Source organism: Paracoccus aerius (genome assembly GCF_014656455.1).
Taxonomy (GTDB): domain Bacteria; phylum Pseudomonadota; class Alphaproteobacteria; order Rhodobacterales; family Rhodobacteraceae; genus Paracoccus; species Paracoccus aerius.
Map to the genome: position 1 here is coordinate 1 of NZ_BNCL01000008.1, position 113017 is coordinate 113017.

General features: G+C 65.4%; 101 protein-coding genes and 3 pseudogenes (1 of these 104 cut by a window edge). 43 read left to right on the top strand and 61 right to left on the bottom strand.

From position 1 onward, the window contains the following. A partial coding sequence (gene recD2 / locus IE224_RS10810) for an SF1B family DNA helicase RecD2 (protein ID WP_191310279.1) occupies positions 1 to 1302 on the top strand: 1302 nt, incomplete at its 5' end. A 122-nt stretch (positions 1303 to 1424) separates the two neighbouring features. Here the strand turns inward: recD2 and IE224_RS10815 are convergent. From IE224_RS10815 to IE224_RS10845, 7 genes are all read right to left on the bottom strand, one after another. Further along, positions 1425 to 1658, bottom strand: a complete 234-nt coding sequence (locus IE224_RS10815; RefSeq protein ID WP_191310282.1) for a zinc finger domain-containing protein — start codon at positions 1656 to 1658, stop codon at positions 1425 to 1427. A gap of 359 nt (positions 1659 to 2017) precedes the next feature. Next, positions 2018 to 3235: a DUF1173 family protein gene (locus IE224_RS10820; protein ID WP_191310284.1), complete on the bottom strand. Its 1218-nt coding sequence runs from the start codon at positions 3233 to 3235 to the stop codon at positions 2018 to 2020. Then, positions 3225 to 3752, bottom strand: coding sequence for a thermonuclease family protein (locus IE224_RS10825; RefSeq protein ID WP_191310286.1), 528 nt, complete (start codon positions 3750 to 3752; stop codon positions 3225 to 3227). The genes IE224_RS10820 and IE224_RS10825 overlap by 11 nt, the downstream gene beginning before the upstream one ends. Continuing rightward, positions 3749 to 4096, bottom strand: a complete 348-nt coding sequence (locus IE224_RS10830) for a hypothetical protein (protein WP_191310288.1) — start codon at positions 4094 to 4096, stop codon at positions 3749 to 3751. The genes IE224_RS10825 and IE224_RS10830 overlap by 4 nt, the downstream gene beginning before the upstream one ends. Then, entirely contained in the window at positions 4093 to 5241 is a 1149-nt protein-coding gene (gene repC / locus IE224_RS10835; RefSeq protein WP_191310290.1) for a replication initiation protein RepC, read from the bottom strand. Before repC ends, IE224_RS10830 begins: the two co-directional genes overlap by 4 nt. Positions 5242 to 5261: 20 nt before the next feature. Beyond that, positions 5262 to 5684 carry an antirestriction protein gene (locus IE224_RS10840; RefSeq protein ID WP_191310292.1) on the bottom strand — a complete coding sequence of 141 codons (423 nt, stop codon included), beginning with the start codon at positions 5682 to 5684 and terminating at the stop codon, positions 5262 to 5264. A 308-nt stretch (positions 5685 to 5992) separates the two neighbouring features. Next, positions 5993 to 8197: a ParB/RepB/Spo0J family partition protein gene (locus IE224_RS10845; protein ID WP_191310294.1), complete on the bottom strand. Its 2205-nt coding sequence runs from the start codon at positions 8195 to 8197 to the stop codon at positions 5993 to 5995. 359 nt (positions 8198 to 8556) lie between these two features. Here IE224_RS10845 and IE224_RS10850 point away from each other — a divergent pair, with 359 nt between their 5' ends. Both IE224_RS10850 and IE224_RS10855 read left to right on the top strand, forming a co-directional pair. After that, complete coding sequence (locus IE224_RS10850; protein WP_191310296.1) at positions 8557 to 9201, top strand: hypothetical protein; 645 nt, start codon at positions 8557 to 8559, stop codon at positions 9199 to 9201. Then, positions 9201 to 9644 (top strand): hypothetical protein, encoded by a 444-nt coding sequence (locus IE224_RS10855; RefSeq protein ID WP_191310298.1) that lies wholly within the window; start codon positions 9201 to 9203, stop codon positions 9642 to 9644. Before IE224_RS10850 ends, IE224_RS10855 begins: the two co-directional genes overlap by 1 nt. Positions 9645 to 9935: 291 nt before the next feature. Here IE224_RS10855 and IE224_RS10860 read toward each other — a convergent pair whose 3' ends face one another. From IE224_RS10860 to IE224_RS10870, 3 genes are all read right to left on the bottom strand, one after another. Beyond that, on the bottom strand, positions 9936 to 10937 hold the full coding sequence (locus IE224_RS10860; protein WP_191310300.1) for an ArdC family protein: 1002 nt from the start codon (positions 10935 to 10937) through the stop codon (positions 9936 to 9938). A gap of 542 nt (positions 10938 to 11479) precedes the next feature. Beyond that, the gene (locus IE224_RS10865; RefSeq protein ID WP_191310303.1) at positions 11480 to 12559 is read right to left on the bottom strand and encodes an alkene reductase; all 1080 of its coding nucleotides are present in this window, start codon (positions 12557 to 12559) and stop codon (positions 11480 to 11482) included. A 149-nt stretch (positions 12560 to 12708) separates the two neighbouring features. Next, the gene (locus IE224_RS10870; RefSeq protein ID WP_191310305.1) at positions 12709 to 12876 is read right to left on the bottom strand and encodes a hypothetical protein; all 168 of its coding nucleotides are present in this window, start codon (positions 12874 to 12876) and stop codon (positions 12709 to 12711) included. A 106-nt stretch (positions 12877 to 12982) separates the two neighbouring features. Between IE224_RS10870 and IE224_RS10875 the strand changes: the two genes are divergently transcribed. After that, positions 12983 to 13852 (top strand): LysR family transcriptional regulator, encoded by an 870-nt coding sequence (locus IE224_RS10875; RefSeq protein WP_191310307.1) that lies wholly within the window; start codon positions 12983 to 12985, stop codon positions 13850 to 13852. Here IE224_RS10875 and IE224_RS10880 read toward each other — a convergent pair whose 3' ends face one another. Beyond that, entirely contained in the window at positions 13853 to 14740 is an 888-nt protein-coding gene (locus tag IE224_RS10880; protein WP_191310310.1) for a LysR family transcriptional regulator, read from the bottom strand. It abuts the gene before it with no gap. 182 nt (positions 14741 to 14922) lie between these two features. On the opposite strand from IE224_RS10880, the gene bla reads away from it, so the two are divergent. The 3 genes from bla to IE224_RS10895 all read left to right on the top strand — a co-directional run bounded on the left by bla (position 14923) and on the right by IE224_RS10895 (position 17445). Continuing rightward, positions 14923 to 15780, top strand: coding sequence for a class A beta-lactamase (gene bla, locus IE224_RS10885; protein WP_191310312.1), 858 nt, complete (start codon positions 14923 to 14925; stop codon positions 15778 to 15780). A 67-nt stretch (positions 15781 to 15847) separates the two neighbouring features. After that, positions 15848 to 16402 carry a TetR family transcriptional regulator gene (locus IE224_RS10890; RefSeq protein ID WP_191310314.1) on the top strand — a complete coding sequence of 185 codons (555 nt, stop codon included), beginning with the start codon at positions 15848 to 15850 and terminating at the stop codon, positions 16400 to 16402. Beyond that, positions 16399 to 17445, top strand: coding sequence for an NAD-dependent epimerase/dehydratase family protein (locus IE224_RS10895; protein WP_191310316.1), 1047 nt, complete (start codon positions 16399 to 16401; stop codon positions 17443 to 17445). The genes IE224_RS10890 and IE224_RS10895 overlap by 4 nt, the downstream gene beginning before the upstream one ends. Positions 17446 to 17707: 262 nt before the next feature. Here IE224_RS10895 and IE224_RS10900 read toward each other — a convergent pair whose 3' ends face one another. The 6 genes from IE224_RS10900 to hpbA form a co-directional block, all read right to left on the bottom strand. After that, positions 17708 to 19432 (bottom strand): DUF3616 domain-containing protein, encoded by a 1725-nt coding sequence (locus IE224_RS10900; protein WP_191310318.1) that lies wholly within the window; start codon positions 19430 to 19432, stop codon positions 17708 to 17710. Positions 19433 to 20142: 710 nt separating this feature from the next. Continuing rightward, complete coding sequence (locus tag IE224_RS10905; RefSeq protein ID WP_191310320.1) at positions 20143 to 20394, bottom strand: hypothetical protein; 252 nt, start codon at positions 20392 to 20394, stop codon at positions 20143 to 20145. Between the two features lie 546 nt (positions 20395 to 20940). Then, the gene (gene proX / locus IE224_RS10910; protein ID WP_191310322.1) at positions 20941 to 21966 is read right to left on the bottom strand and encodes a glycine betaine/L-proline ABC transporter substrate-binding protein ProX; all 1026 of its coding nucleotides are present in this window, start codon (positions 21964 to 21966) and stop codon (positions 20941 to 20943) included. Between the two features lie 37 nt (positions 21967 to 22003). Beyond that, a complete protein-coding gene (locus tag IE224_RS10915; protein ID WP_191310324.1) occupies positions 22004 to 22927 on the bottom strand; it encodes an ABC transporter permease in 924 nt (307 codons plus the stop codon). After that, positions 22920 to 24122, bottom strand: a complete 1203-nt coding sequence (locus IE224_RS10920; RefSeq protein ID WP_229849338.1) for a quaternary amine ABC transporter ATP-binding protein — start codon at positions 24120 to 24122, stop codon at positions 22920 to 22922. Before IE224_RS10920 ends, IE224_RS10915 begins: the two co-directional genes overlap by 8 nt. Positions 24123 to 24464: 342 nt before the next feature. Further along, on the bottom strand, positions 24465 to 26501 hold the full coding sequence (hpbA, locus tag IE224_RS10925; RefSeq protein WP_191310326.1) for an N-methyl-L-proline N-demethylase HpbA: 2037 nt from the start codon (positions 26499 to 26501) through the stop codon (positions 24465 to 24467). A 143-nt stretch (positions 26502 to 26644) separates the two neighbouring features. On the opposite strand from hpbA, the gene IE224_RS10930 reads away from it, so the two are divergent. From IE224_RS10930 to IE224_RS10945, 4 genes are all read left to right on the top strand, one after another. Then, positions 26645 to 27280, top strand: a complete 636-nt coding sequence (locus tag IE224_RS10930; protein ID WP_191310524.1) for a TetR/AcrR family transcriptional regulator — start codon at positions 26645 to 26647, stop codon at positions 27278 to 27280. 234 nt (positions 27281 to 27514) lie between these two features. Further along, entirely contained in the window at positions 27515 to 28252 is a 738-nt protein-coding gene (locus IE224_RS10935) for a GNAT family N-acetyltransferase (protein ID WP_229849339.1), read from the top strand. Further along, a complete protein-coding gene (locus tag IE224_RS10940; protein WP_191310328.1) occupies positions 28249 to 29025 on the top strand; it encodes an isocitrate lyase/PEP mutase family protein in 777 nt (258 codons plus the stop codon). Before IE224_RS10935 ends, IE224_RS10940 begins: the two co-directional genes overlap by 4 nt. 224 nt (positions 29026 to 29249) lie before the next feature. After that, complete coding sequence (locus tag IE224_RS10945; protein ID WP_191310330.1) at positions 29250 to 30113, top strand: alpha/beta fold hydrolase; 864 nt, start codon at positions 29250 to 29252, stop codon at positions 30111 to 30113. 163 nt (positions 30114 to 30276) lie between these two features. Here IE224_RS10945 and IE224_RS21395 read toward each other — a convergent pair. From IE224_RS21395 to IE224_RS21400, 3 genes and pseudogenes are all read right to left on the bottom strand, one after another. After that, positions 30277 to 30910, bottom strand: a pseudogene (locus IE224_RS21395) (tyrosine-type recombinase/integrase). 218 nt (positions 30911 to 31128) lie between these two features. Continuing rightward, positions 31129 to 31455 (bottom strand): Fic family protein, encoded by a 327-nt coding sequence (locus IE224_RS21015; RefSeq protein ID WP_229849348.1) that lies wholly within the window; start codon positions 31453 to 31455, stop codon positions 31129 to 31131. Between the two features lie 188 nt (positions 31456 to 31643). Continuing rightward, positions 31644 to 32315 (bottom strand): annotated as a pseudogene (locus IE224_RS21400) (Fic/DOC family N-terminal domain-containing protein); the annotation flags it as partial. Between the two features lie 345 nt (positions 32316 to 32660). Here IE224_RS21400 and IE224_RS10960 point away from each other — a divergent pair. Beyond that, positions 32661 to 33737 carry a siderophore-interacting protein gene (locus IE224_RS10960; RefSeq protein WP_191310331.1) on the top strand — a complete coding sequence of 359 codons (1077 nt, stop codon included), beginning with the start codon at positions 32661 to 32663 and terminating at the stop codon, positions 33735 to 33737. Positions 33738 to 33757: 20 nt separating this feature from the next. Here IE224_RS10960 and IE224_RS10965 read toward each other — a convergent pair whose 3' ends face one another. From IE224_RS10965 to IE224_RS10975, 3 genes are all read right to left on the bottom strand, one after another. After that, on the bottom strand, positions 33758 to 34984 hold the full coding sequence (locus tag IE224_RS10965) for an MFS transporter (RefSeq protein ID WP_191310333.1): 1227 nt from the start codon (positions 34982 to 34984) through the stop codon (positions 33758 to 33760). Then, positions 34984 to 37044: a TonB-dependent siderophore receptor gene (locus tag IE224_RS10970; RefSeq protein ID WP_191310336.1), complete on the bottom strand. Its 2061-nt coding sequence runs from the start codon at positions 37042 to 37044 to the stop codon at positions 34984 to 34986. The genes IE224_RS10965 and IE224_RS10970 overlap by 1 nt, the downstream gene beginning before the upstream one ends. 419 nt (positions 37045 to 37463) lie before the next feature. Beyond that, positions 37464 to 39236: a monovalent cation:proton antiporter-2 (CPA2) family protein gene (locus IE224_RS10975; protein WP_191310338.1), complete on the bottom strand. Its 1773-nt coding sequence runs from the start codon at positions 39234 to 39236 to the stop codon at positions 37464 to 37466. Between the two features lie 433 nt (positions 39237 to 39669). On the opposite strand from IE224_RS10975, the gene IE224_RS10980 reads away from it, so the two are divergent. The 3 genes from IE224_RS10980 to IE224_RS10990 all read left to right on the top strand — a co-directional run bounded on the left by IE224_RS10980 (position 39670) and on the right by IE224_RS10990 (position 43263). Next, positions 39670 to 40704, top strand: a complete 1035-nt coding sequence (locus IE224_RS10980) for a ScyD/ScyE family protein (RefSeq protein ID WP_191310340.1) — start codon at positions 39670 to 39672, stop codon at positions 40702 to 40704. A gap of 264 nt (positions 40705 to 40968) precedes the next feature. Then, the gene (locus IE224_RS10985) at positions 40969 to 41976 is read left to right on the top strand and encodes a purine-nucleoside phosphorylase (protein WP_191310342.1); all 1008 of its coding nucleotides are present in this window, start codon (positions 40969 to 40971) and stop codon (positions 41974 to 41976) included. A gap of 258 nt (positions 41977 to 42234) precedes the next feature. After that, positions 42235 to 43263 (top strand): IS110 family RNA-guided transposase, encoded by a 1029-nt coding sequence (locus IE224_RS10990; protein ID WP_191310344.1) that lies wholly within the window; start codon positions 42235 to 42237, stop codon positions 43261 to 43263. Between the two features lie 309 nt (positions 43264 to 43572). On the opposite strand, the gene IE224_RS10995 is transcribed toward IE224_RS10990, so the two are convergent. Then, positions 43573 to 44505 carry an IS5 family transposase gene (locus IE224_RS10995; RefSeq protein WP_191310346.1) on the bottom strand — a complete coding sequence of 311 codons (933 nt, stop codon included), beginning with the start codon at positions 44503 to 44505 and terminating at the stop codon, positions 43573 to 43575. Between the two features lie 12 nt (positions 44506 to 44517). Then, positions 44518 to 44853, bottom strand: a pseudogene (locus IE224_RS11000) (LysR family transcriptional regulator); the annotation flags it as partial. A 129-nt stretch (positions 44854 to 44982) separates the two neighbouring features. Between IE224_RS11000 and IE224_RS21030 the strand changes: the two are divergent. The 6 genes from IE224_RS21030 (at position 44983) to IE224_RS21405 (ending at position 50390) form a co-directional block, all read left to right on the top strand. Further along, positions 44983 to 45429 carry an NAD(P)H-binding protein gene (locus tag IE224_RS21030; protein WP_229849341.1) on the top strand — a complete coding sequence of 149 codons (447 nt, stop codon included), beginning with the start codon at positions 44983 to 44985 and terminating at the stop codon, positions 45427 to 45429. Positions 45430 to 45447: 18 nt separating this feature from the next. After that, positions 45448 to 46014 carry a Rossmann-fold NAD(P)-binding domain-containing protein gene (locus IE224_RS21035; protein ID WP_229849342.1) on the top strand — a complete coding sequence of 189 codons (567 nt, stop codon included), beginning with the start codon at positions 45448 to 45450 and terminating at the stop codon, positions 46012 to 46014. A gap of 190 nt (positions 46015 to 46204) precedes the next feature. Further along, positions 46205 to 46333 carry a hypothetical protein gene (locus tag IE224_RS21285; protein ID WP_268246541.1) on the top strand — a complete coding sequence of 43 codons (129 nt, stop codon included), beginning with the start codon at positions 46205 to 46207 and terminating at the stop codon, positions 46331 to 46333. A gap of 319 nt (positions 46334 to 46652) precedes the next feature. Further along, positions 46653 to 47537, top strand: coding sequence for a PEP-CTERM sorting domain-containing protein (locus IE224_RS11015; protein WP_191310348.1), 885 nt, complete (start codon positions 46653 to 46655; stop codon positions 47535 to 47537). 263 nt (positions 47538 to 47800) lie between these two features. After that, positions 47801 to 49903 carry a calcium-binding protein gene (locus IE224_RS11020; protein WP_191310350.1) on the top strand — a complete coding sequence of 701 codons (2103 nt, stop codon included), beginning with the start codon at positions 47801 to 47803 and terminating at the stop codon, positions 49901 to 49903. A gap of 310 nt (positions 49904 to 50213) precedes the next feature. Beyond that, a complete protein-coding gene (locus IE224_RS21405; protein ID WP_373305546.1) occupies positions 50214 to 50390 on the top strand; it encodes a transposase in 177 nt (58 codons plus the stop codon). Between the two features lie 366 nt (positions 50391 to 50756). Here the strand turns inward: IE224_RS21405 and IE224_RS11030 are convergent, their stop codons facing one another. The 16 genes from IE224_RS11030 to araD all read right to left on the bottom strand — a co-directional run bounded on the left by IE224_RS11030 (position 50757) and on the right by araD (position 68594). After that, entirely contained in the window at positions 50757 to 51554 is a 798-nt protein-coding gene (locus IE224_RS11030) for an HpcH/HpaI aldolase family protein (protein ID WP_191310354.1), read from the bottom strand. A 26-nt stretch (positions 51555 to 51580) separates the two neighbouring features. Then, complete coding sequence (locus IE224_RS11035) at positions 51581 to 52534, bottom strand: 2-hydroxyacid dehydrogenase (RefSeq protein WP_191310356.1); 954 nt, start codon at positions 52532 to 52534, stop codon at positions 51581 to 51583. Next, the gene (locus IE224_RS11040) at positions 52531 to 54153 is read right to left on the bottom strand and encodes an ABC transporter ATP-binding protein (protein WP_191310358.1); all 1623 of its coding nucleotides are present in this window, start codon (positions 54151 to 54153) and stop codon (positions 52531 to 52533) included. The genes IE224_RS11035 and IE224_RS11040 overlap by 4 nt, the downstream gene beginning before the upstream one ends. Next, positions 54146 to 55066 carry an ABC transporter permease gene (locus IE224_RS11045; RefSeq protein WP_202380154.1) on the bottom strand — a complete coding sequence of 307 codons (921 nt, stop codon included), beginning with the start codon at positions 55064 to 55066 and terminating at the stop codon, positions 54146 to 54148. Before IE224_RS11045 ends, IE224_RS11040 begins: the two co-directional genes overlap by 8 nt. A 9-nt stretch (positions 55067 to 55075) precedes the next feature. Further along, positions 55076 to 55990 carry an ABC transporter permease gene (locus IE224_RS11050; RefSeq protein WP_191310362.1) on the bottom strand — a complete coding sequence of 305 codons (915 nt, stop codon included), beginning with the start codon at positions 55988 to 55990 and terminating at the stop codon, positions 55076 to 55078. A gap of 112 nt (positions 55991 to 56102) precedes the next feature. Then, positions 56103 to 56969, bottom strand: a complete 867-nt coding sequence (locus tag IE224_RS11055) for a DMT family transporter (RefSeq protein WP_191310364.1) — start codon at positions 56967 to 56969, stop codon at positions 56103 to 56105. A 3-nt stretch (positions 56970 to 56972) separates the two neighbouring features. Then, entirely contained in the window at positions 56973 to 58478 is a 1506-nt protein-coding gene (locus IE224_RS11060; protein ID WP_191310366.1) for a tripartite tricarboxylate transporter permease, read from the bottom strand. Between the two features lie 3 nt (positions 58479 to 58481). Then, positions 58482 to 58940, bottom strand: a complete 459-nt coding sequence (locus IE224_RS11065) for a tripartite tricarboxylate transporter TctB family protein (protein ID WP_191310368.1) — start codon at positions 58938 to 58940, stop codon at positions 58482 to 58484. Between the two features lie 57 nt (positions 58941 to 58997). Beyond that, a complete protein-coding gene (locus tag IE224_RS11070; RefSeq protein ID WP_202380146.1) occupies positions 58998 to 59966 on the bottom strand; it encodes a Bug family tripartite tricarboxylate transporter substrate binding protein in 969 nt (322 codons plus the stop codon). 61 nt (positions 59967 to 60027) lie between these two features. Beyond that, the gene (locus IE224_RS11075) at positions 60028 to 61101 is read right to left on the bottom strand and encodes an Ldh family oxidoreductase (protein ID WP_202380147.1); all 1074 of its coding nucleotides are present in this window, start codon (positions 61099 to 61101) and stop codon (positions 60028 to 60030) included. A 52-nt stretch (positions 61102 to 61153) separates the two neighbouring features. After that, on the bottom strand, positions 61154 to 62665 hold the full coding sequence (locus tag IE224_RS11080) for an ABC transporter substrate-binding protein (RefSeq protein ID WP_191310372.1): 1512 nt from the start codon (positions 62663 to 62665) through the stop codon (positions 61154 to 61156). Between the two features lie 70 nt (positions 62666 to 62735). Continuing rightward, positions 62736 to 63632: a dihydrodipicolinate synthase family protein gene (locus IE224_RS11085; RefSeq protein WP_191310374.1), complete on the bottom strand. Its 897-nt coding sequence runs from the start codon at positions 63630 to 63632 to the stop codon at positions 62736 to 62738. Next, entirely contained in the window at positions 63629 to 64531 is a 903-nt protein-coding gene (locus tag IE224_RS11090; protein ID WP_202380156.1) for a 5-dehydro-4-deoxyglucarate dehydratase, read from the bottom strand. The genes IE224_RS11085 and IE224_RS11090 overlap by 4 nt, the downstream gene beginning before the upstream one ends. Before the next feature lie 14 nt (positions 64532 to 64545). Then, positions 64546 to 66060, bottom strand: coding sequence for an aldehyde dehydrogenase (NADP(+)) (locus IE224_RS11095; protein WP_191310376.1), 1515 nt, complete (start codon positions 66058 to 66060; stop codon positions 64546 to 64548). 45 nt (positions 66061 to 66105) lie between these two features. Continuing rightward, positions 66106 to 66831: a ribonuclease activity regulator RraA gene (locus IE224_RS11100; protein WP_191310378.1), complete on the bottom strand. Its 726-nt coding sequence runs from the start codon at positions 66829 to 66831 to the stop codon at positions 66106 to 66108. Positions 66832 to 66857: 26 nt separating this feature from the next. Beyond that, a complete protein-coding gene (gene araD, locus IE224_RS11105; protein ID WP_191310380.1) occupies positions 66858 to 68594 on the bottom strand; it encodes an L-arabinonate dehydratase in 1737 nt (578 codons plus the stop codon). Between the two features lie 139 nt (positions 68595 to 68733). Between araD and IE224_RS11110 the strand changes: the two genes are divergently transcribed. Then, entirely contained in the window at positions 68734 to 69444 is a 711-nt protein-coding gene (locus tag IE224_RS11110) for a GntR family transcriptional regulator (RefSeq protein ID WP_191310382.1), read from the top strand. Between the two features lie 124 nt (positions 69445 to 69568). On the opposite strand, the gene IE224_RS11115 is transcribed toward IE224_RS11110, so the two are convergent. Next, a complete protein-coding gene (locus tag IE224_RS11115; RefSeq protein WP_191310384.1) occupies positions 69569 to 70003 on the bottom strand; it encodes an aminotransferase class I/II-fold pyridoxal phosphate-dependent enzyme in 435 nt (144 codons plus the stop codon). 102 nt (positions 70004 to 70105) lie between these two features. Beyond that, positions 70106 to 70543, bottom strand: coding sequence for an Lrp/AsnC family transcriptional regulator (locus tag IE224_RS11120; protein WP_191310386.1), 438 nt, complete (start codon positions 70541 to 70543; stop codon positions 70106 to 70108). 113 nt (positions 70544 to 70656) lie between these two features. Between IE224_RS11120 and rocF the strand changes: the two genes are divergently transcribed. Further along, positions 70657 to 71586: an arginase gene (gene rocF / locus IE224_RS11125; RefSeq protein ID WP_191310387.1), complete on the top strand. Its 930-nt coding sequence runs from the start codon at positions 70657 to 70659 to the stop codon at positions 71584 to 71586. Positions 71587 to 71597: 11 nt separating this feature from the next. Beyond that, complete coding sequence (ocd, locus tag IE224_RS11130; RefSeq protein WP_191310389.1) at positions 71598 to 72656, top strand: ornithine cyclodeaminase; 1059 nt, start codon at positions 71598 to 71600, stop codon at positions 72654 to 72656. A 38-nt stretch (positions 72657 to 72694) separates the two neighbouring features. Here the strand turns inward: ocd and IE224_RS11135 are convergent, their stop codons facing one another. The 5 genes from IE224_RS11135 to IE224_RS11155 are packed head-to-tail and all read right to left on the bottom strand — an operon-like array spanning position 72695 to position 76824. Then, on the bottom strand, positions 72695 to 73459 hold the full coding sequence (locus tag IE224_RS11135; protein ID WP_276529574.1) for an ABC transporter ATP-binding protein: 765 nt from the start codon (positions 73457 to 73459) through the stop codon (positions 72695 to 72697). 10 nt (positions 73460 to 73469) lie between these two features. Then, positions 73470 to 74582, bottom strand: a complete 1113-nt coding sequence (locus tag IE224_RS11140; RefSeq protein WP_191310391.1) for a succinylglutamate desuccinylase/aspartoacylase family protein — start codon at positions 74580 to 74582, stop codon at positions 73470 to 73472. Then, complete coding sequence (locus tag IE224_RS11145; protein ID WP_191310393.1) at positions 74575 to 75312, bottom strand: ABC transporter permease; 738 nt, start codon at positions 75310 to 75312, stop codon at positions 74575 to 74577. The genes IE224_RS11140 and IE224_RS11145 overlap by 8 nt, the downstream gene beginning before the upstream one ends. After that, positions 75309 to 75998, bottom strand: a complete 690-nt coding sequence (locus IE224_RS11150; protein WP_191310395.1) for an ABC transporter permease — start codon at positions 75996 to 75998, stop codon at positions 75309 to 75311. Before IE224_RS11150 ends, IE224_RS11145 begins: the two co-directional genes overlap by 4 nt. Before the next feature lie 52 nt (positions 75999 to 76050). Beyond that, positions 76051 to 76824, bottom strand: coding sequence for a transporter substrate-binding domain-containing protein (locus IE224_RS11155; protein WP_191310398.1), 774 nt, complete (start codon positions 76822 to 76824; stop codon positions 76051 to 76053). Between the two features lie 59 nt (positions 76825 to 76883). Here IE224_RS11155 and IE224_RS11160 point away from each other — a divergent pair, with 59 nt between their 5' ends. Next, a complete protein-coding gene (locus IE224_RS11160) occupies positions 76884 to 77801 on the top strand; it encodes a MurR/RpiR family transcriptional regulator (protein WP_191310399.1) in 918 nt (305 codons plus the stop codon). 38 nt (positions 77802 to 77839) lie between these two features. On the opposite strand, the gene IE224_RS11165 is transcribed toward IE224_RS11160, so the two are convergent. Then, positions 77840 to 78508, bottom strand: coding sequence for a GntR family transcriptional regulator (locus IE224_RS11165; RefSeq protein WP_191310400.1), 669 nt, complete (start codon positions 78506 to 78508; stop codon positions 77840 to 77842). A gap of 148 nt (positions 78509 to 78656) precedes the next feature. Between IE224_RS11165 and IE224_RS11170 the strand changes: the two genes are divergently transcribed. Both IE224_RS11170 and IE224_RS11175 read left to right on the top strand, forming a co-directional pair. After that, positions 78657 to 79355, top strand: a complete 699-nt coding sequence (locus IE224_RS11170; protein ID WP_167623633.1) for an aspartate/glutamate racemase family protein — start codon at positions 78657 to 78659, stop codon at positions 79353 to 79355. A gap of 31 nt (positions 79356 to 79386) precedes the next feature. Continuing rightward, positions 79387 to 80745, top strand: coding sequence for an NCS1 family transporter (locus IE224_RS11175; RefSeq protein ID WP_191310402.1), 1359 nt, complete (start codon positions 79387 to 79389; stop codon positions 80743 to 80745). 82 nt (positions 80746 to 80827) lie between these two features. Here IE224_RS11175 and chrA read toward each other — a convergent pair whose 3' ends face one another. Together chrA and IE224_RS11185 are read right to left on the bottom strand one after the other, a co-directional pair. After that, entirely contained in the window at positions 80828 to 82255 is a 1428-nt protein-coding gene (gene chrA / locus IE224_RS11180; RefSeq protein WP_191310404.1) for a chromate efflux transporter, read from the bottom strand. Continuing rightward, on the bottom strand, positions 82252 to 83073 hold the full coding sequence (locus tag IE224_RS11185; RefSeq protein WP_191310406.1) for a chromate resistance protein ChrB domain-containing protein: 822 nt from the start codon (positions 83071 to 83073) through the stop codon (positions 82252 to 82254). The genes chrA and IE224_RS11185 overlap by 4 nt, the downstream gene beginning before the upstream one ends. Before the next feature lie 259 nt (positions 83074 to 83332). Here IE224_RS11185 and IE224_RS11190 point away from each other — a divergent pair, with 259 nt between their 5' ends. From IE224_RS11190 to xylA, 10 genes are all read left to right on the top strand, one after another. Further along, positions 83333 to 84670, top strand: a complete 1338-nt coding sequence (locus IE224_RS11190; RefSeq protein ID WP_191310408.1) for a DUF2254 domain-containing protein — start codon at positions 83333 to 83335, stop codon at positions 84668 to 84670. Between the two features lie 108 nt (positions 84671 to 84778). Further along, positions 84779 to 85804, top strand: a complete 1026-nt coding sequence (locus tag IE224_RS11195) for a LacI family DNA-binding transcriptional regulator (RefSeq protein ID WP_191310410.1) — start codon at positions 84779 to 84781, stop codon at positions 85802 to 85804. A 109-nt stretch (positions 85805 to 85913) separates the two neighbouring features. Next, on the top strand, positions 85914 to 87176 hold the full coding sequence (locus IE224_RS11200) for an ABC transporter substrate-binding protein (protein WP_191310412.1): 1263 nt from the start codon (positions 85914 to 85916) through the stop codon (positions 87174 to 87176). 85 nt (positions 87177 to 87261) lie between these two features. Continuing rightward, a complete protein-coding gene (locus IE224_RS11205) occupies positions 87262 to 88188 on the top strand; it encodes a carbohydrate ABC transporter permease (RefSeq protein WP_191310415.1) in 927 nt (308 codons plus the stop codon). Then, positions 88185 to 89015, top strand: coding sequence for a carbohydrate ABC transporter permease (locus tag IE224_RS11210; RefSeq protein WP_191310417.1), 831 nt, complete (start codon positions 88185 to 88187; stop codon positions 89013 to 89015). The genes IE224_RS11205 and IE224_RS11210 overlap by 4 nt, the downstream gene beginning before the upstream one ends. A gap of 5 nt (positions 89016 to 89020) precedes the next feature. Continuing rightward, positions 89021 to 90676: a glycoside hydrolase family 43 protein gene (locus tag IE224_RS11215; RefSeq protein WP_202380148.1), complete on the top strand. Its 1656-nt coding sequence runs from the start codon at positions 89021 to 89023 to the stop codon at positions 90674 to 90676. Continuing rightward, positions 90669 to 91679, top strand: coding sequence for an ABC transporter ATP-binding protein (locus tag IE224_RS11220; protein WP_191310421.1), 1011 nt, complete (start codon positions 90669 to 90671; stop codon positions 91677 to 91679). The genes IE224_RS11215 and IE224_RS11220 overlap by 8 nt, the downstream gene beginning before the upstream one ends. Next, positions 91676 to 92785 (top strand): Gfo/Idh/MocA family protein, encoded by a 1110-nt coding sequence (locus tag IE224_RS11225; RefSeq protein ID WP_191310423.1) that lies wholly within the window; start codon positions 91676 to 91678, stop codon positions 92783 to 92785. The genes IE224_RS11220 and IE224_RS11225 overlap by 4 nt, the downstream gene beginning before the upstream one ends. After that, positions 92782 to 93426, top strand: coding sequence for a ThuA domain-containing protein (locus tag IE224_RS11230; protein WP_191310425.1), 645 nt, complete (start codon positions 92782 to 92784; stop codon positions 93424 to 93426). Before IE224_RS11225 ends, IE224_RS11230 begins: the two co-directional genes overlap by 4 nt. Before the next feature lie 27 nt (positions 93427 to 93453). Beyond that, positions 93454 to 94755 carry a xylose isomerase gene (gene xylA, locus IE224_RS11235; RefSeq protein ID WP_191310427.1) on the top strand — a complete coding sequence of 434 codons (1302 nt, stop codon included), beginning with the start codon at positions 93454 to 93456 and terminating at the stop codon, positions 94753 to 94755. A gap of 68 nt (positions 94756 to 94823) precedes the next feature. On the opposite strand, the gene IE224_RS11240 is transcribed toward xylA, so the two are convergent. The 8 genes from IE224_RS11240 to IE224_RS11275 are packed head-to-tail and all read right to left on the bottom strand — an operon-like array spanning position 94824 to position 103204. After that, on the bottom strand, positions 94824 to 95906 hold the full coding sequence (locus IE224_RS11240) for a Gfo/Idh/MocA family protein (RefSeq protein WP_191310530.1): 1083 nt from the start codon (positions 95904 to 95906) through the stop codon (positions 94824 to 94826). A 22-nt stretch (positions 95907 to 95928) separates the two neighbouring features. After that, positions 95929 to 96999 (bottom strand): sugar phosphate isomerase/epimerase family protein, encoded by a 1071-nt coding sequence (locus tag IE224_RS11245; protein WP_191310429.1) that lies wholly within the window; start codon positions 96997 to 96999, stop codon positions 95929 to 95931. A gap of 26 nt (positions 97000 to 97025) precedes the next feature. Then, positions 97026 to 98174, bottom strand: coding sequence for a Gfo/Idh/MocA family protein (locus IE224_RS11250; RefSeq protein ID WP_191310431.1), 1149 nt, complete (start codon positions 98172 to 98174; stop codon positions 97026 to 97028). A 5-nt stretch (positions 98175 to 98179) separates the two neighbouring features. Further along, on the bottom strand, positions 98180 to 98935 hold the full coding sequence (locus IE224_RS11255) for a sugar phosphate isomerase/epimerase family protein (protein WP_191310433.1): 756 nt from the start codon (positions 98933 to 98935) through the stop codon (positions 98180 to 98182). Between the two features lie 18 nt (positions 98936 to 98953). After that, positions 98954 to 100066: an ABC transporter ATP-binding protein gene (locus tag IE224_RS11260; protein ID WP_191310435.1), complete on the bottom strand. Its 1113-nt coding sequence runs from the start codon at positions 100064 to 100066 to the stop codon at positions 98954 to 98956. A gap of 3 nt (positions 100067 to 100069) precedes the next feature. Beyond that, the gene (locus IE224_RS11265) at positions 100070 to 101020 is read right to left on the bottom strand and encodes a carbohydrate ABC transporter permease (protein WP_167623649.1); all 951 of its coding nucleotides are present in this window, start codon (positions 101018 to 101020) and stop codon (positions 100070 to 100072) included. Next, on the bottom strand, positions 101013 to 101906 hold the full coding sequence (locus IE224_RS11270; protein WP_191310437.1) for a carbohydrate ABC transporter permease: 894 nt from the start codon (positions 101904 to 101906) through the stop codon (positions 101013 to 101015). The genes IE224_RS11265 and IE224_RS11270 overlap by 8 nt, the downstream gene beginning before the upstream one ends. A gap of 59 nt (positions 101907 to 101965) precedes the next feature. Then, positions 101966 to 103204, bottom strand: coding sequence for an ABC transporter substrate-binding protein (locus tag IE224_RS11275; RefSeq protein ID WP_191310439.1), 1239 nt, complete (start codon positions 103202 to 103204; stop codon positions 101966 to 101968). Between the two features lie 161 nt (positions 103205 to 103365). Here IE224_RS11275 and IE224_RS11280 point away from each other — a divergent pair, with 161 nt between their 5' ends. The 6 genes from IE224_RS11280 to IE224_RS11305 all read left to right on the top strand — a co-directional run bounded on the left by IE224_RS11280 (position 103366) and on the right by IE224_RS11305 (position 111516). Then, on the top strand, positions 103366 to 104388 hold the full coding sequence (locus tag IE224_RS11280) for a LacI family DNA-binding transcriptional regulator (protein ID WP_167623652.1): 1023 nt from the start codon (positions 103366 to 103368) through the stop codon (positions 104386 to 104388). 95 nt (positions 104389 to 104483) lie between these two features. Then, complete coding sequence (locus tag IE224_RS11285; RefSeq protein WP_191310441.1) at positions 104484 to 107663, top strand: DEAD/DEAH box helicase; 3180 nt, start codon at positions 104484 to 104486, stop codon at positions 107661 to 107663. A gap of 332 nt (positions 107664 to 107995) precedes the next feature. Next, entirely contained in the window at positions 107996 to 108880 is an 885-nt protein-coding gene (locus IE224_RS11290) for a siderophore ABC transporter substrate-binding protein (RefSeq protein ID WP_191310532.1), read from the top strand. Then, positions 108880 to 109824, top strand: a complete 945-nt coding sequence (locus tag IE224_RS11295; RefSeq protein ID WP_191310443.1) for an iron chelate uptake ABC transporter family permease subunit — start codon at positions 108880 to 108882, stop codon at positions 109822 to 109824. Before IE224_RS11290 ends, IE224_RS11295 begins: the two co-directional genes overlap by 1 nt. Beyond that, entirely contained in the window at positions 109817 to 110761 is a 945-nt protein-coding gene (locus IE224_RS11300; protein ID WP_191310445.1) for an iron chelate uptake ABC transporter family permease subunit, read from the top strand. The genes IE224_RS11295 and IE224_RS11300 overlap by 8 nt, the downstream gene beginning before the upstream one ends. After that, on the top strand, positions 110758 to 111516 hold the full coding sequence (locus IE224_RS11305) for an ATP-binding cassette domain-containing protein (RefSeq protein WP_191310447.1): 759 nt from the start codon (positions 110758 to 110760) through the stop codon (positions 111514 to 111516). Before IE224_RS11300 ends, IE224_RS11305 begins: the two co-directional genes overlap by 4 nt. Here the strand turns inward: IE224_RS11305 and IE224_RS11310 are convergent. After that, positions 111513 to 111821, bottom strand: coding sequence for a DUF2218 domain-containing protein (locus IE224_RS11310; RefSeq protein WP_191310449.1), 309 nt, complete (start codon positions 111819 to 111821; stop codon positions 111513 to 111515). The genes IE224_RS11305 and IE224_RS11310 overlap by 4 nt on opposite strands. Positions 111822 to 111906: 85 nt before the next feature. Next, positions 111907 to 113017, bottom strand: the end of a protein-coding gene (locus tag IE224_RS11315) for a TonB-dependent receptor (protein WP_202380149.1). It continues 1118 nt past the right edge of the window; only the last 1111 of its 2229 coding nucleotides appear in the window; its start codon lies off the right edge, out of view; it ends in the stop codon at positions 111907 to 111909.

Here is a 113017-nt window from a genome sequence, read left to right on the forward strand (position 1 = left end):
GCCGGCCACCTCGGGCGCTTGGGCACCGGCCCCCTGCCCTGGCCCGCCATCGATGCCGATCGTGCCCTGCCCTGGATCGAGGAGAAGACCGGCCTCAACCTGGCCCCGAGCCAGGCCGAGGCGATCCGCCTGGCGCTCCGCTCCAAGGTCACGGTGATCACCGGCGGACCCGGTGTGGGCAAGACCACCATCGTCAACGCCATCCTGCGCATCCTCGCGGCCAAGGGTGTGAAGCTCCTGCTCGCAGCGCCCACCGGCCGCGCCGCCAAGCGGATGACCGAGACCACCGGCGTGGAGGCCCGGACCATCCACCGCCTGCTGGAGTTCGATCCCAAGGCCTTCGCCTTCAAGCGCAACGAGGACAGCCCGCTCGACTGCGATCTGCTGGTGGTGGACGAAAGCTCCATGGTCGACGTGCCGCTCATGCAGTCGCTCATGAAGGCCGTGCCCACAACCGCAGCACTTCTGATGGTGGGCGACATCGACCAGCTGCCCTCGGTCGGCCCCGGCCAGGTGCTGGCCGACATCATCGGCTCAGGAGCCGTGCCGGTGGTGCGCCTGACCGAGGTCTTCCGTCAGGCCGCACAAAGCAGGATCATCACCACCGCGCATGCGATCAATGCCGGCCGGATGCCGGAGCTCGCGCGCCCTGACACCGCTTCGGACTTCTACTTCGTGCCGGCTGGCGATCCCGAAGAAGCCGTAGCCCGCATCGTGGAACTGGTCAGCCGGCGCATCCCACGGCGGTTCGGCTTCGATCCGATCAAGGACATCCAGGTCCTGTGTCCCATGAATCGCGGCGGTGTCGGCGCCCGCTCGCTCAACATCGAGCTGCAGAAGGCGCTGAACCCTGCCGGCGACAAGAAGATCGAGCGGTTCGGCTGGACCTTTGCGCCCGGCGACAAGGTCATGCAGATCGAGAACGACTACGACAAGGAGGTCTACAACGGTGACATCGGCACCATCGAGGACGTGGATGCGGATGAGGGGGAGGTAGCGGTCGACTTCGACGGCCGCACGGTTGTGTTCGCCTTTGGCGAGCTCGACACCCTGGTGCCGGCCTATGCCGCCACCATCCATAAGAGCCAAGGCTCGGAATACCCCGCCGTGGTCATTCCGGTGATGACCCAGCATTACACCATGCTGCAGCGCAACCTCCTCTATACCGGTGTGACCCGCGGCCGGAAGCTGGTGGTGCTGGTTGGTCAAAAGCGCGCCGTGACGATCGCGGTCAAGAATGCTTGGGGACGCCGCCGCTGGTCGAAGCTTGACGAGTGGCTGACTGCTGGTCCGGCGCGCTGACGGTATCCTGGGCCTTCGGCTTCTCGACGAACCGATCCCCTGCACAAAGAGCGTACGAGGTTCGCTGCGAGCCATGCGGGCAGCTCATCCTCATCACAAGGCCGCTAGGTCCTTTGCCACCCTCAGTCCCGCTCGCGTCCATGGGGGTCAATCAGCCAACCGCTCGCGGCAGGAACGATGGCGACAAGATCGCCATACTGCTTGACGAACTCACGGTCGGCCTCCGCCTGGCGCGCCCTGTGGACAACGCGCGACAGCTGGCCGTTGGAGCCGCAGCACCATTCATCAGGTGCCTTGCTGCAAGTGGGACAGCCGACCGCCAGGGCCGGATGTTGATGCGCGGTAAAGTTGGGCATGGACGTGTCCTCCCTGTGTCATGGGGATGGCGTGCAGCAATGGTATGAGGCCTGCTGCAGAGAAACCTTTGGCAAGACCGCAGGGCTTCGGCGCAAGGCAACGCCTCGAGCCGCGGTCCCGGTTGTCGCCGGGATTATCGTCCAAGGAAGCGCTGCGGCCTGTTTCTAGCATCATGGCAAAGAGTCTCCGCCCAACATCTCGGCAGGTCCAATGACAAATCGGAATCAATCTGCCAGCAGGGATTCGTCTCATTGATGGATCACGCAAGCCGCTTGGCCTGCAGGCCGTGCGACACGCGACAGAACCACCCTACCACCAAGCAGGCAGAGTGTGATCAATGTTTGCCCGGGGTTGTGGATCAGGTCCGTGCGCCATGGTCCACGCGCCGCGGAAGTTCCGGCATGTCAAAGAGGTCTGCCGGCCAGTGCCAGGCCGGATAGATACCTTCTGCAGCAATCCGGCGCAGATCCTCCTCCCGATCCGCCGTCATGTCCGGGGCCGGCGCATAGAGCGCGATCGGTCCGTCGCCATCGAGCAGCACGGCAGTGGCAATGGGCGCATCCGCCGGCAGGTTGTAGGGCAGGCACCGGACGAAATCCCGCTCGGCGAGGGCTTGGAGCAGCGCATGATCCCGCTCGCCCGTAAAGGGGATCCACCGGCCATCGACCGCCATCAGGGCAATCTCCCGGATCTCGGCATAACTGCCTTTCACGGCAAAGGTCGCGATGGCCATCAGGTGACTGTTTGGCGTGGCCTCGACAAGCCGCACCTTTCGTGCGGCAGCCCGGTCGAACCGCTTGGCTGTGTCGCTGTCGACGAAAACGGAAAAGTCCGGCAGATGCTTGAAGCGGAGCTTGCGGCCGTATTGCGCGGGCTCCTGACCCTTAAGCTCGGCCACCAGCAGGCCAAGCCCCGTGGGCTTGCCCGCCACAGGCCGCAGCCTGTGGAGAAAGCGCCGCCGTTCGCCTGCCAGGCGCTCCTTGTCCTCGAGCACGTAGGGGGGCGGAACAAAGAGAATGTCGGACAGCGGCCCAGACCGGGTCCGGGCGCGGGCCGTCGCAAGGCAGAGTTCACGGTGCACGATCCACCAGCTGCGCCGCCCGTAAGCCTTGCGCCATGTCGTCAGTCCCGCAGCGTCCCAAAGATAGTGCAAAAGCGCAAGAAGGCGCAGCCTGCGCGGGCTGGCGGTCACTGATACTGTATCCGCTTCATCCTCATCGGTGGACGACGACGGCCTGCTGCCGCGCAGGGACAGCGAAAAGCCGAGCCTGAGCATCGTATCGCCTGCCTCGTCCGTGACGATGGCCTGCCCGGAGAGGGGCCCAAGCCCGGAGAGTTCCGGGGGTGGATCGAAGGACGGGCAGGCAAGGTCATGCGCATGCCCGGTGCCGGGCATGCGCTTGAGGTGAAACACACCATTGATTAGGGCCACATACATGGGCGGTTCGGCCTCGCAGCACTGGCACAGCGGCCTGGCATGACCGTCATGCGCCCGAGCGAGGATCCCTTGCAGCTCGGGCGCATCGTCGCAAAAGCGGACATGCCCCAGCCGGTAGCACTTGCCGTCAGCGCTCATCGTCCGTTCCCTTCCTGTGCTGCCGGTCCCCTGCCCTGCGCCAGTCCGCCGGCCGCATGAAGCTGCCGCGCCAGATGCCTGTCCCCCTGGCCTCCGCCTCACGCCCCGCCGCCCTGTACCTGCCCTGCTCGTCGCGGGCGGCAACAGCCCATCTCTCCCGGTCCAGCCACTCGGCCAGATCGCTGCCGCGTGAGGCGCAGCGTGCCAAATCGCGGCCGTAGCGGTCCAGACCAGCGACTTGGCACGAAACCTGCCGAGCGACAGGCGCCGCCAGGACTTGTGGGAGGTCCCCACCGCATTCCAATGTCTGCCTGGCTGCGTCTTGGCAGGTCAGGTCCGGTTCAGGGGCGCCCATGCCGAGGATGCGGATCCGCCACCCGCCGATGACAAGGGTATCGCCATCGATCATCCGTGCAGGCCCTGCCACACCGGTAGCAAGTGTGGTGTGTTCCTGCGCACCCAGCAGGAACATTGCCGCCACCAAGATCAACAAAGAGAGCCGCGCCGCATTCTTCATTTCCGCCACCCGTTTGAGGGCGGCTGCGGATCGACCCCGAGACGCGCTCGGAGGCCAAGCGCTGTCGCACGCTGCACGAAGGTCTCGCGCGCGGCGGAAACGGAGCGGGCCCGCGCGAGGCTATCCTGCCATGCCTGATCCAGGCACTGGAAATGCTGGGTCAGGGCCGAGAAGTACCGCTCGAAATCAGCCGCCACCAGATCGACATAGGCCTGTATATCCGCATCTCGCTCCGGAACCCAAGGCTCCTCGGGTGGCACGCAGACCGGAACCTGCGCCGTTGCGGCAGGAGAGATCAAAAGCACCGTAAGCAGGGCGGCGGTGATGAAGCGATGATGCGTCACGGCGCCTCCTCCCGTCGCCGGCGTTCGCTGAGGCCGATCAGACTGCCCATCATGTTCAAGTGACCCTGCAGCCATGCCCGCGTCATGCCCCGCAGATAGCCGCCGGGGCTGATGATCGGCGCCACAGCATCGCCCCGGCGCGCGTCCAGGATCAGCATGGCCACCGTTGCGCCCTCCTCGCCCATGGCCGTGCAGGCATCGGACCAGGCGGAGGGGTGAATGCCCAAATCCAGCACACGCCGCTCAGCCGTCCAGATGAAGTCGTAAAACCTCAGGCGCTCGGGATCAGCCCGCCCGGACAGGTAGAACTGCATCTCGGGTGAGGCGAGCCGGAACAGCCGCTCAGGGCCGAGTTTGGTGAGCCATTCGCTTCTGGCCGCGTTCGGCCCACCCTTACGTCCATTTTCAGCCTCTGGTCTGCTGCTCACCAGTGGCAGGCGAGATGGTTGGCCGAACGCCGGCTCAGCCATTGGCAGTCTGCCCTCGGTGCGGGCATCACAAGACAAGGAAGAATCTTCGCTTGTATCTTGTAGATGGGACCGCTCGTTTTCGAGCGGTCGATCGGTTGATTTCTGGAAAGTTTCGAGCAGATCGAGGGCGGCTCGCGTCAGGGCGTCCGCTTCCCTCTCGTGTGCGGTAAGCGCATCCAGCGTCATGGCATGCAGCCGGTCGGCGCGAGGCCAGGCAGCCCAGGCATCCTCCATGGCTTGAACACGGGCATCCTGGGAGGCAACGTCGCGGAGCTGCTCCAGAGCCCGGCGGAGACAGCGCCAATGAGTACTGCGTTGACCCCGAAGATAGATGGCCTCGTGCCGCGCTGTGGTCAGCTTCGCATCGAAAGCAAGCAGTTTAGAAAACCGGTCAATGACGCCGCTGAAGAACAGCCCGGTTCCGGCGCGGCGGGATCGGCTGCCATTTGCGGCTGTCCTTCGCTCCAGAAGCCCCGCCTGTTCGAGCCGTGCCGTGTGCGCGCGCAGCCGTGCCCCGGAGAGAGCAAGCATCTTTGCCAGTTCGGACGCAGCGGCATAAACGCTGGGCTCTCGGTCGGGCTCTATCCAGTCTGCTGGCCGGGTCATGCCGGCAAGCCGGGTCCGTGTATGAACCGCTGCCCGGCCGACGCCGAGATGCGAGGCGACCCGCTCCACAAGGTGAATACTTGCAGGGCTCAGTCGATGGCCTGGAAAATCTCGCGGGCCTCGGGATGATCCGCGGCATGGGCGTAAAGGCGGGCAAAGCCGTCTGAGAGTTCCGGGGCGTCATGGCGGAACGACAGGTGCGAGAAGGCAAACAGCGTGGCGATGATGCCGGCAGCATCGGCCGAGACATCGCCCTCGTAGGCATTGCCCTCCCAGACGAGGTGGAAGCGCGGCCTGCAGGTCGGGGAGAGATAAAGGGGCTTGCCTGCCAATTCGAGGAAGTCCCACATGCCGCCGGTGTAGTTCGTCGGGCTCAGCCTTTCCATGAAGCCGAAGACGGTGTGCTCGCCGACAAGCAGAAGGCGGGCTCCGAACAGCCGGGGCAGAAAGCCCATGCGGCGCTCCTCGGGAACGGGCATGGCAGAGGAGAATGACGGTGCGGTGAGGGTCATGGCGGAGATCTCCAGTTATGGGAAACGGGGATGCGCTGCTCGAAACGCTCTCTAGCCCCGGCAGACGCAGCCTTTTCCCGGCTTTCCTCTGTCTCTCGCGATCCTTGACCAGACCGCACAGGGGTCGTCACAGCTTGATGACCGCCTTCGACTTTGCTGCTGTGGGGCGATGGATTGGGCCGTCAGGTTGCGTCCGGCGCTGACGAGCATGGACCCGCTTTTTGCGCGCCGAATGCGCGACACGACCAAGCTGTCGCGGCATAGGGACGGCGAGATGCGGGGCGGACGAAGCCGCCCCGGTCCCGGTCTCACTCAGCGGCCATGCCCTGCGAATGGTCCTCCTCGACCCGGGCAGTGCCGTCTTCCCCTGCCCCGGATGGGACGCCTCGTGCGGGATCGTCGATTGCTTCCGGCTCCGCGCCGTCGGCCTCGCTGGTCAGGATAGCCGGCAGGCAAGCTGACCTGGCAACCTCGACGCCGGTGGTTCCGCTGTCGGCGTCTCCCAGCCGCAGCGGCTCGGGCAGCCAGCCGGTCTCCGCCAGGAGCCGCTCGGCTTCCCGCGCCATGTCGGGTTTCTTCAGGTGATCGATGCGCTGCGCCGCTGCCTCCCCTACGCCTTCGCGCACTGCCGCAAGGATGCGCGGCTTGGTCACCCGGCCAAGATAGCTCTCGACCGTGGGCCGCCAGCCCGCCTCCACGAGATCGAGCCCCGTCGCCCGGGCCAGCCGGTTGGCCTCGCGGAGGCGCCGCTCAAGACCCTGCTGGCTCACGCCCGTGCCACTATAGGGGTTCGGCCGCTCGAGGAGCGCATTGACCCCGAAGCTGACGCAGTGGGCCAGAAGCGAGATGCGGCTCGGCTCGTCGAGGCTCTCGAGCCAGGACCAGAGCCGGTCTTCATCCTCGGCATCCGGCAGGTCGGCCTGCCACGCCGCATGCCGCGCAGCGATCTGTTGCGCGGGCAGGCTGTCAGCCAGACCCGGGGCCTGCACGGGAAAGTAGACGGTCCGAACAAAGGCCTCCAGGGCCGCGCCGCAGCCGCGGCTGCCAAAGCAGTCCAGCACCAGCCGGTGCAGAAGGGCTGTCAGCGCGACATGCGGGTGCGCGGCCAGGGCGTCGCGCAAGGCCAGCGTGCGATATGCGGTCAGCTCCACCACCAGGCTCTCGGGCAAGGGCTTGAGGGTGTCAGTCTCCTCGGCACTTTCCTCGCCGGTGCCTGGCTCACCCGTCGTGATGGCGGCAGGTTCTCTGGCATCCCGGGGCGTGACGCCGCCCGTCGCATCGGGCAATCTCCCGGCCTCGCCGTCTTCAGTCCTTTGCCCGTCCTCATCGTCGGGCCGTACATGGCCGCGATCGACCATCAGCCTGCCGTCGGCGCCTATGCTGACAAACACCCCGGCGCGCGCCATCTGCTCGGGCGAGAAGACCACCGGCCTGTGCTCATAAGCCTCGAGCGCCGCCTCGATCTCGCCTAGCCGCCGGTCGACCTCCTCGGGCAGTTCTTCGGCTTCGGCATGCTCGGCTTCGAGCAGGTCGTATTCGTCGCGCAGGGCCTCGCGCGCGGCACGCTCCTCCTCGGTCAGGTCGATGGTGCTGCCGGCAATCTGCCGAAGGCCGCGGTCGTGGCCATAGGGAAAGCTCACGGCGGCCTCGACCCAGGCCCAGCCTGCCGCGGCGATCGCCTCGGCCTCACACTTCAGCTTCTCCGCGACCATCCGGTCCAGCAGGGCCACGTCCTGCAGCCAGCCGCCGTCGTCGGTCTCGAAGAGATCGCGCAGCACGATGCCGCCCGCCGCCTCGTAGGCCGAAACACCCACGAAGAGCGCGCGCCGGTCGGACGCCCGCACCGTGGTTTCCGTGAGCAGCCGGCGGATGGTGTAGGGTTCCTTCGACCAACTGTCCTTGATCGCCTGCCAGACCTGCTCCTGGCGGGCGTGATCGTCAGAAACGGTGAAGGCCATCAACTGCTCGAGCGTCATGGCGTCCTCGGCGTAGACCTCGAGCAGCGCGGGCGAGACAGAGGCCAGCCGCAGGCGCTGCTTGACGACCTTGGCGTCGACGAAAAAGGCTGCGGCGATGGCTTCCTCTGTCATGCCGGTCTCCCGCAGGGTCTGGAAGGCGCGGAACTGATCGAGCGGATGGAGGGGCGCCCGCTCGATGTTCTCGGCCAAGGACAGTTCGGCCACGAGCACGTCACTCTCGCCCCCGGTGTCCGAAACGATGCAGGGTACGGGCGCGGTCTTTGCCAGGCGCTTCTGCTTGACCAGCAGTTCAAGCGCCTGGAAGCGTCGGCCGCCGGCGGGCACCTCGAAGAGACCGGTCTCCGCGCCGTCCTCGTCCAGGACGGGACGCACGTGGAGGGACTGGATCAAGCCGCGCCGGGCAATGGATGCGGCAAGCTCCTCGACCAAGACGCCGGCCTTGATGCGCCGGACATTGGACTGGCTGAGGACCAGCTTGTCGAAGGGAATGTCGCGCGCGGACGCGAGGGTGATGGGGGATAGGGCTTTGGCCATGGCAATAATCTCCGCGACGGGCGCCGGGGAGCCTCTCTCCCTGGCTATCAACCCGTCACGATTCCCCAGCCCGCCTTTAACTCTCTGCAGACCGCCCCTGAGCTGCGGCCCGGATCACAGCGTTTTGCCTGAGAGCGATGCATGTCGAACACGGGCGGCTTTATCGTAGGCGACGGCAAGGCCTTTTGCCTTCCCGCCCCCAAAGCCCTTCATCCAAATCATGTCATGGATGAATGTCTTGAGGACGCTCGGAGGGGAGCTTGCTTAGGACCCCAAACCGGTAGACCAATGCGAGGCAACTGATCGACGACCGACCGCCCCGGGGCGGTTACCCTTGTATGTGCATGTTCGGGACAACCATGATGAAGACTGCCGCGGGTCCAGCCGAGAACGCCGTGAAGGCCTTGCTTGCCAAGCACGCCTGCCCTGTGCCGTTTCACGAGGTGCGCACACGGTTTCTGGGCAATATCGCCACTCCGACGATGTCGGTTTTGCCCTTGCAGATCATCAAGGGCCTGTGGGGTGGCGAACTCCCGGCCGCTGACAGCATCGATGAGCTCAACGACCTGCTCGAGGCCCTGGTGCAGGGGCTGTGGAACGGGTTGACCCTGCACCAGAAGCGCAGCCAACCTTTCAGGCTCACCCGGATGTCGACGGACGCCACCGCTGTACATCTCGCCCGTTACGCCCGCGTCCGCTTCGAGGAACTGGATGGATTCATGACAGGGCTCTTCAACGGGCAGGAGATCATCGATCTGCCCGAGCGGGCGCACGAGGCCGTCGGCCACATCAAGGAGTTGCGGGCCATGATGACCGGCATCTGCGACCTCGCCGCGCGCGAGCCCAGACCCGATGACCCCGAGCAGCTTGAGACCACCTTCAAGCATTTGCGCGAACTGACCCGGATTATGGAAACCGAAATCCACGAGGCCGTGCTGTCCTGCGCCCGTGCCCGGCGCCAGATGCTCGAGAGCGCGCCCTCCGCCCGGTCAACGATCCACTGATGGTCCTATCCTCCGAGGAACGCCTTCGCGAAAAGCTGCGCAAGATCGAGGCGCTTTATGCCGGTGCTGCGACCGCCGGGGAGAAATCTGCGGCAGGTGCCGCGGCGGAGCGCATCCGGCGCCAGTTCGAGACGATCAGCAGGACGGAGCAAGCCGAGGAGTTCAAGTTCTCGATCAACGATCCTTGGTCACGTCAGCTCTTCATCGCCCTGTGCCGGCGCTACGGCATGAAGCCGTTCCGCTATCCGCGCATGCACCGCCAGACCGTCATGGTCCGCGTCCCGGCCAGTTTCGTCCACGTGACGCTATGGCCGGAATTCGAGGAGCTCAGCCGCGCCCTGACATCCCACCTCAACGACATCACCAAGAAAATCATTCGCGAGGAAGTGCACGAAGCCACCCAGGACGCGGACGAGATCAGCGAGCCGCGTCAGCTGCGCTGAGATGTTTTTGGCCGTACCTCTCTAAAGCAGGCCCACGCGGCGACCGGGAGAAGACAACTCGACGCCCTCATCCGGCGCGTCCCCGGCCATGCAGATGGACGGCTGCAGGTCTCCTGACGGAAGCCGGCGCGAGGCCGGGCGGCTGTAAACCGTGCTCCGGCAAGACATGTCTAACCGGGGGGCGGTCGTGACACCGGCCGCTGGATGACCCCCGTCCCGCAGGCTGAGTTGGACCGGTATCGGCGTGGCCGGACAGGGGTGATCCTCCGGCACGTCCAGGCGCACACCTTGCTACACCGTGCCGGTGAAAACAGGAGAACCAGGGTAGCCCGCATCTGTTTTTTCGAATGCGCCGGGTGGTGTGAGAGAAGGCTGCTGCGCATGCATCCAGTCGGCCGCCTGCTGGGCCTTGGCCGCGGCGGTGAACAGGGCGCGGGGGTCGTTCTTCAAGACGCGCAACCATGACGCAAGGTAGGCGGCATGGTCGGGACGCGGATGGTGGGCAATGCCGAGATCGGCAAGCACAAGGCCACTGAGGATCTCCACGCAGCATTCTTCCGCCGCATAAGCCGCCGAGCCAAACCGGCCCGACAGATCGCGGTCAAGCCTGTGCTTTGCCCCGGAGGCGTGACCGTGCTCATGCAGCCAGACACCGTAGAACGACGCGGCGTCCCGGAACGATCCGAAGTCCGGCATGACCACCGTATCCGACGAAGGACGATAAAAGGCGTCCGGCCCTCCGAACACGGTTGTGATCCCCAGGTTGGCGACAAAAGCCTCCGCATGCGCCAAACGCTCGTTTTCCGACAGCAGGTGTGTCGGAGCGCGCTCGTACCCGTCAACCTGGTCAACATTGAACACGGAAAAGGCGCGGGCAAACATCCGCACGCGGCCGATGTCATCCTTGTCCGCACCCTCGGCCCCGTCAGACGATGGAAGCTGCTTCCACAAGACGATGGTGGTCGAGCGCTCGCCCTTGCGCACCTGCGCCCCGGCCTCTTGCCACTGCCGATAGGTACCCCAAAGGCCATCGTTGTACCCGGAGACCATTGCTGCGGCCCACAGCGCCACGGTGTTGATGCCCCGGTAACGCCTGCCAGATGCCACGTTGGTCGGCTGGGCGGCACAGCTTCCGTTGTGAAACCACGGTGCATGCCACTCCCCTGCCCCGTGTTCGATTGCCGCAATGATGGCGGCCGTGACGCGCGCGTAGGTGTCGGCCCGCGAACCGGCAGCATCGCCAACGCGTGCAGAATGCGTCAGCCGGTCGGCACCGTTGTTGTGTCTGGGCATCGCAATATCCTCCGCGACGGGGCGCCGGAGGCCTTTCCTCCGGTCTTCATCCCGTCACGCAGTGACCAGCCAAGCTTTGCCTCTCGAAACCCGAGGGATCCCTTGCGGTCGTCCACGAGCGCCGTAGCAAACGTCACGGTCAAAGCCTGATCTGCAGCCCACCACGCGCAGTGGTTCATTCATGATTGGAGAACAGAAGTCCCTCCAACCACATGCTGCCGACGTAAAGGGCGGACAGCGGCCTGTCAGCGGTGCAGCAAGAAGCTAGCGTAGACCGTGGAAGCAGCCGTTCGTCCGCACCGCAGAATCTTCTGCACCTGGATCGACATGAAGAGCGGTCTGTCTCGACGAGGTGGATTCGCAAACCGGGGCCCTTGAGCGTGGCTTCAACGCAGTGTTCGATCCTCCTTTGGCAATCATGATCTCGGACTCGCTTTGAACATAGCGACAGGTGGCCTCGAATTCCGAGGCCACCTGAAAAGGCGTTTGTCGAGGCGCCTCGTGCGCCGTCTCACGTCCCGCGGTGACCAAGCTCCAAGCGGTCAGGCAGACTCCGCCGCTGTAGCTTCCATCATCGGGTAGTCAATGTAACCTGCCGCGCCGCCGCCGTAGAAGGTGGCGGGGTTGCCCTCGTTCAGCGGCTGTTCGGTCTTCAGGCGATCCACCAGGTCAGGATTCGCCAAGGCCATGCGGCCAACTGACACCATGTCCGCGACGCCCGCGGCGACGTCCTCGCCGATTGCCGAGCGGGCGCGGCCCGGCCGGTTCACGACCAGCGGGCCGTGCCAGTCCTGGCGCAGGCTAGCCAGAAGGTCCTCGTCGCCGGCATGGGTGATGTGCAGGTAGGCGAGCTGCAAGCGGCTGAGTTCGCGGACGAGGTGGCGGTAGACCTCGGGCGTTTCCTCGCCCTCGACGATGCCGCCAATTTTCAAGCCCGGTGAGATGCGGATCCCGACGCGCTGCGGCCCGATCGCGTCTACCACGGCCGCCGCGATCTCCAGCGGCAGGCCGACACGGCGTAGACTGTCGCCGCCATAATCATCGTCGCGATGGTTGGCATTGGCGGCCAGGAACTGATGCAGCAGGTAGCCGTTCGCGGCGTGGATCTCGACGCCGTCGGCGCCGGCGTCAATGGCGCGGCGGGCGGCGGACGCAAAGTCGCCGATGGTTTGGCGGACGTCGGCGGACGACATCTCCCGCGGGATCGGCGCCGGCTTCATCCCTTCTGCCGTAAAGATGTCGACGCCGGCCGCGATGGCCGAAGGCGCCAGCATCTGACGGTGATGCGGCGTGTTCTCCGGGTGGCCCATGCGGCCCACATGCATCAGCTGGATGAAGAGCAGAGCCTTGCGCTCATGGACCGCATCAGCCACGCGCTTCCATCCCGCGACATGAGCGTCCGTGTAGATCCCGGGCGTCGACAGGTAGCCCTGACCGTCGGCCGAGGGCTGCGTGCCTTCAGCGATAAGCAGCCCGAGCCCCGCGCGCTGGCCGTAGTAGATTGCGGCATCGGGGTGGGGCGTGCCATCGGGCAAGGCGCGGCCGCGGGTCATCGCGGCCATGGCAAGGCGGTGCGGCAGGGGCTTGCCGCCGAGGGTGAAGGGGCTCCAGAGATGTGCCATCGAATGCTCCTGTGCTGGCATATGGGCTTGAGCTAAAGGCGCGGTCGTCAGAACGAAGGCGCTGTTTAAGGGACAAGTTGTTTCGGAAGTGGAGCGTGGTTAGTGCGAGCTGCCGCGTCCGGTGCTCCGGCAGCTTGACGTGCGGGCGGTCACTGATCCTCCCGCGAGGATCGGTCGGGCGTTGCAGCGCCGGTGCCCATGAGCGTGACCTTGACCAGATCATTCCGCGAAAGGTTCGAACGCGCGGGATCGGGACCTTCGGCATGGGCGGCAAGCGGAGCAAGGGCAAGAAGCGTCGCGACAGCTTTGATGGACATGGGTCGTTCCTTTCCTGTGCTTTGGGTTGATCCTCTCGGATGCGATTGACTTGGGCACTGCATCTGCGGAACAAAGGTTGGATAAAAGGAACATAGCGGTCCGGATATGGAACGATTTGATCTGCCCAGCCTTGAGGATTTCATCGCTGTTGCTTCCAGGGGCGGGCTGAACGCGGCCAGTCGCGAGACGGGCGTGCCCAAGGCAACGCTGTCCCGGCGCATCCGTGATCTGGAGGCGGCGCTTGGCACGCGCCTGCTGGAACGCAGCCAGCACCGACTGCGGCTGACCGAGGAAGGGCAGATGCTGCTCGAGCGCGCCGCGCCCCTGATGTCCGAGCTTCGCGCTGTTGGCGAGGCGGTCAGCGGCCGCGGTCAAGAGCCGAGCGGATTGTTAAAGATCAGCGTCTCGTCGCTATTCGCGCAGACCCGGATGGGCGCGTTCGGGGCGGCGTTTACCCGGCAGTATCCGCAGGTGACGCTGCACGTTGACGTGTCGGACAGCTTTGTCGATCCGGTGAGGGACGGCTATGACCTGGTGGTTCGCGGCAACCCGCCGGCCGATACAGACCTTGTCGGCGCGTGCTTCCTGCGCAGCGAGACCGTGCTTGCCGCCGCGCCCTCCATCCCTCGGCCCGACGGGCCGGAGGCGGAGGTTCCTGCGGTGGTTCTTGCCGCGCAGGCGGAGCTTGATCTCTGGGCAATCTTCGGGAGCGGAAAAGAGCAGCGGGTTCGGCCGCGTCCAGTCATGGTCTGCACAGCCATGACCGTCGTTCACCAGGCGGCGCTTGCTGGGGCCGGCTGCGCGCTGCTGCCAGACTGGCTGATCAAGGACGATCTGGCGCAGGGGCGGCTGGTGCAGTGGGGCGTCGTGCCGAACCGGCGAGTGGAGGCCTGGGTGCTGCACACCTCACGCCGCCTGACCAGCCCGAAGGTGCGGGCATTCGTTGACGCTCTGGTGGCCGCGCAGCGCAGCTGATCAGGAAGATGGCTGCTCGAAGCGGCCATTCTCCACCAGCCAGTCGCGCACCTGAACCATCGCCGGCGTCAGCGCCTTCCCCCGTGGCCAAGTCAGCCAGTAGCGCCCCGCGCTGATGTCGACATTGAATGGCCGCGCCAACATACCGGCGTCGAGTTGCCGGGTGAACATCGTAGCAGGCAGCAGTGCTACCCCGAGGCCAGCCGCCGCAAGTTCGGCCATGGCCACTGAGCTATCGAGGACCGGCCCTTCCAGCGGCGGGCAAGTCGCTCCTGCTGCCAAGAACCACGCTTCCCATTCATCGCCACGATAGGACCGCAGCAGTCGCTGCACGCGTAGGTCCTGCGGCGTCTGAAGGCGCGCCAGAAGTTCGGGCGCGCAGAAAGGCGTCAGCGGCGCCTCGGCCAGCGGCTCCGCCTCCAGCCAGGGCCAAGCTGCGCGATCGCCGAAGCGGATGGCCATGTGCAGCCCCTCCTTGGCGATGTCGATGCGGTTGTTGTGCGTGAAGATCCGCAGGCTGATGCCGGGATGAGCGCTCTCGAAGGCCGGCAGGCGCGGGATCATCCATTCGGCGGCGAAGGTGGTCACGACCCCGAGATGCAGCGTCTCGCGGTAGCGCCCGCCCTGGAAGCGGTCCAGCACCTCTCCGATCTCGTCGAAATTGCGCGACAGGACGGGGTGCAGCGCGGCGCCGATGTCGGTGAGGATCAGCCCGGAAGAGGCGCGCGTAAAGAGCCGATGGCCCAGCAGGTCCTCGAGCCGCTGGATCTGCTGGCTGACGGCAGCCTGCGTCACGCGCAGCTCGATCGCGGCGCGGGTGAAGCTCCCTTGGCGGGCAGCCACCTCGAAGGCGCGCAGCCCGTTCAGCGGCAGGTTCGGTCTATCCATGGGCATCACATCAGCTAATGGCGCACCTCAGGATTTGTCGTTTGAACACTGTGCCGTCAATAGCTTAGACGGGCAGAGCGGCCCGAAGCGCAAAGCTTTGGTCGAACCCATAACATCAACCGTTGCTGCCCTTCGGGTGGCGCGGCCCCGGCCTCTGCCGGGGTCCTGACAGAGGTTTATCTATGAGAAGTCTCCTTGCCGCCTGCCTTCTGGTTGGCAGTTTCGCCGCCCCGACCCATGCCGAAACCATCACTGAAGCCGCCCGCGCCATCGAGGCCGAACTCGGCGGCCGCGTCGGCGTCGCCCTGCGCCGCCAGGGCTCGGCCGCCGAGTTCTTCGGCTATCGCAGCAGCGAGCGCTTCCCCTTGTCCAGCACCTTCAAGGCACCGCTATGTGGAGCGATCCTGACGCTGGTGGACGCGGGCGAGGATCAGCTGGACCGCGTAGTCGGCTACACTTCTGCCGATCTCGTGACCTACTCACCCGTTACCGAGACGCGCGTGGACAGTGGCATGAGCGTTGGCGAACTCTGCGAGGCGACCATCACGCTCAGCGACAACACGGCCGGCAACCTATTGCTCGAGCGCGTCGGCGGGCCGCAAGGCTTAACCGAGTATCTGCAGGCTATCGGTGATGAGACGACGCGCCTCGACCGATGGGAGACTGATCTGAACGAGGGCACGCCCGGCGATCCGCGCGACACCACGACGCCCGAGGCGATGGTGGCGACGCTGGAGAACCTGCTCTTTGGCGAGATCCTGTCAGAGAGCTCGCGGGAGCAGCTGAACGCATGGATGGAGGCGGACCAGGTGGCAGACGAGTTGCTCCGCGCCAGCCTGCCCGCAGACTGGATCATCGGCGACAAGACCGGCGCCGGCGGTTACGGCTCGCGCTCGATCATCGCGGTGATCCGGCGGCCGCATGACACGCCTTGGCTGGCGGCGGTATATCTCACTGAAAACGAGGCGGACATGACCACGCGCAACCAGGCCATCGCCCGGATTGGCGCGGCGATCGTGAAAGAGATCGCGGCACCGTAAGTAAATCTCTTTACATCTAGCCGTCGTTGATTTTATTACCATCCGGTCGGAAACTAACGGTGGCAGGATGGCACGACCTCGGAAGCATGATCAGCAGCTAATCCTTGATGCCGTCGCCCGGGTGATCGCCCGCGACGGCATCCTGACGTTGGATGCCGTCGCCACCGAGGCTGGCGTCTCAAAAGCGACGGTTCTTTATGAACATGCCAGCAAGCGCGAGCTGCTGGCCGCCCTCGTGCGCCGCACCATTGAGGCAGACAACGGTTTCAACATCCGTTGCAGCCAAGGGTATGACGGCGAACCAGACGCGGCACTTCGTGGCAGGATTGACGCGGCCCGGCGGAGCGCGCCGCCTGAAGGTGGCGATCCTGCAGTGCTCAGCTTGATCGCGGCCCTGATGCAGGATGCGGAGTTGCGAGCCGAATTCCGCGCCAATCAGGCTGAGTTGCGCGAGGGCCTGCTGCAGGATGCCGCCGACCGCCGCAGAACGCGCCTCGCCTGGCTGGCGCTGGAGGGGCTGAAGTTCCAGCAGCACATGGACCTCGTGCCGTGGAGCCTTGAGGAGGTTGGCGAGGCACTAGATGACATCGAAGCCCTTGTGGCGAAAAAGGACAAGCCGTGAGCGGCACGCATATCTTCATCACCGGTGCCGGCGGCTATGTCGGTCGCAACCTCATTCGCTACTTCACGGCGGCAGGCGCACGTGTCACCGGCTTGGCGCGCAGCGAGGCAAGCGCCGCAACAATCGCGCAGCTGGGTGCAACGCCCGTGCGAGGCGACATGCTGACAACAGACCTCGCGCCGCTGATGGCGGGGGCAAGCGTGCTGATCCACGCCGCCGCCGACCTCGATCACGGTCCGGGAAACCGCGCCCTGCGCAGCAATGACGAAGGCACACGCCGCGTCTTCGCCGCAGCGGCCCGTGCGGGTATCACGACCGCCGTCCACATCAGCTCGGACTCGGTGCTGCAGGACGGCCGCCCGCTTCGTAACGTGGCCGAGACGCACCCACTGCCGCGCCGCCCGGCCGGCGCCTACTCGGCTGGAAAGGTGGAAGCGGAGCGCGCGGCGCTCGCGGCCGCTTCACCCGCTCTCACGGTGATCGTCCTGCGCCCGCGCATGATCTGGGGGCGCGATGACACCACGGCCCTGCCGACGCTCATCGAGATGGTTCGAAGTGGTCGCTTTGCCTGGATCTCGGGCGGCGACTACCTCAGCTCGACAACCCATATCGCGAACTTCTGCCACGCCGTGGGCCTCGCCCTGCAGCGGGGCCGCTCGGGCGAGGTCTACCACATCACCGACGGCTCGCCGCGCACCTTCCGCGAAACTGTCTCGGCACTTCTGACCAGCCAGAAGCTGGAGGTGCCGACGAAGTCGGTGCCCCGCAGCCTCTTGCGGGTGATCGCCAGCGCAGGGGAGTTGACGCATCGCGGCTCGAGAGGCCGACTAAAGGGTCCGGTCTCTCGCCAAGAGCTCGCCACAAGCGCGGTTGAGGTCACGCTCGATATGTCGAAGGCGCAGCAGGAGCTGCACTACAAGCCGATCATTTCGTGGCAGGAGGGCTTGGCTGAGTTAGCGCTCGTGCCGGTGAAGCAAAGTGCGTCACCCATGAGGATACGTAGACCAAGCCACATGGTAGCAGCAGGAGCTGACCTTTTTTAGCCCTTGCCTCGCATGACACAGCCCTCGGATGATCTTGCTGCAGCGTGCATCAACGTCCGGTCTTGAGGAACTGCACTGCAGCTATCGATGAAGAACGAGCGGCGGCTTTGGGCCGACATATGTGTTGAGATCCATGTAGAGATGTTCCGAGCATGCTGCTGCGTGATTCATTCGGATGCGCCCCACTGCATCCTTCACCACACCTGCAGGAAGGCGCACTCGCCATCAGGCACTGGCGGAACTAATGGCCGTCCGCCATGCCTCAACGCTCGGTCAGCTGCCCGTAGTCCAGCATCATGTAGCGCGCGGGCTCGTTCTTCTTCTCGCTGCCCTCGTCGCTCATGATCAGCAGGCGCGGCTCGCCGTCGATCACGATCGAGTCGATGGATTCCACGTTATTGAGGTTGATGATGTCCGGCAGCGCGATCGGCTCGGGCTGGACAGCGGGGTTGCCGCTCCACCGCCACAACTGCGAGAAGCGGTTGCCCTCGAACCCCTCCAGCTCGTTGACGATGAGGAAGGCGTCCAGCACCGGGTCATAGCTGAGCGCGCGGATGCCGCCGCCCTGAAGCTCCAGCAGGATGGGCGCACCGAAGCGGGGGCGGGCGCGGCCGTTGAACATCTCGGCCGGGTTCTCGATCACGACGATGATGCCCTGCGTGCCGGCCATCGGTGCCCGCAGCCCGACATAAAGGTGCCCGGACTGGCGCACGAAGGCGAGGCCCTCGATGTTCAGCGCGTTCATGTCGATATGCTGGCCCGTCGCCTGCAGCACCGCCTCGCGCAGGGCCGTGTCGGCGGCCAGCGTGTCGCGCAGCCCGCCATAGGTCGCAATGTCGCTGACGCCGTTGCCGGTGATGCGGAAGCGCAGCATCTGCTCGCGATCGGCCTTGCGCTCGCCCTTCTGGGTCAGGCTGTGCGAGGTCGTGGCGTAAAGGAAACCATCTGCGTCGATGGAGAGGCCCTCCAGATCAGTCAGCTTGCGGCCGAAGGCGCGCATCATCCGCACGTCGAGGGCGTTGTCCTCGACCAGCATCCCGGTCTCGTCGATGGTCAGGATGTTCAGCGCGCGGGAGGCCTCGTCCTCGACAACCAGCAGCCGGCCGTCGGGCAGCTGCTGGACGGCCGAGGGCTCGTAGATGTCGTCGAAGGTCCCGATCCCAAGGTTCCGCAGCCGCACCGAGGCGTCGGTCTGGCGCGGAATGAAGTCCAGCGACAGCTTCAGCAGCAGGAACGAGAGCATGGTCGCCAAGAGGCCCCACCGGAAGACGGTATAGCTCATGTTCAGCAGGCGGAACTTGCGGTCCGCGACCAACGCCAGCCAGTAGAGCTGGTCGCTCATGCTGTAATAGATCCGCTCGCGGTTGCGCATCATGTCCTGCATCTCAGCCCAATACGCCTCGGGCGACAAGCGCACGCGCTGTTCGTAGATGAGGACGTTCGTCGGCCCCTCGGCCGGGGCGCCGTGGCGCGGGCGGGTCATGTATCCGCGCAGGTCGCGCAGCCGGGCCTCGCGACGCCGCACCGCCACCGTCCAGTCCCGCAGCCCGGTGAACAGGTCGCTGCGTTCGGGCGAGGCCGAGAGCAGCGCAAAGACGATCGAGGTCGCAGCCGTGACCAGGAAGACGCCGGCAGGGAACAGGAAGGCCGGGGACGAAGCAAAGATAAACGCGCCCGAGATCATCAGCGCCGAGATGATGAACCCGTTGAGCGAGATCATGATGTTCGCCTTCATCGCCGCCAGCGCAATCGTGTCCAGCTCGGCCCGATAGCTGTTGCGGAACATCGTCTCGACCGCCTTCTCAGTCCCGATGGGCTTTTCCTTCTTGCGCTTGATGGCCGGCGCGTCAGGCGCAGGGCCTTCAGCCGCCTCGTCCAGTGGCTCGGGTTCGGCATCAAGCTCGGGGGGCATGTCGGGGGCGGGGGCATCTGGGTCCGGGATCAACGCGGTGCGCGCGTTGTTCTTGTTCTTGCGCCCCTTTGCCATCCTGTCCCTTTCCCTTGATGCTGCTTCTGCTTCCCGTAAATACACCACGCAGGCTGCGGGTTGCGCATGTTTGTCATGACGTTGTCACATGCCGATCCGGGATGTGGGAAGAGAAATCAGCGGCAAGCCGTCAGCTGTGGGACGCCCGCGTCCACAGCCGCGCCGGTCCCTAAGTCGGGTCTTAGGGCGCCAGCTCGGCAGGTGCGCCGGGCATTACCTTAGCGCAGCGTCCGGTCAATATCGCTGCTGCGAGTTCTAATGTCCGCTTCGAGGAAGCTGCACTGCGGCGCCGGACCAAGAGTCGTCCGGCAGCAATGGGCCGGAGCTGCGCTTGGACCCGCCCAGGGCACGACCGCCGCCGCCACTCGGTGGTGGACTACATGGGCGCCCATTGCCACCGACGATACATACCGCAGCGAATACGGGTGCAGCACGCATACAACTCTCAGTCTTGGCGCCCCACCAACCAAGACGCTTGTCGCCGTCACACCTGCTCCACAGCATAGTCCCTCTGCAGGTCCGAAAGACCTTTGCACTGTGGGCCGAGTCGCGTCCCTCGAACATCACCTCCAGCCGAGCGGCTTGAACGCTTGGGGACGTGAACAGGCGGTGATGCGAAACTTCGATGATGTTGGCCCTGGCCGCTCCGATCCGGGCTGAGATCTCGCCCAAGACGCCGGGGCGGTCGGGGATGTCGAAGACCAGGCGCATCAGCCGCTGCTCGCCTGGCGTTCCAGCTTCTCCGCCGCCTCGCGCAGCGCCGTCTGAAGCGAGGCGGCGAGCCTCGATATGGCAGGATCGGGATCCTCTGCCGCTGCCGCGAAATCGTCCGCGATCTTGCGCAGACCGCTTGGTGTGCCGCCGAGGCCGAAGCATAGTCCAACCATCATGTGGACAGCTATATCCGCCAGGTGATCGACCTCAGCCTGTAGTTCAGCAAGGCGTATGTCGGTATCGCTCATCGTCCTACTCCGGCGCTCACGAGGCTTTAGCATCTTGGTGCCTGAAGCTACGCCAAGATTACTTGCGCGAAGCCTTTCATGTGGGGTGTCTGCTTCTTCTATGGTCACGGCAAGATCCTAGTCGAGAACCGTCACGGGACCGATCTGGCCGTTGTAGCTCGCGCATATCGAATAGCGGCGGAAAGAATATCCCTCAGCTACCTTATCCCAGGTGCCAGAGGAGCTCGCAGCGCCTATCCATGCGCCATGATTTCCCGGATGACCTCCCGGAGAGATCATTGTTCGCCAACGCAGCTAGTCGATCTCGCTGCGGCATGCTTGAACGGCCGCTTCAGGAAAGCTGCACCGCAGCACCAGACCGGTACCGACCGACCGCAATGGGCCGACTCTATCATAGCAGTTCCTTACCGGCGATGATGCTTCGTGCTAGGATAACCTACAGCTCGGCAGTGCGTCCTTCTCGTCTGGAGGTCCTGCCAGCGCGTTGCTGGCAGGACTTGGCTCCCTTTACACAAAAGCAATCCGTCGTGCGCGGCGCGCGGCTGTTTATTGCGCAGCAGCCCGCGCCACTTCCAGCCAGCCGTCCACCAGAGCCCGATTGTTCGCGATCCACTCGTGCGCCTGCGCTTGGATATCATCATTGCCCTCGTTCATTGCGGCGTTTTGGGCGAAGATGTCAGCCAGCGGTATCTCGGCTGCCTCCAGAAGCGCTCGGACAGCCGGATTTTCTTCAAGGAATGCCGTGTTTGCAACGGGGACGATGTCGTTGGCCGGGAAGCCCAGCATGCAGGGGTCGCTGACGCAGCCTTCGACGCCCTCCATGGTCGCCGCATCCTCCAGATCGGCAAGCTCCTCAGGCAGGTCGACCTCGGGCACCTCAATCCAGACAACATCCTTGCCGGGCACTAGCTCATTCACGGTCCAGTTCGGCGTCCAGGTATAGAAGAATATCGGCTCGCCATTCCCGTAGGCCGCGACGGCATCGGCCATCGAGGCGGAATAACCGGCCTTGATCGGGTTCACGTGGTCGCGCAATTCGTAGGCGTCCAGGTGATGTTCGATGTTGATCTCGCACCCCCAGCCCGGCGGGCAAGCGACCATGTCTGCGTGTCCGTCGCCGTCCCGGTCAAAGGCCGCCTTCACGTCGTCGCGCTTGAAGTCGTCAAGCGAGGTGATGCCAAACTTGTCGGCGCTTGCCTTGTCGACAAGATACCCTTCAAGCGCACCACCCTTGGCCACGGCGCCCACGATTTCCGCTTTGCCCTCGAAGGTTGGGCGGTAGGTGTTGTGCAGCGGGAACCACCCGTCCACCCAAAGCGCCACATCCCCATAGGCGACGGATTCATAGAATACCGGGTTGTCCAGCGTCAGCGTGTCCAACACCGTATATCCCAGTTCTTCGATCATCTGGCGGTAGATCTCGGTATGGAACCAGCCGGTGTCCCAAGTCGGGCGCGCCATTTTCAGCGTGACACCCTCCCCCGGTGCGTCCTGGGCCGCAGCAGCGTTGCCAATGAACATAAGCGCCGCCCCGATGGCGCCTGCGGCGACGGTGGTCTTGAATTTCTGCATGGTTGGTCTCCCTCTGATGTTGCTTGACTGTTGTCGTTCAGCCGGGGTTCGCCCCGCCGGGCCGTGGCGCTGCGCGGAAGAACCCGGCCAGGGTGCGCATCAGCGACGGCTGCGGGCCGAAGCCCTTTTCCCCCAGCCCTTGCGTGATCCGGTCCAGGACGATGGCAAGGATCACGATCCCGACGCCGCCCGATGTGGCCTCACCCACGTTCAACCGTCCAAGTCCGGTGTTGACGACCAGGCCCAGCCCGCCCGCCCCGATCAGGGCGGCGATGACGACCATCGACAGGGCCAGCATCAAGGTCTGGTTCAGGCCGGCCAGGATGGTGCGCATCGCTAGGGGCAGTTGCAGGTCCCAGAGCATCTGCCAGCGGGTCGATCCGAACGACTGCGCCGCCTCGATCAGATCATGACGGACGCCCCGGATGCCGAGATTTGTCAGGCGCACAATCGGCGGGATGGCAAAGATGATCGTCGCGATGATCCCAGGCGTCATGCCAACGCCGAACAGCATCACGATGGGGACCAGATAGACGAAGGACGGAATGGTCTGCATGATGTCGAGGACTGGCCGAATGGCGCGCCATGCTAAATCGCTTCGGGCGGCAAGGATGCCCAGCGGAATGCCAATGACGGCGCAGAACAGGACCGAGGTCACGATCATCGCAAGGGTTGTCATCGTTTCGGGCCAGTAGCCGATCATGTCGATAAAGGCGAACCCGAGAACCGTGAAGATGGCCGTGCCCTTGCCCGCCCAACGCCAAGCGGCCAGTGCGAAAGCAAGGGTGCTCGCCATCATCGGCACCCACAGCATGAAGGCGTTCAGCATGTTCAGGACAGTGGAGATCGGCACCTGCGCGGCCCGGAAGAACGGCCGGAAATTCGGCACCAGCCAGCCACGCACGAAGCCGTTCATCCAGTCATCGAAGGGGATGGTGACAAGGTCAGCGGGGCTAAGCATCCAAGTGCTCCCTCTTTTGGCGATGCGTGGGCATCGGTCCACCGGCAAGGCAGGCGAAAAGGTCATCCAGCTCGACCACGCCGGTAAGCGTGCCGCCATCGTCAAGCACCGCGATGGGCAGCCCGCGAGCGGCATGGGCGTAAAGCTCGTGCAGTTTGGCCTCTGGCACGGTGCTGGAAAAGGGCCGGAGCAGGTCGCGCGGTGCGCCACCGTCGCGCACCAGATCCTCGTAGCGCACGATGCCCGCTATGCGATCCGCTGCCAGGACGTAAAGGGCGTTGCGGCCGAGTTGCTGCATCCGGTCCAGTGCGCGCTGGCAATTATCCTCCAGGTGCAGGGTCTCGGACGGGCGGGCGATGTCGGTGGCCCGAAAGACGCGGCCGCGGTCGATATCGCCGACAAAGGCGGCGACATAGTCGTCGGCGGGATTTGCCACGATCTCCTGCGGGGCGCCGACCTGCACAAAGCGCCCGTCGCGCATGATCGCGATGCGGTCCCCCAGCAGCAATGCCTCATTCAGGTCGTGGGTGATGAAGATAATCGTCTTCTTCAGTGTCTTTTGGAGGACCACAAGCTCCTCCTGCATCTCGCGGCGGATCAGCGGGTCAAGTGCGCCGAAGGGCTCGTCCATGAGCAGGATCTGCGGCCCCGTGGCCAGGGCGCGCGCCAGCCCCACGCGCTGCTGCATGCCCCCCGAAAGCTGCGGCGGCAGGGCGTCCGCCCAGGCACCCAAGCCCACCTGCTCCAGGGTCTGCAGCGCTGTCGCGCGCCGTTCCGCAGCGGGCATGCCCTTGATCTTCAAGCCATAGGCGACGTTTTCCGTAATGGTCCAATGCGGGAACAGCGCGAAATGCTGAAACACCATCGCGATCTTCTCGCGCCGGATGGCCTGTAAGCGGTCGGGCCCGCAGCTTGCCACGTCTTCTCCGTCGATACAGATTTCGCCCGAGGTCGGCGGGACAAGCCCGTTCAGCATTCGCACCAGCGTGGACTTGCCAGAACCGGAGAGCCCCATCACCACGAAGATCTCGCCCTCGGACACGTCGAAACTGGTGTCCTGCACGCCCACCGTGGCCCCGGTTTCGAGCAGGATCTCCTCCTTGCCCTTGCCCTGCCGCAGCCGAGCGAGCGCCTCGTCAGCCCCTGCGCCGAAAATCTTGAACACGTGACGAACGGAAAGTTTCGGAGACATCATTTCCCTGCTTTTGGTCGCGGAGGAGCACAAACGCAGCCAGGCGTCGCCCCATGAAAACGCGCCCGCCTCGGACCCAAGGTTCCCATTGATGCAGGAAGCCTAGGCCGTGCATCTTGGTGAATCAACGGGTTGACAGGCAATTGCCCGAAAAGACCTACGATTGGAGCAAGGAACCGGTCCGCCGGCATTTAGTCCCCCGAACCACGTCTGGCGGAAACCCGTTGGTCCTCTTCCGTTGGCAGGACTGCCTGCTGGTTCAGTCGCCGGGGCGGATGGCGCCTTGCCAGACCTGGTCTTTCCAAGTCCGGTGCTGCATGATCCGGCGACGGGGACTTCATGGCTTCACAGATCCTTCATCAACCGCAGCGCGTCATAAACGGCGGCGTGGGTGTTCCGAGCGGCCACCGCGTCACCAATCCGGAACAGGCGAAAGCGGCCCGTCGGGTTTCGGACCACGGCCTGTGCGTTCCCCGCCGTCAGCGCCTGGTAATCCACCTCGCCCAAGTTGCGCGACAACGGCTTCAGATCGAAATACAGCTCGTCCAGCGGCCGGGTGCCGTGGTTGACCACGACCTGATCGACCAGCCGCTGGCGGCTCATGTCGCCATAATCGCTGCCAAGCGTGGCGCGTAGCTTATTGCCCTCGCGGGTTACCGACAGCAGGCGCCACGTCACCGTGAAGGTCACGTCGCGACGCTGCAGGCTGCGCATATAGGGCACGAGGTTCATTGCCATGACTTCGGGGGCAAAGCTGCGGTCGGGGGTCACGATCTCGACGGCGGCGCCCGTCGCGGCGATGGCATCGGCTGCCTGAAGCGCCGCGTGATCGCCCGCGTCGTCAAAGATCAGGACGTCATGGCACGACTTCACGTCACCCGAGATGATGTCCCAGGCCGAGCAGACCAGATCATTGCCCTGCGACAGCACCTCGGTATGCGGAAGGCCACCCGTGGCAATGACAACGTCGTCGGGATCGGTCGCCAGCACGTCGCCGACCTCGGCAAGGGTATTGAAGTTGAAGCGCACGCCGAGCTTTTCGCACATTGCGATCCGCCACGAGATGATCGAGCTCATTTCGCGCCGGCGGTCCTGCCGGGCCGTCAGACGGACCTGCCCTCCGGGTTCATCGGCGGCCTCGAATACCGTCACGTCATGTCCTCGCTCGGCCGCCACGCGGGCGGCTTCCAACCCTGCTGGTCCTGCACCGACGATCGTGACGCGGCGCTTTTCCGTCGCGGGCGGAATATCATGCGGCATCGTCTCCTCTCGTCCAGTGGCGGCATTGTGCAGGCAGAAGGCCAGTCCGCCTTGATAGATCCGGTCCAGGCAATAGTTGGCGCCAACGCATGGACGGATATCGTCCTCGCGCCCCTCCATGATCTTGCGGACCAGGTGCGGGTCAGCCATGTGCGCCCGCGTCATACCGACCATGTCCAGAAGACCGGCGGCGATGGCATGACGCGCCGTCGGCACGTCCGGGATCTTGGCGGCGTGGAAGGTTGGAAAGCCGGTCGCCTTGCGGATCTCGCCGGCAAAATTCAGGTGCGGCGCGTTCCGCATTCCCTGCACTGGAATGACATCCGTCAGGCCGGCATCGGTGTCGATATGGCCCCGCACGACGTTCAGGAAGTCGACAAGGCCGCTGTCCTTCAGCATATGCGAGACCTGGAAGCCTTCGTCGCGCGTCATTCCGCCCGGCAGCACCTGATCACCCGTATAGCGCAGACCGACGATGAAATCCTTGCCACAGCGTTTTCGGATCGCAGCCAGCACCTCCATCGTGAAGCGGAGGCGGTTTTCCAGGCTGCCGCCATAGGGGCCGTCCAGATCGTTCGTCAAGGGCGACCAGAATTGCTCCAGCAGGTGACCATAGGCCTCCAGCTCGATCCCGTCGACACCAGCGGCCTTCATCCGTTCGGCCGCATCGGCAAAATCGCGGATGACGCGGGCAATATCCCAGTCTTCCATCCGCTTGGGAAAAGCGCGATGCGCGGCTTCGCGTTCATGGCTTGGAGCCAGGACCGGCAGCCAGTCCCCCTTGTCCCATCGCGTCCGGCGCCCCAAGTGGGTCAGCTGGATCATCACCGCCGCGCCGTGGTCGTGGCATTCGTCCACCAGCTGCTTCATCCAGCCGACGACCTCGTCCTTGTAGGCCAGGATGTTGTTGAACACCGGCGGGCTGTCCTTCGACACCGCAGCCGAACCTGCGGTCATGGTCAGTGCGACACCGGCCTTGGCGCGCTCCACGTGATAGGCGCGATAGCGGCCCTTGGGCATTCCGTCCTCGGGATAGGCGGGTTCATGGCTGGTGATCATGATCCGGTTCCGAAGCGTCAGGTGCTTCAACCGGTAGGGCTGAAGAAGCGGATCGTTGGACATTACGGGCTTTCAGGCAAATGCGGTTTACGTCATGAGGCCGGTAATGTTCACTTGTGTCAACAATCTTCTTCCGCCTGTTTGGAAGAATGTCACTGATGAACAATGCCCTTGTCTTGCACATTCCGAGTTCGTTAATTGGAGTCATGAATGAAAATGCGATCAATGCACCCGGATGGCGGGGCTCTCGTGCCGGATGGCTCGAGGCGGGGTATCAGGCCTTGATCGAGAGCGGGGTCGATGGCGTGAAGATCATGCCCTTGGCCAAGCGGCTGAACCTGTCGCGCACCAGTTTCTATTGGTTTTTCGACGACCGTGAAGCCCTGCTGGCTGCCTTGCTGGACGGATGGGCTGCCCGCACTACACTGCCTTTGATCGCGGCTACGCGACAGTATGCGGAAACACAGGCGGAAGCGATGCTGAACGTGATCGGCTGCTTCCTGTCGCACCACACCTTCGACTCGAGGCTGGAGTTCGCCGTCCGCAGCTGGGCTCTCCGAGATGAGCCCGTGGCAGCGCGGATCAAGGAGGCGGATGAGATGCGTATCGCGGCCCTGACATCCATGATGCAGCACTGGGGGCACGATCCGGTGGCCGCAGATGTGCGTGCGCGTACCGTCTACTTGGTCCAGATCGGTTACATCTCGATGCAGGCGACCGAAGACCTGCAAACCCGTCTTGGCCGCATCCCAACATATGTCGAAATCTACACCGGCAGCCTTCCGGAGCCACGCGAGATCGCTCGCTTCCACGCCCGCTTTCAGGATCGTACTGCGACGTAAGGCTTGGGATTACCGGAACAACGAGCCGGGCGGGAGCGGCTCTGGGCGTACAACGTTTTGAGCGTCCTGTCGAAGTAGCCCGCGACCTCTCTTTCTGCTCAACCATGATGGCGTCTCGACCGCCACGGGAGGTCATTAAATCTATGTCGCCGATCGGGTGCTCCTGCGCATGTGGCCTGAAACCTCCACAAGCGGAAAAGATCTCTTGGGTGGGGTTGAGTGACATCGTAACAGATGTGCACCACTTGCTGCAGCGGGCAGGCGTTATCGATGCTGCTACCATCTTGGCTCGAAGGAAGGGCACAGAACCATGAATCTAGCAGACTGGTCGGCAAGGCCGCGTCCGGCGCGGGCACCGCTAGAGGGATGCTACGTCCGGCTGGAGCCATTGGCACACCAGCACGCCACTACGCTTTTCCAGGCCGCATCAGCGGGGGCGCAGAGGACCGTTTTCGTTGGCTGTTCGAAAGCCCCCCTCGGAACCGCGCTGAGTTCGACGCCTGGATCGAGACCGCATCGGCCTCGACCGATCCCCTGTTCTTTGCGGTGATCGATAAGGAGACGGGCCGTGCCGAAGGCCGCCAATCCTTGATGCGGATTGACCAAGCTCATGGCGTCATCGAGATCGGCAACATCATGTGGGGGCCTGCGCTTCAGCAAACGCGGATGGCGACCGAAGCGCTTTACCTGTTTGCCGCCCATGTCTTTGCCCTCGGCTATCGCCGCTTCGAGTGGAAGTGCAATGACCTGAATGCCCCCTCCAAGCGTGCGGCCATCCGCTTCGGCTTCCAACCCGAAGGCGTGTTCCGTCAGCACATGGTCGTCAAGGGCGCCAATCGCGACACTGCCTGGTTCGCCATCACCGATCAGGATTGGCAGCGCCTGTGCCCAAGCTATCAGGCATGGCTGTCGCCTGACAATTTCGACACGGGCGGGCGGCAAGTACGGAAGCTGGAGGACTACAGGTCATGACGACAACAACCGCAACAGACAAGCGCATCACCTTTCGCCAGATGCATGACAGTGGGTTTTTCCTTCTGCCAAACGCCTCGGATGCTGGCAGCGCAGTGCGCCTCACCAAGGCAGGATTTCGCGCGATCGCATCAACCAGTGCCGGTGCAGCCTGGGCGGCAGGCAAGGAGGATGGAGAACTTGGCCTGGGTGACGTGCTCTATCACCTGCGGATGCTGGTATCGGCCACTCCCCTGCCGGTGAATGCCGATTTCGAGAACGGCTTCGCGGATCGGCCAGAAGATGTTGCCCACAATGTCTCGCTCGCCATGGAAACAGGGGTTGCAGCCATCTCCATCGAGGACTGGTCCGGAAGCCTGATGTATGAAACCGGATTGGCAGTCGAACGCCTGCAGGCTGCTCGCACGGCAATCGACGCCGTCGACCCTGCGGCCATGCTGATTGGCCGCAACGAGAACTTCCGCGTGCCCGGCATGTCGGCCGCCGAGAGCATTGCCCGCGCCGTGGCTTACGCGGGAGCCGGCGCAGATTGTCTGTTTGTTCCCTTCATCCGCGACGAGGGTGCTGTGGCCGAACTGGTCGCAGCAGTTGCCCCTAAGCCGGTCAATGTTGTTGTCCATGAGTATGATGACAGGATTGGCGCCTTTGCCGCCCTCGGCGTCCGGCGCTGCAGTGTCGGAGGCAGCCTCGCCAGGCGTGCATGGGCAGCATTTGATGAGGCGGCGATGGTTCTCAGACGATGTGAAAGCGAAGCCGTCACCCACACAGCTTGATCCTTCCTGCTGCCTCGCATGGCACAGGGAATAACAATGTCATCCTTGACCCCATTGGGCTGTTTCGGCATGGGCATGGCGATGCTGCGGCGGCTGCCTTGAGCCTGATGCCTTTCGCTGAGGTGGTATCAACGCAAACGAGCCCATCCCCGTCATTCGGAACTACGTTCTTCGCAGTTCGTGTTACGTCGATGAACTGAGAGCAACCTGATCAAGGATTGAGGGTGGCGGACTTTTTCAAAGATTTCACTGAACGGCACGTGCTGACATCGCACGGCAAAATCCGTGTGCGATATGGCGGGTCAGGCTTACCCATCCTCCTTCTTCACGGACACCCGAGAACGCATACCACTTGGTTCAAAGTAGCGCCTCAGCTCGCGCAAGAGTTCTCAGTGGTTTGTGCGGACATGCCTGGTTTTGGGCAAAGTTATCAGCCGGAAACACTTGCGGGCAGTTCGGCAAGGGCGAAGGCGGCCGCATTGCACGAATGCATGGCTGTTCTTGGGCATGACAAGTTCGGGGTCGCGGGACACGACCGTGGATCTTATCGGGCTTTCCGGCTGGCGATGGACTACCCAGACAGTGTTATAGGCCTTGTCGTCATGGACGGCGTTCCAATCTACGAAACACTGAACAGGGCAGATTGGCGTTTTGCCAAGGATTGGTGGCACTGGTTCTTCTTCGCTCAAAGCGAAAAGGCAGAAGCGGCCATCCAAGCTCGTCCCGACCTCTGGTATCCTACGAAAGCCGTTCCCGGGGCAGAAAATAACCTGGATTACCTCGCTGCGACTCGCAGCCCCGAAGTCGTACGGGGCATGCTTGCAGATTATCGCGCAGGGCTTGAGTTCGATTACGATGATGACAGACGCGACAAGGATGCAGGACGACGCCTACAGTGCCCGCTGGGTGTCCTTTGGTCGCGCTATGACGACATGGAAAAGCTGTATGGCGATCCAGCCAGTCCTTGGGCGGATTGGAGTGATCGGATCGTGCTGCGACAGGGCATCCCAAGCGGGCACCACATGGCCGAAGAAGCTCCTGGTGACGTCGCCGACATGATCAGGTTGTTTTTTGCCAAGCTTTGCTGAACGTCGGCTTCTGTCCGCCTCGCAGACAGCGCCCCGCCCCTGCCCTGCGTTTCTGCGGCAAACATGGAGGGCCGGTTCAGGGAAGCTGCAACGCAGCGGCTGACGGAGGCCGACCGTCGGTTATGGGCCGGCCCGGCACGAAACTTGTCGGCCGGCTTCCGGACTACAGACCTATCCCTTCTGACAGCGTCAGCGCATCACCGAGGTCGACGCTGAGGTCTTGAACAGTGCTGTCCATCTTGGTGCGGCCCAGCAGAAGTTGAGCCGCCCGCAGGGTGCCCGTCTTCTTGTAGATCTGCGCCACCTTTGTCGGGCGCATCGAATGCGTGCCATAGGCGCTTGGCTCAAGACCTATCGACGAGACCCATTCACGCAGGATGCGCGCATATTGGCGCGCCGACAGATGGGCGCTGTGGTGGAGACGGCAGGGCCAGAGATACTCCAACCCAAGCATTTCCGGGTCGGCAATTCCACGTTCAAACGATTTGGCATGTCGTTTCGGTGATCTCGAAGCGGACAGGCTTTCCGGTCTTGCTCTGGGTGACGGAGGCGCGCTCTTTGACCCTCTCGGCAACAAAAACGTTCCGGACCTTCAGGCAGACCAAGTCGCAGCCTCGAAGCTTGCTGTCGACGGCCATGTTGAACAATGCCAGGTCGCGTCGGTTGTCCGCCATCTCCAGGGGGACCCGGATCGACCAGACATGTTTTGGCAGCAACGGGCGTTTCTGGCCGATGATGCGCCCTTTGTTCCAGGCGGGACGTTCAGGCCGGAGCGCAGGGAGAAGATCGATGGACATGGTGTTACCTCCTGTCCTTCAGCCCCGCCCTGACTTCGGATGATCCGACAAGCTCAATGGTATCACAGATGTACGCGCTGCTTTGCGCAGCCTAGCATGCAGTAAGCCGACTGATGACAATGCAGCATTCCCTGGCCGCGAGGCAATGGGAGCGGGCGATCAGTTGCGCTGATCACGTCGTTCAGATCGCTGCTCGTCCCTACGGCCTGATGCCGTTGCTACGTCTCCTCAGATACGGTCATCAGCAGTCGTACGAGAGGTGTGTTGATGTAATAGTTGCTCTTCCCGGCCCGATGCTTCTCCACAAAGCCACGCTCAGTCAGTGTGTCGAGATACCTCGCCGCGGTCTGGCGAGTAATGGCGAGTTCATTTTGGACATAGTCGATGCGCGTATAGGGGTGCCGAAAAAGGTTGTTCAGCAGATCCTGGCTGTAGATCTTCGGCAGTTCCGACCGAAGCCGATGCTTTGCTTCGCGCATCTGCAGGCCAATGCCTTCGACCAGTTCTGCGGTGGTAATTGCCGTTTCCGCCACGGCATCCAGCATGAAGATGACCCAATCCTCCCATGCTCCGTGATCCCGCACAGCCTGCAGGAGTCGATAGTAGTCGCTCTTGTGCCGGGTGATGTGGCGCGAAAGGTAGAGAACGGGAATGTCCAGCAGGCCGTGCGCGTCAAGTAGAGCACGTTCAGGATGCGTCCGATCCGCCCGTTCCCGTCCGCGAAGGGATGAATGCTTTCGAATTGATGGTGAATGAGCGCCATCTTGATGAGTGGGTCGAGGTCCGACAGGTCATCGTCATTCACGAACCGCTCGAGGTCGGTCATCAGCCGAATGATCTCGTTCGCGTCCTGCGGCGGTACGAAGACTGTCTCCCCGCTCCGTTCATTTTTCAGGGCAGTGCCGGGCGTGACCCTGAAGGCATCATCGCGATCCTTCAGGAGGCGGAACATGTCGATGAGGGTCGAGTTCGGGATGAGCCCGCCTGTCTCGACCAGTCTGCGGTGTCCAAGCCGCAGGGCATCGCGGTAGCGGGCAACTTCCTTGGCAGCAGGTGACTGGGGATCGTCGGGGAATACATCTGCCTGGAACAGCTCGTCCTGCGTCGTGACAATGTTCTCGACCTCGGACGAAGCCTTTGCTTCCTGCAGGGCCAAGGTATCAATCAGGATGCCCTGGTTGGGGATCGTCCTCGCCTGCCCCTTAAGGTTTGCCAAGGCCCGCGACGCGCGGTTCAGGCTCTTCAACACTTGTACGGTTTCGAGTTCCACCGGCGGAGGCAGCCTCGGCAGAATGTATGTCGGCTTTAACATGAGATCGTCAACGTGTTCGATAAATGGGTTTTCCTTAACATGACAAGACGCACATGTTCGCTCAAGCCACGTATCGTGAACATGACATTGCATGAGAAGGTTGGAAGGTTGTCACTTGGCTCCGATGGTTGTCCGGATCTTCGATGATCAAGACCAACGTGACTCACCGCGCACAGAGGGCGGGAACCGGATGGACGAGGGAGGAGCATTGAGAGCAGAAGTCCCGCATGCGGGACGTTTGTCTGGCGGGCCCTCCAAAATCTCTTATTGAACTAGAGTTGGAGTTTGCCGCGTCCACCGCGTCGAGTTGACGTGCCCAAATCGTTGCAAGTTAACATTGCAGACATGCACGAGAGCCTAGCTGCCGACGATGTCGTACGCTACACGGGTGCCAGCCACGCTTTGCGCAGCCAGAAACCTCCTGCATTAGAGACACCGATGCTGCACGCGAAAACCAGGCTTACCTATCCTCGTAGTGCCGCTGCCATGTTCCGCTTCGCGGCGGATCATCCGGAATACATCACGGGAACGGAGGCAGGCCCCTGGCGGATGCAGATCCCGCTGGGCAGCTTCGAGGCGCGGCGAGACGGTGAGGCGCTTCTCGTTGAGGCAGCAGGGGTCAACCCCATCGGCCTCAGCTACATGAAGCTGATCTTCGTGGATCATATCCGCGAGTATCTGGCAGAAGACGTGGATCTGCACTGGGAGGGCGACGGACAGTCCCATGGCGTTCCGCCGTTCTTCCGCGAGGTCCGCGTCACGGCCTCGCGTCGCCTGACCCCGTCGATGCAAAGGGTCACCTTCGCCGTTCCGGACCTGGAAGACCTGCCGCTGGACGAGCTTCACGTCCGTCTGCTCCTGCCTCCGGAGGATCGGCCAGCAAACCTGCCGCCTGTGTGGCCGATGCTGACAGCAAGTGGTGCGCTGAGCTTTCCCGCCCGGTCCGATGCCTTGCTGGTGCGCGTCTACACGATCCGCCATGTCGATCTGGCGCGGGGCGAGGTGGACATCGACTTCGTGCTCCATCCGACCGCCGAGAGATCGGCCGGGGGTTGGGCTGCGGCGTGCCGCCCGGGCGAGGTGGCGGGACTGCTGGGTCCGGGCGGCGGGGCGATCCCCCAGGCACCACGGGTGCTTCTGCTGGGCGACGAGACGGCGCTGCCGTCCATCGCCCGCATGCTGGAGGCTGCGTCGCCCAGGTCCATCTGCGAGGCGATCATCGAGGTGGATGGCCCCGAGGATGAACAAGATCTGGCCGGCCCGGTGGAGTGGCTGCATCGGCATGGCGCCGCGCCGGGCACGCGGCGGCTTCTGGTCGAGGCGCTTGCCCGGCGGCAGCCGTCCGATGATCTTTACGTCTGGGCCGGATGCGAGTTCGATGCGTTCCGCGATATCCGCCGCCACGTCCGTTCGGTCTGGAAGATGCCGCGCGACCGGCACATGGTCGCAGCCTACTGGCGGCGCGGCGTGGCCGGCGAGATGGCGGAAGAACCGCACCACAGTTCTGCCGCCTGAACCCGGCGGCCGCCCCTTCCTTACGCCGTCATCGCTTGGGCCTGGGTCTTCACCAGCCATTGCAGCATCAGGACTGCCAGAACGGGCAGGACGGCGGCAAGGCCGAAGAAGACGCCATATCCCGCCTGCTGCGCCACGATCCCTGCTGCAAGGCCAAGACCCATGCTGAGAGCGCCATCAAGGCATTGGAACAGGGTGAAGTCGACACCACCCTGCCCCGGATCCGACCACCGCATGAACTGGGCATAAAGCGCGGTAAACCCGATGGCCGACAGCGCCGATCCGGACAGGAGCGCGGCCGCGACCGGCAAGGCGGTCGGCAGGGCGGTCCCGGCACCGCTCAGCGCCAGGCACAGCATGAGGATGGCCTGGGACACCAATGCGCCAATCATGGTTGTCCGCACCCCCCATCGCTGAACCGCCGCCCCGCCGAGCAGCGCCCCCACGAGGCCCAGGACCAGGCTGCCAAAGCCGTTGAGCAGGCCCACTGTCGCAAGGGAAATGCCCGTGTCGATCAGGAACGGTCCCAGCATTCCCAGGGACAGCTTCTGGGCGACGACAAAGATTGCCGTCAGCATCAGCCCTTGCCGGATGTCCCGTCGGGCCAGTGCCCGGCGCAGACTGGGGCGCGCACCTCCGGCCGGAGAAGGCGCGGACTTCCGCGCCGTCAGGGCAAACCAGACGAGCAGAACAGACACCAGACCGGCCATGCACCAGACCGCCCCGGTCCAGCCGATCCGGGCGACCATGACCAGCAGAAGCCCCGCACCGATCGCTGATCCGACATAGGCGCCACCAACCTGCGCGGCATTGCCCCAGCCGTGCTCGCTGCGGGCAAGGGCGCCGACCGCATGGCCGTCAACGACGACATCGGCGGTTGCCGTGGCGAAGGCCACCCCCATCAGGCAGGCCAATGCCGGCAGCAGCGGCACCAGGCCGACGGTGCCGGTGGCCAGCAGACCAAGAACAGCGATCAGACCGAAGAGCAAAACCAGCAAGGCGCTGCGTGGTGGCCGGCCCGGCGGCAGCCGCCACCGTTCGATCGCTGGCGACCACAGCACCTTCAGCGCCCATGGCGCGATCAGCAGCGACAGAAGGCCGATCCGGTCCAAGGGCAGGCCCTGGTCGCGCAGCACGGCGGGCAGTCCACCCCAGGTCAGCCCGCCAATCACGCTCTGCGCGACATAGGCGGCCCACAGGCCGGACAGGATCGCGGCCTGTCCAGGCTTCCCTGCACCACGTGCCATCAGAAGCGGCGGCTCAGGCTCGCCGTCCAGGTGCGGCCTTCGTCACGATAACAGTATCCGGCCGTGCAGGTCTGCTTTTGCTGATCGAACAGGTTCTTGACGTTCAACTGCATCTCGACCCCCGGCAGTTGCGCGGGCTCATAGCTGACGCCGAGGTCCACGAAGACGCGATCGTCGTTGGTGATGGCATTGGCATCATCGCCATAGCTTTCCCCGACATAGCGAAGCCCTGCCGCCAACCCCAGGCCCGTTCCCGGTCCCGACTGGACGTCATACTTGCCCCAGAGCGACAGCGTATCGTTCGGCACGCCGGACAATTCCTTACCGACAGTGCCGGGCAGCCCTCGCTCGGTCTTGACGCGCTGATGCGCATAACTGGCGATCACACCCCAACCATTGTCCCAGTTGGCCTGTGCCTCCAGTTCAAAGCCGCGGCTGTTCAGGTCCAGCTGACGCTGGCGGTTCTCGCCGGTCGACACATCAAGCACGGTGCCATCACGTTGATCGATGTCGAAGACGGCCGCTGACAGCAGCAGGTTCGTGCCTTCGGGCGCGTATTTGAGGCCGATCTCGCGCTGCGTGGATTGCATCGGGCGGGCGGCCCTCTGCGTGCTGTCATCGGCCGGATCATCATAAACAAAGCCGATATTGGGCGCGAAAGAGGTCGAAACGCTGCCATAGACCATGACGCCGTTGGTCCAGTCATAGCTCAGCGCCAGGCGTCCGGATCGGCCGGTGTCGTCCTGCGTGCTATTTGAACCGTCGGGAGCCGTCGTGATCGTCTCGACACTGTCCCAACGGGCGCTGGCAAAGGCCTGCCAGTTGCCCCACCGCATCTGATCATGCAAGTAGATGCCCTTCTGGCGCTGCTCCTGCGCACCGTCGAACGGCACCGCCGCCGCGGCCGTCTCGGCAGCCGAGACATAGCCGAGGGTGCTGTAGGTCTCATAGTCGGCGCGGGTCATGTCAATGCCGGCCAGGATCTCGTGCGACACCGGACCGGTGTCCATGCTCCAGCGCAGCCCATTGTCGAGCACCAGCGTGTCGATGTTTTCCTTGTAGTGCCCCCAATAGCGGGCCAGATCGGCCCCGACGGGATAGTGCCCGCTGTATTCGAGGTCGATGTCAACGCTTGCCGCCCGGAAGCTCTGGCGCAGCGTTACGCTGTCGTTCAGGTCATGCTCGACCTCATAGCCGAGGCGCCACTGGTCCTGCTCGAAATCGTTGTAGTCGGGATCGCCCTCGTAGAGGTCCGACACCACGCCATAGGACGGGTTGTAGAAGGCGGCAGTTCCGCCCGTCAGCGAATTCGACACCTCTGCCAGCAGCGTTGCACGGGTCACGCCATTGTCCCAGGACAGGGCCGGGGCGAAGTAGGTCTTGTCGTCCGCATAGCCCGGCAGATCGGTGTTCGATTTGCGAGCCAGACCCGTCACGCGATAGCTGAACTCACTGCCTTCGGAGACGGGCCCGGAGATATCGCCCGCAATCTGGGCGCGGTCATTGGCGCCGGTGGTCAGTTCGATCTCGCGATAGCGTTCGGTCTTTGGCCGCTTGGTGATCAGGTTGACGACGCCGCCCGGTCCGCTGACGCCATAGAGCGACGAGTTCGGGCCCTTCAGCACGGCGACACCTTCCAATCCGTAAGGCTCGGATTTGAACCAGGCGGTCGGCGCGTTGTATTGGCGCAGCCCGTCGCGGAAATAGCCGTTGTAGTAAGCCGGAAGGCCGCGGAGGAAGAAGGCGTCGAACCGGGTGTCGAAACCGTAGTTGTTCGGGTTCGCCGCCGCCGTATAGCCCAAGGCTTCGTTCAGCGTGCGCGGCGCCTGATCCTCGATTTGGTCCTGCGTGATGATGGTGACAGCCTGCGGGATTTTTCCGACCGGCGTATCCAGCTTGGTCGCCGTGCGACTGATGCCCGGGACATAGCCGTCTTGCACCAGCGTGGTGTCGCTTTCCGCCTCCAGCGTAATCTCGGACAACACATAAGGGGCGTCTTGAGCCACAGCGGGAAGAGCCGCAACACCGGCAAGCAAACAGGCAATCAGTGGTCTGGTCATCGCGGATCCTTGGCAACAGCGTCAGTGATTGCGCCCATGTTCACGGCACGGGCATGACTGGCATGCCTGAACATGATGGACGCGCAGCATCCCAAGCTAGCACCGCCCGCTAAAGATCCTGATTTAATCTGTCAAGTATGGAAGTTGGTCGTGGCTGGTTACGCTTTACCGCTCGATATACTGGCCAACCCAGCACCTGCTGTATGTTGAAAGAGAGTAAACATGTGGCAGCGAAAGCCACCTAGATGTCTCACAGTTGTCCTTCTTCGAGTTGTCGCGGCCACAAGTCCGAGTGTCAGGTCTGAGGACGCTGCACCGCCGCGACACGGCACGTTCGGACCCTCAAGATTCAGCCGTTTTAACTGCGGCAACCAAAGGCCAGCGTCAGCCAGCATGGCAAAGGGCTTATGACCTCACCGTTACGCCTGCCGGTTCCCGAGCACCAGATCGCGTCCTGCAAAGATGCCGCCCACGCATTCCATCTCGAAGCGCTCCATGTCTCGGCCACGGAATGAAACCATGACCTCGTCCACAACTTCGGGGGCTTCGCCCAAGGTCAGCAGCGCCTCTCGCCCCAGAACAAAGGCGCTTTCCAGCGTTTCCCGGATCTGGAAATCAGCCCCTGCCTTGACCAGTTCAAGCGCATGTTCCCGGTCGAAGGCTCGTGCCAGCACTGGCACCATCGGGAACTCATGCTTGGCTAATCCGACAATCTTCGTTACCGCTGCAGGATCGTTGGGGGCTGCGATGATAAGGCTCGCCTTTCCGGCCCCGGCGGCATGAAGGATGTCCAGCCGCGCCCCGTCACCGTACCAGACCTTGAAGCCGAACTCGGCAGCATTGCGGATCGACTGCGCGTCGGTGTCGATGATGGAAAGACTATGTCCTCGAGCAAGCAGCGGCTGGCTGACGATCTGTCCCACCCGCCCGAAGCCGATCAGCAGCACGCTTGCCGCAAGAGCTTTAGCCTCGTCCACCCCGTCCATTGATATGGGCCCATCCGACGCGAAGCGATCGTGCAGGATCACCATCAGTGGCGTAAGCACCATTGAGCAGATGATGATCGCCGTCAGGTTGGCATTCCATTCCGGCGTCAGGATGCCGAAATGGGTCGCCGAGGCGTAAAGCACAAAGGCGAATTCGCCGCCCTGCGCCATCAGGACCGCGCGTTCCATGGCCTCGCGGCGTGACGCCTTGAGCAGCCGTCCGACACCATAGATCACACCCATCTTCAGCAGGATATAAGCTGGAACGCTAAGGGCGATCACCGCCCAGTTTTTGGCGATCGTATCGAGGTCGAGTGCCATGCCGACCCCAAGGAAGAACAACCCGAGAAGGAGGCCACGAAACGGCTCGATATCGGCCTCGAGCTGATGGCGAAAACTGCTCTCCGACAGCAGGACCCCGGCAAGAAAGGCGCCCATGGCCATCGACAGGCCGCTAGCCTGCATCAGGACCGCTGCGCCCAGCACGACCAGCAGTGCGGCAGCTGTCATCACCTCTCGGGCGCCCGATCGCGCCAGTAGGCGGAACATCGGATCCAGAAGGTAGCGGCCTGCAAGGACAAGTCCTGCAATGGCGGCAAGGCCGACCGCAATGCCCTGCAGCCGGTCTGCGAGGCTGGTTTCGGTGCCGCCCGGAGCCAGAAAGGCGACAAGGGCCAGAAGCGGGACGATCGCCAGATCCTCCAGCAGCAGGATCGCCACGATGCGGCGGCCGCTGGGCAACGCCATCTGGTTCCGTTCCGTCAGCATCTGCATCACGATGGCGGTTGAGGTCAGGACGAAGCCGGTCCCGGCAACGAAGCTCGGCACCGTCGGATATCCCAAAGCCAGGCCAACCCAGATGAGGGCCGCCATCGCAAGCGTAACCTGAAGAAGGCCCAGCCCGAAAATCTCGCCTCGCATGGACCAAAGCCGCGCAGGCTGCATCTCCAGCCCGATGATGAAAAGAAACAGCACGACGCCCAGTTCGGCGACATGAATGATGGATTGTGGGTCGTCAAAGAACCCGAAGCCGAAGGGCCCGACTGCCAGTCCCGCGGCCAGATATCCCAAGACCGATCCCAGGCCTAGTCGCCGGAAAAGCGTTACCGCAATGACTGCTGCGGCTAGCAGCACGACCACGGCCGCGAAGTCGGGCGCACCATGCGCGGCGGTGTCATGTACTGCATCCACAACCTGACTGGCCATCTGCTTCTCCTATCGAGGCTTGTCCCTGTTATGATGTAAATCCGTTCAGAGGCGAGCCCCAATGCAGTGCAAACGCCCAGCATGTCTTACGCAGGCCGGATCGCCGGCCACTCCGCCCCGCGTTTTGGCGTGAACATGAGTGGCCGATTGTGGAAGCTGCATGCGGCAAGATGACTGGTCCGACCGTCCGCAATGGGTTGTTTGGCCAAGCACGGCTTCTGTTGACAGCTTCCTTCCTGGGGCGGAAGCTTCTGAACCAGGCGTTCCGCTTTGGACGTCGTTTCGTGTGAGGTGCTTCATGAGTTCGGCTCTGATAGGGCGGTGCGTCTCCATGCCCCGCCGCATTCTCCTTGCGTCTTCTTTCACACTCGCTAGTCTTCTTGCCTCGGCACCCTCAGGGGAAGCTGCAACGCTTCGGCTTGAGAAGGTTGTCATGGAAGGCCTGGCAAACCCGCGGGGCGTTTCCTTCGGTCCCGATGGCTGGCTTTACGCCGCAGAGGCCGGCACCGGCGGAGATGGGCCATCGATCGTCTCTGGCGACGGCCAGACAGTTTCCTTCGGTCTCTCGGGTAGAGTAAGCCGGTATCGGTCCGGGGTGCAGGAGGTGGTCGTTGATGGACTGCCCTCGCTTGCCCCAGCCGGGGGGTTCGGTGCCACGGGTGCGCACGACCTTGCCTTCCTGGACGGGGTTCTCCATGCCGTCCTGGGCTTTGGCGCAAATCCTGCCCTTCGCGCAAACCTTGCAAGCGCTCCCGGCTCTGAACTGCTGGGGCAGGTTGTTTCTGTCTCGGGCGGCACTGTTTCAGCGGTTGCCGATCTTGCCGCATTTGAACTTACAGATGGCCCCGACGACGAGCCGAACAGCAATCCGTTCAGCTTGATTGCCCTTTCTGATCGCTTCATTGCCACCGACGCGGGAGGAAACGACGTTCTGACGGTCAGTCGGGATGGAGCAGTTGCCATAACGGCAGTATTGCCGAAAGGCTCCTATCAGCCGGTTCCAACAGGCGCCACTGTCGGACCGGAGGGTGAGATCCTTGTTGGCCAGTTGACGGGATTTCCTTTCCCCGTTGGCGGGGCAAATGTCTTTGCCATTGATGGAATAGGAATGATCGACGTGCTCGCTGCCGGCTTCACGAACCTCATCGACGTCGCATACGGCAACGGCAAACTTTATGCGCTCGAGTTCGACAGCGATGGCCTGCTCGGTCCGAACAACACCGGGTCGCTGTTCGAGATCGGTGAAGACGGCATCAAACGTCTTGTTTACGGCGGCCTAAACAGCCCGACTGGCCTTGCGCTTGGGGTCGACGGGAGCATCTTTGTTGACGAGAATGGCGTTTCGCCGACAGATGGGCGCGTGATCCAGCTTGCCCCGGTGCCGCTTCCTGCATCCTTGCCTCTCCTGGCAGGCGGCATGACCTTTGCCGCGGCTGTTGGTTCATGGAGAGGCCGCAAGCGAAGCTAAGGCAGGAAGTCACATTGCGGAAGCCGGCCAGCCACAACCGAACGGCGCAACTTGCTGTCGCCCGAACTCGTTCCCTTGGCCGGCTTCCTGCGGTTGGTCACGCCATTCGCTGTGCATGAGATATCCGTTCGCCCGACGTCAATTGCTATGGCTGCAGCTTGCCTGATCGTCGGTGATAGGATCAAACATCCCGTATGCTTCACCACATCTTGCCCGCCCCAGCTATGCGTGTTCGAAGGCGTAGTTACTTTAATGGAGATATGCATGCCCCTCACGCGTCTCGGGTTTGTCCTGACCACTGCCCTCCTGCCTGCAGCCGCTGCAGCGGATGTTATCGCTCCAAAGGTCATGGTGATCGCGATGTTCGATGCCGAGGCCAAGCCCTGGCAGGACAATCTGGACCTGCCGAACAAGGTTCAGGTTCCCGGCTTGCCGGAAAGCGCCAATGAGGTCGCCTGCAATGCCGACCTTTGCCAGATGACCACGACCATGGGCTTTGCAAATGCCGCGGCCTCAACCATGGCCGTGGTGCTCTCGGACAAGTTCGACCTGACCAAGACCTACTTCATCGTGGCAGGCATTGCCGGTGTTGATCCCGAAAACGGGACGCTCGGATCGGCGGCCTGGGCTGACTATGTGGTAGACGCCGGGCTTGTTCACCGCATCGATGATCGCGAGGCGCCGTCCGAATGGACCAGCCAGATCGTCGAACTAGGCGCGAGGAAGCCTAATGAAAAGCCGGGTTGGAGTGCCGGAACCGAGGTATTTCAGTTGAACCCGAACCTAGTAAAAGCTGCCTACGAGGCCAGCATGGACGTCGAGCTGAGCGACAACCCGGATGCAGCGGCCTATCGCGGCGCCTACAGCCAGGATGCTGCGAAGGCCGATCCTGGCGTTATGGTCTGCGCCTCGGTTTCCGCCGACACCTACTGGCATGGTGCGGTCACCGCCAAGGAGGTCGAGGAACACGTTTCGCTTCTCACGGATGGGAATGCGGATTACTGCATGAGCCAGATGGAGGACAACGCCACGCTGGCCGCGCTTCAGCGCGGGGCGCAAGCGGGTCTTCTAGATTTTGACCGCGTTGTTGTCCTGCGGACGGCGTCGAACTTCGACCGTGCCCATGTGGGACAGAGTACAGCTGAGTCCCTGGCTGCGAAATCAGGCGGTTTTCCTGCGGCCACTGAGAATGCCTTCCGTGTCGGAAACGCATTTGCCCAGGCCATCATTGCGGACTGGTCGAGCTATGAGAATGGTGTCTCCAAGCCATAAGGCGTCATCCTCATGCCCTCAGCCCCACGTCTTGACTGTGGGCTGAGGGCCTATAGCGGGTTTGACCCCCTGTATATCCCGCTCGGGGGTGAGCTGCATATCGCGCGTTTTGCACAATGTGCAAGAGATCGCCGATGCCTCCTAGATCCTGATTTCGCGGAGTTCGCGGGGGCGGCACGGCTCTGATGATGTGACCGCCCCCCGACGGCATCTGATGTGCCAGGGTGGGTCTGCAACGATCCACAAAAGGGAGCGGTCATGTCGGAGATTATCACGGTCGGGCTCGATCTGGCGAAGAATGTGTTCCAGGTGCATGGAGCCGACGGCGTAGGACGAGCCGTTCTGCGCAAGAAGTTGCGGCGGGCTCAAGTGCTAGAGTTTTTCAGCCAGCTGCCCTCGTGTGTCGTGGCAATGGAAGCCTGTGGGGGTGCCCATTTTTGGGGCCGGGAAATTGGCAAGCTGGGGCATGAGGTGCGGCTGATCCCGCCGGCCTATGTCAAGCCTTTCGTGAAGCGCCAGAAGAACGACATGGCGGATGCTGAGGCCATCTGCGAGGCCGCGATGCGTCCGACGATGCGCTTTGTTCCGGTGAAGAGCGAGGAGACGCAGGGCGCGGCGATGGTCTTCCGAGTCCGGGAGCTGCTGATCCGGCAGCGCACGCAGGCGATCAACGCATTACGCGGCCATCTGACCGAGTTCGGTCAGATCGTGCCGCAAGGGGCATCCAATGCCACACGCCTGATCGCGATCGTGGAAGACCCGGAAAGTGACCTGCCTGCCGATGCCATCCCTACGCTGAAGGCTTTGATCGCGGCGCTCATGCACCTGGAGGCAGAGATCGCCAAGCTCGATGCGGAGATCGCCCGTCGCGCCAAGGAAAATGACGTAGCCCGGCGGCTGATGACGGTGCCGGGCATCGGGCCGCTGATTGCTACGGCCATTGCTGTTCTGGCTCCCCCTCCCGAGACCTTCCGCAAGGCACGCGACTTTGCCGCCTGGCTGGGTCTGGTGCCAAGACAGCATTCGACCGGGGGCAAGCAACGTCTCGGAGCAACGACCAGAATGGGCGAACGATCCCTTCGACGCCTGCTGATCATTGGTGCCAACAGCGTGGTGATCAAACGTAACGTTCACAAGGAAGCGCAGCCCGGAACATGGCTGGGCAGCCTGCTGTTGCGCAAGCCACCGATGCTGGTGCGGGTGGCATTGGCGAACAAGATGGCGCGGATCGTCTGGGCCCTGATGGCTCGAGGTGGCATCTACCAGTCTCCGACCGCAGCGGCGTAAGCCGAGCGTCAGTCGCGAGGACGTCGGAGCGGAAGAGGGCAAGGAGCAGTTTGGCGCAACAGTCGTGAGACGGGATCGGGAGAACCAGTGCGCAACAGAGTGCCTATGAGCACGCGGCTTTGATCTGGACCCGACCTTCGAACATCATACGGGCCCTGCGGCATGTGGAACGCCGCATCATGAGGCCGGACACATGTCAGCACCCGATGACGCGCCAAGATCAGCTTCAAAAATCCCTCTTGCGCTTGGGGCGGTTACACATGTTGCACAAATCGGGTGACGGGCAGACCTTTCCTTTCCCGGACAGAGCTATCCTGCGACCTCTGTGAGGGGCGTGCCGAGGGCGGTAAAGCCGTTGAGGACGGCGACTCTGACCTGGAACTCTGCAACCTGACGGTCGAAGTCGCGCGCGGACAGGCGCTGCCCGAGGAGCTTGACGCAGTGCATCTTGGTTTCAGCGCGGCTTCGGCGGTGATAACCGCTCCATCGTCGCCAGATCGTTCGACCGAGGCGTTTTGATGTCCGAAGGATCTCGTTGCGCGCGACAGCACCTGGGGTGTCTGTCTTCCATGGTTTGGCGTTCTTGCGGGGTGGGATGATCGCCGTGGCTCCGCGGGCAGCGATCGCGTCATGGCACTTGCGCGTGTCGAAAGCACCATCGGCTGTGACGCTGGCGATCTCCTGTTCGGGCGAGATCTGGTCCAGCAGCTCGGGCAACATGGGCGCGTCCCCCACGTCGCTAGTGGTGAACTCCGCCGCCCTAATTTCCAGCGATTTCTCGTCGATCCCGATGTGGATCTTGCGCCAGACGCGCCGCTTGGAACCGCCGTGCTTGCGGGCGTTCCATTCCCCTTCGCCCTCGACCTTGATCCCGGTGCTGTCGAGCAGGAGGTGCAACGGGCCGCCCAAACCGCGATAGGGGACGTTCACCTTCAGCGTCTTCTGGCGCCGCGACAGCGTACTGAAGTTGGGCACAGCCCAGTCCAGGCCAATCAGACGCAGCAGGCTCTCAACGAACCCTGTCGTTTGCCGCAGCGCCATGCCGAACAGCACTTTCATCGTCAGACAGGGCTGGATGGCGGCGTCGCTGTAAGCGGGCTGCCGCCCGCGCTTGCCGGCTGGCATGGCTTCCCAGGTCATCGAGGGGTCGAACCAGATCGTCAACGAGCCACGGCGCTTCAGCGCTTCGCTATAGGCGGGCCAGTTCCTGGTCTTGTAGGCGGGGGGTGTCGGTCTGCTCATGCCATTCCGCTATCACACTGGATTCACACAATGAATCCTTACTGGCTTTGTGCAACAGAGCCCCTCCAACCCCATAAACTCCGATACAGAAAGACGCACCACTCCCGCGATCTCGCTCGCAGGCGCCGCGGCCGCGCGCAGAAAGGCATCCGAAGCATGTGCCATGGCGCGCACATGTTCGTGGAGCGCACGCGCCTGCTCGGTAGGCAATAGACCCTGGAACGACCGGGTGAACAAGATCATGCCGAGCGCGTGCTCCAGCGCCTCGACCCGCGCCCGCACTGTTGGCTGCGCCATCCCTAGCCGCCGTACCGCAGCGGAAAGGCTTCCCTCCTCAATGACCGCAAGGAAGGCGCGTTGGTCGTCCTAAGAGAGGTTTTGGCTCATACGTTTCTGACTAGCGGCTAGACAGAGTTTAGCAATCGTCTTCGTGCCCGTCCCGGCCCACCTTTCTTCTGTCACAGACAGGGGAACAACATGGACAAGACCACTCACACACCCACGGTAAGGACTGCTCTGGTGCTGGGTGCCACGGGCGGGATCGGCGGCGCGGTAGCCGAGGCGCTGGCCGCTCGCGGCTGGATCGTGCGAGGCCTTGCCCGCGATCCCGCCAAGGCGGCAGAAGGCTGGCTGGGATGCACGGGTCACGTCGAGTGGCAGGCAGGCGACGCCATGATCCGCGGCGATGTGGTGCGCGCCGCTGAAGGCGTCAGCACCATCGTGCACGCGGTCAACCCGCCAGGCTACCGAGACTGGCACCGGCTGGTGCTGCCCATGATCGACAACACCATTGCGGCCGCCCGCCTCGCGGGCGGTGCCCGCATTCTGCTGCCCGGCACGATCTACAACTTTGATCCCGCCGCCACTTCCGTGATCCGCGAAACAAGCCCGCAGGAACCCCGCTCCCGGAAAGGCCGTATTTGAGTAGAACTTGAGCGTCGCTTGCAGGGGGCCTCCGTCGAGAGCCCCATTCTGATCGTACGCGCGGGAGACTTCTATGGACCCAAGGTCCGCGCAAGCTGGTTCGCGCAGGCCATGGTGACACCCGGCAAGCCGGTCACCCGGCTGGTGACACTGGTCCGCGGCGTGGGCCACACATGGGCCTACCTGCCCGATCTTGCCGACACCATGGCGCGCCTTCTCGACATCGGACATGATGCGCCGTCCCGGTTGCGTTTGTTCGAGCGAATAGGTTTCGAGGGCTTCTGGGACGCCGACGGCACTGCCATGCCCGCTCTGGTTTCGGCTGCCCTGGGCCGGGACAGGCTCCCTGAACGCGCCTTCCCCTGGTGGCTCATGCAGGCTCTTGCACCTTTCGGAGGCTTTCCTCGCGAAGCCGTGGACATCCTGCCCTTCTGGCACCACCCGCTCCGCGTCGACAACGCCCGCCTGTTGGAGCTTCTGGGAAAAGAGCCCCGAACGGATCCTCTTCTGGCGATGCGCACCACCTTGGCGGGTTTGGGATGCCTTCCGGAAGACGAGAAGGCGCTTGCCGCCAAGCCGGCCTAAGCACCTGTCCGGCCCTCTGGCAATTCTCCCCGTTTTGACGGGGCGCGGTCTTAGAGTTTACGCGGCCATTTCCAATTTCATGGCGGGGGAAGCCCGCCGATGCCCATGTTGGGCCGTTCGTTGTTGTAGGTCATAGCCATTCGGTAGCGATCTGCTGCACCTCCTCGATGTCGAGCGGATTGGGCCCGCCATGACGGACATCCATGATGCGATGCTGGCTGTGCAGTCGCTTCAGGAAACGCCGACCGGGACGTTACGCATTTATGCCATTGCCTCGGCCGCTCGCGAAGTAATGGCGCCGCAAGATGATGCTAGCTGAGCACATGCCGATCATCAACACAGGGCTTGCCATGGCTCCTGGGAGAGAGTGGCCGGCAAGCATGCCATCTGTGCCTCGCTCAGCCCGAGACGACTGCTCATGCCCCTGCCAACCATCGACATGGCCCTCACTTCCCACACTACTCCCTTAACGGCCGCTTCTATGAAGCTCTGCACTTCAGGATTGTGGGCTTCTGATCCGCGACCTTGGAATTTGCGGGTGAGCCCTCGAAAACTCGGCCTATCTGAAGCCAGTTTCACAAAACTTTCGCATGGATCGCCGATGAGCAAGACCGTTTCTTGTTTGTGAAAGGTCTGCCATGAAGTCCGGTATTCTCAATGTTGTCGCGACCATCGCCGTAGTCGGCTGCGCCCACTCTGCTTCCGCCGCCGTTGTCGGCAGCCTAGACGGCTCGCGGACCCATTCCGTCACCACCACCGCCGGCGACCTGCGTGAGGGTAACCTCAACGGCACCTATTACTCGAACCTGCGCAATCACCTGACCTCCGGCGGTTCGACCGTAAAGGCAGGTGCGGCGACGGTCACTGCAGACTATCTGGCAGATGTCGATCTCTTCGTGACGGGAACGCCGACGCTGAACACGAACACCGCTGGCCTAGCCTCTGAGGCGGAAAAGTCCGTGTTGCGGGACTGGGTTTCCGCAGGCGGCGTGGCTTTCCTGATCGGGGAAGCAGCAAGCATGTCCAGCAGCAGCATCGGCTCGGAATTGGCCGCAAACAGCTGGCTCGGCATCTTCGACCTGGCCATTGAAGGCAACTATGGCCGCGGCACCGGCCGCTGGACCGCATCAGAGAACGCGCTGTTGAATGGGGTGAACAATGGTTCGCTGAACACCATCGCCACCAATACGGGCGGGGCCTTCGCGGAGGACGGCGCATACGAGATCCTTGCCCGCTACGGCACCTCGGCTACCCGCGGCCAGGCTGCGATCGTGGCCCTGCAGTATGGCAAGGGCTACGTCATTGCGAGCGGCGACTCCTCGCCCTTCTCGAATGAACGGTTCACCTCGGTCATCAACGACGGCGTGACTTTGTCGAAGTCGGCGCAGTTCCTCGACAACATTGTTGCGCTGTCGGAAGCGCAGCAGCCGGCGCCGGTTCCGCTGCCGGGCACGCTGCCGCTGGCCCTGGCGGGCTTGGGTGTTCTGGGTCTGGTGCGTCGCCGGCGCATCAACGACGCATGACCTTTTCTCTGGGTTCTGCCGGCTCATGGCTCAGATGAAGTAGACAAACACCTCAGTCTGCGGCCCATCAGGGCCGTAGACTTGCCATGCCTTTGTGCTCTTAGGGTGCGATAAGACCATTGATCATGCAGCGCCATGCTCGCGGCAGGTCGGCAAGCGTGCCAACGGATGAAAGCAGATATGCCAGTGCGGATTTTCATTCCGATGCCGCAAATCGTGGTTTATCCAGTTCTCTGGCAACCAGAAACACGGGTATCAGTCTTATGGTCGAATATCGGGTCAATGGTTATCAGAACAACTGGCAGCGAGAGCCGCACATCGCCGCGCTGCCGGATGGCGGCTGGATCATCGTTTATGAAGGTTACTTCAACAACTACGACGACTCGGACCTGAACTTCACCTACGTCGCGGCCCAACGTTACAACGCTGACGGCACGTTGCGTGGCCCCGAGACGATCATCAGCGCCATCGATGACACGGTGTCAAGTGACGCCAGCATCGCGGTCCTGAAGGATGGCGGCTATGTCGTCACATGGTCCTTCGCCGCCGATGACGACATCTTCACGAACGGCGCGCGCACCTGCGCGCAGGTGTTCAATGCTAACGGCTCGGTACGCTCCGGAGTCATCACCGCCGATGTGGCCACGTCCTTTCGGACCATCGCCCCCGACGTGGTGGCCCGGGGGGACGGGGGCTTCAGCCTGTCCTGGGGCATCGAATCCTCGGGCGGACCGACCTTCGACGATGTCAGGGTGCGCCATTATTCCGCCTCGGGTCAGGCGATCAGCGGCGATCTGCGGTTGAACACGAAGGAAGCGGAATTCGATCAGCTTGTCACCCGCACGGCCACCCTTTCCGACGGCCGCGCCATCGTCATCTGGGGGTCCGAAGCGACGATCGATGATGGCGGCGCGGGCGATAACGATGTTCGGGCAAGCCTGATCGGGGCAAACGGACGCGTGCTGAAAGGTGACTTCCACCTGCTGCGAACCACCGGCAGCGCGGGAACCGAGCAGAATTCGGGCTATGACGTCGCAGCCCTGGCGAATGGCGGTTTTGCCGTAGTCGCCGAGGACTGCGCCTTTCGCTACGACGACGACCTGGACGGACGCTTTCTGATGCTGGCAACGTTTAACGCAGCCGGCACGCGTACGATGCTGAAGCGGGCGGTCCACATCCCGTCACACAGCTTCGAGGACGCCAGCCTGACGCAGTTGGCGACCGGCGAGATCATGGTGACCTGGAGCACCTATGGCCCCGACAGCGGCGACGGCAGGGATGTCTTTGGCCGGCTGTTCTCAGTCTCGGGCACGACCCTGACCCGTGCTTTCGAGATCAGCACCAACCGCTTCAGCTATGACAACCAGGAAACGCCAGAGGTCGCGGCCCTGCGCGGCGGCGGCTTTGTTGTCACCTATATGAGCGAAAGCATCGACAGCGACCACGACGGCGTCGCCATGCGTGTCTTCGGGCGCGGAACAGCAGGCCATGACGTCCTGGGCGTGGACGCCACCGGAACGTTGGCCGGTCTGGGCGGCAACGACCGCCTGACTGGAGACAGGCGCGCCAATGTCCTGGATGGCGGCGGGGGCAATGATCGACTTTTCGGGCTAGATGGCAATGACCGTCTGCGCGGGGGTTCTGGCAACGACGTGATGGAAGGCGGTACCGGCAACGACACCCCGATTGGCGACGGGGGAAACGATGTGCTTGCCGGCCATGCCGGGAATGATTTTCTGCAAGGCGGCCAGGGAAACGATGTCCTGAATGGCGGCAGGGGTGTCGACACCGCGCTTTACTCCGGTCCGGCCGCCGTGATGGTGCGGCTGTCCATGACAGCGCAGCAGAACACCGGCCACGGAATGGACCGACTGATCGGCATCGAGAATGTCACTTCTGGGCCGGGCAGGGATCTTCTGGTCGGCAACAGCCTTGCGAACAGGTTGGCCGGCGGGGCGGGGAACGACAGCATCAGGGGTGGTGACGGCGCTGACTGGATCATCGGCGGCAGGGGGGCCGATACCCTGTGGGGCAGTCTGTCCTCGGTTGGCGACGGCGACCGCGACACCTTCGTCTTCACGTCGCCGGCCGATGCCCGCATTGGCGCGAAGGCCGCGGACCGCATCGTCGGCTTCGAGCGCGGCCTCGACCGGATATCGCTGTCGGCCATCGACGCCGATCCCGGCGCGGCCGGAAACCAGGCTTTCGACTGGGGTGGGGCAAGACCCACGGCACATGGCGTTTGGGTGACCGCTACGGGATCAACACGCGTGGTCAACATCGATGTCTCCGGCGATGCCCGGCCCGACATGCAGATCTATCTGACCGAAATGACGGGGTTCAACGCAGGTGATCTGCTGCTATGATCCGGCAGTGACGCTTCGCCTCCCAACAAGTCGGGACTTGAGTATAGGGAAAACAGACGGCTCCTCACCGGCGTCTAAACAAGATAGTGCGCCGCTTAGCAACATGCCGCCGGGCCTGGATGAGGCGCTAATTCGCTGAAGCGGTCGCTCGACGGCCGACCGCACAGCTTGTGACACACTTTGGGGGCGCCTGTTCTTCCCGACCTTGCCGAGCAGGCATCAGACGTCAAAGTAAAGGCGGCAAATTACCTTGGCAGTTCGCGACAGTTCTACTCTGCGCTTACAGCTGTCCGAAAGCAGAACGGGTGATATGGATCTCTTCGCACCTGAACGGCTCGCCAGCTACGTCGGCCTGACGTCACAAACCCGGCAATCAGGCAATCACCGTGCCGCCCATAACCATGTCCCCGACCAGGGAAACATCGCCGCAAGGACCGCTTTGATAAAAGCTGCTCGAGTTCCGACACCAAGATGGCAAACAAAGTGAAACTTGCTGCGCCAGGTCAACGCCGATGATCGTTGCATCCTTCATCACAGTCCAATCCTCCTGATCCGATCCGATCATGGTGACACAGGTGCCGTCACGAGGGGATGCCAACCCATCATCATCAGAGTCGGAGCGATCTCAGACTGGGGCTGGACAAGATCAAAAGACGGGATTGTGATCTTCGCCTTTCCTCTGGTGCACCTGGCCATTGCGGTGTGGCCCTTGCGCCCAAATGCTGCTTGCTAGCAACTTTCGGATGCAACAGCGCAGTCATAATGCAACGAGGCCGATGCATTGGACGCAGTCGAAGAAGCAAACCCCTTAGGGTTTCTGGTCAGCAGTCCGGGCAGTGGGTTGATGCACATCTTAATAGCTTCCATCGAAGGACTTGGTCTGACCGGTCCGGAAGGCCTGAACCGAGGCTGCCGCAGCACCTGCCATCAGCCGCACGTCGTTCGAAACGGTGACCATGTCAAAGCCCCATTCCTTGCCGCGGAGCGCGTATTCCATAGAGCCGCAATGCAGCGCCGCCCGCTTTCCCGCCCCGTGCGCTGCGGCGAGAACGCGCTGGATCGCCTCGATCATTTCGGGTTCCTCGCGATCAAAGCCGATGCGATACTTTCGTCCCGTCAAGGCCAGTGTCAGGTCCACAGGCCCGATGTAAAGACCATCCAGGCCCGGAGTTGCCGCAATGGCGTCCAGGTTCTCCATGGCCTCGGCCGTTTCGATCATCGCAAGAACGACGATCTCGTCTTCGGCCCGCTGCCCGTAATCCGCACCGGCGGAAAAGACGGCCCGTCCGGGGCCGAAGCTGCGGACGCCGTGGGGCGGGTAGCGGGCATAGGATACCAGGCGTGCAGCATCGTCCGCAGTGTTCACCATGGGACAGATCACGCCATAGGCTCCGGCATCGAGGATCTTCATGATTGCGACGGGGTCCAGCCATTCGACCCGGGCCATGGGCGCGACCGGATTGCCCTGCATGGCCTGAAACATCCCGACAGCCGTCATGTAGTCAATGACGCCATGCTGGAGATCGACGATCAGCCCGTCATAGCCCTGTGCCGCCATGATCTCGGCCGCGAAGGGGCTTGGGATGGAAAGGAAGGCGTTCAGCGCACAGCCGCCCTTGGCCCAGATTTCTCGAATACGATTGGGCTTCATGGAATTCCTTTCCCCCGCTCTGGCCTTCAGTTGACCGGCGTCAGCAGCGGCCGGCCTGCAAAGAATGCCTCTAGGTTGTCCAGCGTCAGTTGCGCCATGCGGTCGCGGGTTTCCTCGGTCCCGCTGGCGTGGTGGGGATAGAGCGTGACATTGGGCAGCGCCGTCAGCGCCGGATCTGGATGGGGCTCGTTCAGGAAGACATCCAGCCCAGCCCCCGCAATGCGGCCGTCCTGCAGGGCGGCGATCAGCGCCGCCTCGTCCACGACCGAGCCACGCGCGACATTGACCAGCGTGCCGGTGGGTCCCAGGGCCTCCAGCACGGTGGCCGAGATCAGCCCGGTGGTCCCTGCCCCGCCGGGCGTCGCGACCAGCAGGATGTCGGCCCATTCCGCCAAGGCCACTGGGTCGGGGAAATAGTCGTAGCCGACGCCGGGCTTCTGATTGCGGCCAGAATAGCCGATCGCCAGCCCCATGGCCTCGCAGCGACGGGCGATCGCCAGGCCGATATTGCCAAGCCCCACGATCCCCGCGCGCTTGCCCGCCGCCGAGGTCGTCAGCGGGAACATTCCCTGCCGGCCCCAATCGCCCGACCGGACATAGGCATCGGCCTCGACCAGCCTGCGCCGCGAGGCCAGCATCAAAAGGATTGCCGTGTCAGCCACGTCATCGACCAACGCCAGCGAGGTATTGGTCAGCGTGATCCCCCGCTGCGTCATGGCGTCCAGGTCCATCAGGTCGAACCCGGCCGAGGAACAGGCGGCCAGCTTCAAGGCGGGCAGACGGTCCAGCATGGCCGCATCGACCGCGACATGCCCGTTCACGACAATGGCGGTGCAGACCCGGCCGGCCTTCGCCAGCACGGCATCCTTGTCCGTGGCTTGGTCGAGGCGATGCAGGGTATAGCGTGCCTCCAGTTCCTCCATGAACCGGGGGCGCAAGGGATAGGCGACAAGAACGTGCGGCTTTTCTGCGGGCTTCATGCAGTCTCCAACTGGCGAGCAGTGCGGCGAGCGGCCTGCACCACCGGATCGGGGTCCAGACTGGCCGACAACAGTGCCCGCGTATAGGGGTGTCGCGGCGCGTCGAAGATTTGGCGCACGGGGCCTTCCTCGACGATTTCGCCCGATTTCATGACCACCACGCGGTCGGCGAAGTCACGCACCACCGGCAGGTCATGGGCGATGAACAGGTAGGACAGGCCGAACTCTCGCCGCAAGCCATCCAGCAGTTCGATCACCTGCGCCTGGATCGACACGTCAAGGGCCGAGACCGCCTCGTCGCAGACGATCAGCTTCGGCTCCATGGCCAAGGCGCGGGCAATGGCGATCCGCTGGCGCTGCCCGCCCGAGAACTGGTGGGGATAGCGGGCCGCCATTTCCGGGCGCAACCCGACCTTGACCAGAAGGTCGGCCGCACGGTCCTTCCATTGCGCCTTGGGAAGGATGTCGGGGTGGATCACCCAGGCTTCCGAAATCAGCTGGAACACCGTCATGCGCGGGTTCAGCGATTGCGTCGGATCCTGGAACACCATCTGCAGATCGCGCCGCAGCCCGAACAGCTGGCGCGGCGCCATCGCCATCAGGTCATCACCACGATACAGGATCCGCCCGCCATCCGGGTCGTCCAGCCGCAGGATCGCCCGCGCCAGTGTCGATTTTCCCGAACCGCTTTCGCCCACGACCGCGACGGTTTCGCCCGGCATGATGGTCAAATCCACGCCCTTCAGCGCGTGGAACGCGCCATAGCTCTTGGTCAGCCGTTCGGCCCGCAGCAACGGCTGGCCCGTGCGGTCGCGTTCGACAGGCATCTGCCCCTTGCCTGGCGCGGCGTCGATCAGCTTGCGGGTATAGGGGTGCCGGGGGTTGCGATAAACCTCGGCGGCATTGCCCGTCTCGACGATCTGGCCGCCGTTCATCACCACCACGCGGTCGGCGATCTCGGCTACGACGCCCAGGTCGTGGGTGATCAGCAGAAGACCCATGCCGGTTTCGCGCTGCAACTCCTCCAGCAGTTCCAGCACCTGAGCCTGCACGGTCACGTCGAGCGCCGTGGTCGGTTCGTCCGCGATCAGGATGTCGGGCTTGCAGGCCAGGGCCATCGCGATCATCAGGCGTTGTCGCTGCCCGCCCGAGAACTGGTGCGGATATTTCCGCATCGCCAGTTCGGGTTCCGGGATGCCGACCCGGCGCAGCAGGTCAAGCGCACGGGCCTGCGCCTTGTCTCGGGTGCCGCCGTGGGTTGTGACCATCTCGGCGATCTGCCAGCCGACGGAATAGACCGGGTTCAGATGCGCCAGAGGATCCTGGAAGATCATCGCGATCTTGCAGCCGTTGATCTGGCGGCGCTGTTCCGCGGTCATCACCAGCATGTCTTGCCCGTTCAGCAGGATCTGCCCGCTGGTGATCCTGCCCGGCGGCATGTCGATCAGGTTCATGACCGCCGAGGCCGAGACCGACTTGCCCGATCCGCTTTCGCCCAGGATCGCCAGCGTCTCGCCTCGGTCCAGATGCCAGCTGACATTCTGGACGGCCTTCACCGTGCCTGCGGCGGTGTGGAACTCGACCGACAGGTCGCGCACTTCCAGCAGGTGGTCAGTCATTCTTCCGTCCCCTCATTTCCAGCCGCCAGCGTTGCGCGGGATCCAGCGCGATGCGCATCCAGTTCGACAAAAGGTTCAGCGACAAGGTGGTCCCGATGATCGCCAGGCCCGGCCAGAAGGACAACCACCAAGCGGTGGTCAGGTATTCGCGGCCTTGGGCCACCATCAGGCCCCAGGTGATCTCGGGCGGCTGAATGCCGATCCCCAGGAAGGACAGGCTGCTTTCGGCCAGCATCACGAAGGCAAAGTCCAGCGTGGCGATGGTCAGAAGCGTGGGCAGCACCACCGGCAGGATGTGGCGGAAGATGATGCGGCGGTCCGAGGCGCCCATGACGCGGGCGGCCTGGACGAACATCCGTTCCCGCACCTCCAGCACCTCGGCGCGGGTGGTGCGCAGATAGACGGGGATGCGCGTGATCGCCAGCACCAGCACGATATTGGCGACCGAGGGTTCCAGCATATACAGCACGATCACCGCCAGCAGCAGCGACGGAAAGGACATGATCACGTCGCCAAGGCGCATGATCCATTGCGCGGCGCGCTTGCGCGAGTAGCCCGCGATCAGGCCCAACCCGCAGCCGACCACGGCGGAACACAGCACCGCTGCGCCCGCCACCATCAGCGTGTTCTGCGCGGCCACCACGATGCGCGGCAGCAGCGGGCGGCCAAGCGCGTCGGCGCCCAGGATCATCAGCCAGCCGCGCGCCAGGTCGAAGGGCGGCGCGTTGCGGCCGCGCAGGTTCTGCTTCGTGGCCAGATCGCCCATCAGCCACGGCCCGAAGATCGCGCAAAGCAGGGCAACCAGCAGGAACAGGGCGGCGAAGAAGGCCAGCTTGTCGGCCCAGAGCATCGACAGCCATGTTGTAAAGGGGCCGCGGGGCTTGGGATCGGACTGGATACGGGTATCGGTCATCGCCATCGCTCAATACCGGATACGGGGATCGAGCATGGCATAGGCGATGTCGATCAGCAGGTTCATGATGAAGATGGCAACCGCCGAGATCATGATCGACGCCAGCACCACCGAGAAGTCGCGCAGAAGGATGCTGTCGATCATCAGCTTGCCGATGCCGGGAAAGCCGAAGATCGTCTCGATCACCACGGCGCCGTTCAGGATCGCCGCCGCCTGGTCGCCGATCACGGTGATGACCGGCAGCATGGCGTTGCGCAGCCCGTGGACAAAGATGATCGACCGCGTGCGCACGCCCTTGGCCCGCGCGGTCTTCACATAGGCCGAGGACAGGGTCGTGATCATCGACCCGCGCACCACCTGCAGGATCAGGCCGAAGGGTCGCACGAACAGCACCGCCACCGGCAGCACCCAGTGCCAGGGCGTCCCTGTCCCCGAGGTCGGCAGCCAGTGCAGGTTCACCGCAAAGATCACGATGGCGACGATGGCCAGCCAGAAGTCCGGGGCGGATGCGCCCACCAGCGAAAAGAAGGTAGCGATGCGGTCGAAGATGCCGCCCACCTTGAAGGCGGCAAGCGAGCCGATGACGATGGCCGCCACCGTCACGCAGGTCATGGTGATGAGGGCCAGCCGCAGCGTCCAGCCGAAGGCCTGCAACACAACCTCCATCGCCGGACGCGCCTGTTGCAGCGATTCCCCGAAGTCGCCCTGCGCCAGGTCCATGACATAGCGCCCGAACTGGACGATCAGCGGATCGTTGAATCCATGCAATTGGCGGAACTGCTCGCGCGCCTCGATCGAGGCGTCCAGAGGCAGATACAGGTTGGTCGGATCGCCGGTCAGCCGCGACAGAAAGAAAACCAGGATCACGAGGCCGATCAGCGAAATCCCGCTGGCAAGCGCACGCTTCCCGATGAAGCCGGTCATGGATCCCTCCTCCCTTGGTGGCAGGTCTGGTCCTGCCGTTGGCCATTGGGCCGTGCCGATCCCTCCCGGACCGGATGAGGCGATTCGTCGCGCCTTAATTGATATATTAGTATCACTGTTCCACAGAGAAAGGCTTTTTTCGTCTGGAGTGCAGCGAAAGCGCGCTTGCCGTGACAATGACCCCTGCACCGATCCAGGTCGAGGCTGGGGCAACCTCGGCAAAGAACAGCCATGCCAGCAAGGCTACGGCGGGCAGGCGCAGGAAATCCAGCGGGGCCAGAAAGGACACATCGGCCAGGGAAAAGGCCCGTGTAATCAAGGTCATGTTCAGCGCGCCAATCGCCCCTTGCAGCGCCAGCAAGCCAAGCTGGGTCAAGGTCGGCGTGGTCCAGACGGGCAGCGCCGCCACCAGGCCCAGCGGCACCATTGCCATCAGGTTCCAGGCAACCAGCCGCTCGGTCGTGTCGGTATGGGCCATGTGGCGCAGCATCAGCTGGATCACGGCCGTCAGCACCGCGCCCGCAAAGGCGAACAGCAGCCAGGGATCGAAGCCCGCGCCAGGCCGAACGATGATCAGGATGCCGCCAAAGCCCGCCACAGCGCCCAGCAGGCGGGCGGCGCCCACGGCCTCGCCCAGGAAAGCCCAAGCCCCCAGCGTCACCAGCAGCGGCATGGTAAAGGTCAGCGCCATGGCATCGGCCAGGGGCGCATGGGCAAAGGCCACGAAGACCGCGACCAGCGAGGCAAGCTTCAGCCCGGCGCGCAGCACATGCATCCATCGCCAGGGCGAGGCGCGCAGATCGACGCGTCCCAATGTCCAGGGCAGCACCGCAAGCAGCCCGAACAGCGCGCGGAAGAAACCGATGACCAGTGGATGCACCTGCCCCGCCAGCAGGCGCACGATCACCGCGTCCAAGCCCGCCAGCACGGCCGCCGCCAGCATAAGCCCGGCGGCCAGCAGCGCGGGACGGCGGGCCATCCCTCAGTCCTCGTCCTGGAAGGCTTCCTCGCGCTTGGAGCGGATCGCGGGCGCCAGGACGCTGGCGATCAGAGCCGCCGCGACCAGCAGCAGCACGGCGCTGATCGGGCTGGTGACAAACGAGGTCACGTCGCCCCGCGACACCAGCATGGCGCGGCGCAGGTGCTCCTCCAGCATGGGCCCAAGGACGAAGCCCAGCAGCAGCGGCGCGGGTTCGCAATCCAGCTTGCGCAGGATATATCCCGCGACGCCGAACAGGCCCATCAGCCAGATGTCGAAGGTCGAATTCGCCAGGCTGAAGACCCCGATCAGGCAGAAGGCGACGATGCAGGGGAACAGATAGCCATAGGGGATCGAGATCATCTTCACCCAGATGCCGATCAGCGGCAGGTTCAGCACCAGCAGCATCAGGTTGCCGATCCACATCGACACGATCAGCCCCCAGAACAGCACCGGCTGGTCCTGGACGACCGAGGGCCCCGGCTGGATGCCCTGCATGATCAGCGCGCCGATCATTAGCGCCATGACCGGGTTTGAAGGGATCCCCAGCGTCAGCATGGGGATGAAGCTGGTCTGCGCGCCCGCGTTATTCGCGGCCTCGGGTCCCGCCACGCCCGCCAGGGCGCCCTTGCCGAACTGTTGCGGGTTCTTCGACACCTTCTTTTCCAGCGCATAGGAGGCGAAGGACGACAACATCGCCCCGCCGCCCGGCAGGATGCCCAGCACCGATCCCAAGGCCGTGCCGCGTCCCACCGGGGCCAGCATGGCGCGCAGGTCCGCCCGCGTCGGCATCAGGCCGGTGACCTTGGTCAACACCGTGGTGCGGTCGCTCTCGTTTTCCAGGTTCGACAGGATCTCGCCCAAACCAAAGACGCCCATGGCAACCACGACGAAGCTGATGCCGTCGGCCAGCTCGAAGCTGCCGAAGGTGAAGCGCATCGCGCCGGTCTGCACGTCGGTGCCGATCAGGCCCAGGATCAGGCCGAACAGGATCATGCCGACCGCGTGCAGCAGCGACCCGCTGGCCAGCACGACCGAGGCCGCAAGTCCCAGCACCATCAACGCGAAATATTCATGCGGCCCGAAGGCCAAGGCGACACTGGACAGAAGCGGCGCGAAAAAGGCGATAAGCACCGTGGCAATGGAGCCTGCGATAAAGGACCCGATCGCGGCGGTCGCCAGCGCCTTGCCCGCCTGCCCCTGCCGCGCCATCTGGTAGCCATCGATCGCCGTGACGACGCTGGAGCTTTCGCCCGGCAGGTTCACCAGGATCGCCGTGGTCGATCCACCATATTGCGCGCCATAGAAAATGCCGGCCAGCATGATGATCGCCGTTTCGGGCGACAGGCCGAAGGTCACTGGCAGCAGCATTGCCACCGTCGCCGTAGGGCCAAGGCCCGGCAGCACGCCGATGGCGGTCCCCAGGAACACGCCCAGAAGGCAATAGGTCAGGTTCCAGAATGAAAACGCCGTCTGGACGCCCAGCAGCAGGTCGCCAAGAATGTCCATGTCTCAGCCTCCGAACAGGGTGCCGAACATCGGCAGGGGCACGTCCAGCCCGCGCACGAAGACCAGCACGCAGAAGATCGTGAAGGCCACGAGGCCCAGCAGCGGCACCGGCGCCAGGCGGAACCGCTTGCTGGCGGTCGCGGTGATGAACATCGCGGCGGGCAACGCCACGGCAAGGCCCAGAAAGTCCAGCGCGATCGCGAAGAACAGGGTCGCGCCAATCACCAGGATCATCGGCTTCATGTGGATCCTCTCGACCAATTCGCCAGGCCGCAGCAGACCGCGCAGCAGGGACACCAGCCCGATTATGGCCAGCAACCCGCCAAGCACCGTCGGAAAATAACCGGGCCCCATGCGAGCGGCGCTGCCAAGCGTCAGGTCGCGCGCCAGGATGACCGTGGCCAGGCCAAGCACCAGATAGATGGCGCCCGCCCAAAAGTCCTTCGTGCGGTGTCCCTGCATCGCATCCACCCTTTGCAAAAGAAGATGCGCGCCCATGCCGGGGCGCGCGTTGGGACATCACTCCTCGGGGGTGATGTTGCCGGCCTTGATGACTTCGCTCCAGCGGGCGATCTCGTCGGCGACAAAGGTATCGGCCTCGGCGGGGGAGTTGGCCAGAACCTCGAAGCCCAGGTTCTTGAAGGTCTCCTGCACCTCGGGCTTTTCCAGCGCGCCGTGGATTGCCCCCACCAGCGTTTCCTTGACCGCCGGATCCAGTCCCTTGGGCGCAGCAAAAGCCTGCCAGGAATAGACCTCCATCCCCTCGATACCCAGTTCCTTGAAGGTCGGCACGTCCGGGAAATCGGGCGAGCGTTCGGCGGCGGCGATGGCCAGCATCTTCATCTGGCCTTCGCGCACGAAGCCCGCCACGGCGCCCAGGTTCTGGAAGGACACGTCGGCATGGCCACCGATGATGTCGGTCTGGGCCGGTCCGCCGCCGCTGTAGGGGACGTGGATGCCACTGGTGCCGGTCTGCTGCCAGAACAGCTCCGCCGTCAGATGGTCCGAGGATCCGACGCCCGAGGACGCGAACAGCATGGCGTCGGGCTGGTCCTTCAGCATGGCGATCAGCTCCTCGGCCGAGTTCACCTCCAGCGTCGGGCGGGTGACCAGGACGTTGGGGGTGCGGACGGCGACCGTCAGCATCTCCATGTCCTCGCGCGGGTCATAGGGCAGGTCGTCGCGCAGCGCCGGGTTGATGCCATAGGTGCCGATGGAGGCCGCCATGATCGTATAGCCGTCGGGCTTGGCACGTGCCAGTTCGGCAGCGCCCACCGCGCCATTCGCGCCAGGCTTGTTTTCCACCACCAGCGGCTGGCCGAAATCTGCCTGCATGGCCTGGGTAATGGTCCGCGCGGTCGTGTCGCTGGCCCCGCCCGGCGCGAAGGGCACGATCACCGTGAAGTTGTCGCTGGGGTAATCCTGCGCAAGCGCCGCGTTGCCCAAGACTGCGACGCAGGATGCAGCCGCGACGAACTTCATGAACATGTTTGTCCTCCTTCGACGGCTCTCCAACCGTCATTCCCAACTGCGGTATAAAACTGATATATTAGTGTGTCAACCTGCTTTGCAGGGCGGCAGGTGGGGTGATCCCTAGCTGTTCGGCATGTTTGGCCATGCGATCCCAGTCGTTTTGAGCCACCGGCACGCCATTCTGCATTGCGTCGCGCCGCTTGGCCGACGCGCTGTCCCCCGGCACCCGCACCGCACCCTTGTTCCAAGGCGCTGGAGGATTCGTGCGGCAGGCATTAGCCAGCCAATCGGATTGTTCGGTAAAGGCATCCAGACCGGCAAAGAAATCCGGGTCCACGACCTGCAGGAAGGCGCTTTGCGCAAGCGGTCCGGGGGCATCTGTGTTCGCGCGCCCCTTGCCCGACAGCCCCTGCCCCAGCAGATCGACCATCAATGCAAGACCGTAGCCCTTGTGCCCCTTCAGTGCGCCGCCCAGAGGCATCATGGTTCCGCCGCGCTCGGTGATTTCCTTCGGATCGTCAGTCGGCTGACCCTCGGCGGTCAGGCCCCAAGGTTCGGGGTATCTCTCGCCCTTCTTGGCCAGAAGCTGGGTCATGGTGGTCGTGGTGATCGACGAAGACACGTCCACCAGGATCGGATCTCCTGATGTCGGAAAGCCCATGGCCAGCGGATTGGGCGTCAAAATCGGCTGCGTCCCGCCATAAGGCGCCACCCGCCGCGCCGCCGGGTTCGAGGCGGACAGTTGCACGATCAGCCCCCGGTCGGTCGCCCGCCGCATATAGGCCGACAGCGCGCAAGTGTGATGGCAATTGCGGATCGCGGCACCGGCGATGCCGTACTCGCGCACCCGCTCCATCGCCTGATCCAACGCTTTGGTCAGCAGCCAGGCGCCCGGCAGCAGACGCCCGTCCCAGACAAAGCCCGCGCCCTTGTCGGCGACGACCTCATAGCTGCCCTTACCGTTCAGGCTGCCATCGGCGAGGCATTCCAGATACCAGTGCATCAGTTGCAAGCCGTGGGTTTCGTGGCCGATCATGTCGCCCTCGACCAGCACGGCGGCGGTGACGGCGGCCTTGTCGGCCTCCATTCCGGCGCGGGTCAGCAGGCCTTCGGCATAGCGCAGCAGGTCATCGCGGTGGTATCGCGGCATCGGCATGTCCCCCGGCAAGCGGCGGGCCGGGGACGCCCCGGCCCCGTTGAGGTTACTTGAACCGGATCTGCTGCAATTGCAGTTCCGAGTTCGTGGCGATGGTCGGCTTGAAGTCGAGACGCGGCGAGACGCGGGTGAAGCCCACCATGTGGAACATCGGCACATCGGCGATGATCTCGGTGTTCACTTTGGCGAACAGTTCTTGCCACAGCTTGGTGCGTTCCTCGCCCGTGGCGGCGCTGGCGGCGGCGATCAGGCGGTCCACCTCGGGGTCGCGGACCATTGAATGCGCGCCGTCAGAGGCGTATTTCACATGGGCCGTGAAGACCGGATCGCCGGTGGCGTTGTCGTGCTGCGACTGCGTCAGCGTAGCCCCCGCATCGGCCACGAAGGGCGACACGAAATAGTTGTTCCACACTGACACATCATAGCTGTCCAGCGCGACGTTCAGCCCCACGTCCTGGAACATCGCCATCATCGCCTCCATCGTCTCGGTGCCGTTGGGATACATCCCGTTGCGGCCGATGATGCGGATGGGCGCGTCAACGTTCACACCGTCAGCCTTGGCTTCCTCGACCAGTTCGCGGGCGCGGTCGGGATCATAAGGCCAGGCCGGGATGTCGGGATTGTGGCCGATGGTCGTGGGCACCACCAGATGCGTGGCGATCTGCGCGTCTGCCGGGAACAGCGTGCCGATCATCGCCTCTCGGTCCACGGCCAGGTTCAGCGCCTCGCGGATGCGGCGGTCGTCCGTGGGTTCCGTGCGCGTGTCGATCCGCAGCGAGGTGGTTTCAGAATTGGGATAGCTGAAATCCGTTTCCGGGTTGTTGGCGTCCTGCAAGGCGATCGAGGGCACGATGTCGGCCTCACCCGTTTCCACCATGGCGGCGGCGACGGCGCTGTCGGACCGGAACAGATAGGTGGCCTTTTCGACCTGCGGCTGGGCGCCCCAGTAATCGGGATTGCGGGTCAGCGTGATCGATTGCCCGTTCTGCCAGTCGCTGAAGACATAGGGCCCGGTGCCGGTCGGCTTTCGGTCGAATTCGGCGGCGGGCGTGGTTGCGGCGGACTGGACCGGCATTACCGACATCAGCAGGGGCAGGATTGGCTGCGGCGGGCTGGTGGTGATGCGGATGGTGTTGTCGTCAGGGGATTCGAAGCTGAACTCCATGCCGCCGAAATACTTGCCGCCGGTTTCGCACGACAGATCCGCGTTCTTGTTCCGCTCGATGCTGAACTGCACGTCCTTGGCGGTGAAGGGGCTGCCGTCGTGCCATTTGACGCCGGGACGCAGCTTGAATTCCCAGGTGTCGTCATCGACCTGGCTCCATTCGGTCGCCAGGCGCGGCTTCAGCCCTCCGTTCACATAGTCGAACTCGATCAGCATCTCGTTGACGTTTTCCGAGATGACGCGCCCCACGTCCTGGCGCGCGGCCATGCAGGGCTCGACCACGCTGACGGTTTCCGACAGGACCACCGTCACGTCGCGGCTGGCGTCCTGTGCATGGGCCATACCACCGGCCAGGACGGCGCCCGACAGGAACAATGCTGCCTTGATCTTCATCTGTTTTCCTCCCCTTTTGTCCGGCGCTGCCGGGCTTTGATTGCCGCCCGGCCTCCCGCCGGGACGGTGGTCAGTGCAGAAGTCCGTTTTGCTTAAGGAAGCCTGCCATCTTGCGCTGCTGCGCGTCCGTCAGCGGCCAGGCGGCGGGCGGGCGAGTCGGGCCACAGTCCCGGCCCATGGCTCGCAGCGCGGCCTTGACGCCGGTGACGTTGGTGCCGTTCAGCTCCTGCGCGCGAACCTCCTCGAAGGCCGCCATTCCGGCGATCAGGTCGCGCGCCCTGGCATAGTCGCCCGTCTCCAGCGCAGCATGGATTGCCAAGGACCGTTCCGGCCAGATGTTGATCAGCCCCGAGGTGAAGCCCCGCGCGCCGACCGCATAAAGCGCGGGCGCCCAGACCTCGGCCAGGCCGCCGACCCAGATGATGCCGGGATCGCAGGCGCCGATGGCCTCGGCCAGCTTCAGCGGGTTCGGCGTGGCCCACTTGACGCCGATCACGCCGGGAATGGCGCAGAGATCCGCGATGGCCGCCGTGCCGATGGCGTCGTTCCGCAGATACAGCATCAAGGGCAAACCGCCGCCCGCATCGGCCACCCGGCGGACGTAGTCGACCACCCCGCGCGGTGCGGCGAAGGGATCGGGCGGCTGGTGGACCATCAGCCCCGCCGCACCGGCCCCGGCAGCCGCGGCGGCCAGGCGGCAGGCGTCCTTGACAGACCGCCCCACCCCGGCCAGCACCGGCGCGCGGCCCGCCACCATCCCGCAGACCTCGGCACGCATGGCCTCGGCCTCGTCCACGGTCAGGCTGTAGAACTCGCCCGTGTTGCCGTTCACGACGGGGATGTGCAGCCCCGCAGCAAGCGCGCGGTCGATGATCGGGACCAGCCGGGCGGGGGCGATCCGGTCCTCGGCATCGAAGGGCGTGACCAGGATTCCCGAGATTCCGGTCAGTGCGTCTCGCAGCGTCATTGGACGCTGTCGATCAGGGCCTGCATCATGCCCATCTCTTCCTCGGTCAGATCGGTCAGGGGCGCGCGGACATGGCCGGCGTCGAAACCGCGCAGGCGCACGCCCGCCTTGACGGCCGAGACCGCGTAGCCTGCCTTGCGGTCGCGGATCTTGGCGAAGGGATAATAGAACTCCCGCAGCATCCGTTCGCAGGTGGCGTCGTCGCCCGCCGTAAAGGCCGCGTGGAACTTCAGCGCGGTTTCTGGGACGAAGTTGAACGCGGCGGACGAATAGGTGGGCATCCCCGCACCCTTGTAGGCCTGGGCGAACAGTTCGTGCGTGGGCATCCCGCCGATATAGGACAACCGGTCGCCCAGCATCACGGTGACGCGGCGCACCGTGTCGATGTCGCCGGTGCCGTCCTTGAAGCCGATCAGGTTCGGGCATTCGTCGGCCAGTTGCGCCAGCTGTTCCGCGCTGACCCGCGCCTGGCCCCGGTTATAGACGATCACGCCCATGTTGGTGGCCTGGCAGACCGCGCGGATGCGGTTGGCGACGCCGTCGGCGGGCGCCTCGGTCAGATAGTGCGGCAAGAGCAGGATCCCGTCGCCGCCCGCGGCCTCGATCTCTCGCGCCATGTCGCAGGCGATGCGGGTGCCGTATCCGCAGCCCGCGATGACCGGCTGGCCGCCCGAAACCTGCCGCGCGGTCCTGACGACGTCCACCACCTCGCCGGGGGTCAGCGAGAACAGCTCGCCCGTGCCGCCGGCGACGATCAGCCCGGCGACCGGATAGGAGGACAGCCATTCCAGATGGGCCGCGAAGGGCTTGGGGTTGAAGCGGTCCCCATCGTCGAAGGGCGTCACCGGGAAGGACAGCAGGCCGGTGCGGATGATCTCTCGCAGGTGGTCGGGGGCGATCATGGTGGCGTCCTTCATTGCAGATCCTCGGGCAAGAGTTCTTGGGGAAAATTCTGGTAGCTGACGGGCCGCAGGAAGCGGCGGATCGAGAGGGTGCCGACCGAAGTGGCGCCGAAGTTGGTCGATGCCGGATAGGGTCCGCCATGGACCATGCTGTCCACCACCTCGACACCGGTCGGAAAGCCGTTGACCAGCACCCGCCCCGCCTTGCGCTCCAGCACCGGGCGCAGCTTTTGCGCGGCCTCCAGGTCGGCAGGATCCATGTGGATCGTCGCGGTCAGCTGGCCCTCGAAGCCGCGGGCCAGGCGAACCATCTCGTCGGTGTCGCGGACCCGCACGACCAGGCCCAGCGGGCCGAAGACCTCCTCGCCAAGCGCGTGGTCCTGCAGGTAAGCCTCGGCCGTGGTTTCATACAGGTTCGGACTGGCCTGCCGGTCGTGGCTGTCGGTCGAGACGACCGGCGTGACCGAGTTGCGGGCCTCGAAGCGTTCCTTCCCCTCGCGGTAGGCCCGGGCGATGCCATCGGTCAGCATGGTCTGCGGACCCACCGCCTCAAGCCCCGTCTTGGTCGCAGTGACAAAGCGATCGGCGTCCGCGCCGTCGATGACAACCGCGATGCCGGGATTGGTGCAGAACTGGCCCGCGCCCATGGTCAGGCTGCCCGCCCAGCCTTTGCCCAGATCCTCGGCCCGGGCGCAGGTGGCCCCAGGCAGCAGGAACATCGGGTTGACGCTGCCGAGTTCGCCAAAGAATGGGATCGGCTCAGGCCGTTGCGCGCACAGGTCGAAAAGCGCCCGTCCCCCTGCCAGGCTGCCGGTGAAGCCCACGGCCTTGATCAGCGGGTGCTGGACCAGGGCAGTGCCCACATCGCGGCGCCCACCCTGGATCAGGCTGTAGACGCCGGGATGGATGCCGCAGGTCTTGATGGCCGCATGGACGGCATCGGCCACGATCTCGCCGGTGCCGGGATGGGCGCTGTGGCCCTTGACCACCACCGGACAGCCTGCGGCCAAGGCGGCGGCGGTGTCGCCGCCCGCAGTCGAAAAGGCCAGCGGGAAGTTAGAGGCGCCGAAGACCGCGACCGGGCCGACGGGGCGCTGGACCATGCGGATGTCGGGACGCGGGGCGGGCTGGCGGTCGGGCATGGCCGGATCGTGGCGGCGGTCCAGGAAGTCGCCCTTGCGGATATGTTCCGCAAACAGGCGCAACTGGCCAGTCGTCCGTCCCCGTTCGCCGTTGAGCCGCGCCTCGGGCAGGCCGGTTTCCCGGGTGCCGATTTCCGTGATGGCCTCGGCGCGCGCCTCGATCTCGTCGGCGATGGCGTCCAGAAAAGCGGCACGCGTTTCGCGGCTGGCCTCGCCATAGGACCAGAACGCCTCCTCGGCGGCCTCACAGGCGCGGTTAACCAGTTCCACCGTGCCCATGCTGAACTCGTGGACGGGGCCAAAGGCCGGCTCGTTCGGGAAGCGCGTCTCGGTCCCGACCCAGTCACCCGCGATCAGGTGCTTGCCGTGAGGGGTGAAGGTCATCGGAAATCCTTTCGTCATGGCAGACCGGAGGCCCGGCCCCAGGTTTCAGCGGCCGGTGCGGGCGCGCCATTCCTCGTATTTCTTCTGGTTCTCGTCCTTGGTGCAGGGGTATAGGCCGATGATGGCCGCGCCCTCCTTGACCTGCTCCAGCACGAAATCCTCGAAACTTTCCATGCCGGTGCATTCGTCCGCGATCTCGTCGGCCAGATGCGCCGGGATCACCATCACTCCGTCCTTGTCGCCCACCAGGATGTCGCCCGGAAAAACCGGCGCATCGCCGCAGGAAATCGGCACGTTGATGTCCAGTGCCTCGTGCAGGGTCAGGTTCGTGGGCGCGCTTGACTTGGCGAAATAGGCCGGCATGTCCAGCTTGCCGATGCCTTCGGCGTCGCGCATCCCGGCATCGGTCACGACACCCGCCGCGCCACGAATTGCAAGCCGGGTGATCAGGATAGACCCCGCCGTCGCGGCGCGGGCATCCTTGCGCCCGTCCATGACCAGCACATGCCCGGCAGGGCAGGTTTCGATGGCGACGCGCTGCGGGTGGTCGGCATTGCGGAAGACGGTGATCGGGTTGCGGTCTTCCCGCGCGGGGATGTAGCGCAGGGTGAAGGCCGGGCCGACCATGTTCTCGTCCTTCGGCGCCACCGGCACCACGCCTTGGATGAACTGGTTGCGCAAACCGCGCTTGTACAGCGCCGTGGCGACGGACGCGGTCGAGACCTTCTTCAGCTTGGCGCGGGTTTCGTCCGAAAGGGTGTATTCGGTCATGGTCGTTCCTCGAAAAAGGTCTGGCCTCAGAAGATGTCGGGCTCGCCCGCCGAGCGGCCGAAGTCGGTTTGCAGGAAGTCGAAGTCGCAGCCCTGGTCGGCCTGCGTCACGTGACGCTCGAACATCCAGCCGTAGCCGCGCTCAAAACGAGGCTCGGGCGGCGTCCAGGCCGCCTTGCGGGCAGCCAGTTCGTCGTCCGAAACCAGCATGTCCAGGCGGCGATTGGGCAGATCCAGCCGCACGATGTCGCCGGTCTTCAGCAGCGCCAGGGGACCGCCGACAAAGCTTTCGGGGGCGACATGCAGGATGCAGGCGCCATAGGAGGTGCCCGACATGCGCGCATCCGAAATCCGCAGCATGTCGCGGTATCCCTGCTTGATCAGAGCCTTGGGGATCGGCAGCATTCCCCATTCGGGGAAGCCCGGCCCACCCTGCGGCCCGGCATTGCGCAGGACCATGACGTGATCGGGGGTGATCTCCAGATCCTCGTCGTCCACGGCGGCCTTCATCTCGGGATAGCTGTCAAAGACAAGCGCCGGGCCCTCGTGGACATGGAATCGAGGGTCGCAGGCAGCGGGCTTGATGACCGCGCCGGACGGGCACAGGTTCCCCTTCAGCACCGCCAGGGATCCCTCGTGATAGACCGGGTTCGACAGGGGCCGGATGACGTCGTCGTTGTAGACAACGGCACCCTCCAGGTTCTCGCCCATCGTCTTGCCGGTAACAGTCAGGGCGCCGCAATCCAGCCGATCCTCGATCTGCTTCATCAGCGCGCGCAGACCGCCCGCGTAGTAGAAATCCTCCATCAGGTAGTCCTTGCCGGAGGGGCGGACATTGGCGATCAGCGGCGTCGTGCGGCCAAGGGCATCCAGGTCGTCCAACGTCAGATGGACGCCGGCGCGCCGCGCCATGGCGATCAGGTGGACGACGGCGTTGGTGGAACAGCCCGTGGCCATGGCGACAATGGCGGCGTTCCTGACCGCGCCTTCGGTGATGATCCGGTCCGGGGTCAAATCCTCCCACACCATCTCGACGATGCGGCGGCCGCAATCGGCGCCCATGCGTTGGTGGTTGGCATCGACCGCGGGGATCGAGGACGCGCCCGGCAGCGTGATCCCCATGGCATCCGCGATGGCGGTCATGGTCGAGGCCGTGCCCATGGTCATGCAGACCCCTGCCGAGCGCGCGATGCCGCCCTGCAGCCCGATCCATTCCTGGTCGGTGATATTGCCTGCGCGGCGTTCGTCCCAGTATTTCCAGGCATCGGAACCCGACCCCAGGATGCGCCCGGCATAGTTGCCGCGCAGCATTGGTCCGGCAGGCAGGTAGATCATCGGCACGCCCGCACTGATCGCACCCATGACCAGACCCGGCGTGGTCTTGTCGCAGCCGCCCATCAGCACCACGCCGTCCAGCGGGTGGGACCGGATCATCTCCTCGGTCTCCATCGCCAGCATGTTGCGATACAGCATCGAGGTCGGCTTGGTGAAGCTTTCGTCGACCGACAGCGAGGGCATCTCGACCGGCAGCCCGCCGCCCTGCAGCACGCCGCGCGCCACGTCCTTGGCCCGCACACGGAAATGCGAATGGCAAGTGTTCAGCTCGGACCAGGTGTTCAGGATGCCGATGACAGGCTTGCCGTGAAAATCCGCCTCGCCATAGCCCAGCTGCATCATCCGCGAGCGATGCCCGAAGCTGCGCAGGTCGTCAGGCGCGAACCATCGGGCCGACCGAAGATCATCGGCTGTTTTTCTTGTCGTCATGATCCCTCCTCCACGCCGGAATCACTCAGCGCGTCTCAAACATACTAATATTTCAGTTTAACAGGTATATCAATAGCGCTATTATCCTTGTTGATCGGAGGGCCTGACCCTAGGTTCGGCCTGATTGAGGGAGAATGTCATGGCCATATCGCTTGCCGCCAGTTTTGGGCTTTCTGCCATGCAGGTGCAGGCCGGTGGCGGGACCGTGCAGCGCGTCTACGAAAGCCTGCGCAAGCGAATTATCACACTGGAATTGCCACCCGACACCACGCTGTCGCGGACCGACCTGACCGAAACCTATGGGGTCAGCCAGACCCCGATCCGAGAGGCCCTTCAACTGCTGAAGCAGGAAGGGCTGGTCCACATCTTTCCCCAATCGAAGACGGTGGTGACGCGCATCGACGTGCCGCAAACCTACGAGGCGCATTTCCTGCGCGTCGCCCTGGAAACCGAGGTCTGCCGCAGGCTGGCCACCGAGGCGCCGGCCGACGTGCTGACCCGCGCCCGATCGATCATCCGGATGCAGGAAGCCATCGCCGAGGACACCAGTCAGATCGCCGTCTTTCAGGAACTGGACGAGTTGTTCCACCAGACCCTGTTCGCGGGCCTGCGGCAGTCAGGACTGCACCAGTTGGTGCGCGAACGGTCGGGCCATCTGGAGCGCATCCGTCGCCTGCACCTGCCGGAACAGGGCAAGGTGCTCAACATCTTGTCTGGCCATCGGTCCATCGTGGACGGCATCGCATCAGGCGACCCGGATGCTGCGATCGCGGCAATCCGGGGCCATCTGAGCCAGACGGTGTCCAGGGTGGAGGCCCTGCGTGAGGAATTTCCGCAGTATTTTGCCTAAGGCCGCCGTGTTGCCAGTGCCTTGAGACCATGCAGGGTTCATCACCCTGCTTGGTTTGTTGTCGCGCGGCGCGCTTGCTAGGACGTCTGGATCGGACTCCGACGATTTTTCCGAAACCTTCAAGTTAAGCCATAGGCCGAAAGACGCGCTCAGGAAGCCGGGTTCTGGAATGGTGGACATCGTCGGGCTTGATCGCGGCCTCGATGGCGACCAGGGCGATGGTGCCGTCGGGCTCGTTCGGCAAGGGCTGGGGCTGGATCGATCCCAGCACCGCCGCGCCGCCCCCTTCGTACAGAAAGGTATGGGCCGTGTGCCCGACCAGGTATTCGTCCCCGCGACCGCAATGGGCCATCAGCGCGGCCAGGTTCGACTGCGTTCCGGTGGGAAAGAACAGCGCCGCCTCTTTGCCAAGGCGTTCCGCCGCCATCGCTTCCAGCCTGCGGGTGGTCGGGCAATCCTCGTAGACCGCATCGCCCACCTCGGCCGAAGCCATTGCCGCCCGCATCGCCGCATCCGGCCGCGTCACCGTGTCCGAGCGGAAATCGTCCTGGCCCGTCATGTCCCCGTTCCTTTCGCCGGGCACGATCACGGCCCGAGGGCGCAGGAAAGCCGCCGCAGCGCAAAAGTGCAAGCCGCCGTCTTTCTGCGTCGGGCCGGCCGGTCAACTCCATCTCGAGGAGGCGCGGCGCGATGCCAGAAGCAGGTTCGTCTCGGAGGTGACGACCCCTTCCAGGTTGCGGATGCGGCGCAGGACCTCGTCCAGTTCGGCCAGGGATTGCGTCGAAACCTCGACCACCAGATCCCACTTGCCGTTGGTGGAATGAACGGCGGTGACCTCTGCCATGCCCGACAGGCGCGCCATGATGCGGTCGCCGCCACGGCCCTCGATCCCGATCAGCACAAGGCCTCGCACCGGCGCGTCCGAGACATCGCCCCGGGTGACGGCCGTATAGCCCAGGACCTCGCCCTTCTGCTGCAGCCGCGCCATCCGCAGCCGCACGGTCGCGCGGGTGACGCCCAGGCGGTCCGCCAGATGCTGGACCGAGGCGCGCCCGTCCCGGCGCAGCTCGGCGATCAGCCTTTGGTCGAGTTCATCCATTTCGGCAGGTCCTTCTGGCCACTTCGCGCAGTTTGCCTGCCGAACCTGCGGATTGTCCAGTTGAGACCCGCCTGTTTCGCGCAGCATCCTGTCCGAAACCACCCGAGGTGACGATGACACGAACCATCCTGATCGGCGCGCCCGTCGACAGCGGCCAGCGGCAGCCGGGATGCCTGATGGGCCCGGCCGCCTATCGCGTGGCGGGACTGCGGCCGCTTTTGGAAGGCCTTGGCCTGGCCGTGGCGGACCGGGGCGATCTTGCGCTGCCCCAGGTGCTGCCGCGGCGGCATTGCGCGAATGGCGCGGTGGACCAGTTGCCCGCGACGGTTGCCTGGACCGGGCTGATCCGCGACGCGGTGCGCGACGCCTTGCGCCAGGGGGGCATACCCATCGTGCTGGGCGGGGATCATTCGCTGGCGCTTGGATCCGTGGCCGGCGCGGCCGAGGACGCCGCCGCCCAAGGGCGCCCGCTGTTCCTGTTGTGGATGGATGCGCATAGCGATTTCCACACGCCCCTCAGCACGACAACGGGGAACCTGCACGGCACGCCGGTGGCCTATGCGGCGGGCCGGCCGGGCTTTGACGCCTTTGGGCCTTTCCCCACGCCGATCCCGGCCGAGCGCATCTGCCTGTTCGGCATCCGCAGCGTCGACCCGGCCGAGCATCGCGCCCTGCAGGACTGCGCCATCGGGGTCAACGACATGCGCGTGCTGGACGAACAGGGCATCACCGCCCCCCTTGGCGCGTTCCTGGACCGGGTGCGCGCGGCCCAGGGCAAGCTGCATGTCAGCCTGGACGTGGATTTCCTCGACCCCTCCATCGCGCCCGCGGTGGGCACCACCGTTCCCGGCGGCGCCACCTTCCGGGAAGCGCATCTGGCCTGCGAACTGATCCACGAGACGGGGCTGATGACCTCGCTGGACCTGGTCGAGCTGAACCCGTTCCTGGACGACCGCGGCCGCACCGCCAAGCTGATGGTCGACCTGGTGGGCAGCCTGATGGGCCGCAAGGTCTTCGACCGCCCCACACGTTCATTCACCTGAAGGAGATGCCCATGACCCCGCCCTCGCGCCAGGCGCTTGTTCCCTTTGTCAGCGTCGACCACATGATGCGCCTAGTCCTGCATGTCGGGATCGAACGCATGATGGTTGAACTGACGGATGCGATCGAGGCCGACTTCCGCCGCTGGCCCCAGTTCGACAAGACCCCGCGCGTCGCCAGCCATTCCGATATCGGCGTGATCGAGCTGATGCCCACCTCGGACGGGCAGCAATACGGCTTCAAGTATGTGAACGGCCATCCGGGCAACATGCGGCGCGGCCTGCAGACCGTGACGGCCTTCGGCGTCCTGGCGGACGTGGCGACGGGCTATCCGGTGATGCTGTCGGAAATGACCATCCTGACGGCGCTGCGCACGGCGGCGACAAGCGCGATGGCCGCGAAATGGCTGGCCCCGCGCGATGCGCGCGCCATGGCGATGATAGGCAATGGCGCCCAGGCCGAGTTCCAAGCCCTTGCCATGAAGGCCGTCTGCGGGATTGAGGAGGTGCGCCTTTACGACATCGACCCGGCGGCCACCCGCAAATGCGCGGCGAACCTTGCCGGGCGCGGCCTGCGGGTGGTGCCCTGCAACAGCGCCGAGGACGCGATCCTGGGCGCGCAGATCATCACGACCTGCACCGCGGACAAGCAATACGCCACCATCCTGACCGACAACATGGTCGGCGGCGGGGTCCACATCAACGCGGTGGGCGGCGACTGCCCCGGCAAGACGGAACTGGCCCCCGCCATCCTGCACCGCGCCGGGATCTTCGTGGAATACCCGCCCCAGACCCGGATCGAGGGCGAGATCCAGCAACTGGACCCCGACCATCCGGTGACCGAATTGTGGCAGGTCATCGCAGGCCAGGCGCCCGGCCGGACCGGCCCGTCCCAGGTGACGCTGTTCGACAGCGTGGGCTTTGCCATCGAGGATTTCAGCGCGCTGCGCCACATCCACGCCCGCCTGCGCGGAACGGGCTTTTTCCAGGACCTGGACATGATCGCCGATCCGGACGATCCCCGCGACCTGTTCGGGATGATCTGCCGGGCCGAGGCTGTCGGCGCGGCCTGAAAAGCCTAGGCCGCCCCTGGCCGGGGGCGGCGCTTCGATCAAGCGGCCTGTGCGGCCAGGAAGCCCTGAAGGCGTTCGGTCTGCGGGCGGCTCAGCACCTCGCGCGGGCAGCCCTGTTCTGCAATGACGCCCTGGTCCAGGAAGACCACGCGGTTGGCCACGTCGCGGGCGAAGTTCATCTCGTGCGTGACGACGATCATGGTGCGGCCTTCCTCGGCCAGGCTGCGCATGACGCGCAGGACCTCGCCCACCAGTTCGGGATCAAGCGCACTGGTGGGTTCGTCGAACAGCATCAGGTCGGGCTCCATCGCAAGCGCGCGGGCGATGGCCACGCGCTGCTGCTCGCCCCCGGACAGGAAGCCTGGATAGGCGTCCTTCCGATGCGCCACGCCCACGCGTGACAGATAATGATCGGCCCGTTCGCCTGCCTCGGCGCGGCTCAGGCCGTGGACGCGGATTGGCCCCAGCATGACATTGTCCCGCGCGGTCATGTGGGACCACAGGTTGAACTGCTGGAAGACCATCGTCACCCGCGCGCGGAAGGCCCGCAACTGCGCCGGATCGGCCACCGTCTGGTCGCCGTTGCGGTCGCGCTTGCAGGCCAGGACCTGTCCGCCAAGCGCGATCTGGCCCTGGGTGGGATGTTCAAGGAAGTTCAGGCAGCGCAGGAAGGTGCTTTTCCCCGATCCCGAGGATCCGATCATCGAGATCACGTCGCCCTTCGCGGCGGAAAGGCTGATCCCGCGCAGCACTTCCCGGGTGCCGAAGCTTTTGCGGATGTCGGTGGCGTTCAGCATGGTCATGGCAGGTCCCTCAGGGGCTGAGCAGCGGGCCGTCGCGGAAGGGCCGGTCGCCGGCGATCTTGCCCAGGCGTTTTCCGGCCTCCGCGATGCGGGTGGCGGGGCGGGCATAGAAGACGCCCGTGGTGCTGGCGCGGACGGGGATCATTGCGCCGGTCTCCAGGTCGGTGATCTCGGCCACGGTCTGGCCCGCCTGCACAAGGCTTCCCAGCGGCACGGCATAGGACAGCAGCCCGGCCGCGGGCGCGGTCAGCGCCTCGGATCCCGCAAGGGGCGTGGGGCTGCAGGCGGCGGGGGGCAAGTCGACGCTGCCCGACAGGACGCCCAGATGCACCAGGTAATCCCTGATCGCCCCGGCATCGCGCAGCCCCTGGGTCCGGCAGACGTCGGATCGTCCGCGCAATTCGACGGTGGTGCTGGCGCAGCCCAGGGGGACCGGGTGGTCAGGAAAGCGCGCGGCAATCGCGGTCCAGGGACCGGACAGGGCCTCGTCAAAGGGATGGCCGCCCGACACCTCGGCCAGCAGCACGGCACGGCAGGCGGTCAGGGTCGCCAGGGGGGCCAGCCGGTCCCAGGCGGCAGGCTGGGTGTAAAGGTGCATCTCGGCTTCGCCATCGCAGTGCAGATCCAGCACCACGTCGGCATCCAGGGCCAGGCCCATCAGGTGATGTCGCAGCGCCTCGGCCGGCCCTACGGGCTGGCGTTCCTGCAAGGCCGCCCGCAGGGCGGCCCGGACCAAAGCCACATTGCGCTGCGGGTCACCGGTCAGCCGGCCTTCCAGCCCGGCTGCGGCGTCATCGGACAGGTCGGGATAATCGCGGTTGAAGTTGCGCCCGTCGTAAAGATCGAAGCGCCCCGAATGATCGCCGTGAAGCACCTGCCCCAGCCCCAGCGGATTGGCAAAGGGCACCACGGTCACATGGCCCCGCAGCCGGCCTGCCGCCTCGGCCTGGGCCAGAAGATCCGCCAGCAGCCGGGCGACCATCATGCCGGGGCCTTCGTCGGCATGAAGCCCCCCCTGCACATGGACATGCGGCCGCGCGTCGGGATCGCCGAAGGACAGGGTCAGGACCTGGTGGCGGGTGCCGGGACCGCGCCCGGGAAAGGAAAAGCAGCGTTCACGCATGGGCAGAGGCTTTCACGGGTTCGGGCATGGGGGTCGCGCTTGCGCGTGGGTCGAGATGGCGCAGGAAATGGCGCTCCAGAAGCCGGAACAGCCCGGCCAGGACAAGGGTCAGCCCCAGATAGAAGACCGCCGCCATGCCGAAGCTTTCGGGGATCTTCAGGTAGTTGGTGTAGACATCGCGGCCGACGCGCAGGATCTCGACAATGGTGACGGTGCTGGCCAGGGCGGTGGCGTGCATCAGCTGGATGATCTCGTTGCCGTATTGGGGCAAGGCGCGGCGCCAGGCGCCGGGCCAGAACACGTCGCGAAAGACCTGGGCGCGGGTCAGGCCCATCGCCCGTGCGGCCTCGATCTCTCCGGCGGGGGTGGTGCGGATGGCGCCCGCGAAGATCTCGGTCGTGTAGGCGGTGGTGTTCAGCGTGAAGGCTGCCCAAGCGCAGAACCACGGGTCGCGGAGCAGTGGCCACAGGGTGCTGTTGCGGATCACCCCGAATTGCGGCAGCCCGTAATACAGGATGAACAACTGCACCAGAAGCGGCGTCCCCCGGATCACGAAGGTAAAGCCGAAGACCGGCCAGCGAGCCCAGGGGCTGCGGGCCGAGCGCGCCACCGAAAGCGGCACCGACAGCAGCAGCCCCGCCACCGCCGAAGTCACCAGCAGCAGCAGCGTCATCTGCAGCCCGTGCCAGAAGGCGGGCAGCATCTCGCGTACGATGGTCCAGTCGATCATGCCCTGGCCTCCGACCGAATGCCGCGCGACATGCGGCGGTTCAGCGCGCCAAGCACCAGGATCGAGACGGTGGTCACCGCCAGGTAGATGGCCCCGATCAGCGCGTAGAAGGTAAACGGCTCGCGCGTCGCGGCGGATGCCAGCGATGCGCGGTGGACCATGTCGTCCAGCCCGATGATCGACACAAGCGCGGTCGCCTTCAGCATCACCAGCCAGTTGTTGGTAAAGCCCGGGATGGCGTGGCGGACCATCTGCGGAATGACGATGTCGCGCATCACCTGGCCGCGCGACAGGCCCATCGCGTGCCCGGCCTCGATCTGGCCGCGCGGGATGGCCAATATCGCGCCCCGGAAGGTTTCGGTCAGATAGGCGCCGAAGACGAAGCCCAGGGTGATGGTGCCCGCCGCGAAGGCGTTCACGTCCATGTATCCCCAGCCCTGCGCGGTCGCCACGCGGTTCAGCAGGATCTGCCCGCCATAAAAGACGATCAGCATCAGAAGCAGGTCGGGCAGCGCCCGGATGACCGTGGTATAAAGCCCCGCCAGCCCGCGCAGGACGGGCGAATGGGACAGCTTGGCGCTTGCCCCCGCCAGGCCGAAGACGCAGGCCACTGCCAGCGACACCACCGCCACCGACAGCGTCACCCGCAGCCCGTCCAGGATCATCGGCAGATAGCCGTGGAACATCGTTTGTCTTCCCTTTGGATCGGACGCCCCCCCGGCGGGGGGGCGCGTCGGGTCACTTGCGGGCGTGGGGCGGGGTGATGTCGAAGTCGAAATACTGCGCGGCCATCTTGGCATAGCTGCCGTCTTGCATGATCGCGGCCAGGGCCTCGTTCACGCGGGTCTTCAGCGCCTCGTCGCCCTTGCGCATGGCGATGCCCACGCCGCCATCCACGCTGTCGGTCAGAGTCAGCGTTTCGCCGACCTGCTCAAAGCCCTCGCCCTCGGGCTGCTTCAGGAAGGCCTCGGCCGAGACGACCGATGATCCGAAGGCGATGTCGCCCCGGCCGGCCGCCAGTTCCAGATAAACCGCCGGCTCGCGATCCACCGCCAGGATGCGGCTGTCGGGATAGGTCGCTTCCAGGTACTGGGCGCGGGGGCTGTTGCGCAGCACGATGATCGTCTTGCCAGCCAGTTCCTCGGGGCTGTAGCCTCCAAAGGCGCCCTCGGCCGCGATGAAGCGCGAGGGGACGTCGTAATAGGGATCGGAAAAATCGACCACTTTCTTGCGTTCGTCGGTGATCGTCATGGATGCCACGATCATGTCGAACTTGTTGGCCGCCAGGGCGGGGATCATCCCGTCCCATTCCTGCTGCACCAGCGTGCAGTCCGCCTTCATCTGCGCGCAGACGGCATTGGCGATGTCGATGTCGAAGCCCGAAAGCGTGCCGTCAGGGGACACCTGGCTGAAGGGCGGATAGTTGCCTTCGACGCCGATGCGGACCTGATCCTGGGCGAAGGCGGGAAGGGCCAGGGCGAAAACGGACAGCGCGGCAAGGGTCTTGCGCATGATGGGAACTCCTGTCGGGATGGATTGTTGTGATTGTTTTTCTTTCATATGATTGAGAAATGAAAATCGATCCGTCAACAGAAATTTCGGGCTGGAGCGCGGGCGCCACGCGCCATTTTGCGGAAAGCCAGCTTGGTCAACAGGTTGTGGCGCGTCTTCAGGCGGGATCCAGGTCGCAGCGCGCCTTGTCCGACCTGATCCTGCGCGATCCCGTCTTTATCGCCACCCATGGAATAGAGGATGTTTCGCGCGCCTCGGGAATCTCGGCCAGCACGATCAGCCGCTATGTCCGCGATCTGGGAATCGACAGCTATGCGGCCTTCCGCGCTGATGTGGCCGACCGTGTCCACGCGCTGATCGCCCCCGTCACCAAGCTGGAAAACCGCCTGGCCGAGGCTGCGGGGTCATCCTCCCCGGCCGAGGCATCGCTGGCGACCGCGCAGTCGCATCTGGGGGCCTTGGCGGACCGCGAAACAGCCGCAGCCCTGCGCCAGGCGTCCGAGATGCTGCGCCAGGCGCGGCATGTCTGGATCATGGGCTTCGGTTTGTCAGCCCATCTGGCGGCGATCCTTGCGCTTGGCCTTGAACCCTATCGCGACGGGATCCTGAACGTCGTGCAGTATGGCGGGACCGAGGTTGCGGCAGGCCGCGTGATGGCGGCTGGCGAAGGCGACGTGGTCATTGCGATCTCATTCCCGCGCTATTCCAGCGACGTGGTCCAACTGGCCCGCATGGCCCGTGGCACGGGCGCCCGGCTGATCGCCCTGACCGATTCCCCGGCCGCGCCCCTGGCCCAGGCCTGCGACCACCTTCTGATCGCCCCCGCCCAGCATCCGGTCCTGTCGTCGTCCTGCCTGCCGGGCCTGGCCATCATCGAGGCGCTCGTGTCGCAATTCCTCATGTCCGACCCCGCCCATGTCGAGCGCGCGAAACGCCTGGCAGCCAGCATGGCGGCCTATCTGTCGGACCAGGGATAAGGCCGGGGCTTCCTTCCGCCCGAAGGTTCCGGGCCCCTCTACCCGCCGAGGATCTGGCGCAGGTCGCTTGCCTCGGCCGGCGCATCGAAGACCAGTTGCGCCTCGATATGGCGCAGATGCGCTTCCAGCAGGTCGCCAGCCCTTGTCCCGTCGCCGCTTCGGATGGCCGAGGCGATCTCGCCATGCTCCTCATCCTGGCAAAGAACGTGGCTCGAGCCTGCAAACAGGCCGATGATAAGGGAACTGCGCATGATCAGTTCATGCAGGAACTCGGCCAGGACGTCGTTCTGCCCGATCTTAGCCAGGACCATGTGAAACTCGCCTGACAGGCGGATGGCCTTGGCGCGGTCTCCGTTCTTGCGTGCCAGGATCTCGGCCCCCACGACATGGTCCAGTTCCGCAAGGTCGGCCCCTGTCGCGTGCTGCGCCGCGTTTCGCGCCAGGGTCTTCTCGATGGCGCGGCGGGCCTGGAAGACGTTGTGGGCCTCGGGCTGGCTTGGCACGCGCACGAAGGCACCCCGGTTGGGCCGCAGCTCGACCGTCTTTCGGGTGGCGAGAATGACAAGCGCGCGACGCACATCGGTCCGGCCGCAATCATAGATCTCGCACAGCTCCGGCTCGCTCAGCTTGGTGCCGGAGCGCAGGCGCCGTTCAAGAATGGCCTCGACCACGCCGTCGACGATCCGGCTTTCTGCATTCACTGCCATGGGACTGCGTTTCTCCTGCCTGCCCGGGGGAAATTATGCCGCCGATCCGGGCAGCACAAGAAGCCCCGCGCCATCTTCGATATGAATCGTTGACACATCACATGCGAATCGTCGACGATCCAGAAACAGAAGCAAGCCGGAGGCGCCCATGAAAATCCTTCTCGTCAATCCCAACGCGACGGCCTCGATGACCGACAAGATTGCCGAAAGCGCGCGGCGCGTGGCAGGCCCGGGGGTCGAGATCATTGCCCGAACCGGCGAAGGATCGCCCGCCAGCATCGAAGGCCACTATGACGAGGCGATGTCGGTGCCCGCGCTCCTGCGCCATGTCCGTGAGGCCGAGCAGCAGGGCGTGGCCGGCGTCGTGGTGGCCTGCTTCGACGACCCGGGCATCGGCGCCTGCCGGGAACTGGCAAGCGGGCCGGTGATCGGCATCGCCGAGGCCGCGATGAAGGCCGCCACCATGCTGGCCACCAGCTTTTCCGTGGTCACCACCCTGCCCCGGTCCGTTCCGGTGATCGAGGAACTGGCCCGCCGCTATGGCGTGGACCACCAGTGCCGCAAGGTCCGCTCGGCCAGCATTCCCGTGCTCGCGCTCGAGGAGGAAGGCTCGGGCGCCCGCGAAAAGGTGCGCGACGAAATCCTGCGCGCCATCCGCGAGGACAATTGCGAGGCGATCGTCCTGGGCTGCGCGGGCATGGCCGACCTGACCGACTGGCTGTCGCGCGAAACCGGGGTGCCTGTCATCGACGGCGTCACGGTCGCGGTCAAGTTCGTCGAAGGGCTGGCGGCCGTGGGCCTGGGGACCAGCAAGATCTGCGCCTATGCGCAGCCGAACCAGAAATAGGACAAGATCAACAACAGGGAAGGACAAGACGATGACCTCGATCGAAAACATGGCCGAATGCCCAATCACCGAGGCGGGCCACAAGAAGGTGGGCGAGGAAACGCTTGCCCCGCAGCGCCACCGGATCATGGATCCCTGGTCCTATCTGTTCGCCTGGCTGGGTGGCTGCGTATCCATCGGGACCTTCACCGTCGGGTCGGGCCTGGCGGGGACGCTGAACCTTTTGCAGGTGTTCCTTGCCATCGCCATCGGCTGCACCGTGATCGGCGTCGCCTTGGCGATCAACGGCGCGGCGGGCCACAAATACGGCATTCCCTTCATGGTGCAGGCGCGGTCGTCTTTCGGCTTTGCCGGCACGCGGCTGCCCGCCCTGGTCCGGTCGGTGCCCGCCATCGTCTGGTTCGGCTTCCAAAGCTGGATCGGCGCGGGCGCGCTGAACCTGGTGTCGGTGACGCTGTTCGGGTTCGACAGCATCGTCTTCTGGTTCGTAGCCTTCCAGTTCCTGCAGATCGGCCTGTCGGTCCTGGGCTTCAGCGGCATCAAGTGGCTGGAAAACATCGGCTCGGTCTTCATCATCGGCGCGCTGATCTACATGTTCTTCAGCGTGATCGGCAAATACGGCGACCAGATCTCGACCAACCTGCTGCAGGCCGAAGGCACCTGGGGCGCGCCCTTCTGGGGGGCCACCATGCTGTTCCTGGGCGTCTACAGCACGATGATGCTGAACGTGTCGGATTATTCGCGCGAGCTGAAGGAAAGCGTCTCGCCGCTGCGCCAGGTGGTGATCTATGCCAATTCGATCCTGCCCGCGACGCTGTTCATGGGCCTGATCGGGCTGATGGTGTCCAGTGCCACGGGCGAGGTCGATCCGATCAAGGTCTTTTCCAGCGCGGTGGACAACAAGGTGCTGCTGATCATCACGCTGCTGTTCATCGTCTTCGCGCAGGTCACGACCAACGTGCTGAACAACGTGATCCCGCCCGCCTATGCGCTGATGGACATCTTCAAGCTGAACTTCAAGACCTCGGCGGTCCTGGTGGGCCTGCTGGCCTTCGCGACCTTTCCCTGGGAACTGGTCAAGGACGAATCCGCCGCCGGGCTGAACCTGTTCATCCAGACCTATTCGGCCTTCCTGGGACCGATCTTCGCGGTGCTGGTGGTGGACTATTACATCCTGCGCAAGCGCCAGCTGAACCTGGATCTGCTTTATGACGAGGAAGGCCCCTACAAGGGCGTCAACTGGGCCGCGATCATCGCCACGGCAGTCGGGATCGTCTTCGCGCTGATCTTTTCCAGCATCTCGTGGTATGCCAGCCTGATCCCTGCGGGCGTGGCCTATTACGTGCTGATGAAGTCCATGCCCTCGGCTCGCCGCTTCCTGTCGAACTGACCCAAAATCGGCAGCCCGGCCCTTTCCAGGGGGCCGGGCGATCGTCTGCTGACTTGGGCAAGTTGCAAGGCGGAACCCGGCCTCAGGCCACCACCCCCGCCGCATGAAGCAGGATGCCCAGGCCGGCCGCACCCGCCAGGACGGTCGTCATGCCCAGCCTGAACCGGAACACCGCAACAAGGGCCAGAACGGAAAGCGCGGCGGCGATCCAGTCGATGGAACCTGGGACGGGCAGTTCCAGCGACAGCGGCCCAGCCTCGATCCGCCGCACCTCGTGCCAGATCACGTGGATGGCGAACCAGATCGCCAGGTTGACGATCACCCCCACGACCGAGGCCGTGACGGCCGTCAAGGCGGCGGACAGGGCCCGGTTGTTCCGAAGCCGCTCCATGTAGGGGGCGCCCAGGAAGATGAAGGCGAAGCAGGGCGCAAAGGTGACCCAGGTCGTCAAAAGCCCGCCCAGCGTCCCCGCCAGAAGCGCGCTGTCCCATCCCCCGTCGCGGAAGGCACCAAGAAAGCCCACGAACTGCAGGACCATGATCAGCGGTCCCGGCGTGGTCTCGGCCATGCCGAGGCCGTCCAGCATCTCGCCGGGGCGGAGCCAGCCATAGGTTCCGACGGCCTCTTGCGCGACATAGGCCAGGACCGCATAGGCGCCGCCGAAAGTCACAACGGCCATCTTGGAAAAGAACAGCGCGATTTCCGCAAAGACATTGCCGCGACCCAAGGTCAGGACCAGCAGCGCCACGGGCACCAGCCACAGGATCAGCGCCGCAGCCCCGGCCCCAAGCGCGCGGCGCCGCGCCCTTGGCGGCATCCGGGCCATCTCCTCGCCCAGAAGCGTTTCGGCATCGTCCACATGAACCCCGCCGACCGCCCCATGGCCGCCGGTCGCGGCGAAGGCGGGAAGGCCGGCCCGTGCCCCCAGATAGCCGATCAGCCCCGCCGTCAGCACGATCAGGGGGAAAGGCGCGTCGAAGGCGAAGATCGCCACGAAGGACAGCACCGCCAGCAGGCGCATCGCGTCGTTCCTCAGCGCCCGGCGGCCGATGCGGACCACCGCCTGCAGCACGATGGCCAGGATCGCGGCCTTGAGGCCGAAGAACAGCGCCTCGACCACGCCCACATCGCCGAACAGCACGTAAAGCCAGCTGAGCGCCATGATCGCCACCGCGCCGGGCAGCACGAACAGGACACCCGCGATCAGGCCGCCGCGCGTCCCGTGCAGAAGCCAGCCGACATAGGTGGCAAGCTGCTGCGCCTCGGGCCCGGGAAGCAACATGCAGAAGTTCAGGGCGTGCAGGAACCGGCCGTCGCCGATCCACCGCTTTTCCTCGACTAGAATGCGGTGCATGACGGCGATCTGCCCCGCCGGGCCGCCAAAGGACAAAAGCGCGATCCGCGCCCAGGTCCGCGTGGCCTCGGCAAGCGAGGGATAGGCGGGACGCGCGGCTGGGCCCGATGGGCTGCCCGGTTGTTCCGGCGCGGGGGCAATACGGGCGTCGGTCATCGCGCCGCCCCCGCCTTGGCGCCGGGCCAGTTATGGGTTTCGTTCGTGGCGTCCCGCGCCCAGCGGTAAAAGGCGTCGTAAAGGACCATTCCGGCCTCCAGTTGCTCAAGATCGTCGGAATGGATGCGCGACAGTCCCAGCGACGCGGCCAGAAGGCCCGCGGCCTCGGGCGCCAAGTCCAGCCGGGCGGTGTCGGCCCCCCGCACGATGGTCGTCAGCCGGTCCAGGGCCGGGACGGACAGGCCCAGTTCGGCCAGCAGGACATCGAAGGTGCAAAGATCGCCCCGGTGGCTGAAGAACACGCCCTCGATGTCCAATGGCGCGGCGTCATGACGCTCGGCCACGGCTTCGACCTCGGCGGGTGCGACGAAAAGGATCACGGCGCGGGGATCGACAAAGCGGCGGATCAGCCACGGGCAGGCGATGCGGTCGATCTTGGGCCGCGCCCGCGTCACCCAGACCGTGCGCCCGCGCCGGTCCCGCGGCGGCAAGGCGTCCGGGCGGATCAACGGCCAGCCCGCATCACGCCAGGCCGCAGAACCGCCTTCAAGATATTCGGCCGGCCGACCCTCGGCCCGCAGCCAGGCGGCTGCGCCCTGGCTGCGGCGATGGCCGCCCTGGCACAGCACGACAATGGGCCCGGCCGGAAGCTGCGGCAGGTCGGCAAGCGCGCGGTCATCGGCGCGGATCGTGCCCGGCAGCATCCGGGGATCGGCGGCAAGGTCCGCATCCGAGCGGACATCCAGGATGGCCGGCGCCCTTGCCGTCCCGATCAGCCGCGAAAGCTTGTCTGGCGATATCGCATTGGGTGCCGGCACGGGCGCTCCTCCCCCTTGAAGGTTGATCATGATCGATCCGGAACGCGAACTTCGGCTGGCGCCTCGTGGGGCGTCGCAGGCCCCATGCGGTTGAGTTACCTTTGACAGGCCGCAGACGTCAAGACACCAGGCGGGGGACGGCGCGGCCAGGGAACAGAGACGGGCTTCACCGGTTTGGTGGCGGTCGCACAAGCCGTTGGCAGGCCTGCCCCCGGATGCGGGATCACCATGCCTGAACCCTCGGCGGAGAACGATGAACATGACCCAACCGCGGCATTACCTGTCCAACGGCAACGCGTCCCGCGCGCTGTGGGATTCGGTCCGCACCAGCCTGTGGTTTCTTCCCGCGATCATGGGCGTTCTTGCCCTTGGCCTGACCGCGGGCGCCCTGGCCCTGGATGAAGGGCTGGGCCAGGGATCGGACAAAAGCTTCCCCCGGATCATCTATGTCAGCGCGCCGGACCAGGCACGAGAGCTTCTGGCGACCGTGCTGACCTCGATGATCACAATGGCAAGCCTTGTCTTCTCGATCACGATGGTGGTGCTGACGCTTGCCGCCGGGCAGTTCGGCCCCCGCCTGATCCGGAACTTCATGGGCCGCCTGCAGACGCAGTTCGTCCTGGGCACCTTCGTGCTGACGATCATCTATTGCCTGCTGCTGCTTGCGTCCATCGGGCCAGGCGACGCGGGCGGATCCAACGCTTATCTGTCCGTCACCGTCGCCATAGGCCTGGCCTTGTTCAGCGTGGCGCTGCTGGTGCTGTATATCCATGACCTGGCGACCTCGATCATGTCGGAAACGCTGATCGAAACGGTCGGCCGCGAGCTGGATCAAGGTGTGCGGGACTTGCGGCCCCTAGGCCAGACGGATGACCCCGAACAGGCGCTGCCCGAAGACTTTGCCGAACGGGCCGCCCTGGCGGGGGTCCAGGCTTCCGGCTATGTCCAGGCGATCGAGTTCGGGCGCATCGTCGAGGCCGCCCGGTCGGCCGATGTGCTGGTCGGCCTTTATCTTCGGGCCGGCGACTTCGCCATCCGCAACGGCCGCGCCTTCGGCATCTATCCGGCGGAACGCGTTACCCCCCAACTGACGAAGATCATCGGCGACGCGATTACCCTGGGCGTCCACCGGACCCCGGTCCAGGACATCGAGTTCTCGATCCGCCATCTGGTCGAGGTCGCGGTCCGGGCACTGTCGCCCGGCATCAACGACCCCTATACGGCGGTCTCGGCCATCCACCGCCTTTCGGCGGTCTGGCCTGACCTGATGGGTCGCGCGGTTCCGCAAGGAGTTTTCCCCGACGACCAGGGCCAGGTGCGGGTCATCTGCCCGGTTCCGACCTATGCCACCCTGCTGAACGCCTCCTTCAGCCAGATCCGCCAAAGCGGGACCGGAAAGCCGCTTATCCTGATCCACCTGCTCAAGGCCTTTGCCGCCATGGCCCCTTGCGCGCGGACCGAGGAACAAAGGTCGGCCCTGCGGGACCAGGTCCACGCCGTCCTCGAAGACGCCAGGCGGGCCATCCCCAACCGCGCCGATCTGGAAGATGTCGAGCAGCATGGACTTTTGGCCCTGCACGACCTTAAGGCAAGGTGAACTGGTGCCCGGGCTGCAATCCTGCCCAAAAAATAACCTGTCGCGCCCGGCATTTCTGACATACGTTGCCCAGTATCCTGTTCATTCGCCGTACGGACATGTTGCCCGATGACCCGCCCCACGATCCATGACGTCGCCCGCGCCGCCGGCGTCAGCCTTTCGACCGTCGACCGGGTGCTGAACGACCGCGTGGGGGTCCGGCACGCGACCCAGATCCGCGTGGCCCAGGCGATGCGCGAACTGGGTTTCGAACGGAACGCGGCGGCGGCGAACCTGGCGCGGCGGCGGCAGGACCGGCTGCTGTTCATCCTTCCGGCCGGATCGAACAGCTTCATGCGCGGGCTGGAACGCGAACTGGCCCAGCGGTCCGAGGCGTGGGAGTTCACGTCAATCGCCGTGCAGGTCGTGCCGGCCTTTGACGACGTGGCCCTGGCCCGGACCCTGCAGGCCGTCGATCCCGGCGCGACCGACGGCGTGGCCGTGGTGGCGACCGACAGCCCCGTGGTGCGCGCGGCACTGGCCGAATTGCGCGAACGCGGCGTGGCCGTGGTGACGCTGGTATCCGACCTGCCATCGTCCCGGCGCCAGCATTTCGTGGGGATCGACAACGTGCAGGCCGGGCGCACGGCGGCTAGCCTGCTGGGCCGGTTCTGCCGCGGCCGGTCCGGCAAGATCGTCATCGTCGCAGGGTCCATGCTGGTGCGCGACCATGCCGAGCGCCGCCTGGGGTTCGAGCAGGTCCTGCGGGCCGAGTTTCCCGACCAGCAGATCCTGCCGCCGCTGGAAGGCCGGGACGACCGCGACATCGTGGAAGCCGAACTGGATCGCGTCCTGCGCCAGCAGCCCGATGTGACCGGCATCTATAGCCTGGGCGCGGGCACCAGGGGCGTTGCCCGGGCCTTGGCGGGACATGCGGCGGGCGCGCCACGCCCGTCCGTGGTGGTTCACGACCTGACGCCCCATTCGCGGCAGGCGCTTCTGGACGGAAGCTTCGATGCCGTCATCCACCAGGATCCGGTCCGGGAAATCTCGGCCGCCGTGTCCCTCCTGCAATCGCTGGTGCGCGGCCAGCCGGTGGATCCCGATGCCGGCCGGATCGGGATCGAGGTTTTCCTGCGCGACAACCTGCCCTGACAACCTGTACCAGAATCGGTTGCAGCCGGTTCTGGTTTGACGTACGTAAGTCATAATCTGAAGGCAGACTTCGGATGGCCGGTAGAGGAACCGGCGCAGGGAGGACAACATGAAGTATTCCGCCGCGGCCCTTGCCGCTGCCATTGCCGCCGTCAGCGGCCATGCCGCCTTGGCGCAGACCCAGATCAACGTGCTGCGCGTGGCGGTGAACCCCGAGCAGGAACAGTATCTCGAAAAGATCGCGACCGACTTCGAAGCCCAGAACGAGGGCGTCGACGTGATCTTCGAATATGTCGCGAACGAGGCCTACAAGGCCCGCCTGCCGACCCTGCTGCAATCGGACGCGCGGCCCGACATCTTCTACAGCTGGGGCGGCCAGACCGTGGTCGAGCAGGTCGAGGCCGGCTTTCTTCAGCCCATCGGCGACCTTCTGCCCCAGGGCTTCCGCGAGACTCTGCCCCAGGCCGGGCTTCAGGCCTACGAGGTCGAGGGCCAGCTTTACGGCCTGCCGCAATACGCGACCGAGGTGGTCTTCTGGGCCAACAAGGCCCTGACCGACCAGGCCGGCATCGACCTGGATGCCATCAAGACCTGGGACGACTTCCTCCAGGCGGTGCAGACCGCCAAGGACGCGGGCGTCACCCCGATCATCGCCGGCGGGCAGGACAAATGGCCGCTGCATTTCTACTGGAGCTATCTGGCCCTGCGCCACGGCGGCCCGACGGTCGTGACCGACGCCATGTCCGGCGAGAATGGCGGCTTCACGGCCGAACCCTTTGTCGCCGCGGGCCGCGACTTCCAGCGCCTGACCGAGCTCGAGCCGTTCCAGCCCGGCTACATCAGCACCACCTATGAAACCGCCAGCGGCATGTTCGCGGACGGTGCCGGCGCCTTCCACCTGATGGGGGACTGGGACTATCTGCCCATGCGCGAGCGTTCGACCAGCGGCCAGGGCCTGCCCGACGACCAGCTTGCGATCATCAGCTTTCCCGCCGTCGCCGACCCGGTGGCCGAGGGCGGCAATGACGCGACGCTGGGCGGCATCAACGGCTGGGCCGTCACCAACAGCGCCGAGCCGGAAGCCGTCGCCTTCCTGGCCTTCATGATGAACGCCGAAAACCAACGCGAGGCTGGCCGGCAACAGCTGTTCATCCCGATCGCCGAGGGCACGTCGGACGGCATGGACAACCCCTTCTTCATCCAGGTGGCCCAGAACATCGCCGACAGCAGCTTCCACCAGATCTTCCTGGACCAGTTCCTGGGGGCCTCGGTGGGCGCGACGATCAACGACATCTCGGCCGATCTTGCCCAGGATGCCATCACGCCCGAGGACGCCGCGGCGCAGGTCCAGGAGGCCTGGGACTTCCGCTGATCCCTCCCCGGCGGAACGGCGGGGGCGGCGCTTGCTGCCCCCGCCCATTCGGCCGCCTTCTTTCCCCAACCCATGAGGAGCCGGAATGACCCTCGCTGACGCCGACAGGCGGCTGCCTGCCTCTGCCCGCTGGCGGCGCGCCGTCTCGAACGGGCGCATCACCGCGGTGCTGATCCTGCTGCCGCCCGCGCTGATCCTGTTCACGCTGTTCGTGACGCTGCCCCTTGGGGAATCCGCCTGGTTTTCCTTCTTCAACTGGAACGGCTACGGCACGCCGTCGGACTTCGTCGGCACGTCCAACTACGAACGGATCCTGGGCCATTCGATCTTCCATACGGCGGTCGGCAACACCCTGAAGATCGTCGCCGTGTCGCTCTTGGTGCAGATGCCGCTGGCCTTGTTCCTGGCGCTGCTGATCCACAGGAAGACGCCCACCAATGCCGTTTTCCGGCTGGTCTTCTTCCTGCCCTATATCCTGGCCGAGGTCGCGGCGGGCCTGATCTGGTCCTTCGTCTTCGACGGAAACTACGGCGTCACCGCCTCCATCGCCCAGGGCTTTGGATTGGGCGAGGTGTTCATCCTGTCGAACCCCGACTGGGCCTTCATGGCCATCATGACGGTGATCGTCTGGAAGTATTTCGGCTTCCACATGATGATCTATATCGCCGCGCTGCAAAGCGTGCCGCAGGACCAGATCGAGGCCGCCCGGATCGAGGGCGCGTCCCGCCTTCAGGTGGTCCGCTATGTCCAGGTCCCCCATATCCGGCCCGCCATCGCGGTCAGCGCCTTTTTCGCCATCATCGGCGCGCTTCAGGTTTTCGACGTTATCATTCCGCTGACCAACGGCGGGCCGTCGAACCAGACCCATACCATCGTGACCTATCTTTATACCTTCGGCCTGACGCGGCTGAACATCGGCTTCGGCTCGGCGGTCGGCGTGATCCTGTTCGTCGGCGCGGTGACGGTTGCGGTCTTCTATCAGCGCATCTTCATGAAAAGGGCCGAGGCATGACAAGCGGCCACCTGACCCGCAACATCCTGCGCGTGGCGTTCTTGTGCATCGTCGCCAGCTTCGTGCTGGCCCCGATGCTGGCCACCATCCTGGGCGGCTTCAAGACCAACGCCGAGATCCGCACCAACGCGCTTGGCCTGCCTGCCATGTGGAACACGGAGTTCTACGGCCAGATCATCAGCGACCCGGCCTTCTGGCGCTACCTGCGCAACTCGCTGATCATCTCGGTCGGATCGGTGGTGCTGACGCTGATCGTGGGGGCGGCTGCGGCCTATGTCTTCGCCCAGATCCGGTTCTTCGGCTCGCGGATGCTGTTCTCCTACATCCTGCTGGGGCTGATGTTCCCCTTCGCCACGGCGATCCTGCCGCTGTTCATTAAGGTCCGCGACATCGGCTTGCTGGACACCTGGTGGGCGGTGATCCTGCCGCAGACCGCCTTCAGCCTGTCGCTGGCGATCCTGCTGTTCCGCACCTTCTTTTCCCAATTGCCCAAGGAACTGTTCGAGGCCGCCTATATCGACGGCTGCGGCTATGTGCGCTTCTTCTGGCGCTTCACCCTGCCGCTGTCCGCACCGATCCTGGCGACCGTGGGCGTCTTCGTCTTCGTGCAAAGCTGGAACAACTTCCTTCTGCCGCTGGTGGTGCTGAACTCGCGCGAGGTCTTCACCTGGCCGCTGGGGATGATGCAGTTCCGCGGCGAATACGTCACCCAGTGGAACCTGACGCTGGCCTTCGTCACGCTGACCATCGTGCCGGCCATCGTCTTCTTCCTTGCTGCCCAGAAATACATCGTCGCCGGCCTGACGGGCGGCGCCGTCAAAGGATGACGCATATGAACACGATCCAGAACCCGATCCTGCCGGGCTTCAACCCCGATCCATCCATCGTGCGGGTGGGCGCGGACTATTATATCGCCACCTCGACCTTCGAATGGTATCCGGGCGTGCAGATCCACCATTCGCGCGACCTTGCGAACTGGCGGCTGGTCACGCGCCCGCTGGCCCGCGCGGCGCAACTGGACATGCGCGGCAATCCCGACAGCGGCGGAATCTGGGCGCCCTGCCTGACCTACGCCGACGGGCTGTTCTGGCTGATCTACACCGACGTCAAGCGCCGGGACGGGGCGTGGAAGGACAGCCACAACTATCTGGTCACCGCCCCCGGCATCGAGGGGCCGTGGTCGGACCCGGTCTATCTCAACTCCTCGGGCTTCGATCCTTCGCTGTTCCACGACGCGGACGGGCGCAAGTGGCTGCTGAACATGATCTGGGACCACAACCAGACCGGCGGCGACCGCTTCGGCGGGATCGTGATGCAGGAATACTCGCCCGAGGATCGCAAGCTCGTCGGCCCGGTCCGCAACATCTATCGCGGCACCGACCTGAAGCTGACCGAAGGCCCGCATCTTTATCGCAAGGACGGCTTCTACTACCTGCTGACGGCCGAGGGCGGCACGGGCTATGACCATGCCGTCACCATGGCCCGGTCGCGCGACCTGTTCGGCCCCTACGAGACCGACCCCGCCAAGCACGTCCTGACTGCCCGCGGCACCGACGGGCTGCTGCAACGCTGCGGCCATGCCGACATCGTGCAAACGCAGGACGGACAGTTCTACATGGTCCACCTGTGTTCTCGCCCGCTGGACGAGACGCGCAGCCTGCCGGTGGGCAATGGCGGCATCCACGCCGACGACGTGCGCCGCTCGCCCCTAGGGCGCGAGACGGCGATCCAGAAGCTGGTCTGGGAGGCGGGGCAGTTCCCCCGCATGGCCCATGGCGGCAACGCCCCCGCCGACACCGCGCCCTGTGACCTCCCCCCGCATCCCTTCCTGGGCGACGAGGCGCGCACCACCTTCGCCCCCGGCGCCCTGCCCCTGGCCTTCCAATGGCTGCGGACGCCCGATGCGGATCGCCTGTTCAGCCTGACCGAACGGCCTGGCGCCCTGCGCATCTTCGGCCGGGAATCCCCCGGTTCGGCCTTCGAGAACGCGATGCTGGCCCGCCGCCAGACGGCGCTGTCCTTCCGCGCCGAAACGACGCTTGAGATCGAGCCGGGCGATTACCAGCATTTCGCGGGCCTCATCGCCTGGTATGGCCGCTTCAAGTTCCATTACCTGGCCGTCACGGCGAACGAACAGGGGCAGCGCGTCCTGACCGTCTACAGTTGCGCCGCCGATTGGCCGGATGCGCGCGTGACCTATCCCATCGCGCCGGTCCCGCTGCCGGACGGCCCGGTGCAGCTAGGCTGCGACGTGGACGGCATGACGCTGCGCTTCCGCTACAAGACGGATGGCGACTGGACCGACCTCGGGATCACGCTGGACCAGTCCGCCATATCGGACGAGGCCGGGAACGGGCCGGGCAACAACTTCACCGGCGCCTTTATCGGCATGGGCGCGCATGACACGTCGGGCCGGGGGCGTCACGCCGATTTCCTGGACTTCACCTATCAGCCGATCAACGCAGGCCCGCAGGTAAGCCATGTCTGAGGTCCGTCTGCAGAACATCACCAAGTCCTTTGGCGGCCATACGGTGCTGCCCGACCTGAACCTGACGGTGCCGAACGGGTCCTTCACCGTTCTGGTCGGCCCCTCGGGCTGTGGCAAGTCCACGCTTCTGCGCATCATCTCGGGGCTGGAGGAGCCGACCTCGGGCGCCGTGGTGATCGGCGGGCAGGACGTGACGCTGGACGAGCCGTCCCGGCGCGGCATCTCGATGGTCTTCCAGTCCTATGCGCTTTACCCGCACATGACCGTCGCGCAGAACATCGACTTCGGCCTGCGGTTGGCCAAGATGCCTGCCGCAGAACGCCAGGCACGCGTGGCCGAGGCCGCGCGGATCCTGGCGCTTGAACCCTATCTGGACCGCAAGCCCGCGCAGTTGTCCGGCGGACAGCGTCAGCGCGTCGCCATCGGCCGGTCGATCGTGCGCCAGCCCAAGGTGTTCCTGTTCGACGAGCCGCTGTCGAACCTCGACGCGGCGCTGCGCACCCAGATGCGGGTCGAGCTGGCGCAGCTGCACCAGTCGCTGGACGCCACGATGATCTACGTCACCCACGACCAGGTCGAGGCGATGACCCTGGCCGACCAGATCGTCGTGATGAATGCGGGCCGGATCGAGCAGGTCGGCGCCCCGATGGAGCTGTATGACCGCCCGCAGACCGTCTTCGTGGCGGGCTTCATCGGCTCGCCCAAGATGAACCTGATGCCGGGCGCCGCCGTTGGCCAGCCGCAGGCCGAGACCGCGGGCATCCGCCCCGAGCATCTGGTGATCGCGCCCGAGGGCCAGGGCTGGTCCGCCCGCGCGCAGGTGGTCGAAACCCTTGGCGCGGACACCATCGTCTATGCCGATGTCGAGCGGATCGGCCCCATGACCATCCGCCTGGCGGGCAACAACCGCCTGCGGGCCGGCGAAGCCCTGCGGATCGCACCCGAACCGGGGCACCTGCACCTTTTCGACGCAAACGGACGACGCATGGAGGACGCGGCATGAGCGCGCTTGGACTTGGCATCATCGGCTGCGGCTTCATCAGCGAAATCTATCTGAAGAACGCCCGGCTTTTCCCGCAGCTTGACCTGCGCGCGGTCGCGGACCTGAACGCGGATGCCGCCGGTGCCAAGGCCGCCGCGCATGGCACCACGGCGCTGACGCCCGAGGCGCTGCTGGCGCGGGACGACATCGACATCGTGCTGAACCTGACCGTGCCCGCCGCGCATCTGTCGGTGGGACTTGCCGCGCTGCAGGCGGGCAAGCACGTCTTTTCGGAAAAGCCGCTGGCCGTCAGCCTGGACGACGGCAAGCGCCTGGCCGAGGCTGCCGACAAGGGGGGCCTCCGCATCGGCTGCGCGCCCGACACCTTCCTGGGGGCCTCGCACCAGACCTCGCGGGCGGTGCTTGACGCGGGCCGGATCGGCCAGCCGGTGGCGGGCACGGCGATGATGATGGTCGCCGGCCATGAACGCTGGCACCCGAACCCGGACTTCTACTATGCCGGGCCGGGCGCCGGGCCGCTTTACGACATGGGGCCCTACTACATCACCGCGATGGTGAACCTGCTGGGGCCGGTCCGCGCGGTCAGCGGCATGGCCTCGCGCCTGCGGGCCAGCCGCACCATCGCCTCGGGTCCGCGCGCAGGGGAAAGCATCCCGGTCGATGCCCGGACCCATGTGGCGGGCGTGATGGAGTTCGAAAACGACGCCCTGATCCAGATCGCCACCAGCTTCGACGTGCCCGCCCACGGCCACACGCCGCTGGAACTTTACGGCACCACGGCATCGATGAAGATCCCCGACCCGAACCGCTTCGACGGGCAGGTCATGCTCTCCGGCCCCGATGGTTGGCAGGCCGTGCCATCCGACCACGACTTCGGCGGCGACAACCACCGCGCGCTTGGCCTGGCCGACATGGCCGACGCCATCCTGACCGGCCGGCCGCACCGCGCCAGCGGCGACCTGGCGTTGCACGTGCTGGACGTGATCGCCTCGCTTCTGCAGTCGGCCCGGACGGGCCGCACCGTCACCCTCACCTCGACCTGCGCGCGGCCCGAGCCGATGCGCGCCGGCGCCCTGACCCACCTGACCGCCCCGGAGGCCGCATGACCAAATCCGCACTGATCTTCTGGGGTGGCTGGGACGGCCACGAGCCCGAGGCCTGCACGCGGCGCCTTGCCGCGATGCTGGCCGAGGACGGCTTCGAGGTCGAGACCCACCCCGGCACCGACATCCTGGCCGCCACCGACCTGACGCGCTTCGACCTGATCGTGCCGATGATGACACAGGTCCAGGTCGCGCCCGAGGGGCTGAAGGCGCTGATCGCGGCGGTGGCCGCAGGCACCGGCCTCGGCGGCTTTCACGGCGGCATGGGCGACACCTTCCGGGCCGAGCCGTCCTATCAGTACATGACCGGCGGCCAATGGGTCGCCCATCCGGGCAACGTCATCGACTATCGCGTGACCGTCACGCGCGGGGACGATCCGATCATGGCCGGGATCGAGGATTTCGACTACCGCTCGGAACAGTATTACCTCCATGTCGATCCGGCGAACGAGGTGCTGGCCACGACGACCTTCGAGGGCGCGCATGATCCCTGGACGAAGGGGGCGGTGATGCCCGTGGTCTGGAAGAAACGCTACGGCGCGGCGCGTGTCTTCTATTCCGCCCTCGGTCACAAGGCGTCCGAGCTTGACCATCCGCAGATGCAGACCATCCTGCGCCGGGGCCTCGCCTGGGCCGCGCGCTGAACAGATCATCGATAAAGGGACAGAAGCATGAGCTATTTCAAGGATATCCCCCCGATCCAGTACGAGGGGCCGGACAGCGACAACGAATTCGCCTATCGCCATTACGACCCGAACGAGGTCGTGATGGGCAAGCGGATGGAAGATCACCTGCGCCTGGCCGTCGCCTATTGGCATTCGCTGGCCTATGAGGGCGGCGATCCTTTCGGGGGGCGCACCTTTGAACGGCCCTGGTATGGCGACGACATGGCCGCCGCGCGCGTTAAGGCCGATGCGGCCTTTGACATGTTCGGCGTGCTGAACGTGCCCTTCTTCTGCTTCCATGACGCCGACGTCCGCCCCGAAGGCGACAGCTTCGCCGAAAGCCGCCGCAACCTCGAGGAAATCTGCGACGTCTTCGCCGACAAGATGCAGCAGACGGGCACCAAGCTTCTGTGGGGCACGGCCAACATGTTCACGCATCGCCGCTGGATGGCGGGCGCGGCGACGAACCCCGACCCCGAGATCTTCGCCTATGCCGCCGCCACCGTGAAGGCCTGCATGGACGTCACCCACAGGCTTGGCGGCGAGAACTATGTCCTGTGGGGCGGGCGCGAAGGCTATGAAAGCCTGCTGAACACCGATCTGACGCGCGAGGCGGAACAGGCCGGCGCCTTCCTGACCAAGGTCGTGGACTACAAGCACAAGATCGGCTTCAAGGGCACCATCCTGATCGAGCCGAAGCCGCAGGAGCCGTCCAAGCACCAGTACGACTTCGATGTCGGCACGATCTACGGCTTCCTCAAGCGGTTCGGCCTGGAAAACGAGGTCAAGCTGAACATCGAGCAGGGCCATGCCATCCTGGCCGGCCACAGCTTCGAACATGAGCTGGCGCTTGCAGGCTCGCTGGGGCTGCTTGGCTCCATCGACATGAACCGCAACGACTACCAGTCGGGCTGGGACACGGACCAGTTCCCCAACAACGTCCCCGAGGTAGCCCTTGCCTATTACGAGGTGCTGCGCGCGGGCGGCTTTACCACGGGCGGCACGAACTTCGACGCACGGGTGCGCCGCCAATCGCTGGACCCCGAGGATCTGGTGCTGTCCCATGTCGGCGCCATCGACATCTGCGCGCGCGGGCTGAAGGCCGCCGCCGCCATGCTGGAGAACGGCGGGCTGGAGAAGATGCGGGCCGAGCGTTACGCGGGCTGGGACAACGAGGCGTCGCAGGCGATGCTGAAGTCCGAGTCGCTGGACCAGATCGCCGCGCGGGTCGAGGAAACGAACCTGAACCCCCAGCCCCGCTCGGGCCGGCAGGAACGTCTGGAAAACTGGGTCAGCCGCTTCGTCTGACACAGCAAGGCCGGGGCGCGGTCAGCGCGCCCCGGTTCACCGCGATGCAGCACCGGGCCGGTGCAGTGTCAGGCAGCGGCCAGCGGCTGCCACGCCCCGTCGGCCCGGCTTGACCGGATGCAGGCGGCGACGAAGCGCATCCCGTCAAGGCCGTCCTGGATCCCCGGCAGGCCCGGCGGCACCTTCCCTGCCCAGATGGCGTCGGCCGCATCCGTGTAGATCGAGGCGAAGGCTTCGAGGTAGCCCTCGGCATGGCCCGAAGGCAGGCGCGCGCTGCCCATGAAGTCGGGTCCGCCGCGCGTCAATGTCTGCGACGGCTCGCCCAGACGGGTCAGGCGCAGGCGGTTCGGGTCGGCATGGGTCCAGTCCAGCCCCGCCTTGTCGCCCATCACGCGCAGACGCACCTCGTTGTCGGACCCCGCCGCGACCTGGCTGGTCCACAGCATCCCCCGCGCCCCTTGGGCAAGGCGCAGCATCGCATGGGCGTTGTCGTCGATCTGCCGGCCCGGCAGGAAGGCGGTCAGTTCGGCCGCGACCGCCTCGATCGGCAGGCCCGAAACAAAGGTGGCCAGATGCGCCGCATGGGTGCCGATGTCGGCGATCGCGCCGCCTTCTCCGCCAAGGGCGGGATCGGCGCGCCAACCCTGCTGTTCGGCGCGGCCCGGCCGGGCCAGCCAGTCCGAGACGAACTCGGCATGGACCAGCCGGATGCGGCCCAACTGCCCCTCGGCCACCAGACGGCGCGCCTCGCGGATCATCGGATAGCCGGAATAGCTGTAGGTCAGGATCAGCAGCGCCCTGCTGGCCGCGGATATGCGGGCCAGATCCTCGGCCTCGGGCAGGGTCGCGGTCAGGGGCTTGTCCAGGATCACGTGGATGCCCGCTTCCAGAAAGGCGCGGGCGACCGGCAGGTGCAGGTGGTTGGGCGTCACGACCGAAACGGCGCGGATGCCGTCCGGCCGCGCCGCCTCGGCCCGCGCCATCTCGCGCCAATCGTGATAGCTGCGCTCAAGCCCAATGTCCTCGGCCGAGGCCGCCGCGCGGCCGGCGTCCGAGGACAGCGCCCCGGCCACCAGCGTGAAGCGGTCGTCGATGCGCGCCGCGATGCGGTGCACGGCGCCGATAAAGGCGCCCTGCCCGCCGCCCACCATGCCCAGGGGAATGCGCTGCACGTCAGCCCAGCCCCAGCATCGCCCGCAGCGCGGCCCGGTCGGGTGCCTTGCCGCCGGCGAAGTCGTCGAAGGCGGTCTCGGTCGGCTGGATCAGATGCGCCTCTATGAAAGGGGCGCCCTCGGCTGCGCCCTGGGCCGACGACTTGACGCAGCATTCCCATTCCAGCACCGCCCAACCGCGATAGCCGGCAAGCGTCAGGCGCGAAAAGACGCCCGCGAAATCCACCTGCCCGTCGCCCAGGCTGCGGAAGCGCCCCGCCCGGTCCGTCCAGCCGGAAAAGCCAGAATAGACCCCCTGCCGGGCCGAGGGTAGGAACTCGGCATCCTTGACGTGGAAGGCGCGGATCCGGCTGGCGTAGTGGTCGATGAAGCCCAGGTAGTCCAGTTGCTGCAGCACGAAATGCGACGGGTCATAGTTGATCGCGGCGCGGGGATGGTTGCCGCTGGCCTCCAGGAACCGCTCAAAGCTGGTGCCGTCCATCAGATCCTCGCCCGGATGCAGCTCATAGGCGTAATCCACGCCCTGCTCCTCGTGCGCGTCCAGGATCGGCTTCCAGCGGCGGGCGAGTTCGGCGAAGGCTTCCTCGACCAGACCCGCCGGGCGCTGCGGCCAGGGATAGAGATAGGGCCAGGCTAGCGCGCCGGAAAAGCCCACCTGCACGTCCAGACCCAGATGGCGGGACGCGCGGGCGGCCTTGATGACCTGCCCCGCCGCCCATTCCGACTGCTCGCGCGGCTTGCCGCGCAGCGCCTCGGGCGCGAAGCCGTCGAACTGCGCGGCATAGGCCGGATGGACCGCGACAAGCTGGCCCTGCATATGGGTCGAAAGCTCGGTGATCTCGACGCCCGCCTCGCGGCAGGTGCCCGCGATCTCGTCGCAATAGTCCTTGGATTCGGCCGCGCGATCCAGGTCGATGAAGCGAGGATCGACCGGCACCTGGATGCCGCGATAGCCAAGGTCCGCCGCCCATCGGGCAATGTTCGGCAGGGTGTCGAAGGGCGCGGCGTCGCCCGCGAACTGCGCCAGGAAGATCGCGGGGCCCTTGATGCCCCGCTGCGTGTCATTTGCCATGATGGCTCCTTTTCTTGGGCCGGGTTTCAGGCCGGGACGGTCTGGCTTGCCAGAAGCTGCGCCGCGGCCGCGGGATCCAGGGCCTCGGGGCGGGCGCAGGTGGTGGTCATGGGCACGAAGCGCCCTTCCTCGCCCGATTGCAGGATCGCGGTCATCACCTCGACCACGTGCAGCGCCAATTCGTCGTTGCAGCGGTGCGGGCGGCCTTCGGCGATGGCAAGCGCCATGTCCGCAAGGCCCGACGCGCGATAGTCGGCGACGCTCTTGCCGTTGTTCGTCTCGCGGTTCGGCGGTCCCAGCGGATGATCCCATGCGGGCAGGTCCGCCGCCTCGGCGCGGCGCGTCACGCGGACCTCGCCGTCGAAGAAGTTGGGGTCGGGGATGTGCAGCGTGCCTTCCGTCCCGTAAAGCGCCATCGGCTTCAGGTCGTGCTGGTGGACGTCCCAGCTGGACTGGAAGCTGATGACCGCGCCGCCTTCGAATTCCAGCAGGGCGTGGATCGTGGTCGGCGTCTCGACCGGGATCTGCTCGCCCTTGCGGGCGGCCGATCCGATGGTCCGGGTCGGGCTGGGGGTGGAGGCAAGCGCCGCGACGCGGGCCACCGGCCCCAGAAGCTGCACCAGGTTCGAGATGTAGTAGGGCCCCAGATCCAGCACCGGCCCGCCGCCCTTGAGGAAGAAGAAGTCGGGGTTGGGATGCCAGTTTTCCATGCCGCTGGACATGACCGCGCAGGTGCCCGAGGTGACGCGGCCAATGGCGCCGCTGTCGACGATATGCCGGGCAAGCTGGTGGCTGGTGCCCAGGAAGGTGTCGGGCGCCGATCCGATCCGCAGCCCGCGTTCGGCGGCGATCCGGGCCAGTTCGCGCCCTTCCTCCAGCGTCAGCACATAGGGCTTTTCGGAATAGACATGCTTGCCCGCCTCAAGCGCGCGTTTCGAGATGTCGAAATGCGCGGCCGGGATGGTCAGGTTCACGATCAGGTCGATGTCGGGGCTTGCCAGCAGCGCGTCCACGCTGCGGGCCTCAATCCCGTATTCGGTGGCCCGCGCCTCGGCCGCGGCATGGTTCATGTCGGCCACGGCGACAAAGCGGATGCCCGCGAAATGCGGCGCACGGCCCAGATAGGATGCCGAAATGTTGCCGGCCCCGATCAGGCCCAGTTTCAGGTCGCTCATGAGGTTCAGCCTTTCAGGGTCTGCCAGGCCTTCGCGGCCTGGGTCGCAAAACGGTCGAAGTCCGAGGGCTTGTCATGTTCGGCCACCAGAACCTCGACGCGGGCCTGGGCGCGCAGGGCATCCAGGATCGCGGGCCAGTCCATCGTGCCGGTGCCGGGATCGGCCCAGCCGTCCTCGTCGGTCTTCTCGCCCGCAGGCGCGATGTCCTTGAAATGGGCGGCGGTGATGCGCGGGCCGTACTGGGCGATCCAGTCCAGCGGGTCCCCGCCGCCGCGCACGATCCAGGCGATGTCGGCTTCCCAGTCGATCATCGGTGCCTCGTCCAGGATGATCTTCATGGGCGTCCGGCCGTCGGGCAGGGCGTGGAATTCGAAGTCGTGGTTGTGCCAGCCGAAGGTCAGGCCCCGTTGGGCCATCGCCCCATGCGCGGCGGCAAGGCGGGCGGCAAAGGCCTGCCATCCTGCGGCATCCGCGGGACGCTGGTCGGGGCCGATATGGGGGGCGAAGATCATGGTGGCGCCGACCTGGCCCGCGATCTGGGCCACGCGCTCGGGGTTTTCCTCGATCAGGTCCAGCGAGACATGCAGCGACGGCATGGTCATGCCCGCGGCCGACAGGGCCTCGGCGATGGCGGGCAGGTCGTCGAAGACGCCGCCATAGCCCTCGGCCGCGTCATAGCCAAGCGCGCCGAGACGGCGGATCACGTCGGCATAGGGCGTGGCGAAGCGGGCCGAATAGAGTTGCAGGGACAGTTTCATCATCTTCTCCGTGGGAAAGTCTCAGATCCGCGTCTCGGTCGCGGCGTCGAACAGCGACAGGCTGGCGGGGTCGAAGCCGATGGACAGCATCTGGCCCGCGCGCACGCGGTCCTCGCCGTCCAGGCGGACGCGGAAGGGGGTGTCGCCAAGCCGCGTCCAGACCAGGGTGTCGGCGCCCATCGGCTCGACCACCTCGACAAGGGCCTGGGCCTGGATGGGCAGGGCGGCGGCCGCCTCGCCGGTGCGGACATGTTCGGGGCGGATGCCCAGCACGATATCGCCGCCACGCGGGCGGGTGGTGAAGTCATAGCCCGTCACGTCGGCCACCAGCGGGCCGCGGAAGGTGCTGCCATCCAGCCGCCCCGGCAAGAGGTTCATGGGCGGCGACCCGATGAAGCCCGCCACGTAAAGATTCGCGGGCCGGCGATAGATGTCGTCGGGGGTGGCAAGCTGCTGGATCTTGCCGCCGCGCATGATGGCGATGCGGTCGGCCAGGGTCATCGCCTCGATCTGGTCATGGGTGACATAGATCATGGTGTTGCCAAGGCTCTGGTGCAGGCGCTTCAGTTCCACGCGCAACTCGGCCCGCAGCTTGGCGTCCAGGTTCGACAAGGGCTCGTCGAACAGGAACACGTCCACGTCGCGCACCAGGGCGCGGCCGATGGCCACCCGCTGGCGCTGACCGCCCGACAGGGCGGCGGGCTTGCGCTTCAGCAGCGGTTCAAGCTGCAGCGTTGACGCGGCGCGCGCGATGCGGCGCGCGATCTCGCCCTTGGGCACCTGGGCGTTCTTCAGGCCGAAGGACAGGTTCCCCTCGACCGTCATCTGCGGGTAAAGCGCATAGGACTGGAACACCATGCCGATGCCGCGTTCCGAGGGTTCCGCCCAGGTGACGTTCTTCCCCGAGATGAAGATCTGGCCCTCGGTCGCCGGTTGCAGGCCGGCGATGCAGTTCAGCAGCGTTGACTTGCCGCAGCCCGAGGCGCCCAGCAGCACCAGGAACTCGCCATCGTTCACGTCCAGGTTCAGGTCGCCCAGAACCTCGACCGCGCCATAGGACAGGCTGAGGTCGCGGATCGAGACGGAGATGCCGTCCAGTTCGGATCGGGTTTCGGCGCGGAGTGCTTGTGCCATGGGTCAGCCTTTCACGGCGCCTGCGGCGATGCCGCGGACGAAAAGTTTGCCAGAGAGGAAGTAGATCGTCAGCGGAACAAGGCCGGTCAGCAGGGTCGCGGCCATGTTGACGTTGTATTCGCGCACGCCTTGGACCGAGTTGACGATGTTGTTCAGCTGCACCGTCATCGGATAGCTTTCGGGCCGGGTATAGATCACGCCGAACAGGAAGTCGTTCCAGATCCCCGTGACCTGCAGGATCACCGCGACCGTGAAGATCGGCAGCGACATCGGCACCAGCACGCGCAGGAAGATGCCCCAGAAGCCTGCGCCGTCCACGCGGGCGGCCTTGAACAGTTCCGGCGGCAGCGAGGAGAAGTAGTTGCGGAACAGAAGCGTGATGATCGGCATCCCGAAGACCACATGGACCAGGACCAGGCCCCAGACCGACCCCATCAGCCCGATTTCGCGCAGGATGATGACGATCGGATAGATCATCACCTGGTATGGGATGAAGGCGCCGAAGATCAGGATGGTGAAGAACACCTCGGACCCCTTGAAGCGCCAGTTGACCAGGGCATAGCCGTTCACCGCCGCCACCGCGATCGACAGGATCGTCGCCGGTATGACGATCGCGACCGAGTTCCAGAAGCCGCGCGACAGCCCGTCGCAGTTCAGCCCGGTGCAGGCCTCGGACCAGGCCTTGACCCAGGGCTCAAAGGTGATCTCGACCGGCGGGGCGAAGATGTTGCCCATGCGGATCTCGGGCATCCCCTTCAGCGAGGTCATGACCATCACCCACAGCGGCAGCAGGTAATAGGCCGAAAAGATCAGAAGCCCGCCATAGATCATGATGCGCTTGCCCGACAGGCGGCGCGTGGGGGCAAGGCCTGCCGGTCCGTCCAGCAGCCTGCCGCGAGGGGCGGCGCTGCGGGACCGGGCACCGGCGGCCGCGGGATATGCCGCGTCAGACATGGCGTTTCCTTCCCATGCGGAACAGCGCGAAGGGGATGATGATCGCCAGCACCGCGGCCAGCATCATGGTCGAGGCCGCGAAGCCCTGCCCCAGGTTCTGGTTGCCGAACATGTAGTCATAGACGTATTTTGCGGGCACTTCGGACGCGATGCCCGGCCCCCCGCGCGTCAGCGCGACGACAAGGTCGTAAAGCTTGATGATCCCGGCCGAGATCAGCACGATGCAGGTCGCGAAGACCGGCTTCATCATCGGCAGGATGATGAACAGATAGGTCTTCCAGGCGGGGATGCCGTCCACCCGGCTGGCCTTCCAGACGTCCTCGTCGATGCCGCGCAGTCCGGCCAGCATGATGACCGTGGTCAGCCCCGCGCCCTGCCAGATGCCCGCCGCCAGAAGCGCCACGATGACAAGATCGGGATTGTTCAGCGGATCGAAGGTGAAGCCGGAAAAGCCCATGCCGCGGATGATGTGCTGCAACCCGAAGTCCGGGTTCAGAATCCACTGCCAGACGACGCCCGTGACGATGAAGCTGAGGGCATAGGGGAACAGGATGATGGTGCGGAACCCGTCCTCGAACCGGATCTTCTGGTCCAGAAGCACGGCCAGCAGAAAGCCGATCGCCAGCGTCAGCACCAGTGCCAGGATGCCATAGATCGCCAGGTTCTCGATGGACACCTGCCAGCGGGGCGTGGACCACAGCCGCTCGTATTGCGCCAGGCCCACGAAATCCAGGCGGGGCAGCAGGCGCGAATTGGTGAAGGAATAGACCACCGTCCAGAGCGAGCAGCCGATGAAGACCACCAGGGCCGTCAGGATCATCGGGGTCGCGGCCAGCTTGGCGGACCAGTTCTGGAACAGTCGGATGGGAGGGCCGGAATGGGCCATCGCAGGTACCTCCGGTCAAGGGCGGGGGTCCGGCCCAGGGCGGGCCGGACCGCGATGCATCACATTTCCGACTGGACGATCTGGACGAAGCGCGCGTGCGCGTCCTCGGCGCTGAGGCTTGATCCGAAGAACTCGGCCGTCAGATCCTCGATCTGGCCGCGCGAATCCGACGACATCACCAGGTCGATGGTCGGGATGGTGTTGCCGGCCTTCAGCGTTTCCAGCCCGGCCTGGGTGCATTCGTTCACTTCGGCCAGGTCGATGTCGCCGCGCACCGGCAGCGAACCCTTGGCGGCGTTGAAGGCGACCTGCGCTTCTTCGGACAGGATCACCTGGGCCAAGGCGCGCTGCGCCTCGGTCACGGCCTCGTCGTCGTTCACCGGGAAATAGATCGCGTCGCCGCCCGTGGCGATGACGGGTTCGCCCCCAAGGCCGATATGGCAGCCGTAATCCGTGCCCGCGGTCTTGCCGGCCAGGGCGAACTCGCCCTGCGCCCAGTCCCCCATGACCTGGGCCGCGGCCGTGCCCTCGATGATGCGGTTGGTGGCCATGTTCCAGTCGCTGAGATTGCCGCCCGAGGCCAGGTCGCGGGCAATGGCATATTCAGCGAAGATGTTCTTCAGCGTGTCGCTGTTCAGCGCGTCCTCGTTCCGCTCGGCGAAGACCTGGTTGTAGAAGTCGGCCCCGCCGATCCCCGAGATCATCGCGTAAAGCAGCAGCGCCGTCTGCCAGCCCTGCATCCCCTGCGCCAGGGGCAGGATGCCCGCCTCGCGCAGCGCGGGGGCGGCCGCCTTCAGTTCTTCCCAGTTGGTCGCAGGCTCGATCCCCGCCTTTTCAAAGGCGGCCAGCGAGGTCCACATCCATTGCGGCGAATGGATGTTCAAGGGCGCGCAATACACGCGGCCCTCGAAGGTGCAGGCGTCCAGCAGCGAGACCGGGTTGATCGAGTCGCGCCAGCCGTTCGCCTCGGCCACCTCGGTCAGGTCCTGCATCAGCCCGGCCTCGACCAGTTCCTGCGCTTGCAGGCCGTGGTTGAACTGCGTTGCGCCCATCGGGTCGCCGCCGATGATGCGCGACACCATGATCGGCCTTGCGGTCGAACCCGATCCGGCGATGGCGCCGTCGACCCAGCTATGCTCGGTCTGTTCCTCGAAGATGCGGGCCAGTTCCTGCACGGCGGCGGCCTCGCCGCCCGAGGTCCACCAATGGGTCACCTCCAGGTCGGCAGCCATCGCGCCAAAGGGCAAAATTGTCAGTGCAGCGCCCGCCAGCAGGCGGCGCATCGAAATGTTCTGCATTGTCATCCTCCCGTTTGTCCGGCGCAGCATGGCGCCGGCAGCATCGGTTCAGCCTCTCCCAGGCCGATGTAAACGATTGCTACCAAATTCATCTCATAGCCATTGCCATCCCGTCAACAAAAAATGTAATCCATTACAAAAGCGGAACGCGGCGGGAAATCATGGCCATTGGGATCAAGGACATTGCTCGGCTGGCGGGGGTCTCGACCGCGACCGTCAGCCGCGCCTTGTCGCAGCCCGCGCGGGTGTCGCCCGAAACGCGCGCGCAGGTGATGGCGGTGGTCCAGGAACACGACTATCGCGTGAACTCCTTCGCCCGATCCCTGCGCGTCAGGCGGGCGGACGCGGTGCTTGCCCTTGTGCCGAACCTGGGCAACCCGTTCTTTTCGGAAATCATCGCAGGGATCCAGGATGGCCTGACCCCTGCTGGCCTGGATCTGCTGGTCACTGATACCCTGTCCCAGCAGGAACGGCGGCAATCCCCCGTCACGCATCTTCAGGCGGCAAGGGCCGACGGGCTGATCTGCCTGGATGGGGCGCTGCCGCCCGATATCCTGGACGAACTGGCCGCGCCCGATGTGGCGGGCCGCGTGGTCTTCGCCTGCGAATGGCCCGAAGGACGCGGCTTCCCGGCCGTGCGCAGCGACAACCGCGCGGGCATGGCCCTGGCCGTGCAGCACCTGGTCGGGCTGGGCCACCGCGACTTCGCGCTGCTGACGGGGCCCGCGGGCAACATCCTGACCGAGGAACGGCGCGAAGGCGCCGAGGAGGCCTTGCGTCAGGCGGGGCTGACCCTTCCCCCCTCGCGCATCGCCGGCGGCAGCTTCGAGATTCGCGACGGCTTTCGCGCGGCAGGCGACCTGATGCGGATGCCGTCCCGGCCCACGGCGATCCTGTGCAGTTCGGACCAGCTTGCGATCGGCTGCATTTCCGGCCTGTCGGAACTGGGCGTCCGCGTCCCCCAGGACGTGTCGGTCGTGGGCTTCGACGACATTGCGCTTGCAGCCTATTCCCGCCCGCCCTTGACCACGATCCGGCAGGATCGCCGCCGCCTTGGCCGCATCGCGGCGCAGCGCCTGCTGTCCAGCCTGTCCGGCAAGCCCCCGGCCGAAACGCTGACCACCCTGCCGGTCGAGATCGTCGTGCGCCGGTCGACAGCGCCCGGCCCCAAGGCCGCGAACTAGGCCGCAGGTTGCCGGCCGGAACCGATGCCGGGGCCGCCGAATTGATCCGACGACGCGGGCAGATCCCCTGACCCAATCGGCGATCAGAGGTGCAGATGTCCGACCCCCTCCCCCCCTCCGTCGAGGCGCTGACCCTTCTGCGCGAGGCAGGCCCCGCCGACCGCATCCTGCACGTGGCCCGCGACGAACGGACGGCCGAGGCGCTGGCCGCCTTCCTGGGGCGCGTGCTGCCCGACCGCCGGGTCCTGTTCATGCCGCCCTGGGATTGCCTGCCCTTCGACAGCGCCTCGCCCACGCCCGATGCGATGGGCCGCCGCATGGCCGTCCTGCACCAGTTGCAGGATCCACAGGCGGGCGACATCGTCGTGGCGCCGCTTTCGGTGCTTCTGCAACGCCTGCCGCCGCATGACGCCCTGCGCAGCCTGTCCATCGGGACGGGCGATCCCCTGGACACGGCAGCCCTTGAGGCCTTTGCACGGCGCGCGGGATATACCGCCGACGACCGCATCGACGAGCCGGGCGAAATCGCCATCCGCGGCGGCACGGTCGAGATTTTCGCCGCCGGCAACGCCCTGCCCTGCCGGATCGAACTGTCGGACGGCGTCGTGACCGCGCTGCGCTGCTTCGATCCCGTGACCCAGCGGTCCACCGGAGAGGTCGACCGGCTGGACATCGTCCCCGTGACGGAACTGCCACCGGCCGAGGATCCGGCCGAACGCGGGGCGGAACATCGCCTGCCCAAGGCATGGCAATTCCTGGCGACGCTGCCCGACCACATGGGTGATGCCCGGATCATCGCCCTGCCCGCGACCCTAGCCCTGGCGGAACGGCGGCTGGCCCGCCTTGAAGAAGCCCGCGCCGAGGCCGAGGCCGACGGGGGCCATCCCCTGCCCGTCGATGCCCTGTATCTGGGGGCGTCGGAATGGGCGGATCTTGCGGCCCGCATCCAGGCGCCGGACCCCGGCGACTGGACCTCCGTTCCCGCCTTTGCCGCCGCCGCCCGGCCGCGCGCACGGCTGGCCCAGTATCTGGCTAGTGACGCCGTGGCGGGACGGCCCGTGGTGTTTGTCGCCGGATCCGAATCGGAACGGGCGCGCATCACCCGGATGCTCGCGCAGGCCGCGGGCGATCCGCCCGCGCGGGCCGCCACCTGGGCCGAAGCCATGGGCCGGGACCGTGCCATCCTTCTGGCCGATCTGGCCGAAGGCGCGGTCGCCCCCGACGTGGCCCTTGTCACCGGCCAGGATCTGCTGGGCAGCCGCGCCGGATCAAGCCCCCGCCAGGCCTCGCTGCAGGCGCTGCCCTCGGCCGGGCTGGAACTGGGCGATATCGTCGTCCACCAGGATCACGGCCTTGCGCGGCTCGAAGGGCTGGAGCCGCTGGACGCGTCCGATCCCGGCACCGAGGCGATCCGCCTGACCTTTGCCCGCGAAGAACGGCTGATGGTGCCGACCCATGACGCGGGCCGGATCTGGCGCTATGGCAGCGGCGATGCGGGGGTCAAGCTGGACCGCCTGCGCGGCACGGCCTGGCCCCGGCGCCGCCAGGCCACGGCCGATGCCCTGGACCGGCTGGCCGATCAGCTTGTGGCGCTTGCCCGCGAACGGGATGCGGCGAAGGCACCGGAACTGGTGCCCCCTGCCCGCGACTATGAACGCTTCATTGCGCGCTTTCCGTTCCAGCCCACCCCCGACCAGGCGGCGGCGGTGCGCGCGGTGCTGGCCGACATGGCATCGGGACGCCCGATGGACCGGCTGGTGATCGGCGACGTCGGCTTCGGCAAGACGGAGATCGCCCTGCGCGCGGCAGCGGCGGCCGCGCTTGGCGGCCGGCAGGTGGCTGTCTGCGCCCCGACCACCGTGCTGGCGCGGCAGCATTACGATACCTTCCGCCGCCGCTTCGCCCCCTTCGGGATCACCGTGGGCCACCTGTCGCGCCTTGTCACGGGCAAGCCCGCCGCAGCGGTCCGCGAGGGATTGGCCGACGGTTCGGTCCGCATTGCCGTCGGCACCCATGCCCTGCTGGGCAAGGGCGTGACCTTTGCCGATCTGGGCCTGCTGGTCATCGACGAGGAACAGCGCTTCGGCGCCGCCCAGAAGGAAAAGCTGCGCGACCTGGGCCAGGGCCTGCACGTCCTGTCGATGAGCGCGACCCCCATCCCCCGGACCTTGCAGACGGCCCTTGTCGGGTTGCAGGATCTCAGCATCCTCCACACGCCCCCTGCCCGCCGCCGCCCGATCCGCACCCTGCTGGCCGATGACGGGGATGCAACGCTGCGCCAGGCCCTGCTGCGCGAACACCGCCGCGGCGGGCAAAGCTTCGTGGTCGTGCCGCGGGTCGAGGATATCGCGCCCGTGGCCGAACGCCTCGAACGCCTGCTGCCCGCCCTGCGGCTGCGCGTCGCCCATGGCAGCCTGTCGGCGCGAGAGATCGACGAGGTGATGGTGGGCTTCGCCGGGGGCGATGGCGATGTCCTTCTGGCGACCGGGATCATCGAAAGCGGGCTGGACGTGGCGCGGGCCAACAGCATGGTTATCCTGCGCCCGGCGCTGTTCGGCCTGGCACAGTTGCACCAGTTGCGCGGCCGGGTGGGGCGCGGCCCGGTGCAGGCCTATTGCCACCTTCTGACGGCGGAGGGCGAGGACCTGTCCGAGGATGCGCAGAAACGCCTGGGAACCCTGCAGGCCATGGACCGGCTGGGCGCGGGAATGGCGATCAGCGCGGCCGACCTCGACCGGCGCGGTTCGGGCGACCTGCTGGGGGAACGGCAGGCGGGCCATGTGCAGCGGGTGGGGCTGGGGCTTTACCAGCAGATGCTGGCGCAGGCCCTGCGGCGCGCAAAGGGGCTGGCCGAGGTTCCGCCTCCGCCGCAGGTGCCGGGCGAACCGGGCCACTTCCCCGCGGATTATGTCCCCGAACCGGAGAACCGGCTGGACCTGTATCATCGCATCGCCCGCGCCTCGGACGCGGCCGAGGTCGCGCGCCTTGCGGACGAGATCGCGGACCGCTTCGGCCCCCTGCCCGAACCCACCGTCACGCTGCTGCGCGCGGCAGGCCTGCGCGCGCTTGGCGCGGTGCTGGGTGTCGAGACCCTCAGCCTCGGCCCCGAAGGGGTGGCGCTGTGCTTCCGCGACGGGGTGGACATGGAAGACCGCGCGCCCCTGGCCCTCGACCTGGACGGCGTCGCGATCGAAGACCGCCGCCTGACGCTGCACCACCCCGGCCCCGAGGACCGCCTGGACGTGGCAAGCGACCTGCTGGAACGGATGGCCTGACGGGTCAGCCGGATGAACCTTCGTCTGGCATGGTAAGACGGGTTCCAGATCAGAATTGACATGTCAGTTAAGCATGTGGGCGGCCCAAACGAACCGGACGGGACGTTCAGCCCCTGCCGATGAACTTCAAACCCTGAGACAATCATGACCTTGCGAGGGATTTAACAAGGCAATTACAGTAGGTTGAAAGCGCCTGCCGCCGCACCCCCTTGCATTCCCGCATTTCCCGAGTCTTTTACTTGCCAATCCCGGCCGGCGGCGAGGCTTGTCGTCAGCGCCGTGCCCGCATCTTGAAAGGCAGCGTCGTGAAGAACCTGATACTTGCCCTTGCCATGGCCGTTCCGGCAAGCGCCTTGGCGGACATCGTGACCGAAACCGTAACGGTCCGGACAGCCGTCGGCGAGGTCGCGGCGCCGGTCGCGCCGGAAACGGTCGTGGCCCTGGATTTGGCGGCACTCGACAGCCTGGCCGCGCTTGGCGTGCCGGTGGCGGGTCGTCCCGACATGACGCCGCCCGCCTATCTTGCCAAAGCCGTTGAGGGCGTGCCCACCGTCGGCACCTTGTTCGAGCCGGATTTCGAGGCCCTGGCCGTCATGGCCCCGGACCTGATCGTCGCGGGCGGCCGGTCGCAGCCGCAGGTGGCGGCGCTGTCGCGGATCGCGCCGACGCTGGACATGACGGTCGGGGCCGAGGATCTTGTCGAGGAAGCCAAGGCCCGGCTGGACGCCTATGGCGCCATCTTCGACCGCGCCGAACAGGCACGGGACCTGAAGGACGACCTTGATGCGGCGCTTGATGAAACGCGGACGGCGGTGGGGGGCAAGGGGAACGCCCTCATCCTGCTGGTCAGCGGCACCAAGATTTCGGCCTATGGCGCCGGGTCGCGCTTTGGCTGGCTGCACGACCGGCTGGACCTGCCCCAGGCGGTTCCCGATCTTCGCGAAGGCAATCACGGCGAAGCGGTGTCCTTCGAGTTCCTGGCCAAGGCCGACCCGGACTGGCTGCTGGTGATCGACCGGGGCGCGGCCATCGGCCAGGGCGGCGAAGCGGCCGCGGCGACGCTGGACAATCCCCTTGTCGCTGGCACCAAGGCCGGAAAGGCCGGCCAGATCCTGTATCTGGACGGCGCGGCCATGTATCTGGCCGCGGGCGGGGTCCAGTCGCTGATGCTGACCCTGGAACAGCTGCGCCAATCCTTCGCAAACGCCGGCGCCTGATGAGGGGATGGACCGCCGCAGGGCTGGCGCTTGGGGTTCTCGTGGCGGCAAGCCTCGGGATCGGCGCGGGCGATCTGTCGGGGGCCGACGGGGGGCAGCTGTTCCTGGCCAGCAGGATGCCGCGCACGGCCGCCGCGCTTCTGGCGGGCGCGGGACTGGCGCTTGCCGGGGCCGTGGTGCAGATGGCGGTGCAGAACCGCCTGGTCGAGCCCGGCCTGACCGGCACCCCCGAATCCGCGATGGCGGGTCTGCTGGCGGTGACGCTGATCGCGCCCGGCACGCCGCTGCTGGGCAGGATGATCGTGGCCTCGGTCGCGGCGCTTGCGGGGACGGCGGGCTTTCTGCTGCTGGCGCGGCACATCCCGCGCGAGGATCCGATCCTGCTGCCGCTGGTGGGGCTGGTCTATGGCGGCATCCTGGGATCGGCCGTCACCTGGGTCGGCTGGACGACGGACCTGATGCAGCTTCTGTCCAGTTGGCAACTGGGAGAGTTCTCGGGCGTCCTGCAGGGCCGTTATGAGCTGCTGTGGCTGATCGCGGGGCTTGCGGCGCTGCTTTATGCCATCGCCGACCGGATCACGATGCTGAGCCTGGGCGAGGACCGCGCCCGGAGCCTTGGCCTCGACTATCGCGGGACGCTTTTGTCGGGGCTGGTCGTGGTGGCGGTGATCGTTGCGGCGGTGGTGGTCACGGTGGGGGTGCTGCCTTTCGTGGGGCTGATCGTTCCCAACCTCGTGTCCCGCTGGCGGGGCGACAACCTGCGCGCCAACCTGCCGATGATCGCGGCGGCGGGCGGCGGGGCGGTGCTGGCGTCCGATGTCCTTGGCCGCGTCATCCGCTGGCCCTACGAGATACCGGCGGGCACGATTTTCGCCGTTGCGGGGGCTGTCCTGTTCCTGTGGCTGCTTTATGCCCCCGGCAAGGCGCCGCGCCGCCATGGCTGACCGGTCCCTGCTGATCCTCGCCGCGGCCTGCGCGGGCGCCGCGGCCGTCTATGTGGCCTGGGGGCTGCAAGGCCCCTACGGCTTCATCCTGTCGCTGCGCGCGACAAGGCTGGCCGCGCTTGCCATCGTGGGCGCCTCGGTCGGTGCGGCGACGGTGATCTTCCAGACCATCACCGCGAACCGCCTGCTGACCCCCGGCATCGTCGGCTTCGATTCGCTGTTCGTGCTGATCCAGACCCTGCTGGTGCTTGGCCTTGGCGGCATGGGCTATGCCGCCCTTCCCGCCTTTCCCAAGTTCCTGGTGGAGATCCTGTGCCTGTGCGCCGTCGCGGTCGCCCTGTTCGCCAGCGTGCTGCGGGCCGGATCGTCGGACATGACCCGGCTGGTCCTGACCGGGGTGATCCTGGGCGTGCTGATGCGCGGCCTGACAGGCTTCGTGCAGCGGCTGCTTGACCCGACCGAGTTCGCCCTGGCCCAGGCCGCCACCTTCGCCAGCTTCAATTCGATTGACCCGGTCCAGGTGGCCTTCGCGGCGCCCATCCTGATCCTGGCCCTGCTTCTGGCCTGGCGCCTTTCGCCCGTGCTGGACGTCGCGCTTCTGGGCCGGGACGGCGCGCGGTCGCTGGGGGTCGATCACGAGCGGCTGACGATGGCGGCGCTTGCGGTGGTGGCGATGCTGGTCGCGACCTCGACCGCCGTGGCGGGGCCGGTGACCTTCCTGGGCCTTCTGGCGGCAAGCCTTGCGGCCGCCGCGCTGCCGCACTGGCGCCACGCGGTGCTGATCCCGGGGGCGGCGCTGACGGGCGCGCTGATCCTGATCGTCGGGCAGTTCCTGTTCGAAAGGCTGCTGGGCCTGCAATCCACCCTGCCCGCCATTGTCGAATCCCTGGGCGGGCTGGTGTTTCTGGTGATGGTCCTGAAAAGGCGGACGGCATGATACGGGTAACGAACCTTGGCCTGGCCATTGACGGCAAGACGATCCTCCACGACATCAGCGCCCGGATCCCGCCGCAAGGCCTGACGGCGGTGATCGGCCCCAACGGCGCGGGCAAGTCCAGCCTGCTTTACTGCCTGTCGGGCCTGACCCGGCCGACATCCGGCCAGGTCAGCATCGACGGCGCCGACATCACGGCGGCGCGGACGACGGATCGCGCCAGGATGCTGGCGCTGCTGCCGCAGGTGACGCCTGCCCTGCCCCGGCTGACAGTGGCCGACCTTGTGGCCTTTGGCCGCTGGCCCCACCACAGGGGCCGTCCCAACGACACGGACCGCCGCATCGTCGCACAGGCAATCCGGGACCTGGATCTGGACGACCTGCTGGACCGCCGCCTCGATACCCTGTCGGGCGGGCAGAGGCAGCGGGCCTTCATCGCCATGAACCACGCCCAATCCACGCCCTGGATGCTGCTGGACGAACCGCTGTCCGCCCTTGATCCGCGCTACGCGTCCGACATCATGGCCCGGCTGGTCGAGCTGTCGCGTCCCGGCACGGGCCGCGCGATCGTGGTGGTGATGCACGACCTGGCGATGGCCGTGCGCCATGCCGACTGGGTGATCTGCCTGAAGGCGGGCCGCCTGTTCCGGTCCGGCCCCCCGTCCGAGACGCTGACGGGCGCCGGCCTGTCCGCGCTGTTCGACACCCCCATCCATGTCGAGCATCTGCGCGGCCGCCCGGTGGTGATCATCGACTAGCCGGTCGCCTGCCCGGCGCCGTCGCGTTTCCAGTCGAAAACCAGTTCCTCGCGGAAGGCGAAGCGCCGCAGGTGGTCGGCCACCACCCCCTCCAGCCGGTCCAGCCCCTCGGCCGTGGCGTCGGCGATCTGGACATCCAGCCCGGCCTCGCTGGCCGACAGGGTCACGACCTGGCCGTCGCCGAATGCGATGCGCCCGGAACGGTCGTCGAACTCGACCGCGAAGCGGTGGCTCCAATGCTTGCAAAGCTGCTGCAGATAACGGCTGGCATGGCCGGTGGCCGCATGGGCACGGGATGTCGTCATGGCTTGTCCTTCGAATGGCGGGCTTGCTGCCCCGGTGGAACGGCCGGACGGGGCGATCCGCGCCCGGCCTTGTGCTGTCCTTGCGCTAGAACCTGATCGACGCCGAGAGGGAATAGGTGCGCGGCGCGCCCGCGGACAGGAAGCCCCGCGCCGACGTTGCCCAATAGTTCTCGTCCAGGACGTTCTCGACCTGGGCGCGGAGCTGGATGTCCCGGCCGTCGGCCCGTGCCACCGCATAGCGCACCCCCAAGTCGAGCCGGGTCCAGCCGTCCACCTTCTGGGTGTTGGCCTGGTCGTACCAGGTCGATCCGCCATGCATCAGGCGGCCGGTCAGCGTCAGGTCGCGGATCCCGGGCGTGTCGTATTCGGCGTAAAGGCTGACCGCCGTGTCGGGAATGCCGGGGGCGTCCTTGCCGTCGAACGCGCCATCCTGGGTGCGAACCAGCGTGGCGTCCAGAAAGGTCACGCCGCCCAGCAGGCGAAAGCCCTCCATCGGCTCGCCCGCGACCGACAGCTCCAGCCCCCGGTTGCGCTGCTGGCCCCCGACCGAAAAGACGTTCGTGGCCGGATCGGTGATGCCGTTCGGCTGGCGGATCTCGAACAAGGCCGCGCCAAGGGCCACGGTGCCGGTGTCGTATTTCAGCCCGACCTCGCGCTGCCGGTTGACGGTGGCGGGGAAGATCTCGCCCCCGTTCACGGCGGCGGTCGGCGCAATCGGTCCCTCGGTCAGCGCCTCGACATAGTTGGCGTAGACCGACAATCCGTCCGTGATCCGATAGGACGCGGCGACGGCCGGAGTGAAGGCCTCGTCCTCGTAAAGATAGTTCCGCTCGCCCACCGGGGCCTCGGGGATGCCGGGGCGGGTGTTGAAGCCGCGCGACCGGATGGTCTGGTAGCGCCCGCCGATGGTCAGTTGCAGCCGGTCCTGGTCAAAGGACAGCGTGTCGGACAGGGCGATGCTGGTCGCCGTGAGATCGGCGAAGGGGATCAGGTCGCCGGACCGGGGAAGGCCCGTCGTGTCCACCGAACCGTCCGGCAGATAGACCGGGTCATAGATGTTGGTGGGGTTTTCCGGGAAGACCAGAAGGCGCGGGTTGAAGCGGCCCCGGTCGTTCTCGTTCACCGAACGCGCCGCCGACAGGCTGAGCGCATGGCCGACGCTGCCCGTCATGAACTGCGACCGCAGCCCCACCTCG

Excerpts from the sequence above, each read along its gene's own strand:
- IE224_RS10815 (WP_191310282.1), bottom strand. The coding sequence starts at position 1,658 with ATGCCCAACTTTACCGCGCATCAACATCCGGCCCTGGCGGTCGGCTGT.
- IE224_RS10820 (WP_191310284.1), bottom strand. The coding sequence starts at position 3,235 with ATGAGCGCTGACGGCAAGTGCTACCGGCTGGGGCATGTCCGCTTTTGC.
- IE224_RS10825 (WP_191310286.1), bottom strand. The coding sequence starts at position 3,752 with ATGAAGAATGCGGCGCGGCTCTCTTTGTTGATCTTGGTGGCGGCAATG.
- IE224_RS10840 (WP_191310292.1), bottom strand. The coding sequence starts at position 5,684 with ATGACCCTCACCGCACCGTCATTCTCCTCTGCCATGCCCGTTCCCGAG.
- IE224_RS10845 (WP_191310294.1), bottom strand. The coding sequence starts at position 8,197 with ATGGCCAAAGCCCTATCCCCCATCACCCTCGCGTCCGCGCGCGACATT.
- IE224_RS10850 (WP_191310296.1), top strand. The coding sequence starts at position 8,557 with ATGATGAAGACTGCCGCGGGTCCAGCCGAGAACGCCGTGAAGGCCTTG.
- IE224_RS10855 (WP_191310298.1), top strand. The coding sequence starts at position 9,201 with ATGGTCCTATCCTCCGAGGAACGCCTTCGCGAAAAGCTGCGCAAGATC.
- IE224_RS10860 (WP_191310300.1), bottom strand. The coding sequence starts at position 10,937 with ATGCCCAGACACAACAACGGTGCCGACCGGCTGACGCATTCTGCACGC.
- IE224_RS10865 (WP_191310303.1), bottom strand. The coding sequence starts at position 12,559 with ATGGCACATCTCTGGAGCCCCTTCACCCTCGGCGGCAAGCCCCTGCCG.
- IE224_RS10870 (WP_191310305.1), bottom strand. The coding sequence starts at position 12,876 with ATGTCCATCAAAGCTGTCGCGACGCTTCTTGCCCTTGCTCCGCTTGCC.
- IE224_RS10875 (WP_191310307.1), top strand. The coding sequence starts at position 12,983 with ATGGAACGATTTGATCTGCCCAGCCTTGAGGATTTCATCGCTGTTGCT.
- IE224_RS10880 (WP_191310310.1), bottom strand. The coding sequence starts at position 14,740 with ATGGATAGACCGAACCTGCCGCTGAACGGGCTGCGCGCCTTCGAGGTG.
- bla (WP_191310312.1), top strand. The coding sequence starts at position 14,923 with ATGAGAAGTCTCCTTGCCGCCTGCCTTCTGGTTGGCAGTTTCGCCGCC.
- IE224_RS10890 (WP_191310314.1), top strand. The coding sequence starts at position 15,848 with ATGGCACGACCTCGGAAGCATGATCAGCAGCTAATCCTTGATGCCGTC.
- IE224_RS10900 (WP_191310318.1), bottom strand. The coding sequence starts at position 19,432 with ATGGCAAAGGGGCGCAAGAACAAGAACAACGCGCGCACCGCGTTGATC.
- IE224_RS10905 (WP_191310320.1), bottom strand. The coding sequence starts at position 20,394 with ATGAGCGATACCGACATACGCCTTGCTGAACTACAGGCTGAGGTCGAT.
- proX (WP_191310322.1), bottom strand. The coding sequence starts at position 21,966 with ATGCAGAAATTCAAGACCACCGTCGCCGCAGGCGCCATCGGGGCGGCG.
- IE224_RS10915 (WP_191310324.1), bottom strand. The coding sequence starts at position 22,927 with ATGCTTAGCCCCGCTGACCTTGTCACCATCCCCTTCGATGACTGGATG.
- IE224_RS10920 (WP_229849338.1), bottom strand. The coding sequence starts at position 24,122 with ATGATGTCTCCGAAACTTTCCGTTCGTCACGTGTTCAAGATTTTCGGC.
- hpbA (WP_191310326.1), bottom strand. The coding sequence starts at position 26,501 with ATGTCCAACGATCCGCTTCTTCAGCCCTACCGGTTGAAGCACCTGACG.
- IE224_RS10930 (WP_191310524.1), top strand. The coding sequence starts at position 26,645 with ATGAATGAAAATGCGATCAATGCACCCGGATGGCGGGGCTCTCGTGCC.
- IE224_RS10935 (WP_229849339.1), top strand. The coding sequence starts at position 27,515 with ATGTGCACCACTTGCTGCAGCGGGCAGGCGTTATCGATGCTGCTACCA.
- IE224_RS10940 (WP_191310328.1), top strand. The coding sequence starts at position 28,249 with ATGACGACAACAACCGCAACAGACAAGCGCATCACCTTTCGCCAGATG.
- IE224_RS21015 (WP_229849348.1), bottom strand. The coding sequence starts at position 31,455 with ATGCTGGATGCCGTGGCGGAAACGGCAATTACCACCGCAGAACTGGTC.
- IE224_RS10960 (WP_191310331.1), top strand. The coding sequence starts at position 32,661 with ATGCTGCACGCGAAAACCAGGCTTACCTATCCTCGTAGTGCCGCTGCC.
- IE224_RS10965 (WP_191310333.1), bottom strand. The coding sequence starts at position 34,984 with ATGGCACGTGGTGCAGGGAAGCCTGGACAGGCCGCGATCCTGTCCGGC.
- IE224_RS10970 (WP_191310336.1), bottom strand. The coding sequence starts at position 37,044 with ATGACCAGACCACTGATTGCCTGTTTGCTTGCCGGTGTTGCGGCTCTT.
- IE224_RS10975 (WP_191310338.1), bottom strand. The coding sequence starts at position 39,236 with ATGGCCAGTCAGGTTGTGGATGCAGTACATGACACCGCCGCGCATGGT.
- IE224_RS10980 (WP_191310340.1), top strand. The coding sequence starts at position 39,670 with ATGGAAGGCCTGGCAAACCCGCGGGGCGTTTCCTTCGGTCCCGATGGC.
- IE224_RS10985 (WP_191310342.1), top strand. The coding sequence starts at position 40,969 with ATGCCCCTCACGCGTCTCGGGTTTGTCCTGACCACTGCCCTCCTGCCT.
- IE224_RS10990 (WP_191310344.1), top strand. The coding sequence starts at position 42,235 with ATGTCGGAGATTATCACGGTCGGGCTCGATCTGGCGAAGAATGTGTTC.
- IE224_RS10995 (WP_191310346.1), bottom strand. The coding sequence starts at position 44,505 with ATGAGCAGACCGACACCCCCCGCCTACAAGACCAGGAACTGGCCCGCC.
- IE224_RS21030 (WP_229849341.1), top strand. The coding sequence starts at position 44,983 with ATGGACAAGACCACTCACACACCCACGGTAAGGACTGCTCTGGTGCTG.
- IE224_RS21285 (WP_268246541.1), top strand. The coding sequence starts at position 46,205 with ATGACGGACATCCATGATGCGATGCTGGCTGTGCAGTCGCTTCAGGAA.
- IE224_RS11015 (WP_191310348.1), top strand. The coding sequence starts at position 46,653 with ATGAAGTCCGGTATTCTCAATGTTGTCGCGACCATCGCCGTAGTCGGC.
- IE224_RS11020 (WP_191310350.1), top strand. The coding sequence starts at position 47,801 with ATGGTCGAATATCGGGTCAATGGTTATCAGAACAACTGGCAGCGAGAG.
- IE224_RS21405 (WP_373305546.1), top strand. The coding sequence starts at position 50,214 with ATGGATCTCTTCGCACCTGAACGGCTCGCCAGCTACGTCGGCCTGACG.
- IE224_RS11030 (WP_191310354.1), bottom strand. The coding sequence starts at position 51,554 with ATGAAGCCCAATCGTATTCGAGAAATCTGGGCCAAGGGCGGCTGTGCG.
- IE224_RS11035 (WP_191310356.1), bottom strand. The coding sequence starts at position 52,534 with ATGAAGCCCGCAGAAAAGCCGCACGTTCTTGTCGCCTATCCCTTGCGC.
- IE224_RS11040 (WP_191310358.1), bottom strand. The coding sequence starts at position 54,153 with ATGACTGACCACCTGCTGGAAGTGCGCGACCTGTCGGTCGAGTTCCAC.
- IE224_RS11045 (WP_202380154.1), bottom strand. The coding sequence starts at position 55,066 with ATGACCGATACCCGTATCCAGTCCGATCCCAAGCCCCGCGGCCCCTTT.
- IE224_RS11050 (WP_191310362.1), bottom strand. The coding sequence starts at position 55,990 with ATGACCGGCTTCATCGGGAAGCGTGCGCTTGCCAGCGGGATTTCGCTG.
- IE224_RS11055 (WP_191310364.1), bottom strand. The coding sequence starts at position 56,969 with ATGGCCCGCCGTCCCGCGCTGCTGGCCGCCGGGCTTATGCTGGCGGCG.
- IE224_RS11060 (WP_191310366.1), bottom strand. The coding sequence starts at position 58,478 with ATGGACATTCTTGGCGACCTGCTGCTGGGCGTCCAGACGGCGTTTTCA.
- IE224_RS11065 (WP_191310368.1), bottom strand. The coding sequence starts at position 58,940 with ATGCAGGGACACCGCACGAAGGACTTTTGGGCGGGCGCCATCTATCTG.
- IE224_RS11070 (WP_202380146.1), bottom strand. The coding sequence starts at position 59,966 with ATGTTCATGAAGTTCGTCGCGGCTGCATCCTGCGTCGCAGTCTTGGGC.
- IE224_RS11075 (WP_202380147.1), bottom strand. The coding sequence starts at position 61,101 with ATGCCGCGATACCACCGCGATGACCTGCTGCGCTATGCCGAAGGCCTG.
- IE224_RS11080 (WP_191310372.1), bottom strand. The coding sequence starts at position 62,665 with ATGAAGATCAAGGCAGCATTGTTCCTGTCGGGCGCCGTCCTGGCCGGT.
- IE224_RS11085 (WP_191310374.1), bottom strand. The coding sequence starts at position 63,632 with ATGACGCTGCGAGACGCACTGACCGGAATCTCGGGAATCCTGGTCACG.
- IE224_RS11095 (WP_191310376.1), bottom strand. The coding sequence starts at position 66,060 with ATGACCTTCACCCCTCACGGCAAGCACCTGATCGCGGGTGACTGGGTC.
- IE224_RS11100 (WP_191310378.1), bottom strand. The coding sequence starts at position 66,831 with ATGACCGAATACACCCTTTCGGACGAAACCCGCGCCAAGCTGAAGAAG.
- araD (WP_191310380.1), bottom strand. The coding sequence starts at position 68,594 with ATGACGACAAGAAAAACAGCCGATGATCTTCGGTCGGCCCGATGGTTC.
- IE224_RS11110 (WP_191310382.1), top strand. The coding sequence starts at position 68,734 with ATGGCCATATCGCTTGCCGCCAGTTTTGGGCTTTCTGCCATGCAGGTG.
- IE224_RS11115 (WP_191310384.1), bottom strand. The coding sequence starts at position 70,003 with ATGACGGGCCAGGACGATTTCCGCTCGGACACGGTGACGCGGCCGGAT.
- IE224_RS11120 (WP_191310386.1), bottom strand. The coding sequence starts at position 70,543 with ATGGATGAACTCGACCAAAGGCTGATCGCCGAGCTGCGCCGGGACGGG.
- rocF (WP_191310387.1), top strand. The coding sequence starts at position 70,657 with ATGACACGAACCATCCTGATCGGCGCGCCCGTCGACAGCGGCCAGCGG.
- ocd (WP_191310389.1), top strand. The coding sequence starts at position 71,598 with ATGACCCCGCCCTCGCGCCAGGCGCTTGTTCCCTTTGTCAGCGTCGAC.
- IE224_RS11135 (WP_276529574.1), bottom strand. The coding sequence starts at position 73,459 with ATGACCATGCTGAACGCCACCGACATCCGCAAAAGCTTCGGCACCCGG.
- IE224_RS11140 (WP_191310391.1), bottom strand. The coding sequence starts at position 74,582 with ATGCGTGAACGCTGCTTTTCCTTTCCCGGGCGCGGTCCCGGCACCCGC.
- IE224_RS11145 (WP_191310393.1), bottom strand. The coding sequence starts at position 75,312 with ATGATCGACTGGACCATCGTACGCGAGATGCTGCCCGCCTTCTGGCAC.
- IE224_RS11150 (WP_191310395.1), bottom strand. The coding sequence starts at position 75,998 with ATGTTCCACGGCTATCTGCCGATGATCCTGGACGGGCTGCGGGTGACG.
- IE224_RS11155 (WP_191310398.1), bottom strand. The coding sequence starts at position 76,824 with ATGCGCAAGACCCTTGCCGCGCTGTCCGTTTTCGCCCTGGCCCTTCCC.
- IE224_RS11160 (WP_191310399.1), top strand. The coding sequence starts at position 76,884 with ATGAAAATCGATCCGTCAACAGAAATTTCGGGCTGGAGCGCGGGCGCC.
- IE224_RS11165 (WP_191310400.1), bottom strand. The coding sequence starts at position 78,508 with ATGGCAGTGAATGCAGAAAGCCGGATCGTCGACGGCGTGGTCGAGGCC.
- IE224_RS11170 (WP_167623633.1), top strand. The coding sequence starts at position 78,657 with ATGAAAATCCTTCTCGTCAATCCCAACGCGACGGCCTCGATGACCGAC.
- IE224_RS11175 (WP_191310402.1), top strand. The coding sequence starts at position 79,387 with ATGACCTCGATCGAAAACATGGCCGAATGCCCAATCACCGAGGCGGGC.
- chrA (WP_191310404.1), bottom strand. The coding sequence starts at position 82,255 with ATGACCGACGCCCGTATTGCCCCCGCGCCGGAACAACCGGGCAGCCCA.
- IE224_RS11190 (WP_191310408.1), top strand. The coding sequence starts at position 83,333 with ATGACCCAACCGCGGCATTACCTGTCCAACGGCAACGCGTCCCGCGCG.
- IE224_RS11195 (WP_191310410.1), top strand. The coding sequence starts at position 84,779 with ATGACCCGCCCCACGATCCATGACGTCGCCCGCGCCGCCGGCGTCAGC.
- IE224_RS11200 (WP_191310412.1), top strand. The coding sequence starts at position 85,914 with ATGAAGTATTCCGCCGCGGCCCTTGCCGCTGCCATTGCCGCCGTCAGC.
- IE224_RS11205 (WP_191310415.1), top strand. The coding sequence starts at position 87,262 with ATGACCCTCGCTGACGCCGACAGGCGGCTGCCTGCCTCTGCCCGCTGG.
- IE224_RS11210 (WP_191310417.1), top strand. The coding sequence starts at position 88,185 with ATGACAAGCGGCCACCTGACCCGCAACATCCTGCGCGTGGCGTTCTTG.
- IE224_RS11215 (WP_202380148.1), top strand. The coding sequence starts at position 89,021 with ATGAACACGATCCAGAACCCGATCCTGCCGGGCTTCAACCCCGATCCA.
- IE224_RS11220 (WP_191310421.1), top strand. The coding sequence starts at position 90,669 with ATGTCTGAGGTCCGTCTGCAGAACATCACCAAGTCCTTTGGCGGCCAT.
- IE224_RS11225 (WP_191310423.1), top strand. The coding sequence starts at position 91,676 with ATGAGCGCGCTTGGACTTGGCATCATCGGCTGCGGCTTCATCAGCGAA.
- IE224_RS11230 (WP_191310425.1), top strand. The coding sequence starts at position 92,782 with ATGACCAAATCCGCACTGATCTTCTGGGGTGGCTGGGACGGCCACGAG.
- xylA (WP_191310427.1), top strand. The coding sequence starts at position 93,454 with ATGAGCTATTTCAAGGATATCCCCCCGATCCAGTACGAGGGGCCGGAC.
- IE224_RS11240 (WP_191310530.1), bottom strand. The coding sequence starts at position 95,906 with ATGGTGGGCGGCGGGCAGGGCGCCTTTATCGGCGCCGTGCACCGCATC.
- IE224_RS11245 (WP_191310429.1), bottom strand. The coding sequence starts at position 96,999 with ATGGCAAATGACACGCAGCGGGGCATCAAGGGCCCCGCGATCTTCCTG.
- IE224_RS11250 (WP_191310431.1), bottom strand. The coding sequence starts at position 98,174 with ATGAGCGACCTGAAACTGGGCCTGATCGGGGCCGGCAACATTTCGGCA.
- IE224_RS11255 (WP_191310433.1), bottom strand. The coding sequence starts at position 98,935 with ATGATGAAACTGTCCCTGCAACTCTATTCGGCCCGCTTCGCCACGCCC.
- IE224_RS11260 (WP_191310435.1), bottom strand. The coding sequence starts at position 100,066 with ATGGCACAAGCACTCCGCGCCGAAACCCGATCCGAACTGGACGGCATC.
- IE224_RS11265 (WP_167623649.1), bottom strand. The coding sequence starts at position 101,020 with ATGTCTGACGCGGCATATCCCGCGGCCGCCGGTGCCCGGTCCCGCAGC.
- IE224_RS11270 (WP_191310437.1), bottom strand. The coding sequence starts at position 101,906 with ATGGCCCATTCCGGCCCTCCCATCCGACTGTTCCAGAACTGGTCCGCC.
- IE224_RS11275 (WP_191310439.1), bottom strand. The coding sequence starts at position 103,204 with ATGCAGAACATTTCGATGCGCCGCCTGCTGGCGGGCGCTGCACTGACA.
- IE224_RS11280 (WP_167623652.1), top strand. The coding sequence starts at position 103,366 with ATGGCCATTGGGATCAAGGACATTGCTCGGCTGGCGGGGGTCTCGACC.
- IE224_RS11285 (WP_191310441.1), top strand. The coding sequence starts at position 104,484 with ATGTCCGACCCCCTCCCCCCCTCCGTCGAGGCGCTGACCCTTCTGCGC.
- IE224_RS11290 (WP_191310532.1), top strand. The coding sequence starts at position 107,996 with ATGGCCGTTCCGGCAAGCGCCTTGGCGGACATCGTGACCGAAACCGTA.
- IE224_RS11295 (WP_191310443.1), top strand. The coding sequence starts at position 108,880 with ATGAGGGGATGGACCGCCGCAGGGCTGGCGCTTGGGGTTCTCGTGGCG.
- IE224_RS11300 (WP_191310445.1), top strand. The coding sequence starts at position 109,817 with ATGGCTGACCGGTCCCTGCTGATCCTCGCCGCGGCCTGCGCGGGCGCC.
- IE224_RS11305 (WP_191310447.1), top strand. The coding sequence starts at position 110,758 with ATGATACGGGTAACGAACCTTGGCCTGGCCATTGACGGCAAGACGATC.
- IE224_RS11310 (WP_191310449.1), bottom strand. The coding sequence starts at position 111,821 with ATGACGACATCCCGTGCCCATGCGGCCACCGGCCATGCCAGCCGTTAT.